This window comes from Acinetobacter sp. CY79, assembly GCF_059515845.1.
Map to the genome: position 1 here is coordinate 1 of NZ_JCAKMY010000009.1, position 109,767 is coordinate 109,767.

General features: G+C 39.1%; 84 protein-coding genes, 4 tRNA genes and 1 pseudogene. 43 read left to right on the forward strand and 46 right to left on the reverse strand.

Annotated elements, in window-relative coordinates:
• Window positions 1–112 precede the first annotated feature (112 nt).
• Both AC5YCE_RS04785 and yddG read right to left on the reverse strand, forming a co-directional pair.
• On the reverse strand, window positions 113–550 hold the full coding sequence (locus tag AC5YCE_RS04785; RefSeq protein ID WP_496171249.1) for a hypothetical protein: 438 nt from the start codon (window positions 548–550) through the stop codon (window positions 113–115).
• Between the two features lie 126 nt (window positions 551–676).
• Window positions 677–1,621 carry an aromatic amino acid DMT transporter YddG gene (yddG, locus tag AC5YCE_RS04790; protein WP_496171250.1) on the reverse strand — a complete coding sequence of 315 codons (945 nt, stop codon included), beginning with the start codon at window positions 1,619–1,621 and terminating at the stop codon, window positions 677–679.
• A 372-nt stretch (window positions 1,622–1,993) separates the two neighbouring features.
• On the opposite strand from yddG, the gene AC5YCE_RS04795 reads away from it, so the two are divergent.
• Window positions 1,994–2,434 (forward strand): hypothetical protein, encoded by a 441-nt coding sequence (locus AC5YCE_RS04795; RefSeq protein ID WP_496171307.1) that lies wholly within the window; start codon window positions 1,994–1,996, stop codon window positions 2,432–2,434.
• 66 nt (window positions 2,435–2,500) lie between these two features.
• Window positions 2,501–2,899 (forward strand): lysozyme inhibitor LprI family protein, encoded by a 399-nt coding sequence (locus AC5YCE_RS04800; RefSeq protein WP_496171251.1) that lies wholly within the window; start codon window positions 2,501–2,503, stop codon window positions 2,897–2,899.
• A gap of 159 nt (window positions 2,900–3,058) precedes the next feature.
• On the opposite strand, the gene AC5YCE_RS04805 is transcribed toward AC5YCE_RS04800, so the two are convergent.
• From AC5YCE_RS04805 to gatC, 5 genes are all read right to left on the reverse strand, one after another.
• Window positions 3,059–3,958, reverse strand: coding sequence for an NADP-dependent oxidoreductase (locus tag AC5YCE_RS04805; RefSeq protein WP_496171252.1), 900 nt, complete (start codon window positions 3,956–3,958; stop codon window positions 3,059–3,061).
• A gap of 277 nt (window positions 3,959–4,235) precedes the next feature.
• The gene (locus tag AC5YCE_RS04810) at window positions 4,236–5,687 is read right to left on the reverse strand and encodes an FRG domain-containing protein (protein ID WP_496171253.1); all 1,452 of its coding nucleotides are present in this window, start codon (window positions 5,685–5,687) and stop codon (window positions 4,236–4,238) included.
• A gap of 59 nt (window positions 5,688–5,746) precedes the next feature.
• Complete coding sequence (gene gatB / locus AC5YCE_RS04815) at window positions 5,747–7,234, reverse strand: Asp-tRNA(Asn)/Glu-tRNA(Gln) amidotransferase subunit GatB (RefSeq protein ID WP_496171254.1); 1,488 nt, start codon at window positions 7,232–7,234, stop codon at window positions 5,747–5,749.
• Entirely contained in the window at window positions 7,234–8,712 is a 1,479-nt protein-coding gene (gene gatA / locus AC5YCE_RS04820) for an Asp-tRNA(Asn)/Glu-tRNA(Gln) amidotransferase subunit GatA (protein ID WP_496171255.1), read from the reverse strand. The genes gatB and gatA overlap by 1 nt, the downstream gene beginning before the upstream one ends.
• 46 nt (window positions 8,713–8,758) lie before the next feature.
• A complete protein-coding gene (gene gatC / locus AC5YCE_RS04825) occupies window positions 8,759–9,073 on the reverse strand; it encodes an Asp-tRNA(Asn)/Glu-tRNA(Gln) amidotransferase subunit GatC (RefSeq protein WP_496124550.1) in 315 nt (104 codons plus the stop codon).
• A gap of 133 nt (window positions 9,074–9,206) precedes the next feature.
• Between gatC and AC5YCE_RS04830 the strand changes: the two genes are divergently transcribed.
• The 6 genes from AC5YCE_RS04830 to AC5YCE_RS04855 all read left to right on the forward strand — a co-directional run bounded on the left by AC5YCE_RS04830 (window position 9,207) and on the right by AC5YCE_RS04855 (window position 14,067).
• The gene (locus AC5YCE_RS04830) at window positions 9,207–10,253 is read left to right on the forward strand and encodes a rod shape-determining protein (RefSeq protein ID WP_496124551.1); all 1,047 of its coding nucleotides are present in this window, start codon (window positions 9,207–9,209) and stop codon (window positions 10,251–10,253) included.
• Between the two features lie 16 nt (window positions 10,254–10,269).
• Complete coding sequence (gene mreC, locus AC5YCE_RS04835; RefSeq protein ID WP_496124552.1) at window positions 10,270–11,127, forward strand: rod shape-determining protein MreC; 858 nt, start codon at window positions 10,270–10,272, stop codon at window positions 11,125–11,127.
• The gene (mreD, locus tag AC5YCE_RS04840) at window positions 11,114–11,608 is read left to right on the forward strand and encodes a rod shape-determining protein MreD (RefSeq protein WP_496171256.1); all 495 of its coding nucleotides are present in this window, start codon (window positions 11,114–11,116) and stop codon (window positions 11,606–11,608) included. Before mreC ends, mreD begins: the two co-directional genes overlap by 14 nt.
• The gene (locus AC5YCE_RS04845) at window positions 11,596–12,195 is read left to right on the forward strand and encodes a Maf family nucleotide pyrophosphatase (RefSeq protein WP_496171308.1); all 600 of its coding nucleotides are present in this window, start codon (window positions 11,596–11,598) and stop codon (window positions 12,193–12,195) included. Before mreD ends, AC5YCE_RS04845 begins: the two co-directional genes overlap by 13 nt.
• A gap of 109 nt (window positions 12,196–12,304) precedes the next feature.
• Window positions 12,305–13,759 carry a ribonuclease G gene (gene rng, locus AC5YCE_RS04850; RefSeq protein WP_496124555.1) on the forward strand — a complete coding sequence of 485 codons (1,455 nt, stop codon included), beginning with the start codon at window positions 12,305–12,307 and terminating at the stop codon, window positions 13,757–13,759.
• A 134-nt stretch (window positions 13,760–13,893) separates the two neighbouring features.
• Window positions 13,894–14,067 (forward strand): PA1571 family protein, encoded by a 174-nt coding sequence (locus AC5YCE_RS04855; RefSeq protein ID WP_496124556.1) that lies wholly within the window; start codon window positions 13,894–13,896, stop codon window positions 14,065–14,067.
• A 76-nt stretch (window positions 14,068–14,143) separates the two neighbouring features.
• Here the strand turns inward: AC5YCE_RS04855 and AC5YCE_RS04860 are convergent, their stop codons facing one another.
• On the reverse strand, window positions 14,144–15,538 hold the full coding sequence (locus tag AC5YCE_RS04860; RefSeq protein ID WP_496171257.1) for a WS/DGAT/MGAT family O-acyltransferase: 1,395 nt from the start codon (window positions 15,536–15,538) through the stop codon (window positions 14,144–14,146).
• 151 nt (window positions 15,539–15,689) lie between these two features.
• Window positions 15,690–16,424: a phosphoadenylyl-sulfate reductase gene (locus tag AC5YCE_RS04865; RefSeq protein WP_496171258.1), complete on the reverse strand. Its 735-nt coding sequence runs from the start codon at window positions 16,422–16,424 to the stop codon at window positions 15,690–15,692.
• A gap of 201 nt (window positions 16,425–16,625) precedes the next feature.
• Here AC5YCE_RS04865 and thrH point away from each other — a divergent pair, with 201 nt between their 5' ends.
• Window positions 16,626–17,243 (forward strand): bifunctional phosphoserine phosphatase/homoserine phosphotransferase ThrH, encoded by a 618-nt coding sequence (gene thrH, locus AC5YCE_RS04870; protein ID WP_496171259.1) that lies wholly within the window; start codon window positions 16,626–16,628, stop codon window positions 17,241–17,243.
• A gap of 60 nt (window positions 17,244–17,303) precedes the next feature.
• Here the strand turns inward: thrH and AC5YCE_RS04875 are convergent, their stop codons facing one another.
• The 5 genes from AC5YCE_RS04875 to AC5YCE_RS04895 form a co-directional block, all read right to left on the reverse strand.
• Window positions 17,304–18,413: an OmpP1/FadL family transporter gene (locus tag AC5YCE_RS04875; RefSeq protein ID WP_496171260.1), complete on the reverse strand. Its 1,110-nt coding sequence runs from the start codon at window positions 18,411–18,413 to the stop codon at window positions 17,304–17,306.
• A gap of 284 nt (window positions 18,414–18,697) precedes the next feature.
• Entirely contained in the window at window positions 18,698–20,020 is a 1,323-nt protein-coding gene (locus AC5YCE_RS04880; protein WP_496171261.1) for an OmpP1/FadL family transporter, read from the reverse strand.
• Between the two features lie 377 nt (window positions 20,021–20,397).
• Window positions 20,398–21,570: an OmpP1/FadL family transporter gene (locus AC5YCE_RS04885; protein WP_496171262.1), complete on the reverse strand. Its 1,173-nt coding sequence runs from the start codon at window positions 21,568–21,570 to the stop codon at window positions 20,398–20,400.
• Between the two features lie 237 nt (window positions 21,571–21,807).
• Window positions 21,808–21,880 (reverse strand) — tRNA-Arg (locus AC5YCE_RS04890).
• Between the two features lie 121 nt (window positions 21,881–22,001).
• Entirely contained in the window at window positions 22,002–23,354 is a 1,353-nt protein-coding gene (locus AC5YCE_RS04895; protein WP_496171263.1) for an amino acid permease, read from the reverse strand.
• Window positions 23,355–23,654: 300 nt separating this feature from the next.
• Between AC5YCE_RS04895 and prpF the strand changes: the two genes are divergently transcribed.
• The 3 genes from prpF (at window position 23,655) to AC5YCE_RS04910 (ending at window position 27,201) form a co-directional block, all read left to right on the forward strand.
• A complete protein-coding gene (gene prpF, locus AC5YCE_RS04900; RefSeq protein WP_496171264.1) occupies window positions 23,655–24,842 on the forward strand; it encodes a 2-methylaconitate cis-trans isomerase PrpF in 1,188 nt (395 codons plus the stop codon).
• A 325-nt stretch (window positions 24,843–25,167) separates the two neighbouring features.
• On the forward strand, window positions 25,168–26,115 hold the full coding sequence (locus AC5YCE_RS04905; RefSeq protein ID WP_496124565.1) for a sensor domain-containing diguanylate cyclase: 948 nt from the start codon (window positions 25,168–25,170) through the stop codon (window positions 26,113–26,115).
• Between the two features lie 174 nt (window positions 26,116–26,289).
• Entirely contained in the window at window positions 26,290–27,201 is a 912-nt protein-coding gene (locus AC5YCE_RS04910; protein WP_496171265.1) for a polyprenyl synthetase family protein, read from the forward strand.
• A 108-nt stretch (window positions 27,202–27,309) separates the two neighbouring features.
• Here AC5YCE_RS04910 and putP read toward each other — a convergent pair whose 3' ends face one another.
• The 5 genes from putP to AC5YCE_RS04935 all read right to left on the reverse strand — a co-directional run bounded on the left by putP (window position 27,310) and on the right by AC5YCE_RS04935 (window position 32,376).
• A complete protein-coding gene (putP, locus tag AC5YCE_RS04915; protein WP_496171266.1) occupies window positions 27,310–28,803 on the reverse strand; it encodes a sodium/proline symporter PutP in 1,494 nt (497 codons plus the stop codon).
• 190 nt (window positions 28,804–28,993) lie between these two features.
• Entirely contained in the window at window positions 28,994–29,845 is an 852-nt protein-coding gene (locus AC5YCE_RS04920) for an SPFH domain-containing protein (RefSeq protein WP_496124568.1), read from the reverse strand.
• A gap of 29 nt (window positions 29,846–29,874) precedes the next feature.
• On the reverse strand, window positions 29,875–30,348 hold the full coding sequence (locus AC5YCE_RS04925; RefSeq protein ID WP_496171267.1) for an NfeD family protein: 474 nt from the start codon (window positions 30,346–30,348) through the stop codon (window positions 29,875–29,877).
• Window positions 30,349–30,521: 173 nt separating this feature from the next.
• Window positions 30,522–31,415, reverse strand: a complete 894-nt coding sequence (locus tag AC5YCE_RS04930; protein WP_496171309.1) for a patatin-like phospholipase family protein — start codon at window positions 31,413–31,415, stop codon at window positions 30,522–30,524.
• A gap of 331 nt (window positions 31,416–31,746) precedes the next feature.
• Entirely contained in the window at window positions 31,747–32,376 is a 630-nt protein-coding gene (locus AC5YCE_RS04935) for a lysophospholipid acyltransferase family protein (protein ID WP_496171268.1), read from the reverse strand.
• 147 nt (window positions 32,377–32,523) lie between these two features.
• On the opposite strand from AC5YCE_RS04935, the gene AC5YCE_RS04940 reads away from it, so the two are divergent.
• Together AC5YCE_RS04940 and AC5YCE_RS04945 are read left to right on the forward strand one after the other, a co-directional pair.
• Window positions 32,524–33,846, forward strand: coding sequence for an MFS transporter (locus AC5YCE_RS04940; RefSeq protein WP_496171269.1), 1,323 nt, complete (start codon window positions 32,524–32,526; stop codon window positions 33,844–33,846).
• Between the two features lie 173 nt (window positions 33,847–34,019).
• Window positions 34,020–34,727 (forward strand): HAD family hydrolase, encoded by a 708-nt coding sequence (locus tag AC5YCE_RS04945; protein ID WP_496171270.1) that lies wholly within the window; start codon window positions 34,020–34,022, stop codon window positions 34,725–34,727.
• Window positions 34,728–34,842: 115 nt separating this feature from the next.
• Here the strand turns inward: AC5YCE_RS04945 and AC5YCE_RS04950 are convergent, their stop codons facing one another.
• Both AC5YCE_RS04950 and AC5YCE_RS04955 read right to left on the reverse strand, forming a co-directional pair.
• On the reverse strand, window positions 34,843–36,030 hold the full coding sequence (locus tag AC5YCE_RS04950; protein WP_496171271.1) for an ammonium transporter: 1,188 nt from the start codon (window positions 36,028–36,030) through the stop codon (window positions 34,843–34,845).
• Window positions 36,031–36,624: 594 nt separating this feature from the next.
• Window positions 36,625–37,152 carry a hypothetical protein gene (locus AC5YCE_RS04955; RefSeq protein WP_496171272.1) on the reverse strand — a complete coding sequence of 176 codons (528 nt, stop codon included), beginning with the start codon at window positions 37,150–37,152 and terminating at the stop codon, window positions 36,625–36,627.
• 317 nt (window positions 37,153–37,469) lie between these two features.
• On the opposite strand from AC5YCE_RS04955, the gene AC5YCE_RS04960 reads away from it, so the two are divergent.
• From AC5YCE_RS04960 to AC5YCE_RS05005, 10 genes and pseudogenes are all read left to right on the forward strand, one after another.
• Window positions 37,470–38,375 (forward strand): AEC family transporter, encoded by a 906-nt coding sequence (locus tag AC5YCE_RS04960; RefSeq protein ID WP_496171273.1) that lies wholly within the window; start codon window positions 37,470–37,472, stop codon window positions 38,373–38,375.
• 117 nt (window positions 38,376–38,492) lie between these two features.
• Complete coding sequence (locus AC5YCE_RS04965; protein ID WP_496124576.1) at window positions 38,493–39,005, forward strand: hypothetical protein; 513 nt, start codon at window positions 38,493–38,495, stop codon at window positions 39,003–39,005.
• A gap of 222 nt (window positions 39,006–39,227) precedes the next feature.
• A pseudogene (gene tatA, locus AC5YCE_RS04970) lies at window positions 39,228–39,371 on the forward strand (twin-arginine translocase TatA/TatE family subunit); the annotation flags it as partial.
• Between the two features lie 52 nt (window positions 39,372–39,423).
• Window positions 39,424–39,846 carry a Sec-independent protein translocase protein TatB gene (gene tatB / locus AC5YCE_RS04975; RefSeq protein ID WP_496124577.1) on the forward strand — a complete coding sequence of 141 codons (423 nt, stop codon included), beginning with the start codon at window positions 39,424–39,426 and terminating at the stop codon, window positions 39,844–39,846.
• Complete coding sequence (gene tatC / locus AC5YCE_RS04980) at window positions 39,839–40,606, forward strand: twin-arginine translocase subunit TatC (RefSeq protein WP_496171274.1); 768 nt, start codon at window positions 39,839–39,841, stop codon at window positions 40,604–40,606. Before tatB ends, tatC begins: the two co-directional genes overlap by 8 nt.
• Window positions 40,607–40,743: 137 nt before the next feature.
• Window positions 40,744–41,082 (forward strand): hypothetical protein, encoded by a 339-nt coding sequence (locus AC5YCE_RS04985; protein WP_496124579.1) that lies wholly within the window; start codon window positions 40,744–40,746, stop codon window positions 41,080–41,082.
• 98 nt (window positions 41,083–41,180) lie between these two features.
• Window positions 41,181–42,968, forward strand: coding sequence for a cholesterol oxidase substrate-binding domain-containing protein (locus AC5YCE_RS04990; RefSeq protein WP_496171275.1), 1,788 nt, complete (start codon window positions 41,181–41,183; stop codon window positions 42,966–42,968).
• A 216-nt stretch (window positions 42,969–43,184) separates the two neighbouring features.
• Window positions 43,185–44,453 (forward strand): HlyD family secretion protein, encoded by a 1,269-nt coding sequence (locus AC5YCE_RS04995; protein WP_496171276.1) that lies wholly within the window; start codon window positions 43,185–43,187, stop codon window positions 44,451–44,453.
• An 11-nt stretch (window positions 44,454–44,464) separates the two neighbouring features.
• Window positions 44,465–46,597 carry a peptidase domain-containing ABC transporter gene (locus tag AC5YCE_RS05000; RefSeq protein ID WP_496171277.1) on the forward strand — a complete coding sequence of 711 codons (2,133 nt, stop codon included), beginning with the start codon at window positions 44,465–44,467 and terminating at the stop codon, window positions 46,595–46,597.
• Window positions 46,594–48,135, forward strand: coding sequence for a TolC family protein (locus AC5YCE_RS05005; RefSeq protein WP_496171278.1), 1,542 nt, complete (start codon window positions 46,594–46,596; stop codon window positions 48,133–48,135). Before AC5YCE_RS05000 ends, AC5YCE_RS05005 begins: the two co-directional genes overlap by 4 nt.
• 136 nt (window positions 48,136–48,271) lie before the next feature.
• Here AC5YCE_RS05005 and AC5YCE_RS05010 read toward each other — a convergent pair whose 3' ends face one another.
• The 3 genes from AC5YCE_RS05010 to AC5YCE_RS05020 form a co-directional block, all read right to left on the reverse strand.
• Window positions 48,272–49,612: a CitMHS family transporter gene (locus AC5YCE_RS05010; protein WP_496171279.1), complete on the reverse strand. Its 1,341-nt coding sequence runs from the start codon at window positions 49,610–49,612 to the stop codon at window positions 48,272–48,274.
• Between the two features lie 388 nt (window positions 49,613–50,000).
• Window positions 50,001–51,326, reverse strand: coding sequence for a polyamine export protein PaeA (paeA, locus tag AC5YCE_RS05015; RefSeq protein ID WP_496171280.1), 1,326 nt, complete (start codon window positions 51,324–51,326; stop codon window positions 50,001–50,003).
• 136 nt (window positions 51,327–51,462) lie between these two features.
• The gene (locus tag AC5YCE_RS05020; RefSeq protein ID WP_496124586.1) at window positions 51,463–52,455 is read right to left on the reverse strand and encodes a LysR family transcriptional regulator; all 993 of its coding nucleotides are present in this window, start codon (window positions 52,453–52,455) and stop codon (window positions 51,463–51,465) included.
• A gap of 686 nt (window positions 52,456–53,141) precedes the next feature.
• Here AC5YCE_RS05020 and AC5YCE_RS05025 point away from each other — a divergent pair.
• On the forward strand, window positions 53,142–54,743 hold the full coding sequence (locus tag AC5YCE_RS05025) for an isocitrate lyase (protein ID WP_496124587.1): 1,602 nt from the start codon (window positions 53,142–53,144) through the stop codon (window positions 54,741–54,743).
• A 193-nt stretch (window positions 54,744–54,936) separates the two neighbouring features.
• Window positions 54,937–55,515: a 1-acyl-sn-glycerol-3-phosphate acyltransferase gene (locus AC5YCE_RS05030; protein WP_496124588.1), complete on the forward strand. Its 579-nt coding sequence runs from the start codon at window positions 54,937–54,939 to the stop codon at window positions 55,513–55,515.
• Between the two features lie 169 nt (window positions 55,516–55,684).
• Here the strand turns inward: AC5YCE_RS05030 and AC5YCE_RS05035 are convergent, their stop codons facing one another.
• The 5 genes from AC5YCE_RS05035 to trpS form a co-directional block, all read right to left on the reverse strand.
• On the reverse strand, window positions 55,685–56,011 hold the full coding sequence (locus AC5YCE_RS05035; protein WP_496171281.1) for a hypothetical protein: 327 nt from the start codon (window positions 56,009–56,011) through the stop codon (window positions 55,685–55,687).
• Window positions 56,012–56,179: 168 nt separating this feature from the next.
• The gene (locus AC5YCE_RS05040; RefSeq protein ID WP_496171282.1) at window positions 56,180–56,917 is read right to left on the reverse strand and encodes a sulfite exporter TauE/SafE family protein; all 738 of its coding nucleotides are present in this window, start codon (window positions 56,915–56,917) and stop codon (window positions 56,180–56,182) included.
• Between the two features lie 371 nt (window positions 56,918–57,288).
• Complete coding sequence (locus tag AC5YCE_RS05045; protein WP_496171283.1) at window positions 57,289–59,001, reverse strand: flotillin family protein; 1,713 nt, start codon at window positions 58,999–59,001, stop codon at window positions 57,289–57,291.
• Window positions 59,002–59,047: 46 nt separating this feature from the next.
• Window positions 59,048–59,692, reverse strand: coding sequence for a YqiJ family protein (locus tag AC5YCE_RS05050; RefSeq protein WP_496171284.1), 645 nt, complete (start codon window positions 59,690–59,692; stop codon window positions 59,048–59,050).
• A 466-nt stretch (window positions 59,693–60,158) separates the two neighbouring features.
• Complete coding sequence (gene trpS / locus AC5YCE_RS05055) at window positions 60,159–61,172, reverse strand: tryptophan--tRNA ligase (RefSeq protein ID WP_496171285.1); 1,014 nt, start codon at window positions 61,170–61,172, stop codon at window positions 60,159–60,161.
• A gap of 202 nt (window positions 61,173–61,374) precedes the next feature.
• On the opposite strand from trpS, the gene AC5YCE_RS05060 reads away from it, so the two are divergent.
• The 4 genes from AC5YCE_RS05060 (at window position 61,375) to AC5YCE_RS05075 (ending at window position 79,883) form a co-directional block, all read left to right on the forward strand.
• Window positions 61,375–62,301 carry a DUF808 domain-containing protein gene (locus AC5YCE_RS05060; RefSeq protein WP_496171286.1) on the forward strand — a complete coding sequence of 309 codons (927 nt, stop codon included), beginning with the start codon at window positions 61,375–61,377 and terminating at the stop codon, window positions 62,299–62,301.
• 61 nt (window positions 62,302–62,362) lie between these two features.
• Window positions 62,363–63,259 carry a KPN_02809 family neutral zinc metallopeptidase gene (ypfJ, locus tag AC5YCE_RS05065; protein WP_496171287.1) on the forward strand — a complete coding sequence of 299 codons (897 nt, stop codon included), beginning with the start codon at window positions 62,363–62,365 and terminating at the stop codon, window positions 63,257–63,259.
• Window positions 63,260–63,478: 219 nt separating this feature from the next.
• Window positions 63,479–64,978 carry a cation:proton antiporter gene (locus tag AC5YCE_RS05070; protein WP_496171288.1) on the forward strand — a complete coding sequence of 500 codons (1,500 nt, stop codon included), beginning with the start codon at window positions 63,479–63,481 and terminating at the stop codon, window positions 64,976–64,978.
• Between the two features lie 637 nt (window positions 64,979–65,615).
• Window positions 65,616–79,883 (forward strand): BapA/Bap/LapF family large adhesin, encoded by a 14,268-nt coding sequence (locus AC5YCE_RS05075; protein ID WP_496171289.1) that lies wholly within the window; start codon window positions 65,616–65,618, stop codon window positions 79,881–79,883.
• A 325-nt stretch (window positions 79,884–80,208) separates the two neighbouring features.
• On the opposite strand, the gene AC5YCE_RS05080 is transcribed toward AC5YCE_RS05075, so the two are convergent.
• A complete protein-coding gene (locus tag AC5YCE_RS05080) occupies window positions 80,209–81,180 on the reverse strand; it encodes an alpha/beta fold hydrolase (RefSeq protein WP_496171290.1) in 972 nt (323 codons plus the stop codon).
• A gap of 185 nt (window positions 81,181–81,365) precedes the next feature.
• Here AC5YCE_RS05080 and AC5YCE_RS05085 point away from each other — a divergent pair, with 185 nt between their 5' ends.
• Window positions 81,366–81,698 carry an MGMT family protein gene (locus tag AC5YCE_RS05085; protein WP_496171310.1) on the forward strand — a complete coding sequence of 111 codons (333 nt, stop codon included), beginning with the start codon at window positions 81,366–81,368 and terminating at the stop codon, window positions 81,696–81,698.
• A gap of 91 nt (window positions 81,699–81,789) precedes the next feature.
• On the opposite strand, the gene AC5YCE_RS05090 is transcribed toward AC5YCE_RS05085, so the two are convergent.
• Complete coding sequence (locus AC5YCE_RS05090) at window positions 81,790–82,230, reverse strand: universal stress protein (protein WP_496127024.1); 441 nt, start codon at window positions 82,228–82,230, stop codon at window positions 81,790–81,792.
• Window positions 82,231–82,480: 250 nt separating this feature from the next.
• Here AC5YCE_RS05090 and AC5YCE_RS05095 point away from each other — a divergent pair, with 250 nt between their 5' ends.
• Window positions 82,481–83,236, forward strand: coding sequence for a hypothetical protein (locus AC5YCE_RS05095; protein ID WP_496171291.1), 756 nt, complete (start codon window positions 82,481–82,483; stop codon window positions 83,234–83,236).
• Here the strand turns inward: AC5YCE_RS05095 and AC5YCE_RS05100 are convergent.
• The 7 genes from AC5YCE_RS05100 to yhbY form a co-directional block, all read right to left on the reverse strand.
• Window positions 83,211–83,849 (reverse strand): CatB-related O-acetyltransferase, encoded by a 639-nt coding sequence (locus AC5YCE_RS05100; RefSeq protein ID WP_496171292.1) that lies wholly within the window; start codon window positions 83,847–83,849, stop codon window positions 83,211–83,213. The genes AC5YCE_RS05095 and AC5YCE_RS05100 overlap by 26 nt on opposite strands.
• A 66-nt stretch (window positions 83,850–83,915) precedes the next feature.
• Window positions 83,916–84,392 carry a hypothetical protein gene (locus AC5YCE_RS05105; RefSeq protein WP_496171293.1) on the reverse strand — a complete coding sequence of 159 codons (477 nt, stop codon included), beginning with the start codon at window positions 84,390–84,392 and terminating at the stop codon, window positions 83,916–83,918.
• 150 nt (window positions 84,393–84,542) lie between these two features.
• Window positions 84,543–85,019, reverse strand: coding sequence for a transcription elongation factor GreA (gene greA, locus AC5YCE_RS05110; protein ID WP_496127020.1), 477 nt, complete (start codon window positions 85,017–85,019; stop codon window positions 84,543–84,545).
• 97 nt (window positions 85,020–85,116) lie between these two features.
• Complete coding sequence (carB, locus tag AC5YCE_RS05115; RefSeq protein ID WP_496171294.1) at window positions 85,117–88,347, reverse strand: carbamoyl-phosphate synthase large subunit; 3,231 nt, start codon at window positions 88,345–88,347, stop codon at window positions 85,117–85,119.
• Window positions 88,348–88,361: 14 nt separating this feature from the next.
• Window positions 88,362–89,504, reverse strand: coding sequence for a glutamine-hydrolyzing carbamoyl-phosphate synthase small subunit (gene carA / locus AC5YCE_RS05120; protein WP_496171295.1), 1,143 nt, complete (start codon window positions 89,502–89,504; stop codon window positions 88,362–88,364).
• A 663-nt stretch (window positions 89,505–90,167) separates the two neighbouring features.
• Window positions 90,168–90,704: a DOMON-like domain-containing protein gene (locus AC5YCE_RS05125; RefSeq protein WP_496171296.1), complete on the reverse strand. Its 537-nt coding sequence runs from the start codon at window positions 90,702–90,704 to the stop codon at window positions 90,168–90,170.
• A 20-nt stretch (window positions 90,705–90,724) separates the two neighbouring features.
• The gene (gene yhbY, locus AC5YCE_RS05130) at window positions 90,725–91,048 is read right to left on the reverse strand and encodes a ribosome assembly RNA-binding protein YhbY (protein WP_496171297.1); all 324 of its coding nucleotides are present in this window, start codon (window positions 91,046–91,048) and stop codon (window positions 90,725–90,727) included.
• A 197-nt stretch (window positions 91,049–91,245) separates the two neighbouring features.
• Here yhbY and rlmE point away from each other — a divergent pair, with 197 nt between their 5' ends.
• The 4 genes from rlmE to AC5YCE_RS05150 all read left to right on the forward strand — a co-directional run bounded on the left by rlmE (window position 91,246) and on the right by AC5YCE_RS05150 (window position 96,080).
• The gene (gene rlmE, locus AC5YCE_RS05135) at window positions 91,246–91,890 is read left to right on the forward strand and encodes a 23S rRNA (uridine(2552)-2'-O)-methyltransferase RlmE (RefSeq protein ID WP_496127015.1); all 645 of its coding nucleotides are present in this window, start codon (window positions 91,246–91,248) and stop codon (window positions 91,888–91,890) included.
• A 141-nt stretch (window positions 91,891–92,031) separates the two neighbouring features.
• A complete protein-coding gene (gene ftsH, locus AC5YCE_RS05140; RefSeq protein ID WP_496127014.1) occupies window positions 92,032–93,930 on the forward strand; it encodes an ATP-dependent zinc metalloprotease FtsH in 1,899 nt (632 codons plus the stop codon).
• A 146-nt stretch (window positions 93,931–94,076) separates the two neighbouring features.
• On the forward strand, window positions 94,077–94,928 hold the full coding sequence (folP, locus tag AC5YCE_RS05145; RefSeq protein WP_496171298.1) for a dihydropteroate synthase: 852 nt from the start codon (window positions 94,077–94,079) through the stop codon (window positions 94,926–94,928).
• 840 nt (window positions 94,929–95,768) lie between these two features.
• Window positions 95,769–96,080, forward strand: coding sequence for a DUF5713 family protein (locus AC5YCE_RS05150; protein WP_496171299.1), 312 nt, complete (start codon window positions 95,769–95,771; stop codon window positions 96,078–96,080).
• 8 nt (window positions 96,081–96,088) lie between these two features.
• On the opposite strand, the gene AC5YCE_RS05155 is transcribed toward AC5YCE_RS05150, so the two are convergent.
• The 5 genes from AC5YCE_RS05155 to AC5YCE_RS05175 all read right to left on the reverse strand — a co-directional run bounded on the left by AC5YCE_RS05155 (window position 96,089) and on the right by AC5YCE_RS05175 (window position 97,965).
• Window positions 96,089–96,544 carry a hypothetical protein gene (locus AC5YCE_RS05155; protein WP_496171300.1) on the reverse strand — a complete coding sequence of 152 codons (456 nt, stop codon included), beginning with the start codon at window positions 96,542–96,544 and terminating at the stop codon, window positions 96,089–96,091.
• Window positions 96,545–96,650: 106 nt separating this feature from the next.
• Window positions 96,651–96,736 (reverse strand) — tRNA-Leu (locus tag AC5YCE_RS05160).
• 145 nt (window positions 96,737–96,881) lie between these two features.
• Window positions 96,882–97,613, reverse strand: a complete 732-nt coding sequence (locus tag AC5YCE_RS05165; protein ID WP_496171301.1) for a hypothetical protein — start codon at window positions 97,611–97,613, stop codon at window positions 96,882–96,884.
• A 180-nt stretch (window positions 97,614–97,793) separates the two neighbouring features.
• Window positions 97,794–97,879 (reverse strand) — tRNA-Leu (locus AC5YCE_RS05170).
• Between the two features lie 12 nt (window positions 97,880–97,891).
• Window positions 97,892–97,965, reverse strand: a tRNA-Cys gene (locus AC5YCE_RS05175).
• 153 nt (window positions 97,966–98,118) lie between these two features.
• On the opposite strand from AC5YCE_RS05175, the gene folD reads away from it, so the two are divergent.
• From folD to AC5YCE_RS05190, 3 genes are all read left to right on the forward strand, one after another.
• Entirely contained in the window at window positions 98,119–98,967 is an 849-nt protein-coding gene (gene folD / locus AC5YCE_RS05180) for a bifunctional methylenetetrahydrofolate dehydrogenase/methenyltetrahydrofolate cyclohydrolase FolD (RefSeq protein WP_496171302.1), read from the forward strand.
• 233 nt (window positions 98,968–99,200) lie between these two features.
• Window positions 99,201–99,869: a class I SAM-dependent methyltransferase gene (locus tag AC5YCE_RS05185; protein WP_496171303.1), complete on the forward strand. Its 669-nt coding sequence runs from the start codon at window positions 99,201–99,203 to the stop codon at window positions 99,867–99,869.
• 87 nt (window positions 99,870–99,956) lie between these two features.
• Entirely contained in the window at window positions 99,957–102,050 is a 2,094-nt protein-coding gene (locus tag AC5YCE_RS05190; RefSeq protein WP_496171304.1) for a DUF4034 domain-containing protein, read from the forward strand.
• A gap of 62 nt (window positions 102,051–102,112) precedes the next feature.
• Here AC5YCE_RS05190 and AC5YCE_RS05195 read toward each other — a convergent pair whose 3' ends face one another.
• Window positions 102,113–102,541, reverse strand: coding sequence for a hypothetical protein (locus tag AC5YCE_RS05195; RefSeq protein ID WP_496125061.1), 429 nt, complete (start codon window positions 102,539–102,541; stop codon window positions 102,113–102,115).
• Window positions 102,542–102,708: 167 nt separating this feature from the next.
• Complete coding sequence (locus tag AC5YCE_RS05200; RefSeq protein WP_496125060.1) at window positions 102,709–104,541, reverse strand: phosphoenolpyruvate carboxykinase (GTP); 1,833 nt, start codon at window positions 104,539–104,541, stop codon at window positions 102,709–102,711.
• A gap of 406 nt (window positions 104,542–104,947) precedes the next feature.
• Between AC5YCE_RS05200 and AC5YCE_RS05205 the strand changes: the two genes are divergently transcribed.
• The 4 genes from AC5YCE_RS05205 (at window position 104,948) to groL (ending at window position 108,853) form a co-directional block, all read left to right on the forward strand.
• Window positions 104,948–105,883 (forward strand): diacylglycerol/lipid kinase family protein, encoded by a 936-nt coding sequence (locus tag AC5YCE_RS05205; RefSeq protein ID WP_496125059.1) that lies wholly within the window; start codon window positions 104,948–104,950, stop codon window positions 105,881–105,883.
• Window positions 105,883–106,671, forward strand: coding sequence for a metallophosphoesterase family protein (locus AC5YCE_RS05210; RefSeq protein WP_496171305.1), 789 nt, complete (start codon window positions 105,883–105,885; stop codon window positions 106,669–106,671). The genes AC5YCE_RS05205 and AC5YCE_RS05210 overlap by 1 nt, the downstream gene beginning before the upstream one ends.
• A gap of 181 nt (window positions 106,672–106,852) precedes the next feature.
• Window positions 106,853–107,146 (forward strand): co-chaperone GroES, encoded by a 294-nt coding sequence (gene groES, locus AC5YCE_RS05215; RefSeq protein ID WP_496171306.1) that lies wholly within the window; start codon window positions 106,853–106,855, stop codon window positions 107,144–107,146.
• A gap of 72 nt (window positions 107,147–107,218) precedes the next feature.
• Window positions 107,219–108,853, forward strand: coding sequence for a chaperonin GroEL (gene groL, locus AC5YCE_RS05220; protein ID WP_496125056.1), 1,635 nt, complete (start codon window positions 107,219–107,221; stop codon window positions 108,851–108,853).
• 409 nt (window positions 108,854–109,262) lie between these two features.
• On the opposite strand, the gene AC5YCE_RS05225 is transcribed toward groL, so the two are convergent.
• Window positions 109,263–109,640, reverse strand: coding sequence for a hypothetical protein (locus AC5YCE_RS05225; RefSeq protein WP_496125055.1), 378 nt, complete (start codon window positions 109,638–109,640; stop codon window positions 109,263–109,265).
• Between the last annotated feature and the right edge of the window lie 127 nt (window positions 109,641–109,767).

Below are 109,767 nucleotides of genomic sequence, written 5' to 3' on the forward strand. Positions count from 1 at the left end.
TCTTTCTGTCGTTTGTTCAGTGTCTATAAAAGTGTCTAAGGCCATAAACATAATGTCCATTTAATAAATAATGGACACTATCGGGATATTGAGCAAATAAGAAAAGTGGGGTTCAGCGGACGCTTACTTCAAATGCAAATAAAATACATCTAAAAACCAAAACAAAACTATAAAGAAAACAGCAGATAAAATAATGCAATTTTCCATCACGATCGAATCCTAACCTATACTGCAATAACTGATCAAAAGTGATGAGCTGAGGTTGCTCAAACATATCTTCAGCAATTGTTTCAGCCATTCCCATTTTTCTAGACTTTACAGATTTGATAGTTCCTAATTCTTTGCCTTTACCTGACCGTTGTATGGGGGCATCAATTGAAAGAGAATTGTCTTGTTCAACAGTATCAGCACGCCGTTGAGGAGGGATATCTTGATTATTGAAAGTTGGTAGCTCAGCTGTATTGGGGATTTCATCAGCATCAGACAGAAATACTTTAATGATCACCACGATGATGATCATACTCAAGATAGAAAAAATAATGACCCACATTGTTTTAATTCGATTTTATTTTTTTGTATTGTGACGATCATTCAATCATCATGCAAGAGAGTATGCTGAATGCGCTCAGTATTTATGATTCAAATACATTATCAGTCTTTTTCCTTTTACCGCAATTTAAAACTGTTTAGATCGAAACAGTCTGGACTGAACGATTTTGCCTCGAATTTCAGTCCAACTGGTGGCAATCCAGCAGACAAATGAACCTAAGGTCACCATGATTGCTCCCAGCCAAAAAGATTGTGAAAGCCTAGAGTCTAAAATCCACATTGAAATCAGAGATGAAAATATCGGACTAAAATATGACAGGGTGACTAAGAGCGTAATGTTGCCTTGATTAATTCCGATATTCCAAGCGGCATAGCCTAGACCTGTGACCACTGAAACCAATGCCATATAGATCATCGTATTGGCATCTAAACTTGGCATATTTATCAATTGCTCAGGGTGGATAATCAGCATTTTTGCCCACAGTACAACCGTGACCGCGATAAAGAACAATGCAATCGGATTATGCCCACCACTGTATTTTTTGGTAATCACACAATACAACGCCCATAGACTTGCACCGATCAATGCCAATAGATAACTGATTGGATTGGTTTCGACATTCGCGATGATGGTCAGCCAATCCAACTGACCATTGCCAGTTTGAATATACACCACGCCACTCAAGCTAATGATGAGTCCAACGATGACCAAAGGCGTAAATTTAAGTTCTTTGAAAATAATCAGCAGAGCAATGGTCATACTCGGCCAAAGATAATTGACCAAACTCACTTCAATGGCTTGTTGCGCTGTTTGAGCCAAAGCAATCGCATAAGAAAAACAGATCTCGTAAATCACGAATAGCAAGGTCGCACTGATCAGATAGACACGTGGAATTTGTCTTAAATTCGGGATTCGAAAAATGACTAAAAGTAATAGAGCGCTCAAGCTATACATAAACAGCACAGCCAAATCAGGTCCAATGCTAAAGCTAATTTTTTTGAGTAAACCGACGATGGATGACCATTGTAAAATCGCCGTGAAGCCAATCAGTGTGGCAATATTTTTGGTCATGAGCTACTTATATCTATGGCAAGCGATTGCCACAATGACTGTAGCAGGTTGAATGTCCGATTATATGCCTAAACCTGATCTGCGTATGCAGATCGAATGCGTTTTAGCCGATATTCTGCTTGGTATTTTATGTGGGTTAAGTTTAAATTTTCTGTGAAATATGAATGCTTATTTACAGAGTTCTAACAGCGAGAATACCGCTTTGTGGTAAAACGGAGAGATTCAAATTTCACTCTTATTGTGAGGATCATGATAATGACAATTACATTGCATTCCAAAAGCGCTCAAACACAAAATCAAGCAGAGCATCATCATCAAAAATCGAAGTCTTACTTAAGTTATCCACGTGCTTTATTTATCGGTTTGACTTTGATGGGTTCAACACAAATGGCTGTGGCTGGTCCAACAGTGGATCAGCTGAGTGATTGCTTAATGAAATCCACCACCGCTACAGATAAAACCGCCGTTTTGCAATGGACATTCGCAGCGTTGTCTTCACATCCTGATTTGAAGGCATTTAGTAATGTATCTGCTACACAAAAAGAGCAGTTAGATAAAAACCTCGCAGGCGTGTTACAACGCATTATCGTTGAACAGTGTTCTGCACAAACCAAAGCGGTGATCCAAGCAGAAGGGATTCAAGCTGTAGGGGATAGTTTTCAAGAACTTGGCCGTAGTTCAGGTGAAGAGATTTTAAAAAATCCTGAAGTGAAAGCACAGTTAAAAGGCGTGTTGCGTTATCTTGATTTAAATAAATTGGTGGTGACTTTTTTAACCCCAGATATTTGGAATAAATTGGGCTTAACACGTTAATGGGGATGTTTACTCATTTTAGTCATGCTGATTTGAGTGTGGTTTCAGGGTTATAAGGATTGGTGAATGATGTTGAATAAAGTGTTGATGATAGGGTTGATGACGCTAGGTGGTATCTCTTTAAGTCATGCAGATCGTCCGAAATTATCGAAGCAGTACACTGCTTGTATGGATAAATCAGGTGGTGTAACGACCAAAATGCATGCCTGTATCTCCACTGAAATTAAGTTACAAGATGCTCGTTTAAATCAAGCGTATAAAACACTCTCGACTTCTTTAAATTCGACTCGTAAAAAACAGTTAAAGGGCGTACAGCGGACTTGGATCAAGTATCGTGATCAGAACTGTGATTTTTATGCTGACCCTGATGGGGGGTCACTGGCTCGAGTGAATGGTGGCATTTGTTTAATGGAAACGACGGCTTTAAGAGCAACAGAGTTAGAGCGTTTATCTGCAGAGCATTAATTCACTTTTGATCTGTGCTAAAGACTTCATTTATTCAATGTACACATAGACAAAGAGAATGCTGGTAAATGTCAGCATTCTCTTCTTTGGGGTTTCAAAATCAAGGCTGTTTAATTCACGATTTTAACTTAATAAATGATTAAGGTAGCAATGAGTCGCTTAGTCAAAAATCAAAACACTTTTGCCTTGGGTATGACCTTCCAATATATCTGTATAAGCCTGTTGTGCTTGTTCAAATGGATATTTACGACTGACAGACCATTTGATCTTTCCTTCAGCGACACCATCAAGCACATGTTTTAAATTTGCAGGATTTCGTTTCACCCAAACAGGTTTGATCTTGTCAGATGATAGTTTACGTCCTGCGATTGTTCCCATAAATCCGCCAGCTTTCACGGTTGCAAGTGAAGCTTGTGTCGCATCTTCATGCCCACTCATATCAATAGAGACATCGAAAGGATTTGGATGAATTTTTTTTAAGCGTTCTGTTAAGCCTTCGCCATATATGACTGGCGTTGCGCCTAAATCACTGATGTAGTCTTGGTTTTTTGCCGATGCCGTTGCAACCACATCGATTCCATGATTCACCGCGAGTTGAATCAGTACAGAGCCAACACCGCCTGAACCGCCATGAATCAGTAGGGATTGAGCAGGACCCATTTCATTAAGGATGGTCATGGCAGTTTGTGAGACACCTGCGAGTGTGCCTGCGACTGCCCAATCGATATTGCTTGGTTTTTTGATCAGGTTTTCTATAGGTACATCAATCACGGTGGCATGGGTAAATGCACCACCTGAACCTAAAACTTCATCTCCTACTTTCCACGTGCTGTTGTCTGTGACTTCGATAATCACGCCTGCATACTCTGTACCAAAGGTCTGAGGTAGGGCAGCGTGTTTGAATTCGCCTGTCATACGACGTGCATCAATCGGGTTGATGCCTGAGGCTTTGACTTGAATGCGTGCCATGCCTGAAGCAAGAGGTGCTAATGTTTGTTCTTTGAATTCGAGGACTTCTGATGGCCCGTAGCTTTGTGCAAGGAGAATGGTGCTGTTCATTTTTATTTGCCGAGTGATCAATATATGGATTGATTATAGGGAGCTAAAGTGAGGGGATTGAAGGGCTAAAAATAGGACAGTGTTTTCTTTTATTTTTTTTGTTTTACCTCTCCCTAACCCTCTCCTGAGAGGAGAGGGAATATCCAATACTAAATGAATGCTGTCATAAGATTAGTAATGATGGCTCCTTCTCCCATTGGGAGAAGGCGGGGGATGAGGGGATTTTAAATACGTCCCAAGTCTTCGAGTTTGGCGATGGAGGATACTTTTTTGATGGTCATATTTTAAAACTTTCTAATCGATTTTTGATATATTTTGCTGAGTTTTCTATACTCGGATATACCGTTCTTTGGTTGATATTCAGTAAATCTAGTTCTTCTAATATCGACTTTTTATCATCTTTTTTTATTCTGATTCTATCTACATTGAAGTCATCATTACCATTTTCAGGGATTGCTTCCGCATCTAAACCAAAGATAAGAAAAGATCCTGATTGAGCAATAATCCTTTCCTGATTTAAACGACCCTTTACACAGAATGTGTTTTTAAGATCTTTAATTTCAATTCTAGGTTTGAAGTAGGGCTTTTCATTTAATATACAGTGCAAGTATTGTTCATAAACTTTTTCACTAAGGTCAGAATCATTTAAAAGAACTTTTTTTGAGTCATTTTTTTGGCATTTAATAATATATTGGGACAAGTGATCTTTTTGACTAGCTGTTAATTTCGCTAAATTTGTTAAACAAGAAATTTTATCCGAATCATAAAAACATACATCAGTCTTTTTAACAGAAATCAAAAGAACTTCGCCATCCTCATCATGCTTTAAATTTTCACAAGCAAAATATAAGGCTGTCAAGGGATTACTTGAGATATCAAGTAATCGAGTTGGCATCCCATAATGTTGCATTCTTGTAAGGATGTCAAAACCACTGATGTCATTACTGAAGGAATTGGGTTCCATTGTGAGTAACTCACGAAATAATAAATGTTCACCTTCTAAATAGACTTTTCCTTTGCCATTAGGATCTTCGCGTAAAAGAGATGGTAATAATTGATATGAATGTTTTCCATGACCTCTGTAAAATACTTCTCGATTTTCATTAGATCTATTAATAAGTCCATTAATTTTAAGAACTTTACTAATGAAATCAGATACGTCTTTAACATATGTAGGAGTATTAAACCCTCTGATGTCTACAGAGATGTGCGTATTGAATGTTGCCTTTAATTTCCCAGTGTTTTTAGGTGGATTTAGAAGGTCGATATTTTGGTTTGGAAAATAATTTAAAAGTTCATTAAGGTTTCTAAAAATGTTAAGAGGTTCTAGATTTTTAAATAGATTTGAATTTTTAATCGCCCAATGAGTTCTAGTCTTTTCCCACCCTTCAAAATTTAATGCTTTTTCTAATGCGCTAATATTAATTGAATTAGTGTCTACTTTTTCTGAGAGCAATTTTAATTTTGCAGTAATTATTCTTTTATTTAATTCGACACTTTGTAATTCTGCAATGGCAATAAAATCCTTAAAGTCTTCAAAACAAACAATGCAGGGATAATTACGAAGAATTAGAAATGATTTTTCCTCTAAATCCTTTAGTTTAGAGCGAATAGCCTCATGTGAGTATTCGCTAAAGCGACTAATATCATAGGTTATAGAGATTATATCTTGTGTTAGATATTCAATTTCATATTCAGCAAAAGATTGTAATAAATTGAAATAAGCCATAAAAAACCCCGCATTAAGCGAGGTCTTTATAACATGAAATCAATTGATTAAATAATAAATCAACCAATCAATTTCTTCATTAATTCATTCACTTGAGCAGGGTTAGCTTTGCCTTTCGCTGCTTTCATCACTTGACCCACAAGACCGTTAAAAGCTTTCTCTTTACCAGATTTATACTCTTCAACCATCTTCTCATTGGCAGCAAGTACGTCTTTAATAATTGCTTCAATTGCGCCTGTATCAGTTTCCTGTTTCAAGCCTTTGTCGCTAATAATCTCGTCGGCAGTTTTGCCTTCATCCCACATAAAGCCGAACACTTGTTTCGCAATCTTGCCATTAATGGTGTTGTCCACAATACGTGCAATCATACCGCCAAGTTTTTCCGCCGTTACAGGAGAATCAGCCAAATCTAAGCCTGCTTTGTTTAGCGCCCCTGAGAATTCACCCATTACCCAGTTTGCAGCAATTTTACCTTGTGCAGCACCGCCCGCAGCAGCCACAACAGCTTCATAGAAGTCTGCCATTTCACGAGTCAGCGTTAAAACGTGAGCATCGTACTCAGTCACACCAAAGTCAGCCACAAAACGCTCACGACGGGCTTTAGGCAACTCAGGCATGGTTGCTTTAATTGCTTCAATCTGTTCATCTGCAATAATCACAGGCAATAAGTCTGGGTCAGGGAAGTAGCGGTAATCGTTCGCTTCTTCTTTAGAACGCATCGAACGCGTTTCCATCTTCACAGGGTCGAACAAACGGGTTTCTTGGTCGATGGTGCCGTCCCACTCCAAAATTTCCATTTGACGTTCAATTTCAACATTGATCGCTTGTTCAATGAAACGGAATGAATTGAGGTTTTTAAGCTCACAACGTGTACCGAAGGGTTGACCCGGGCGACGTAAAGACACGTTACAGTCACAACGGAATGAACCTTCTGCCATGTTACCGTCAGAGATCCCTAACCAACGCACAAGTGTGTGAATCGCTTTAATGTAGGCAACCGCTTCTTCAACAGAACGCATATCAGGTTCAGATACGATCTCAAGCAGTGGCGTACCTGCACGGTTCAAATCGATACCTGACATGCCTTCAAATTGGTCATGGATCGATTTACCTGCATCTTCCTCAAGGTGCGCACGCGTCACGCCAATGCGTTTTACAGTGCCATCTTCAAGTTGAATATCGATATGACCCAAGCCCACAATTGGGTTGTCCATTTGGCTGATTTGATAGCCTTTTGGCGAGTCAGGGTAGAAATAGTTTTTACGTGCAAACACAGAGGCTTGGTCGATATAAGCATCGATACCCAAACCAAAGCGAATCGCAAGATCAACCACTTCTTTATTTAATACAGGTAGCACGCCCGGCATGGCCAAATCAACAAGGCTGGCTTGCGTGTTTGGATCATTACCAAAAACAGTCGATGAACCTGAGAAAATTTTGGTATTGGTTGCAAGCTGAGTGTGAATCTCGATACCAATAACCACTTCCCAACCATCAATCAGGTTTGATTTAGGTTTAGCGGTGTTCTTTGAATTGTTTTGAGACATTATGCGTTCTCCTCAGCAATTGCAGCGCGTTTCGTATGCCAATCGGTGGCTTGTTGATACTGATGTACCACAGACAACAATTGAGATTCTGACCAATAGTTACCAATCAACTGTAAGCCAACCGGTAAATTGTCTTGGTCAAAACCAACAGGCGCATTAATCGCAGGAAGACCTGCCAAGTTCACCGCGATGGTGTAAATGTCACCCAAATACATTTCAACAGGTGATAGGTTTGCACCAATCTTATAGGCAGTTGTCGGTGCAGAAGGCGCTGCGATGACATCAACAGATTCGAATGCTTTTAAGAAGTCTTGTTGGATGAGACGACGTACTTTTTGTGCTTTCACATAGTACGCATCGTAATACCCAGCCGACAATGCGTATGTACCAATCAAGATACGTTGCTGAACCTCTTTACCAAAACCTTCTGAACGAGAACGTTTGTATAAGTCCATCAAGTCCACAGGATTTTCACAGCGGTAGCCGTAACGAACACCGTCAAAACGTTGTAAGTTAGAAGACGCTTCAGCAGGTGCAATCAAGTAATACGTAGGTACATAAGCATCCGTCATGTTGAGATCGATCTCAACCAAAGTTGCGCCCATGTCTTCCAATTTTTTAAGTGATTCTTCAACACGTGCTTTAACGTCCGCATCTAAGCCTGCAACATTAAAGTATTGTTTAGGAATACCAATGCGTAAGCCTTTTACCGATGTGCCGTTTAAGTTTGCAACGTAGTCATCGACTTCTTTATTGACTGATGTTGAATCTTTAGCGTCATGACCTGCGATTACGTTCATGAGGTAAGCACAGTCTTCAGCAGAGCGTGCCATTGGACCGCCTTGATCCAATGATGATGCGTAGGCAATCATACCGAAACGAGACACACGACCGTATGTCGGTTTAAGACCAGTCAAACCACAGAAAGACGCAGGTTGACGGATTGAACCGCCGGTATCTGTACCTGTTGCAATTGGTGCTAAATCAGCAGCCACAGCCGCAGCAGAACCACCTGAAGAACCACCCGGAACATGATCTAAAGCCCAAGGGTTTTTGGTCGCACCAAAGTAAGAAGACTCAGAGGTTGAACCCATGGCGAATTCGTCCATGTTCACTTTACCTAAAGTGATCAAGCCTGCTTCAATCCCTTTAGCCACTACAGTCGCATTATAAGGAGAGATAAAATTATCTAAAATTTTTGAACCAGCCGTGGTTTTCACGCCTTTGGTACAGAAAATATCTTTGTGCGCCAAAGGAATACCGGTCATCAGACCCGCCATCCCAGATTTTAAAAGACCATCTGCAGCATCAGCTTGAGCCAAAGCCAGTTCAGGGGTCACAGTCACATAAGATTGAACTTGAGTGTCAATTTTTGCGATACGGTTTAAATAGTGTTGAGTCAACTCGCGTGATGAAAACTGAGCGGATTTTAAACCTTCAGCCATTTCACGAATTGATAAGCGATGTAAATCAGTCATGAGTTCAATTCTTTACGTTCAAATTTAAATAAGGTTTAAGGCGAAATTATTCGATCACACGAGGCACAAGATACAAGCCATCCTGTGTTGCAGGGGCTACCGCTTGATAATCCTCACGGTGATTTTCTTCTGAAACCACGTCTTCACGTAAGGGTTGTGGATTGTCAAATGGGCTCTTTAAAGGCTCAACACCATCGGTATTAATCCCTTTTAAGGTTTCCATCATTCCTAAGATTTTATTTAAACTTTGAGCATATTCAGCAGATTGCGTTTCGTTTAAAGATAAGCGTGCCAAATGAGCAATGCTTGAAACGGTTTGTGCATTTAAATCTGCAGAATGCTGAGCATCTGAAGCTGACATGATGTCTCACCTAATCAGTATTAAAAAATATTCAAATATCGTGTGTTATAATAAGCGATTGACTTGTTCAAATCATCACATTTAGTTAAAGTTGCCATCTTACGACCATATAACGTTTAATTGAGAACGAACCGTGATTCTAAAACGACTAATTGGCTTGTTTTCGCCAGATCTTGCCATTGATTTGGGTACAGCTAATACACTAATTTATGCGCCAGGACGGGGCATTATATTAAACGAACCGACGGTTGTGGCGATTCGCCATAGTGGTTCACAAAAAATTGTTGCCGCAGTTGGCCTAGATGCAAAGCAAATGTTGGGTCGTACACCTGCAAATATTTCTGCGATTCGCCCAATGAAAGACGGCGTGATTGCAGACTTTGAAGTGACTGAAACCATGTTAAACCAATTTATTGGTAAAGTGCATGAAAAACGTTTATTCCCACCAGCACCACGTGTGGTGGTGTGTGTGCCTTGCAAATCGACACTGGTAGAGCGCCGTGCGATCCGTGAAGCGGTATTCAATGCAGGTGCACGTGATGTACGTTTGATTGAAGAGCCGATGGCGGCTGCAATCGGTGCAGGCATGCCAGTGGAACAAGCATGCGGTTCGATGGTCGTCGATGTTGGTGGGGGGACCACTGAAATTGCGATTATCTCACTACAAGGTTGTGTCTACGCTGATTCCCTTCGTATCGGTGGTGATGTCTTTGATGAACAAATCATTCACTATGTACGTAAAGCACATGGTTGCATGATCGGTGAAACAACCGCTGAATTGATTAAAAAAGAAGTGGGTATGGCACTTCCAGACGAAGGCGCAAAACCACTTGAGATCGAAGTGCGCGGTCGTAACCTTGCAGAAGGTGTTCCGCGTGCGATTACAGTCACGTCTGATGAAATCACTCAAGCGATTTCTGATCCATTACAAAGTATTGTTTCAGCGGTTAAATCTGCGCTAGAGCAAACCCCTCCAGAGTTGTCTTCTGACATTGCGGAACGCGGTATTGTATTGACAGGTGGCGGTGCATTATTACGTAACTTAGACAAACTCTTGTCTCAAGAAACTGGCTTGCCTGTTTTGGTTGCAGAAGATCCGTTGTCTTGTGTAACACGTGGTGGTGGTAAGGTATTAGAATTCTTCGATAATCCAAATCACGATATGTTATTCGTAGGTTAAGAAAGGATCTTAGGCGGTGCAACCGAATCTTTTTTCAAGACAACCGCCATCTTTTCGTTCCTTCATCATTGCGGTTGTGACTTGTTTCGTGGTGCTAATGTTCAATTGGCGTATGCCACACCTGGTCCAACCTGCAAGAGATGTCTTGTATGCTGCATACAATCCAATTTATGCCATTGCAAGTTATCCTGTTTTATCGAAAGAATGGCTGAATCAACAAACCAAGTCTGAAGCTCAATTGCGCCGTGAAAATACTGCGATGCAAGCTGAACTTTTACAGGCGCAAGTCCGCTTACAAAAATTATCTGAACTCTCAGCTGAAAATACCAGACTACGTGGCTTACTCGATACACCTTTAATTATTGATGGTCGTATGGAGATCTCTGAAGTCATCGGTACGGATGCAGATCCTCTACGACATATTATTGTGATTAATCGCGGTGCTACTAATCAACTGAGAGTGGGACAGACGGTTCTCGATGATAAAGGCATCATGGGGCAAATTGTCAATGTCTATCCTCATAGTAGCCGAGTGATGTTGTTGTCGGATAAGGAACATTCTCTTTCAGTGCGTTTAGAAAGTTCAGGGATGCGTGCGATTGTCACGGGTACTGGGGATTTAGAGCGTTTGAAAATGGAATATGTGCCGACCAGTGCCAACATTAAAGTTGGGGATAAAGTTTACAGTTCGGGTTTAGGACAACATTTCCCTGCAGGATATTTAGTGGGTACGGTTTCTAAAATTAAACGTGAAAACACGGGCGAATTTGCGCAGATTGATGTTAAACCAGCAGCGCAACTTTCAGGTGGTCATCATGTCGTGGTTATGTTCTCAGATTCTTTAGCCATGGAGCAACCGAATGCTCAACGCTAAGAACCTTAGTTCGGACCTGCATAAAGACCCACTCATCGCGATTATTGTTTCAGTCATCATCTGCTCCGTATTGGTGGTTTATCCGTTGACCTACAACTTGGCAGGTTGGCGTCCACTCATCATGTTAATGGTGACCCTGTTTTGGATCTTGTGCCAACCCACTTGGTGTGGTGTTTGGTTTGCATTTGGGATTGGGTTGTTCACCGATTTATTGTTGGGCGCACCTTTGGGCTTAAATGCTCTGAGCTATGTGTTGATTACTTTTGTGATTCGGTACTTTATACGTGAAAGACGGGTCATGACTTTTGGTAATACTTGGCTCATTGTGAGCATGGCGGTTGTGGCACATTTGGTTTTTATTTTGTTAGCTCAAGTGATTTCAAGTGTAGAAAGTTCAATTACACGTCATTGGCTACCATTGATCAGTAGCATTGGCTTATGGCCAATTCTCTATTATTGCTTAAAAAGATGGCGCGTTTAATATTGGCGTCGAGTTCGCCTCGACGCAAAGAGTTGCTTGAACAGGTGGGACTGAACTTTGAAATATTCAGTCCAGATGTTGACGAGTCTGTACAGCCCAACGAAAGTGCAGAACATTATGTACAACGTTTAGCAGAGCAAAAAGCACAAGCTGTTTTAGTTCAATTTCCCGACGCGATAGTCATTGCGGCAGACACCAGTTTAGTGTTAGATCATAAGATTATTGGAAAGCCTGAATCGAAACAACATGCATTTGAGATATGGTCCGCTTTATCTGGGCGTCAACATGAAGTGCTCAGTGGTATCTGTGTCGCGTCGGCCCATTGTGAGCAAAATCAAAATGCTATTCAAAGCATGGTGGTACGCACTCAAGTTCATTTCCAAAAGCTGACTGAACTCGAAATGGAACAATACTGGGCAACGGGTGAGCCGATTGGCAAAGCAGGGGCTTATGCCATTCAAGGTTATGCTGCTCAGTTTATTCCACGTATAGAAGGAAGTTATAGCAATGTTGTTGGCTTGCCTCTATATGAAACATTACAATTATTGAAGAATATTGATCAAATAAAGCCTATTTTAGAACACTGATTTAAGAATATGACGAGCTCGCTTAAGTACAGAGCCAACCAGATGAAGCAAGATTAAGGCACTAAATTAATCTCGCAAACGAATTTTTATAATGTTTTGAGTATTTTTTATGTCTGATGAATTGTTGATTAACGTCACCCCGACAGAAACAAGGGTGGCTTTAATCGAAAATGGTACGGTGAATGAGCTATTTGTTGAGCGTTCTGCAAAACGTGGTTTAGTCGGCAATATTTATAAGGCAAAGGTTGTTCGTGTACTGCCCGGTATGCAAGCTGCTTTTGTGGATATCGGCTTGTCTCGTACGGCTTTCTTACATATCAATGATATGGTGTGGCCACGTAATCAGCCGACACCGAATGTCTTTGAGTTACTGCATCCGGGTCAAATTCTGACCGTTCAAGTCATGAAAGATATGCTTGGTACCAAAGGAGCACGACTGAGCACTGATCTTTCTATACCTTCGCGATATTTAGTGATGATGCCCTATGGTCATCATACAGGCGTATCACAGCGTATAGAATCAGAAGAAGAGCGTGATCGCTTACGATCCATTATTGAGCGCATACAGGCAGAGCATAAGCTTCCAGGTTCAGTGATTGTTCGAACGGCTGCTGAAGGGATCGCTGAAGAAGCCATTGCACAAGATATGGCTTATTTAGCCAAGCTTTGGGAATTTATTCAGCGTAAGCAAAAAAGTATCGTTGTGCCTTCTCTTGTTTTTGAAGAATTACCATTACCGCAACGTATTATTCGTGATCTTGCCAATGAAAATACAGTCAAAATTCAAGTAGATTCACGTGAAGTCTTCCAAAAGTTAGAAGAGTTTGTGCAAGAGTTTGTGCCAACCATTCATGGTCGCTTAAAGCACTATCCAGGCGAGTGTCCAATTTTCGATTTGTATAATGTGGAACACGATATCCAAAAGGCTTTACAAACGCGTGTTGCATTAAAGTCCGGCGGTTATTTGATGATTGACCAGACCGAAGCCATGACCACAATTGATGTCAATACAGGCTCCTACGTTGGTGGGCGTTCTTTAGAAGATACTGTCTTTAAAACCAATATGGAAGCCACTCAAGTCATCGTACGTCAATTGAGACTGCGTAATTTGGGTGGAATTATCATTATTGATTTTATTGACATGCAAGAGCTACAGCATCGTGATGAAGTTTTAAAACAGTTTGAAGAGGTATTAGAAAAAGACCACGCTAAAACCAAAATCACTCAGGTTTCTGAGTTAGGTTTAGTAGAAATGACGCGTAAACGCACGCGTGAATCTTTGGAGCATTTACTGTGTGAAGCATGCCCGACCTGTCAAGGTCGCGGATATGTCAAAACAGCAGAGACGATATGTTACGAGATATTTCGGGAGATATTACGCTACTCTAGAGATTTCAAATCTCAGAGTGGCTTTACTGTCGTTGCTCATCCGCACGTGGTTGATCGGCTTTTAACGGTAGAGGCAACAGCTGTCTCGGATTTAGAGCATTTCGTGAGTCGAGTCATAAAGTTTCAAGTCGAAAATTTATACACGCAAGAGCAATACGATATCATTCTGAATTAAATTTGTAACAGAATTTCACTAAACAGTTGTTACATCTGAAATTTTACTTTCAAGGCTCACTTCACAATACTAGTGGCTATAGAAACAAGTAGCCAAAGGTTAGTAATAACCTGAGCAAATGTGAGGTAAAAAAGATGAGTATGGCTGAACAAATTTTAAATCGTGGTATCAAGCATGTTTTAGAGCCACAGCATAAAAATGCATGTGTGATGTTAACTGAGCAAGGTCAAGAAGTTCAGATCACTAAAGCGATGGTTGTGGTTGCATGCCAACAATTATTAAAACAATGTCGAAACATTAAGAATTAAGGGGCTGATTAAAAGCCCCTTAGTTTATTGCTCAATTTTATATTCAAAATTTATACTCAAAAACCGTTCATTCCAATCACGATGCATTCGCAGTCATTTTCTTTTCGATTTCTATAGCTTCTTTTTTAGCAACGATCTGTTCAAATATCTGAATTTCATCTTCTAAATGGGTCAAAAGATTCTGCATTTTAGGTAATGTATTTCGACAACCTGTTAGACCGACTTCAAGTTTATCTAGATAACTGGTCATCGTAATATTGAGTGCTTGCCCATCTAAGATGATAGAAGCAGGGTAGAGCGCATCTAGTTTCGCGCCATTCCAATACAACGGTTCTGTTGGGCCAGGAACATTCGAAATCACAATATTAAAGGCCTGACGCTTAGGCATCACGCCTGAAAGAATGTTAAAGCCTGCCGCACCGTACACGAAGGCACTGTAATTCAAAATCTGATTCGATGTCATTCTACGAAAGCGAGTCTTGGCATTTTTTACACTGCGAATGATGATGTCTAGGCGATCTAGTGGTTGCTCTTTATGCGTACCTAGATTAGCTAATATCATGGTGATACGGTTGCTCAGATCTGAGTTGTCATCACGAATAGACGCTGGAACCATCGCAATCAAAGGTTTTTTGGGTAGTGCATTTTGAGACAATAAGTATTCGCGTAAGGCACCTGAACAAATCGCCAAAACTACGTCATTAATCGTCACACCTAAAGACTTGGCGATTTTGCGTAATCGTTCCAATTCAAAGGACTGTGCTGCAAAACGACGAGAAGCACTGACTCGTTGGTTCAATAAGCTCCCCGGGGCTTGAAAGCTTGACACATAGTCAGGATTTCTCATTTCCTTAAATACAGTCTGATAAAGCTCTTGAGTTACACGTGGTGCAATCGAGAGTTGCTCTTTGACGGTATTTAATATGCCTTTTAATGCGGATACAGGCGCAGCTTTCAAGCGTTTTGCACGCTTTCCTTCGACACACCATAAGGGAACAATCGTTTTTTCATACGGATCTTTAGACAGTGATTTCTCGATCAAGCGCATACCTGCCACGCCATCGACCATGGCATGATGAATCTTAAAGAACATGGCAAAGCGATTGCCTTCGATGCCTTCAATAATATGACAAGTCCAAAGCGGTTTAGCACGATCAATCAATGCACTGTGCTCTTGAGAAATATAAACCAAGAGTTCACGAATACGTCCAGGATGAGGTAGGGCAATATGTCGAAAATGATGATCAATATCAAATTCTTCATCCTCATCCCAAAACAAACCATTTAAACGATTGTTAAAAGGCGGAATCGGAATCGATTTGGATTGACGAATATCGGTGACCAAATCTTGGATAAAGGTGCTTGAAGCGTCTTTCGGAATTTGAAATAAAAATAAACCTCCAACATGCATCGGCTGTTGGCGCTTTTCTAAGCTTAAAAAAATAAAATCGAGGGGATGTAAAGGTCGCATAGTTTTAGATTGCCTCACTGCAATATATCTAAATCGCTTTTTAGAATTATATGTCCGTTAAATCTGAGTATAGTGCTTTTTATGTATGAATTGCGAAGAAAATGATGAATTTCAGGTGCAAAAAAGCCACTAGTAACAGTGGCTTTTTTGACTATTTTTTTAAATTTCCTGAATGTAAGCCACATTCTTTATGTGTCGCTTCTTCCCACCACCAACGACCTTCACGTTCATGTTGATTCGGTAAGACTGGTCGGGTACATGGTTCACAACCGATGGAAGTAAAACCACGTTCATGTAATGGATTATAAGGAATTTCCATTAAGCGGATATAGTTCCAAACATCGCTACTGCTCCAATTTGCTAGGGGATTGTATTTAATTAAACTTTTCCCTTCGCCTGAGAATCCGATATCATGCTCAATTACTGGAATTTCAGTGCGTGTGCCTGGACTTTGATCCTTACGTTGACCTGTAATCCAACCATCTAATGTCGCTAATTTTTTACGAAGTGGTTGAACTTTACGAATACCACAGCATTCCTTATGATCATCTTGATAGAAGCTGAATAAGCCTTTGGCATTGACTAGATTTTGTACGGCTTCAGATTCAGGAAAACAAAACTCGATTTGAATATTGTAATGCTGACGCACAGTGTCTAAGAATTGATATGTTTCTGGATGCAGACGACCTGTATCTAAACTGAATACACGATAAGGCTGACCAGAATTGTGAGCCATATCAATTAGAACAACATCTTCAGCACCAGAGAAGGAAATAGCAATTTCACCTGCTTGGCTCAGTGCTAATTCTAAAATTTCATTCGGAGATTTATCGGCGTATTCAGATGCAAGTGCATCTACAAGGTCAATCGTTGGAATCGTAGTCATGGGCGTCCTGGCTATAGGCTTGGAAACAGCTAAACCTATATTAATTTATTTCCTAGAAATTTTAAGATAAATCTTAAATACAACTTATCACTAAAAAGTAAAAGCTTATGAAAAAAATAGATTTAAAAAAGATCAATGCAATTTAATTATCTTCGGTTATGATAAGTCAAAATTTTGTCAACCTATCAAGAGGGATGGTTCATGGAAGTTGTATGTCTAGATCTGGAAGGCGTTTTAGTTCCTGAAATTTGGATTAACTTTGCAAAGAAAACAGGAATTAAGGAGCTAGAAGCAACGACTCGTGATATTCCTGATTATGACGTGCTGATGACTCAGCGTCTGAATATTCTGAAAGAACATGGTTTAGGTTTAAACGATATTCAAGCTGTAATCGCTGAAATGGGTCCTTTCCCTGGCGCGAAAGAATTTGTTGAGTGGGTAAGTACTCATTTTCAATTGATTGTTTTATCGGATACTTTTTACGAATTTGCTCATCCATTGATGAAGCAACTCGGCTGGCCGACTATTTTCTGTCATAAATTAGAAACGGACGAAAATGGTGTGATTACAGATTATAAATTACGTCAACCTGATCAAAAGCGTAAAGCTGTGCAAGCACTTCATGGTTTAAATTTCCGTGTGATCGCTGCTGGTGATTCTTATAATGACACGACTATGCTCGGCGAAGCTGATGCAGGTTTCTTATTTGATGCACCTGATAATGTGATTGCTGAATTCCCACAGTTCCCACCTATTCATGGTTATGCGGCTTTGAAAGAAGCGATTCGTAATGCTTCTGTTCGTGATATTCCGGCTTAATTCAACAGCAATAAAAAGGCGCTTAAAGCGCCTTTTTATATTTTAGAGTTTTTGCAATACTTAGAATTTATAACCCATTTTTAGACCGTAGCCCATCGCATAGTTGTTTTCAAAACTACCTACAGGTTCACCACCTGTTTGTGCAACGGCATCGCCTAACCAGAAGTATTTAACACCCGCTTGAATAAATGTATCTTGCGTCGGGCTGTATTGACCACCTAAACCCACACTCCAGTATCCTTCAGTTGGACCTAAGGTCGTAACAGGATTACCTGCGCCAGAATCATAACCTACAGAAGTTGATCCGGACCATTTCTCGTTGAACTTATGACCTAAGCCTAAAGTTGCAGAGTACTGGTCATCAGAATATTCGATTAAATCAAGTCCTTTAGATTTTAAGGCTTGAGGTGATACTACAAATTGATCCCAATGTACCCAACGAAGATTAGCAAAAGCTAATGTGTTTTGAGAAATACCACTTTGTAAATCTACATTAACGGACTGTGGTGTTACTGCTTGTACTTTAGATAAAGGCGCATTCTGTAAACCTAAGCCAAAAGATTCATCAGCTACTGCATTGTGTTTAATTTCAGAGCGGTATGTCACAGCTGCTTTTAAAGCAATATCAGGAACCTGATATGCAAATCCAGCTAACCAACCCCAAGCTTCAGCGGTATCAACTTGAATATCATACCCTGCATTTTTATACGCTAAACCACGTAATTGAATATCAGCAGCAACTGTTTGCCACACTGGACCTGCATAAAGGTTCCAGTTTTCAGTCAGTTGATAACCCATCAAGCCTGTAATGTTTTCTGTTTTAACTTCTACTGATGTGCCTTCATTTTGTTGTGCAAAGACGGGATTATTAACCTGATATGTGGCATCTGCACCAAATGGTTGATCGTATAGCAAACCTAAAGAGATGTGATCCGCCACTTGAATTTTAATTGCTGCACTTGGAAAGTGATAGTCATCAGCCATATCCGATATTTTAAGTGCATTGCTTTTTACAGTTGGATCTAAAACTGAAATACCAGCTTCTGCATAGTTTCCTGATTGTAAAAATGCGGAGATAGATTGACCAGAACGGTCTAATCCTGCTGCATTTAAAAACGTTATTGGAAGAGCGCTCAGTATAATAGCTGAGCTAATAGCAGATAATTTCATGAATTATTCATCTCTGAAAGCCAAGATGGCAATAAAAAGTGTGTGAAAAATAACACAATGAAAAAAAGAGTAAATACTCAGTTTTGAGTAGTAGGTGGAAGCATGATTATAACTTGAACAATTTTGAGTGTTTATTCTATATATGTATATGATTTAAAAAAAATTATTGAATCATTGAGATGAGTTTTTTTTTAGTACTGTTCGGTTTGAAAATATACAATTAATTTATATTTGTATATTAATAAAAAAGACCGACAGAGCGGTCTTTTTTATGTTTTTTAATTTTAGAATTTATAACCGATTTTTAAGCCATATGCCCAAGCATCATTGTCTTCAAAAGTAGCTACATAATCGTTACTACCTGCTTGTGCACCAGTTTGTGCATCAGCATCACCAAGCATAAAGTATTTAACACCCCCAGCGATAAAAGTAGCAGGAGTAGGGCTGTATTGAAGACCTAAACCAACATTCCAGTAACCTTCAGTTGGACCTAATGTTGAAACAGGGTTTCCGGCACCTGAATCCCAGCCTACAGAAACGTTACCCGCCCAAAGATCATTAAATTTACGACCTACACCTACTGTTGCAGAAATTTGATCGTCAGAGTATTCAACTAAATTAAATCCGTTAGGTCGAGCAATTGTCGGTAATTGGCCAGCAACATTCGATACTTGTCCGAACTTATAAGGTTTAATTGAGAAACTAGACCAGTCAACCCAACGTAGATTTGCAAAGGCAACAGTGTTTGCCATGATCCCTGTTTGGAAATCTAGATTTACAGATTGTGGAGTTGTAATTGTTGTTTTCTCGGTTGGAGCATTATTTGCAGCAATAAGTCCATTAATGGTAGGAAGTAAAGGCGCTAATTGAGGGCCTAAAGGGCTACCCGATAATTGAGGTAAAGCTTGTTCAAGTTTATCCAATAAACTTATAGATTCATTGATATTCACTTTATGATCGATTTCAGATCTGTAAGTTAAAGATGCTTTTAAAGCAATATCAGGAATTTGGAAGGCTGCACCAGCTAGCCATCCTGCGCCATCAGTCTCTTTAATACTTGCGTCATAACCATTATAAAGACTGTAAGCATTACCTCTTAAAGCAACATTCCCTTTAATCGTTTGATAAACACCACCACCGTAGATGTTAATATTTTCATTAGGTTGGAAGCCAACGATTAATGAAAGATTTTGAGTGTCTACATCAACTTTAGTTGCACCTGTCGTACCACCTACTAAAGCAGTTGGAAGGCCGGAAATAATGGTATCGCTAGGTGATGCAACAAAAATATTGTTACCATTGTATTCTGCTTCAGCCCCAAACGGCTGATCGTATAGTAAACCTACTGAAATTTGATCTGTGGCTTGAATTTTCAGTCCAGCAGTTGGGAAATAGTAATCACCAGCCATATCATCGATATTTCGCTGTGCGCCAACAGTTTCTTTACCTGAAACATTTGGATCTAAAATTGAAATACCAGCTTCAAAGTAATTATCGGGTTGCAAGAATGCTGAGATTGATTGACCAGAACGGTCTAGGGCAGCCGCGAAAGCACCAGCAGTTGGCAATGATAATAATATAGCGGTTGTTAATGTTTTTAATTTCATTTGAATCTTTCCCTAACATTCTAACGAATCGAATTTTTAGTTTTTAAAATTGGTTAGATTTAAGTGTTGTTACACAACTGAAATCTAAAGTTACTTGTGAGAACAAAATAGCACATAAAAAATAAGAGTAAATACTCTATATAAATAGAGCATTTACTCTTATTGAATTAAATAAATCCTAATGAATAGCCATTTTTTTCTCTAAAAATTATATGTATTTGATATTCATAGTAAGTTTTATTAAAAATAACTTAACTATGTATCGCTTAAATCATAGTTAAAGGTGATCAATAAATAATCATTTATTGTTTTTTTGAACTATTTAGTTCAAAAAAAGAGTACAAATGCACTCTTTTTAAATCGTTAATGTATTAGGATTAAAATTTATAACCGATTTTTAGACCATACGCGATGGCATCATTATCTTCAAAGTCACCAACTTTAGTACCCACCGATTGTCCTTCTGCATCACCGAGCATAAAGTATTTCACACCACCAGCAATAAAAGTCGCTGGAGTAGGGCTAAATTGTGCTCCTAAGCCAACATTCCAATAACCTTCAGTTGGCCCAAGCGCTGTGACTGGATTACCTGCACCAGAATCCCAACCTACAGAGAAATTACCTGCCCATAGATCATTGAACTTGCGACCTACCCCGACATTGGCAGACCATTGATCTTTTTTATAGTCAATAATGTTTTGACCTTTGGTTGGGTCAGCTGGGCTTCCCGCTAATGTTGCTGTCACTCTTCTGAATTTATCGATATCAATACCATATCCGCCCCATTCTACCCATCGAACATTGGCAAATGCGACAGTATTCGCCATGATTCCTGTTTGAAAATCGAGGTTAACGGATTGAGGTGTAGAAAGCGCAGTATCTTTAGATGTACCCAAAAATAATGGATTATAAGCAGCAGCTGGTCCAGGTAAACTTACAGATTCACTTGTTTCAAGTTCATGATCAATTTCAGAACGATAAGTGAGTGCTACTTTTAAAGCAATATCCGGAATTTGATAGGCAGCGCCTGCTAACCAACCAATACTATCGTCTCTTTTGAAATTTGCGGTATAACCAAGACTGGATAAAGTAATGTTTCCTCGAACATCTTGATAGGCAGCACCACCGTAAATGTTGATATTTTCATTTGGTTGGAAACCAACAAGTGCTGTTAAATTATTGGTTTTTACTTCAACATCTGTACCTGCTAATGGTCGTGGTCCTAGAGCAGATATAATCGTCCCATCTGAATAATAGGCATCCGCGCCAAAAGGCTGATCATAAATCAAACCTAAAGAGATATTATCTGTCGCTTGAATTTTGAGGGCAGCACTCGGAAAGTAGTAATCTTCGCCCATATCGCTAATTTTACCTTGAGCATTTTTTCCAGAGACAGTCGGATCAAGAATAGAAATTCCTGCTTCAAAATAATTGTTAGGTTGAAGGAAAGCACTAATTGACTGTCCAGAACGATCCATTGCAGCGGCATAGACACCAGAAACAGGTAATAGAGCGAGTAATACAGAAGAACTGATGGCTTTTAATTTCATTTTATCTATCCTTAGATAATTTAAAAATATTATGATTCTTGAGCTATTTTTTTACTTAGCTTTGAAGTGGAAAATAAGCATATTTTATTTGTTGGTTATTTTTCACTCTTAAATTCAACATAGCATAAAGGTACAGAGATGCAACAAATAAATATGACTAAAATGACGAACGAAATGAGAAAAAAAGTCAATGATTGAATATTTATGTGAAGTGGTTTGATTTTGATTTAAGGGGTTTGCGCTTTGCGGGACTCGAACCCACGCCGGTCGCTTAGGAGGCAACTGCTCTATCCAGTTAAGCTAAAAGCGCATTAAGTATGAAAAATTATATGAAATATACTTTAATTTGATCATTCGGGATAGATCAATATACTTATACTGAATCAGTAAAAATGAAGGGCATTTAACTCGAATGCCCTCCATTTTTAGTTTTATTTATTGCTATTCAGACTCTTATAAAGAATCATCATAATTGCGATCCAGACCGGAATCATAATCACAGACTCTTTAAAGCCTTGAGTCCACATAATGAACAATACAACAGCAATAAAGGCAAGAACAATGAAATTTCCTAAAGGTGTCCACAGTGCTGGGAATTTAGTGATTTCACCTGTCTGCTTCATTGCTTGCTTAAATTTCAAATGCGTTAGCGTAATCATTGCCCAGTTCAATACTAGTGCACCAACCACGATGTAAATCAAATGTCCTAAGGCATCTTCAGGAACAAAGTAATTGAGTAGTACACAACCGAAAATCAGCACTGCTGAGAACAATACCGCTGGAATGGGTACGCCTGTTTTATTGGTCTTTTCGAAAATCTTAGGCGCATTGCCTTGTTTTGCTAAACCAAAAAGCATACGGCTATTTGCATACATACCACTGTTATAAACAGAAAGTGCAGCAGTCAAAATAATAAAGTTGAGTAGGTGGGCTGCCCAGTTAATTCCAAGTTGACTAAAGATCATCACAAATGGACTTTTATCCAACCCCCCTAGATCAAGCTGGTTCCATGGCACTAAAGATAAAAGAATAGTCAATGAACCTACATAGAAAATCAGGATTCGGAACACCACTTGATTAATGGCTTTGGGAATCGTTTTCTCTGGATTTTCAGCTTCTGCAGCTGCCATCCCGATGAGTTCAATACCACCGAAAGCAAACATCAAGAATGCTAGCATGAAGAACAAGCCTTCAAAACCATTCGGGAAGAATCCACCGTGAGCCCATAGGTTGCTAAATGAAGCGGTTGAGTTTTCACCCGCAGTGAAAAGCAAGAATAAACCAAATGCAATCATTGCAACGACAGCAGTCACTTTAATGATTGATAACCAGAATTCTGATTCGCCGTAAAACTTTACATTACATAAGTTCACTAGAGTAATAATAATAAAGAAGGTCAGTACAGATGCCCAAGCGGGAATATGGGGCCACCAGTAATTAATATATTTTGCGACTGCAGTGAGCTCTGTCATTGCAACGAGGATATAAAGGATCCAATAATTCCAACCTGCTAAGAAGCCTGGGAATTTGCCCCAGTAGCGATTTGCAAAGTGGCTAAAAGAACCTGCAACAGGTTCATGAACAATCATTTCCCCGAGTTGACGCATGATGAGAAATGCGATGAGACCACCAATTGCATATCCTAAGATAATTGAGGGGCCTGCAGACTGTATGACTTGCGCAGATCCTAAAAATAAACCAGTACCAATTGCGCCACCCATGGCAATCAATTGAATATGACGATTTTTGAGGCCGCGCTGAAGTTGAGAAGAATTGTTATCCAATTTATTCAGCTCGCCGAGTGATTTTAAATCATTGTAATAGATTGATTTCTTTTAGCCTAGTAAATCTGACGTACTGCAGAAATCATTCATTTTCAATACGATAAAAAGGATTAAAAATAAAGTTAAAACAAATATTTAATTTTACACATTTCTCATCTGAAAAAATCATGCCTCAGCCATTTTAAGTTATTAACCCGATTTTTATACTTAAGTCCTGTAGTTTGATGCATAGTTTTTCAGCACTATATCAAGTCTAAAGTGGACATAGATACCCTGATAAAAACCGAAGGATAATAAACAATGAGCTTTCCAGCACAAATTAAAATTCCAGCAACTTATATGCGTGGTGGTACGAGTAAAGGTGTATTTTTTAAAGTCAGTGATTTGCCTCAGCGAGCTCAAATACCAGGATCAGCGAGAGATCAGCTTTTACTTCGCGTAATTGGCAGCCCGGATCCTTATGGAAAACAAATTGATGGTATGGGTGCAGCGACATCAAGCACCAGTAAAACAGTGCTTTTGGAAAAAAGTACTCAAGCAGACCATGATGTTGATTATCTATTTGGCCAAGTGTCAATTGACAAAGCATTCGTGGATTGGAGTGGAAACTGTGGAAATTTGACTGCCGCAGTGGGTTCGTTTGCAATCTCAAATGGATTGGTCGATGCAAGTCGTATTCCTGAAAATGGCTTATGTACCGTTCGTATTTGGCAAAAGAATATTCAAAAAACCATTATTGCACATGTGCCAATCACCAATAGGCAGGTTCAAGAAACAGGTGACTTTGAGTTAGATGGGGTGACTTTTCCAGCGGCAGAAGTTCAAATTGAATTTCTTGATCCAGCAGATGATGGTGAAGATGGCGGTGCAATGTTCCCAACTGGAAATGTTGTAGATCAATTAGACGTACCTGATATTGGAACTTTCCAAGCGACATTTATTAATGCAGGGATTCCAACGATCTTCCTCAATGCTTCAGATATTGGCTATACAGGTGCTGAGCTGCAAGATGATATTAATGCTGATTCTGCTGCATTGGCAAAGTTTGAAACGATCCGCGCTCATGGTGCACTTAAGATGGGAATCATTCAAGATCTAGCTGAGGCGGAGAATCGTCAACATACCCCTAAAATTGCATTTGTTTCACCTGCAAAAAGTTATGTGTCTTCTAGTGGTAAATCCGTGAACGATTCGGATGTAGATTTATTAGTTCGTGCACTCTCTATGGGGAAACTTCATCATGCCATGATGGGAACCGCTGCTGTTGCTATTGGTACTGCTGCAGCAATCCCTGGGACATTAGTGAATATTGCGGCAGGTGGTGGTGAACGCGAAGCAGTCCGATTTGGGCATCCGTCAGGTACTTTAAGGGTAGGTGCTCAAGCAACATTTGAAAATGACCAATGGCAAGTCAAAAAAGCCATTATGAGTCGCAGCGCGCGAGTTTTGATGGAAGGCTGGGTAAGAATTCCTGCTGATAGTTTCTAACAAAATTTTGATGTCTGAGACTAAGTTTATTCCTGCAATAGATTTGGTCTTCTTATTGTGAAGTCGATATTAATGATTTGGACTAATGTGCTTTATTCTTTGATTCAAAAATCAAGCTTGAATGGTAAATTTATCTATCGAATAGTAAGTCATTTTTTAGTGAAATTTGATTACAAAAAGCTTATTTTTTCATCACTATTTCACATGATATATTTCAACTAAACGACATATACATAATGATTGTGCATATTTTCTTTTAAATAGAATTGATTAAAAGGGGAGATACCAAGTTCATTAATGAATAATGATTAAGAATGAGGTGATTATGACTTCTATAAAACATCATGAAACAAGTAATTCTGTGTTCCTCGATACGCTTAAGGCGATGGGAAAACTAGAGCTGGTTTCTTTCATCTCAAAATTACCTGTTCCGATCGCAATATTTGACCATGAGTCAACGGTACTCGGTGTAAATCAATTATTCGCTGATATTTATGAAAGTGATGCATTGTATATGCTGGGTAAAAAGCTGAATGAATTTTCTACTGTTGTTTTTGCGCTTTATACAGATGCAGCTGATAAATTTAATAAAGAGCCTTATTTAGACCATATTGAAAATGAATTTTATTCTAAAGGACATTTTTATATTCTGAATTTTAGAGTATTAAGAAAGGATGATAGGGTAATTGAGTCCATTATTATTGTGTGTGCTGACGTAACGCGTTTAAAGCGACGTGAGCGTGTATTAATTCAAAATAATAAGAAATTGCACGATTCTTTATACATTGATCAAACCACGGGTCTTAAAAATAAAATTGCACTAGAGGAATATTTGTCGGAACACTTTATTGGGGGTAATCGAGAACGCTTTTCCTTTGTTAAAATTGATATTGAAGACTTCAAAAAATTTAATCGTTTGAACAGTTATAGCATTGGTGATGAAATTTTAAATCAGTTGGGTAAGTTGTTTTCTGAAGAGATTGATCAAGACAATGCACAATTGTATCGATTGAATTCAGCCAGTTTTATTATTGTTCTTGAGCAATCGACGCCTTGGAAAGTACTGACTGTTGCAGAGCGTTTAAGACAAAAAATTGACAAAGAACAAATACGCTTTGATGAAAATAGTGATGAAATTCTTGGCATAACAATCGGGATCTATCACCCACGTGTGAATGATAATTATGCAGAGATTGATATTATGCATCAGTTAGAGATCGCAGTGAATCAAGCCAAAGAACAGGGTAAAAATGCAATCTTTGTATTAAAGTAGCCTTTATAGTCATTCAAGATAAGATTAATGTTCTCAACCCATTCAAAAGAACGTTCTTCATATAATTCAGTACTTGAGAAGAGTAAGTGAGTCTAAGGCAGAATCCATGTAGAATAGGCTTCATTAATTGACATGAAGTCTTTCAAGACTGCTCTAAGTGAGTTCGAGGCAACAGTGACATCTATACCTAATGTGAATACTGATATTTTAAAGCAAGCTCAACAACAGATTCAGAAAGACTTAGTCACAGCCTTAGACGCATTTTCAATGCCAGAACCGTTGAAAAGTGCAGTTCATCATGCAGTGATGTTAGGCGGGAAAAGAGTTCGTCCAGCCTTATGCTACGCCACTGCTCAATTAAAACCGAACAATCCAAATTTTGCTGCTGTTCGTCGTGCTGCTGTTGCAGTCGAACTGATTCATTGCTATTCGCTGGCACATGATGATTTACCCTGTATGGACAATGACTTACTACGTCGTGGTCAGCCGACTTGTCATGTCAGTTATGGTGAAGATACTGCATTATTGGCAGGCGATATTTTGCAATCGATGGCTTTTGAAGTCCTAGGCAGTCGCTTGTTTGATACACAGCAGAGTGTTGATGCTCAGATTGTATTAAAGCAAATGCAAATTTTGGCAACCTCAAGTTCAAAAATGGTGTGCGGGCAAGTTTTAGATATTCAGTCTGAAGGTAAATCTGTTGACCAAGAGACGCTTGAAAATATTCACCGTAATAAAACTGGGGCATTGATCCAAGCTGCGATCATGATGTCGGCTGTGACGGTATTTGAGGTTGTTGATCCTGCGATTCCACAACTACGTAAATTTGGTCAAGCGGTTGGTTTAGCATTTCAGGTTCAGGACGATATTTTAGATGTGATCTCTGATACTGAAACCTTAGGCAAAACAGCAGGTAAGGATGAGCAAGTTGAAAAATCGACTTATCCTGCTCTGATGGGGTTAGATCAAGCCAAACAATATGCACAACAACTTCATGATCAAGCCTTTGCTGCATTGGCTTACTTTGCTAGAGACGCTCAACAACTTGAGCAGATTTCTCAGTTCTTGTTGTCGCGTAAATACTAATCTGATTTTTCCAATTGGATTGTCATAAAAAAGAGGATCATTCGATCCTCTTTTTTAATGTTTATTTTAATCGAATACTCTCCGTATTCATTTGAAATTCATTTAAAGTTACTTGGTTGCTTCCTTATAAAGACGATCAGCTTCATCAAAACGAGCCGTGATTCGGGTTGAAGGAGCTTTACCCATCAAGCTCACCACAATGATCGTGATGAATGAACAGATAAAGCCTGGAATGATTTCGTAAACACCCGTATCGCCCCAAACATTTTTCCAAACGATGACCATCACTGCACCCACAATCATGCCATATAAAGCACCGTTAAATGTCATGCGTTTCCAGAATAATGAAAGAATGATCAGTGGACCAAAGGCAGCACCAAAACCAGCCCAGGCATATGCAACTAAGCCAAGCACTTTTGATTCAGGGTTTGATGCAAGTGCAATGGCAAGTAGTGCAATCAAAAGCACCATCAAGCGACCAATCCAAACCAATTCTTTTTGAGACGCATTTTTACGAATAAATGATTTATAGAAATCTTCCGTTAAGGTACTTGAGCAGACTAAAAGCTGGCAACTAAGCGTACTCATCACCGCTGCTAAAATTGCGGCAAGAACAATACCTGCAATCCATGGATTGAATAGAATCTTGGTTAATTCCATAAAGACTGTTTCAGGATTGGCATTCACAACAGCTGCCAAGTGCGGATTTTGCTCAAAGAATGCAATCCCGAAGAAGCCCGCAGCTACAGCACCACCTAAACACAGAATCATCCACGTCATACCAATACGGCGTGCATTTGGAATGGATTTAACTGAATCAGCAGCCATGAAGCGTACAAGAATATGTGGTTGACCAAAGTAACCTAAACCCCATGCCAATAGCGAAAGGATCGCGACAGTACTGAGATCACCCATCACATTCATGGCTTGAGGACGTGCAGCTTCTAAAGCAAGCGTCACTTGCGTCATATCAGAGAAACTGAAAATGGTCACGATTGGTGTGAGCAGTAATGCAAAAATCATCAGTCCCGCTTGGATGGTATCTGTCCAAGATACTGCTAAGAAACCACCAATAAAGACATAGCTGATGGTTGCAATAGCGCTAATCCAAAGGGCAGTGCTATAGGACATATCGAACATGCTTTCAAACAATCGAGCGCCTGCCACCATGCCTGAAGCGCAGTAGATTGCGAAGAAAATTAAAATCACAAGTGCAGAAACGATACGAAGGACTTTCTTTTGATCATCAAAGCGATTGGAAAAGTAGTCTGGTAGTGTGAGCGCATTATTTTGAACTTCGGTATGAACCCGTAGGCGTCCAGCGACCAACAGCCAGTTTAGCCAAGCACCAATAATCAAACCGATCGCAATCCACATTTCGGAAAGACCGGATAAATAAATTGCACCCGGTAAGCCCATTAGTAACCAACCACTCATATCTGAAGCACCAGCAGAAAGTGCTGTCACGAAACTGCCTAAACGACGCCCACCTAAGATATAGTCTGAAAAATTCGTGGTTGCACGATACGCAATCAGACCGATCACAACCATGGCGACGATATAAAATAGAAATGTTATTAGAGTAGGATTTAGGGCGCTCATACGATATCCATATTAGGGAGGAGTATAGATTGAAAGTACAAATCTAAAACGAAGGCGAAATTTAAACATAAAATGAAGAAAAATGCTGATAATTTCAGAGACTTGATCAGTACACATGCTCATCTAAGAAATAAAAAAAGGTAGCAAATACGCTACCTTCTTATTGTGCTCATTTTTAATAATTGAAGAATTAGTTATTTCGACCCATCACACCACGAATGGTATTCATGATGTCCGCAGGCAAGACCACAGTTTTGGCATTATTTGATTTGGCCATATCTTGCATGGCTTTGACATATTGCTCACCTAAAAGATAAGCAACGGGGATTTCTTTATCGCCCACGGCATTGGTTACCATGTTAATGGCTTTTTCAGAGGCTTCAGCTAGCACAACCTGAGCTTCAGCATCACGACGAGATGCTTCTAAGCGACCTTCAGCTTCTAAAATAGCCGCTTGTTTTTCACCATCAGCACGCGTTACTGTTGCACGACGCTGACGTTCAGCTGCTGCTTGCGCTTCCATCGCAGATTGCATGGTCGCAGAAGGTTGAATATCTTGAATTTCAACTGTTTTCAGGGTAATCCCCCAGTCTGAAATATCATCAGAAATGGCTGCTTTCAATTTTGCCTTAATGTGATCACGAGATGACAGCGCATCATCCAAATCCATCTCACCAACAATTGAACGCAATGAGGTTTGTACTAAGTTTTGGATTGCCCAAGTATAGTTTTCAATTCCATATACTGCTTTTGCGGGAGCCGCAATATTGATGTAGGCAACAGCATTCATGAGTAATACGGCATTATCTCTAGTAATCACTTCTTGAGAAGGAATGTCTAAAACGATATCTTTTGTTGTCACCTTATAGGCAACATCATCGATATAAGGAATGATAAAGTTTAGTCCTGGACTTAGAACACGTTGAAATTTTCCCCAACGTTGTACAATCCAGTTATACCCTTGAGGGACAATACGTACGCCCTTAAATATAGTGAAAACTATAAATGCAACAAAAACAAAACCGATAACTGAACCAGACATAACCATCCCTCTTATGAAGCTATTTTAATTTATAAGGTTGAAATTTTTGATGAATATGGTCGAACCAGCAATTGATTCCCTGAAATATCAGTGACAATAACTCGATCACCTACTTGTACCGGAACAACAGCATGGCAAGCCCATTCATCTGCACCTATCACTGGGGTAGAAAAGCGCACTTTAATTTGATTTTGTTCTAAACTGGCTTGAATAACCATACCTATTTGGCCAATGGCGGCCTCACGTCTTTGATCTACTTTGGTTCTATCAACTAGCAGTGGTTTAATATATTTAAACCAGAGCACTGTACATGCTGTCGATAAAAGTCCCCATAAAATCAATTGAATTTCAAAACTCATGGATGGGAAAAACCACAATAAAATAGTGACTACGAGTGCTGCGATCCCAAACCATAATGCGGCAAATGCTGGAATAAATAATTCAGAAATAATAAGAACAATACCCAATACAAACCAATGCCACGGTTCAAAAATAAAATTCATAAATCAACCCTTATGTTTATCGTTGATATAGATGATTCATATCTTGAACAATGTAACAGAGTTAACCACTACTGAACATAAAAAAAGCAAATTCGGTCATATACCTACCCAATTTGCTTTTCTGTTTTTTGAATGAAATTTTAAAGGCGAAAGAACATTTAGAAATTGAAATGTTAGATACGTGGACGCGGTGCAGGTTTAAAGGCAGCAGGTGATTTCTTGAAATGAGCAATAGCAGCATCAATCGATTTAATTTTTAGTTGTGCTGATTTTTCACCTTCAAGAATGGCTTGATTGCTTGCTTTTAAATCGAGCGCACCCAAATTGCCAACTTGGGGTTGAATCACGATATTGGCTTTATTTAATTCACTATTAATACTTTGCTGTCCCATGATGTTGATGGTCTGATCAAGAAGACCAAACATACTCAGTGGTTTACCACCCACGGGACGTGCTGAGATATCAACGGCAATTACGATATCAGCACCCATATCTTTTGCTGTTTGCACAGGAATCGGGCTCACTAATCCGCCATCGACATATTTCGTTCCACCGATCGTTGCAGGAACAAAAACATTGGGAATGCTACATGAAGCTCGAACAGCCTGACCCGCATTACCTTTAATGAAGTCTGCACGCTTGCCATTGTCCAGTCGCGTTGCAACTGCAGCGAATCGAATAGGAAATTGTTCAATCGGTTTATTGGCAATTTGCTTATTGACGTAATCTTGAAGTTTTTGACCCAGTACCACACCTTGACGATTCAAAGTTAAGTCACGGATATCCGATTCTTTTAAACTGAAAGCAATTTGTTGGAGTTGAAATGGCGTTTTACCACTGGCATAGATACTGCCTACGAAACTTCCTGCACTGGTTCCAGTCACAATCTTCGGTTTAATACCATGTGATTCTAGAACCTTAATCACACCAATGTGGGCAAAACCTTTGGCACCACCGCCCCCTAATGCCAGTGCGATCACAGGTTCGCGAGCTTGAAGTGGTGTAGTCGGTGTAGATGTTTTGGTGTTTTTGTCACAACCACTCAGTGCCAATGTAATCAGGCTCATGAATGCGGTATATCTTAAAATTGATTTTTTCATGGATTGGCTGTTGCTAAATAAAGTTTAAAGAACACACGTTCATCACCAAGTCTTTCATCGCAGTATCATTTCAAGAGCATTCTAGTTTCTTTGTTTCATATTCATACAATGGAGAGAAGCAAGAGTTTGGCCGTGCAAGGTGATCTAAAAGTGGGTGAAATTTTGCTGAATATATGAACAGATTGTGGGTCAGTTTTCTAGCGTCATTCTGTCATCTTTACAAAAATATTCAGTCAAATATTATTCACTGACTTCAATTAATTTTTATTATTTTAGACTCGGAATGATTATAGAAGTATCAACGATCCTTATCTAAAAGAGCTTTCAATGGTTTGGCCAAGCGTTGCCTATTTTTCGGTGAAAATTGACCTTGATAGGTGTTTAAAATTTGCTCTAAATTTGCTTCGTAATCACCTGTAGGTTCTAAAACACCGATACAGCGAATAACTTTGTGATCATAGTCAAATGCAAACATGACAATCGGGATCTGTGCACCAAGGGCAATATTATAAAAACCACTGCGAATGTGTTCGGCACTTTTACGGGTGCCTTCAGGTGCTAGGGCTACCCAAATTTTATCTTCTTGATGGATTTTATTGATAATCTGTTGAGTCAAACCATGAGGCGAATCGCGTTGAACAGGAATGACACCCATCCATTTAAACAAACCTTTGAGTGGTGTCTTGAATAGCGTGTCCTTACCGAAGACAGTCACCTTAATGCCTACACCAAGCATGGCTAAAAAGGCATATAAGCCATCATAATTTGAAGTATGTGGGGAAATAATGGCAACCGCTTTGGCTAAATTAGGAAATTCACCTTCAAATCGCCAACCTTGAGCGAGATAAAGTTGTTTAAATATTTGGCGGCTCAGTTTAGAGCCACGATGCGGTGCTTGTTCAGGCAAGTGCGGAAATTTGTTATTCATTATTCAGATATTCTTCACCATTAAAGCCATTTTCTCAATATTAATACTTTGGTACATTGGCTAAATAAAACGAATCCATTTTTGTATCACGATCGCTCGCTGTATGGAAGCGTTCTTGCTTAGGTCAAAACTATAATGATGCTTAAAATGCCTCAGCTTTATCTTCTTTTATTTTCATTATATTGGGCACAAGGTTTGCCCGTGGGGTTTATGACGCATGCATTGCCTGTGATCTTGAGGGCACAAGGTGTTTCACTGACGCATATCGGGGGCTTTGGTTTACTCATGGCACCGTGGGCAATTAAAGTCTTATGGGCGCCATGGGTGGATAAATTTGGCTCAATAAGCTTTGGACACTATCGTTCGTGGATTATTCCCACTCAGGTTCTCACGATTAGCATTTTAATTACGCTTTCCTTTATTCCTATTGAATCGTTAAATCATCCAACTTATTTATTGGCTTTTTTTATTACCTTATTAGTCATGAATACTGTGGGTGCAACTCAAGATATTGCCACCGATGGATTGGCAGTGAGTGTCTTAAAAGGTGAACAACAACCTATTGGAAATATGTTCCAAGTGATTGGTTCAAGACTTGGCTTTATTGTTGGCGGTGGAGCGATCCTTTGGGCGCTGGATTGGCTGAATTGGCAGAGTACTTTTTTAATTTTAGCTGCGATTGTTTTGTTTAATACATTGCCTATTTTGTTCTACCGTGAGCCGAAACATCAACGAAATCATATTGGATTATCTGGTGATGCGAACACAGCCTATAGAGAAGCAGGAAATATTGATTCTGATCCTCTTCAACAGAATATCAATGACACGGGTCAGCAAACTTTTTCCTCAAAAATAAAAAATTATCTCCGTTATTTTCTCAGTACCAAAGTCATGTTGGCATGGTTCGCGGTATTGTGCTGTATCAAGATCACCGATGGCTTATCTGGCCCGATTATTAAACCGTTATTGGTTGATCTCGGTTTAAGTCTGACTCAAATTGGTATCTACATTACGATGCTTGGGGCATTTGCAGCACTATTGGGAGCGGGCGTCGCAAGTTTATGTCTACGTGTCATGCGTCGTGAAAAAGCATTGATCTTATTTTCAGTTTTGAAGCTCGTGAGTTTGGCTGGCTTTGCTTGGTTGGCAACGTTGCATACGCAGCAGATTCAGATTCAGGCGTGGATGATTTATCTGATCAATGCTTTAGAAGATATGTTTTCATCCATGCTATTGGTGATTATTTTGACTTTGGTCATGCAATATAGTCGGAAAGAACATGCGGGAACGGATTTTACATTCCAAGTGTCGCTCATGGCGATGGTCGCAGGAGCGCTATATACCTTAAGTGGACTCGCAGGGGATTGGTTGGGCTATCAAAACTACTTAATCAGTATTACTTTGATTGGAATCTTGATGTTGATGCCGATTCTTTACTGGTCGAAATTGGTGAAAGCAGAGTTGCAATAAGCTGAACATATTTAGGTGGAAATTAGAATTAGAAATAATAAATTGGAATTTGCTAACCAATGCATGACTGCTAACTTGGAACACTGAGCAAGTTAACAAGGGGTGATAGGGGATGGCATGTATTTAAATAAAAATTATTGCAATGGGACTATTTCAATGGAGCGTCGTGAATAATGAGTATAAAGGCTGTTCTTTTTGATCTAGACAATACACTGACTCATCGCGATTTAAGTGTGCAAGCCTACAGCCAATTGTTAATCAATGAATTTCGTTCAGATCTGGTGCGCGCTGATCAAGCTGAACTGGATCAAAGTATTGAAATTATTCGTCGCATTGACAACGGTGGTTATCCCAAAAAAGAAGATTTGACTCATCCCAGTATTGCAGGGTCGGTTGCACATGCATTGATTGAAGCATTACCATGGCACAATCCACCTAAACTGGAGTATTTGACCGAATTTTGGTTTGAACAATTTGGACGGTCAGCTGTTGCAATGCCCGGTGCAGAAGTTTTATTACAACAGCTAAAAAAGCAAAATTATAAACTCGCCGTGATCTCAAATGGTGGGCATGCAACACGGTTAAACATACTACAAGGTTTGGGCTTCCTAGATTATTTTGACGAAATATTGAGTTCAGAATCAGTCGGTATCTCGAAACCCAATGCTGAGATTTTTCTGCGTAGTTGCCAAAAGCTTCGGGTCAATCCAAAGCAAAGCTTGTATGTCGGTGATCATCCAATCAATGACTATGTCGGTGCGACTTCAGCAGGTCTAAATGCGCTATTGCTTGAGGGTTTTCATCCAATTTCAGATAAGAATTTAGTGAAATCTAAGAATATGATTCGGCATCTTGATGAAGTTGTGCATTATTTGGCTTAAACCAATACTTATTTATACTATGCAAATTTTATATCAAATCTGATAAAAGCCCTGTGTGAATCAGGGCTTTAACGCGGTGTGAATTGGTTTTTATCATTATAATGTTTACGATCTTTTAAAAGATCGCTTCATCAGAATTTGCTGAGATTTTATGTACAGAAATATCTGCACCTAAATATTCTTGTTCTTGGCTTAAACGAATCCCCATGGTTGCTTTAAGTGCGCCGTATACGAGAAATCCACCCATTAAAGCTACGACAATGGCGAGGCCCGTTCCAATCAATTGAGAAATGAAAGATACGCCGCCTAATCCACCCAACCATTGCTGACCGAATAAACCGACAGCAATCCCACCAAAAGCACCACAAATACCATGAAGAGGCCATACCCCCAAAACATCATCCACTTTGAGTTTGTTTTGTGTATAGGTAAAGAATTTAACAAAGATCAAACCTGCGATTGAACCAATCACAAAAGCACCGAGTGGATGCACGATATCTGAACCTGCGCAAATCGCAACCAGACCTGCCAATGGACCATTGTGTAAGAAGCCTGGATCTTCTTTACCAAAGAAATTAGCAGCAATTGTTCCACCCACCATTGCCATTAATGAATTCATGGCAACCAAACCTGAAATGGCATCGAGACGTTGTGCGCTCATGACGTTAAAACCGAACCACCCCACGATCAAAATCCAAGAACCTAAAGCTAAAAATGGAATTGAAGAAGGGGGGTGTGCACTGACTCGGCCATCTTTTTTGTAACGTCCATAACGAGGACCGAGTAAAAGGACAGCAGCTAAAGCAATCCAGCCGCCCATGGCATGGACCACGACCGATCCTGCGAAGTCATGAAAACTCGCACCAAATGAGTTTTCTAACCACTTTTGAAGTCCAAAATTACCATTCCAAACCATGCCTTCAAAAAAAGGATAGATGAGTGCCACTAAGAATAATGTTGCGATGGCTTGGGATCGCATCTTTGCTCTTTCTGCAATGCCTCCAGAAATAATCGCTGGAATTGCAGCCGCAAAGGTCAATAAAAAGAAACAACGCATGAGGTTGTAACCATGCTCATTGGCAAGAACAGTACTACTGTGAAAGAAATGCTCGCCGTAGGAAATGTAATAACCAATAAAAAAGTAAGCAACCGCTGAAATTGAAAAATCAGTCAAAATTTTACTCAAGGCATTCACTTGGTTCTTATGACGTACAGTACCTAGTTCTAAAAAGGCGAAACCTGCGTGCATAGCCAAAACAAGAATTGCACCTAGAAGGAGAAAGAGTAGATCAGTGTTTTGCATAGTGATTTCTTATGGTACTTAGCTTTTAATTTTGAGCAGTATAGCGACTGATTTTATGGCACAAAGCTTTTTTCATGAGGGAAATATTGATCAAGATACTCATAAAACAATGAAGACTCGATATAACGCAGAGGGTTGCACTTTTATGGTGTATACGCACTAATAAGGTGCAATACAAGAACGAGCATTAAAATACAAGAGATTGATTTTTAGATATAAATTTAAGCTCTGATCACAGCTGAAATTTAATGATTATGGAAATTGAAGACATTATATTTTGTAATGATCATAAAGTTTATCGCCATCGCGAGTCATCATCAGAGAAGTTGTAGTTCAATAAGTCAACATAGATGGATAACTCAAAGGGAACATTGGTTCAGGCACACATAGAGCTTTTTATTCAGCTGTTATCATCTAAGGAAATAAAATCAAGTTTGATCATCAGAGCGATTCAAAATATTCAGTCTGAGTTGAACTATGACTAAATTTATAGGTTCTTTTATCAACTCATTTTCAATCATTCAATATAGAAATATGTTCGCAATCATCTCAGTACTTTAAAGGTCTGTACTTTAAAGGATAATAGAATGGTATTTAGCACGTCTTGCCTTTAAACTCTTGGCGGACTTTCATAAATTTCGAACCCTCCCAACGAAATACATTGTGGCATTTGGATGGATTCGTCACCACCATTTCAGGCCAACCATGGCGACCGATTGATTTGAGAAATTGTGGTTCACCTGGACTATTAAAGATTCGTGTCCATTTCCCATTTTTTTGAGTCGTTAATAAATAGAAACCAACGCCAGTAGATGCATAGCATTCTGTTCCACCATCACGCACAATTGCATCTAATCTGCCATCGCCATTGATGTCTTTGATGACAGGAATATGACCTATGCTACATTTTCCACGCCAAAAACCATTGGTATTTTTAAAACCTGCAGCAGTGAAAATATCACTTTTTTGATCTGTTTTTGTTTGAGCAAAAGTTGTATTTGGGAACAGTAATGCACTAATCACACAGCTACATAACAATGTTTGGCTCAAGGTTTTTTGTAGAAGTTTCAATGTGGCTTTAAGGCTTGAAAAATTAAGAATTTTAGAAAATTGACTATCCATAGCAATCCAAATTAATTTTTATTTTATTGATGTATTTCACATTTTATAAGAAAAGCGATCTAGATCAAGTAAAAAGAATAGTGTTTTTGTTATACCAAGTCTTGAGCGAGATTGACTCAGTGGAAATTTAAACTATGAAAATGAAAGCGTTGAGGGATTTATTTTGAATAAAGGATAAATTCAGATTTCTTTTGCAAAGCAGGGGGAATGGGGCGTAAAGTGTGCAGAACTCCAAATATCCATTGATTCGCAATTGATCAGCATTTCACTTTGCATGCTGAGTTGAAAACGGGTCAATGTTCAACGAGCTTCATCGTATGTACAGTATTTTACTTTCTCTATTTCCACTGATTGCTTTCATTATTGTGGGTTTTGTTCTTAAACGAACAGCTTATTTAAATGACGGTTTTTGGTCAGGAACAGAGAAGTTAAATTACTATATTCTATTTCCAGCGATGTTGTTCGGAAATTTAGCCACTGCACAAATTGATTTGTCGATGGTCAACACCATTTTGATTATTTTGGCGGTCATGTTCGGTTTGAGCTGTGCAGTGTTGTACTTGTTAAAAAAAATAATAAACATTCATCCATCAAGGTTTGGTGTATTTACTCAAAGTAATGTGCGCTTTAATACTTATATCGGTTTGGCCATCGTTGCATCGTTATTTCCAGTAGAAGGCATGACGATTTTTGCGATTTTATTGGCAATTAGTATTCCGATCGTCAATATTATTTCGGTACTGTCACTCACTGAACAAGATGGTATGGATTTTCAAACCATCATTCAGTCTTTGCTTAAAAATCCTTTGATTATGGGCTGTATCGTCGGCATCTTGTTTAATCTTTCAGGATTGAGTTTATGGGATGGACTCAATCATTTTATTAAACAATTGGCTGCGTGTAGTTTGCCATTAGGATTAATGTGTGTGGGTGCTGCCTTACAATTTATGGCACTTAAAAAAGATTTATTTCCACTGATCATCAACACAGTTTCAAGACTAATGATCATGCCTCTATTGGCTTTTTTCGTGTGTAGATGGTTGGGCTTTTCAAATTTAGAAATACAGATTTTTGTGCTTTATTTCGCGCTTCCTACGGCTTCAGCGTCTTATATCCTTACTAAAGTTTTGGGTGGTGATAGTCAATTGATGGCAGGGGTGATCAGTTTACAAATCATCTGTGCCGCGATTACTTTACCGATCGTACTGACCTTGGTCATGTAAACATGAATGAATGGTTAAAATATAAAGTCTGCACATAACATTGCTTCAAATTTTAAACCTGAATTAAATTCAGAATTATGCGAAAATAGTGTTTTGTATATTTGTCCAAGGACTCCCATGACTGATCACGCTCCTGAATCTTTAAGCGATATCGAAATTTTAGACATTTTACAGTCCATGAAAGACGATGAGCTCGATGTTGAAGCACAAGAGATGATTCGAAATGGTGGTAAAGCTGGCCGTCAAGAAGCGCATAAACAAGCTTTAGTGGCATTGAATGCATCATTTGAAGCAAAATTTGTTGAAGCAGTGACTTTAGCTTTGGGCTTAAATGAAGGTCAGGCGAAGAAAATTCGTTATAAGAAAGATCGTGTACGTATTTTAAAAGTACGTGGCATTGATTATCTTGCGATTGACGGTGCTGAAACTGCACAAGTATTGTCACAAATTTCACAAGCGATTCAACGTGAAGATGCAATTGTGACCAAAGATTTGCATAACATTTTTCCATTTTGGAAAGAAGGCTGGCCGATGGTTCAGTTCGATAATGCATACAATATTTTGGTTGAAGATATTTCAATTCACTATCAAGCAACCCTTGATAAATTATTAGCGCTTTATGGTCGTTAAGTGCTAATGGTATTGATCAATTCAGAATGAATAGATCTAAAAATTTTAGAAACCGATTTATGCTGAATGCTAAATCGGTTTTTTTAGCTTCAGCTCTAATACAAGGAATGAGTTCTAATAGAAAGAATAGAGCTTATACCTAAATTGTTGAACAATTTTAAAGTTGAAGGAAGAATAATTCTGATATTATTTAGAAATACTTAAAAATAAGAGATAACAACAATGATGGGTTTATCGATTGGTCATATTGTACTTTTTGCGATTATCATCTTGGTGATTTTTGGAACTGCAAAACTTAAAAATTTTGGTAAAGATGTCGGTGGTGCAGTCAAAGACTTTAAAGATGCAGTCCGAGATGATAAAAAAGATAAGAATTCTCAATAGTTTAACTTCTTTTTATTGATATGTTGCTTGAGCCATGTTTGACGTTGGATTCGGAGAATTATTCTTCCTTGGGGTGATCATTATTATCGTACTCGGACCAGAGCGCTTACCGGATGCGATTCGTTTTGCAATAAAGATAATTAAAAAAATTAGTCAAATTAAATCTGATATAAAACAAAAACTTGATCTTGAGTTAGAGCTACATCAACTACGTGATGAATTAAAAGATGAGCTTAAAAATGTTAAGCAGCTTGAATCTCAAATGCAGGGATATTTATCGAATCTAGAAAACAACGTTGAAAGCCAAATTCAACAAGAGCTTGATCAAAATACAAAAAAATATTACCCAATTCAGTCTTTTACAGTACCTACACCCTTTAAAACACAGTTTGTAATGAGCCATCTCATGCAATGGTCATGTTTAGATTTACACACCATTGGAGTCCGATATGTCTGAATTTCAGACACCTGAAACCTCAGCCTCATCCACGCAACAAAAATCAGGGCAGTTCGGCGTTTACTTTGCTGAATTAAGGCGTAATTTGATTCATGCCCTCATTGCTTTTGCATTGATCTTTATTGCTTTAGTGCCTTTTGCAAATACGATTTACAACCTTATCGCAACACCGTTACAAGCTAAACTTCCTGCAAATGCACATATGATCGCGACAGATATCACCAGTACATTTGTTGCACCGATAAAATTGGTTTTCTTTGTCACCCTGATGCTGTTGTTCCCTTTTATTTTTTATAAAATCTATGTCTTCCTGAAAAATGCCCTCTACGTAAAAGAAAAGAAAATATTTTTCTTTTTCTTCCCCACCAGCATCTTGTTATTTTATTTAGGGATTGCTTTAGGGTATTTCATTATTCTGCCTGCTGTACTTGGATTTTTTATGGGAATATCTCCTGAAAGCGTCACTCCAATGACAGATATTCAACAATATCTACTGTTTTGCATTAAGTTCTTTTTTATTTTGGGACTCATTTTTCAAGTGCCTTTGTTGATTATGGTGATGGTTTATTTTGGCATAGTGAAAATTTCAACAATCAAGAAAAATAGACCTTATATTTTCATATTTTGTTTTTTTATAGCGATGTTTGTCACTCCTCCTGACATTCTATCCATGGCGATTGGTGGTCTGATGATCTACTTTCTCTTTGAGTTGGGTTTATTATGTGCTCATTTTTTGAAACGAACTACATATGAAAAATAATGTGATTTATTTCACAAAATAATAATTTATTGTCAGACATATATTATTTTATTTAAACAATAGTTCTGTATATTTAGAAATGCTTAACAATAGTTAAGTGACACAATAAACAATTCTTAATCATTGAGGGTTAAATCATGAGTTTAGTTGAACTTAAGCAAGAAGAAATCGAAGAAGTTTCTGGTGCAGGAACACTTTTAGGTGATTCACTAATTAATGGTGTAAATTTATTTAACCAAACGTTAAATTCAAAACTTATTTCATCAGTAGGTGTTGTATTTAGTGCTGTGGGTTTAGGGCTAGTTCACCAAGTTGCCGATTCTACAGGTTTAGCTGCATCTAAAGCATTAGTCGGTTTAGGTCATGCATTAGGTGGTGATGTTGCAGAAACACCGAACCACTACGAAAAAGAAAAAGGTGAAGGTCAATATCAGCTTTTACCGACATTAAATGGCGTTAAAGCGTGGCTTTCATAAGTCTTAAATAAGATGTCAGAAAAGCAGATTAGTGATTTTTTGCTAATCTGCTTTTTAGTAACTAAGAATAAAAACTGAAATTCATGGTAGCTAGAAGAATGCAAAATTCATCAGAAAAAATTGATAATGATAAACGCGACTTTTTAAAAACAATGGGTGGTTTAGCAGCAGTTGGTGCAGTATCTGCTTGGTTGCCAACGCAAAAAGCTGAGGCATGGTTTTTTCCGTTACAAGACAGACTCGTAAATTTCCCTTCAGATATTTCTGTATTTAAACAGTTATATGAAAATTGGTCAGGTGAGTCCCGTTATGAAAATGCATGGACTGCATCACCTCGAAATCAACAACAGGTATTAAGTGCTATTAACTGGGCATATCAAAATGGTTATAAAGTTAGAGCAAAAGGCATGTCGCATAACTGGTCGCCTTTACTTTTAGATGACCAAGATAAAATAACAAAAATACTGCTTATCGATATGCCAACGCATATCAATAAAGTCACTATTGATTCAAATGGTGTCGTTACAGCAGATGCTGGTATTCAGATGGAAGCATTGCTGACGCAAATGGAATATCGTAATCGTGGATTCTTAGCGATCCCTGCACCAGGAGATTTGACGCTCGGTGGTGTGTTAGCGATTGATGGTCATGGTACAGGTGTACCTGCAATTGGTGAGAAGAAATTAGTCGGTCAAACCTATGGCTCGATCAGTAACTTAGTGGTATCAATTACTGCTGCGGTATTCGATGCCAGTCAAGGTAAATATGTTGCAAAGACTTTCCAACGTAATGACCCAGATATTCGAGCTTTCTTGGTCCATATTGGACGTGCATTCATTTTATCTGCTCAGTTACAAACCTCTGCAAATCAAAATTTGCGTTGTGAAAGTATTACCAATATTCACTATCAGGAATTGTTTGCACAAGATAAAAATGCTGGCCGAACATTCTCTTATTTCTTAGATCAATCAGGACGTGTAGAGACGATTTGGTTTCCATTTACAGATTATCCTTGGTTAAAAGTGTGGACGGTCACTCCTCAACGTCCATTAACTGCACGTTTAACCTATAAGCCTTTTAACTATTGGTTTTCGGACAATTTAATTAAACCCCTTACCGATTTGATTCATAAAATTGTGGTCAATAAAAGTGCTTATCTGACGCCAACCTTTGGTAAAACACAGTATGAAATTTCAAAATTGGGTCTAAATGGAACGCCTTTATCAGGAGTTACCACGATTTTGACAGGTGGATTGGCATCTACACAAACCTATGACTTATGGGGAACATCTAAAAACGTATTGATGTATGTGAAGCCTACAACATTACGTGTGACTGCCAATGGTTATGCTGTGATTACCAGTCGTGCCAATGTTCAAAAAGTGATTGCTGATTTTTGTGATTATTACTTAGTTAAAATGAAGCAATATCAAAGTTTAGGTCGATTCCCAATGAATGGACCTGTCGAAATTCGTGTGACAGGTTTAGATCATCCAGAAGATTCGATTATTCAAGGTGCTGAAACTGCTGCTTTATCAGCAATCAAGCCATGTCCAGATCATCCAGAATGGGACTGTGCGGTATGGTTTGATATTTTGACCTTGCCGGGAACACCATTTTCACCACAGTTTTATACCGAAGTTGAAGAGTGGATGTCACAGCGTTATCAAGGCGATTCTTTGATGCGACCAGAGTGGTCGAAAGGTTGGGGCTATACCAATCAAAAGGCTTGGGACAGTAGTCACTATATCGATTATGAAATTCCACATGTCCATGCACAAGGGCAGGCTGATCGCTTAACCATCCGATCTTCTAGTCAAATTTTAAAACAATATGATCCGCATGCAGTGTTTACAGCACCGCTTTCAATGCGTGTTTTGAAATAATGCCGTATTGATTCCAAGTACTTCATGATGAAGATTGTGAAGTACTTTATTTATTTTTAATAAATTAATTAGACAAAATAAATAATATTGTCTTTAATAGGGCGAATTTAAAGGTCTACACCAGTTGTTAAACTGAGATCTAAAGATTGATTGAATACAATTATTTTTAAAAATTACGAATAACGGCACTTAAAAATTAAATATAAATAAATACTTATGATAAAGAAACTGTTTAGAGACAAAGCCATTGATGCTCAAAAGTCAAAATGGATTGGCGAGGTTATTTTAATTCGTCCATTTTCATTTACGGTGCTGACCATTTGTGTCGTCATTTTCATCCTGATGCTGTTAAGTTTTATCTTTTTTGGGAGTTATACCAAACGTACCAGTGTAAAAGGTTTACTGATCCCCAATACAGGTTTGATTCGTGTATACAGTTCTGAGGGTGGAACGGTTAGCGAAAAATTCGTCAAAGATGGGCAGAGTGTCCAAAAAGGCGCACCTTTATTGGCTTTGAAAATGACGCGCTATAATAGTTCTGGAAATTATAATGAATCTGTTGAACAGCAAATCCAACTAAAAAAACAAAGTCTTGATACTGAAAAAGATAAATTGAAAGACTTGCATGTCAATAGCGCACAGCAGTTGGATGCAGAAGTGCAATCGCTTCATTTGGATTTAAATAAGTTAGATGGATTAATTGCGGAACAACGTCAGCGTTTGGTTCTCGCACAAGAAAATGTGAATCGTTATCGTGATTTAAAGGACAAAGAATATATATCTGTCGAAGAGTTTCAGTTGAAACAAGACAATTATATGAGTCAAAAAGTCACTTTACAGAGTTATGAACGAGAAAAAATCAGTAAACAATCTGAACTTGCGAATAAGCAACTGGTTCAGAAAAGTTTAGGTTCTAAACTGGACAATGAGCTAAGTATGCTTGATCGTCAGATTGCAGCTAATCAACAAGAATCTCTCGAAAATAAGGCCCGTGACAGTTTAATTCTACAAGCCAATTCGGCAGGGCATATTGCTTCAATCAATGCGGAAGTTGGGCAGTTTATTTCACCGAATATTCCTGTGATGAATATCGTGCCTTCGCCATCTCATTTAGAAGCGCACTTATTTGTACCCAGTGCTGCGATTGGTTTTATTCGGATTGGACAACCTGTGAAGCTGCGTTTTCAAGCCTATCCTTATCAAAAGTTTGGACAAGGTCAGGGCAAGATTACGTCAATTTCAGCAACGACCATGAATCCACAACAATTAACGAATTTTGGTGAGTTTAGTCAAGGCATGTCCTTGAATCAAAATGAACCTGTGTATTTAGTCAAAGTGACATTGAATCAGCAAACAGTCAAAGCCTATGGTGAAAGTAAACCGCTTAAAGTAGGCATGGCTTTTGATGCAGATATCATGCAAGAAAAACGTAAATTGTATGAATGGGTCCTTGAGCCTTTATACAGTATTACAGGGAAAATCTAAGAAGAATAACTATGCAATTATTAGACAAAATTTCCCTCGGTTTTGGTCGTAAGATCCCGACGATTCTGCAAACAGAAGCAACAGAGTGTGGTTTGGCATGTATCGCCATGATTGCGCATTTTTATGGTTATGAATCTGATTTATTAACTTTAAGACGTCGTTTTCCTGTTTCGCAAAAAGGCACCAATCTCAATCAGTTAATTAAGATCAGTAATCAATTGAACATGGTCACACGACCACTCAAGCTTGATCTTGAAGATCTAAATCAACTCAAAACACCATGTATTTTGCATTGGGATTTTAACCATTTTGTGGTTTTACAAGAAGTCAGTGCTAATAAAGTGACGATTCTTGATCCTGCATTTGGTAAGCGAATACTGACATTAAATGAGGTCTCTGAGCATTTTACTGGCGTTGCATTAGAGCTTTGGCCAGACACTGAATTTGAGAAAAAAGAAGAAAAAAATCAGATTCAGCTCAAAGGGTTAATCGGGCATGTTCGTGGGTTGTGGAAGTCTTTAGGTCAAATTCTGATTTTGGCATTGGCTTTGGAAGTTTTCTCTTTAATCAGTCCATTCTTTATGCAATGGGTGATTGACCATGTGATTGTTTCTGCTGATCGTGACTTGTTAACGATCTTGGCGATTGGTTTCGGCATGCTGATGTTGCTCCAGCAATTTATTAGTTTGTTACGTTCATGGATCATGATGTACATGAGCACACATTTGAGTGTGCAGTGGCAGGCCAATGTTTTTAATCACATGATCAATGTGCCTGTTTCCTATTTTGAACGGCGCTCATTGGGCGATATCGTTTCTCGCTTTGGCTCCATTGGTAATATCCAAACTACGCTGACCAGTACATTTTTAGCTGCCATTCTTGATGGATTGATGACGGTTTTCACCCTAATTCTGATGTTTGTATATAGTCCGAAGTTAGCATGGATTGCTATTTTCACAATGGGGCTGTATGCATTGATTCGATGGATTTGGTATGCGCCATTAAAACGGGCCACTGAAGCAAATATTATCCATGCAGCGAAGCAAAGTAGTCATTTTATGGAAACGGTTCGTGGTGCAAAAACCATTAAACTGTTTCAACGTCAGGATGTTCGTCGTTCAACTTGGCTTAACCTCGTGGTCAATCAAGTCAATGCAGGACTAACAACGCAAAAGCTTGGATTAGGCTTTTCATTGGCGAATGGTATTTTGTTCGGTATCCAAAATATTGTGATTATTTGGTTAGGGGCGACATTGGTACTCGAAGGTAATTTTACCGTTGGTGTATTAATGGCATTCATGGCATATAAAAGTCAATTTGATGGTCGTGTCGCAGGTCTGATTGATAAATTTATTGAAGTAAAAATGTTGCAAATTGATGTAGAACGTCTTTCTGACATAGTATTGACCGAGCAAGAAAAACTGTATGGCGATGTTGAAATCACCAATATCGATCAAGTTGAAAATGCCATCGAAGTTGATAATCTGCATTTTAAATATTCTGAAAATGATCCTTATGTGCTTAAAGGAATCAGTTTTAAAATTCCACAAAACCAGTCTGTCGCCATCGTTGGTGCAACAGGGTGTGGTAAAACCACGCTTTTACATGTGCTGTTGGGCGTATTTAAACAAACGGAAGGTGAGATTCGCGTGATGGGACGTGATCTTGAGCAGCTAGGTTTGAATGCTGTTCGTGATCATGTGGCAACTGTGCTTCAAGATGACATTCTATTTGCAGGTTCTATTGCTGAAAATATTTGTTTCTTTGATTCCAACCCAGATATGCAATGGGTTCAAGAATGTGCCGCTTATGCCGCGATTCATGATGATATAACCCGTATGCCGATGGGTTACCAAACCTTGGTGGGTGATATTGGCAATATGCTTTCAGGTGGACAAAAGCAACGTATTTTATTGGCACGTGCGATTTATAAAAAACCAAAAATCCTATTTATGGATGAGGCTACCAGTAGTTTAGATGTGCTGAAAGAACAAGAAGTGAATGCCAAATTAAAATTGTTAAAGATCACTAAAATTATTATCGCACATCGTCCTGAAACCATTGCTTCAGCAGAACGTATTATTGCTTTGCAAGATGGCTTGATTATTAAAGATGTATTAATGAAGGATATTCAACCGTCATGAAATACACCGGAACGCTTTTAATTGTGTCAATGCTTTTCATAGCAGGACAAACAAGTTCAGTTTATGCAGATTATTCGCTTTCAAAAATCTTTAAGAGCAAGGTAAAGAAACGTGAGCCACTTTGGTTTGACGTATTAAGCAATGAGCGAAAAGAGCGTGAAAAGAAGCAAGAAATTCAGCAGATTGAAAGCACACTGAATCAGACCGTCATCCAAGATATTACACAGCAAAGAACTCAAGTTGGGGATATTCAATGTTTGACTCAGCCTCAACTCAATCCGAATGAGCAATTATCATTGATTCATGCGGTTGAACGTGCTGTTTGCCGTTTTCCAGAGACCAAAAGTGCATGGGTGCAAACGCGTATTCAAGCAGCACAATTGAAAATTTCAAAGTCCAGTTACTATCCGCAATTAAGCACTTCTGTAAACTATGATTGGGGGCGTGATGATTATCAGGTTGATGGTCGTCCCGATATGAGTTATGACACGGATACGCGTCGTTATGGGCTAGCGGTTCAGGCAAATTGGTTGCTCTATGATTTTGGTGCAAGACATTATCAAGTTGAAGAAGCGCAAAAACTTTTGGCGATGTCTTTGGCACAGCAAGATGTCGTATTGCAAAGTGTGATTATTAAAACCATTTCAGCGTATTACCAAATTACTCAAGTTGAATTAAAACTGGATAATTTAAAGCAACTCGTGACATTGGCAGAACAAAATCATCAAATTGCCAATGCACGTTATAAAGCAGGAGCAGGGATTAAATCTGATGTACTGCAAATGTCTGCCAACCTTGCAAAAGCCAAATCAGATCAGACCAAACTGATGGGCGAGTTAAAAATTGCAAAAGGTCAATTGGCATCGTTAATGGGTGAGCCTGCGTACCAGAATTTTCAAATCAATAACCAATTGAAGATTCCAAAAGCATTAAATTTAAAATCTATTGAAGACTTGGTGAAACAAGCAGAGAAGTTGCATCCACGATTTAAAGCGGCACAATTGGGTATTGAAGCTGCTCAAGATAAAGTTAAAGCAACTCAACGCGCTAAATATCCATCGCTTACATTCAATAGTAGTTATAATCAATCTAAGCAATTGGGCGAGAGTCCTTTTGGAAATGAAACTCAGCGCTTACAAGCAGGCGTCCAAGTGAATTTCCCTTTGTTTGATGGCTTTAACCGTAAGCATCAAGTTGTGGTAGCGCAAGAAAACTTAAAGTTAAAACAGTTAGAAGAAGAACAACTTAAATTAGAAATTAATGCTGAAATTTGGAAAAGCTATAATGAATTACATGCCATCCATGACAATATTCAAGCATTACAGCTGTTAAATGAGAGTGCGACCCAAGCTTATGCTGTGGCTCAAGGTCGTTATCGAGCAGGTGTGGGAAACATGCTTGAAGTAGTGAATGCTCAAAACTTATTAACCGAAGCCAAGATGAATTATTCGACTGTATTGACTGAGTTTTTGGTGGTGCGATATCAACTGTTATCCAATATGGGTAATTTGAATATTTGGTCTGAAGCTCAATCGTAAGGTTCTGCACGTTTAGACTCCGCACATTTTGATTAAGCTTTGATTCGTTAAAGTAAAAAGCCCTTAATTGTTTTAAGGGCTTTTTTTTAACATTTGATTCAGGCGTTGTGATTCAAATTGAAATTAAAACTAAAGATCAACTTGCCACAGAATAGAATGGGAACATACCAAATACTAAGGCAGCAACCAGCATTACAAGACAGGTAATAATCGCCCATTTAATGGTGAATTTCTGATGTTGACCAAATTCAATGCCAGCCAAACCACAAAGCAAATATGTAGAAGGCACTAATGGTGAGAGTAAATGGACCGGTTGACCGACAATTGAAGCACGTGCCATTTCTACAGGCTCAATACCATAATGTCCTGCTGCTTCAGATAAAATCGGAAGAACACCGTAGTAGAAGGCATCATTCGACATAAAGAAGGTCAGTGGCATACTCAATACAGCTGTGATCGGTGCTAAAAACGGTCCCATACTTTCAGGAATGATGGCAACCAACTCTTTTGACATGGCATCGACCATACCTGTACCTGATAGCAAACCTGTAAAAATACCTGCTGCAAAGATAATACCGACTACATTTAACGCACTTCCTGCATGATGAGCGACTAGACTCTTTTGCATATCAATATCACGATAGTTCACCACTAAGGCAATACACAGCGCGATCATAAATAGGATTGGCATTGGTAATACACCCATCACTAAACAGATCATTAATCCAAGTGTTAATAGACCGTTAAACCATCTTAGGTGGGCACGGTTTGCTTCTGGGTTGTTTGAAATTTGAATATTGTCACCATGACTCACATCAATCTCGACAATCCCTAAGCGTTTACGTTCCATACGACCATACATCGTACCGAGGAAATATAACCAGCCAATTGAAAACAGCATTGGCAGGATCATCGGAACAAAAACATCGCTCGGATCAACTTGTAATGCGCTAGCAGCACGTGCTGTAGGACCACCCCAAGGGGTTAAATTCATGATGCCACTTGCCAGCATCATTAAACACGCCATGATCAATGGGCTCATGCCTAAGCGTTTATACAGTGGGAGCATCGCTGCCACACAGATCATATAAGTGGTTGAACCATCACCATCTAGGGATACGATTAAGGTTAAGGTGATCGTTCCGAGGACAACCTTCAAAGGGTCGCCTTTGACGAGTCTTAAGATAAATTTTACAGAAGGGTCAAATAACCCTGTATCAATCATGATGGCAAAATAAAGAATAGCAAATAACAGCATGACGCCAGTCGGCGCGAGTTTTTTAACGCCATCCAACATCATTTCGCCAAGTTCATTCAGTTGAATATGGCTTAAACTATCAAAGAAAAATCCTAAACCATAAGCGAGTAAAGCAAAGAGAACTGGAATCAGAGTTAAAGCAACAAGAGGGCTTAGACGTCGTGACATAATTAAATACATAAAGCATAAAATCATGCCCAGACCTAAAATGGTCAGCATTTTTCAATCCTTGAGTTATTGGTTTTTTAATTGTTCTATTATCTACATAGAGTCGGAATGGTAATCCCATTTTTTAAAAACCTAAATATCAATATCAAAATAGAAGAATGATCATTATTTCTTTAAAAAATAGAAATTAAAAATCAGTAAATTATGTGATTTTATTCATTGTTTTTCTGATGAATGGCTATGTATTTATCAAATTATTGAATGATTTTAGCTGTTAATAAGGAGATGTATAAAATTAAAAATGAGGAATACATTGGAACGGTTTAAATGGTTAAATTGACCTTTAAGTAAAAAAAATGGCAAATAAAAAGCCCCAAAGGTTTGGGACTTTTATTGATGATGAATAGGAAATGATTAACGAACTGTGTACGTGAAGATATTATTCTTCAATAGTCGGTTTGATGACTTCATCTTGTTCAATTAAGCGCGTGACCAATAGCTGATCAATCTTGAAGTGATCGACATCCACCACCTCAAATTTATAGCCGTCAAACACCACTGCATCGGCAGGGCGTGGAATTTTACGCAGTTTGTACATCATAAACCCTGCGAGTGTTTCATAGTTTTCATCGTCAGGCATGCTGTCAATATTTAAAGCATGTTTCATGTCTTCAATCGGTGTGCTGCCATCAATCAACCAAGAGTTGTTATCACGTTTAATGATTTGAAGGTCTTCATCGGTTGGGGTCACCCAATCACCCATCACGGTGATCATAATATCTGACAGTGTGATGACACCGACAACAAGCGCATATTCATTAAAAACAACAGCGAATTTCTCTTTACTTGAACGGAAACGGTCTAAAACTTCAGACAGTGTGAGCGTATCGGGAATGGTCAGTACGGTACGTAATGTCGATTCATTTAACTGGTTAAATTTTTGATTATTCAGGATACGAATCAAAATATCTTTGGCATCCACATAGCCAATCACTTGATCAATATTTTCACTACACACTAAAAACTTAGAATAAGGATATTCAGCCAACTTTTGACGAATACTTTCTTCTGATTCATTTAAGGTGAAATACACCACATTCTCACGTGTGGTCATACTCGAAGGGACGTTCCGTTCCTCTAGCTCAAATACATTTTCAATGAAGTGATGTTCTTGTTTTTGTAGTACACCTGCTTGAGCACCTGCATCCATGACCGCTGAAATATCATCAAAAGTAATATTGTCATCACGGGTAGTATTCACTTTGAATAATCTAAACAGAAGATTGGCGATCGCATTAATAAACCATGCCAGTGGTTTACAAACCGAAATAAAAATTTGTATAGGATTAATAACGGAAATGGCAATTTTTTCTGGTGCGATCATGGCCAAGCGCTTTGGCATTAGATCGGCAAATAGAATAAATAATGAGGTGACTAAGGTGAATGAAAGTACGAAACTGATATTTTCAGCCCATGGACCTTGATAAAACTGATACACAAATTCAATAATATAAGGTCTAAAAGCACCTTCACCTAAGATACCACCAAGGATCGCAACAGCATTTAAACCAATTTGAGATGCAGCAAAAAAGTCTGCGGAGTTTTCTTGTAAATCTAAAACCTTTTGAGCACGGTCTTCGCCAGATTCCGCCAAAATTTTAAGTTTAACCTTACGTGAACCTGCAAGTGCAATTTCACTGAGTGACAAAAAGCCGGCTCCAGCAATCAAGATGATGATGATCAAGAAATTCTGAAAGAGACTCACAAGGCACCTTTGGTTTGAAATTATTATGAAAGTTTTAACATAAAATAGAATGAGATAGTGAAATTTTCCACCACCTCACTATTATAATACTGGTCACAAAAAAGTAAAAAATAAATCAGCTACAGTATTTGGGGATTTAATGATTGACAATATTCGAATTGTTATTCGACATAAATTCACGGTTTTCTTCTTCAATCATTTGGCGTGCAACATATAAAATCAATTGGCGTAACCAACGATGTGCAGGATGATGATGAAGCAGAGGACACCATGCCATCTTTAATTCAAATTCTGGAATATAAAATGGCGGATCTTTAAGCATTAAGTTTTGGCTTTTTGCTTGTAAGCGCGCGATCCGACTTGGTAAGGTGGCAATCAGGTCAACATTTGAAGCCAATAACCCAGGCATTTGATAATGACGGGTGAATACGGAGATCTTACGTTTTTGCCCAATTCGTTCTAAAGCCTGATCAATCCATCCAAGTCCAGCTTGTTTCTCAGGATTCACACCAAAGCCTACGCCCATCCCTGTTTTAGAGACCCAAATATGTTGCGCATCTAAATAGCTTTTTAGGTTAAGGTTATTTACAGCAGGGTGTTTATGATTCAGTAAGCAAGAAAAACTGTCGCGCCAAACCAGTACTTGGTGAAAGCTTTGTGGAATTTCATTGAAACGGTTAATCGCTAAATCAACTTTACCTTGTTCCATATCGCGATACGACACATCACTTGGCGTTAGGAAATCTAGGACAACATTGGGTGCTTCAGAGCGAAGTGCTTTGACTAAACGAGGAACTAATGTCGCTTCGGCGTAATCCGAAGTCATAATCCGAAATACACGATTAGAGGTATAAGGTCGGAATTCTGTGCGTGGCTCCAAAATCATAGAAAGATCTGAAAGCGCATCTCTAATTCTAGGTTGTAATTCCAATGCCCGTTCTGTAGGCGTCATGCCTTCAGACGAGCGAATCAATAGGGGATCATTAAATAAATTACGTAGACGTCTTAGAATATTACTCATTGCTGGTTGGGTAACACCCAATTGCTCAGCAGCGCGTGTTACATTTTTTTCTCGTAGCAGTACGTCGAGGTAAATTAAGAGATTGAGATCAACCCGCTCAAGATTCATAAAAAAAATACCGAAAATAAATTTTTGAAATCGTAGTGAATTATGCCATAAGCAAAACAGCTTGTGTTAAAAGACGATAAAACAACTTAAATATAAATAGCCCTTATGATGAATAAAAGTTATCAATATAAAATTTTAATCATTGAGTTTTGATCATCATTGGTTTTATAGAATTGAAAATCTATTTCACATTGAAATTTTATTAAAAATTAGAATGATCACCATATCGTAATCAAGATTTCTAAAATCATTGCAATAGATCCAACATAAAGTTTCGATAACAAGGAAAATGGTCAAAATAATGATCAACTAAAAATGCTTAAGATTGCACCAAAATGCCATTAAAATTTTTCAAAAATGCATTTTGCAAGAAATCCACAAGCTGTTGAGACTTAAGTCTAATGATTTTTAAATATACAATTTGTCTATAAGTTGATCATTTGTGCTATTATATTAATTATTAATAAACAAAGCTTTAATTACCATCATTTATTTTTTTATTAGACTTTGATCTACATATTTTTTAAATAAATACCGAAAATTATCTCAAAGTATTGGATTAATTTTTTCACCCCCTCTAAGCTAAGTCCATAACAACGAAGTGCTTTAAATCTGATCAATCTAGATCGAGACGATTTAAAACATTTATTGATGAAATCCTAAAATTATATACAGGGTAGAATATCATGACTCAATACCAAACAGCGATTGATGCAATCCGCGAATTAAAAGCAAAATTCGGCAACACTTGGGCAGACATCAGTGCTGAAGATGCTGCACGTATGCAAATCCAAAACCGTTTCAAAACTGGTTTAGACATTGCAAAATACACAGCTGCAATTATGCGTCGTGATATGGCTGCTTATGATGCTGACTCAAGCAAATACACTCAATCTTTGGGTTGCTGGCACGGTTTCATCGCACAACAAAAAATGATTGCGAACAAAAAATATTTCGGTACAACTGAACGCCGTTATATCTACCTTTCTGGTTGGATGGTTGCTGCACTTCGCTCTGAATTCGGTCCTTTACCTGACCAATCAATGCACGAAAAAACTTCAGTACCTGCATTGATCGAAGAAATCTACACTTTCCTTCGCCAAGCTGACGCGAAAGAATTAAACGACTTGTTCCGTGCGCTTAAAAAAGCTCAAGAAGCTGGTGATACTGCTAAAGCTGCTGAAATCACTTCACAAATCGATAATTTCCAAACTCACGTTGTGCCAATTATTGCGGACATCGATGCTGGTTTCGGTAACGAAGAAGCAACTTACCTTTTAGCTAAGAAAATGATCGAAGCGGGTGCTTGTGCACTACAAATCGAAAACCAAGTATCTGATGCGAAACAATGTGGTCACCAAGCGGGTAAAGTAACGGTTCCACACGAAGACTTCATCGCTAAAATCCATGCATTACGTTATGCATTCTTAGAAATGGGTCTTGATGACGGTATTATCGTTGCGCGTACTGACTCTGAAGGCGCTGACTTGACTCAAAAAATCCCAGTGGTTAAAGAGCCAGGCGACATCGCTTCTCAATACATTAGCTACTTAGACACAACTGAAATTGACATTTCAGAAGCTCAAGAAGATGAGATTCTAATCAAGCGTGATGGTAAATTACACCGTCCTAAGCGTTTAGCTTCTGGCCTTTACCAGTTCCGTGCTGACACTCAAATTGATCGTGTTGTACTTGACTGTGTTACAAGCTTACAAAATGGTGCTGACCTTCTTTGGATCGAAACTGCAACGCCTAACGTTGCTGAAATCGCTCACATGGTTAACCGTGTACGTGAAACAGTTCCAAATGCGAAACTTGTTTACAACAACTCGCCTTCGTTCAACTGGACTTTAAACTTCCGTCAACAAGCTTACGATCGTTGGGTTGCTGAAGGTAAAGATGTTTCTGCTTATGACCGTGCTAAATTAATGAGCGCTGAATACGATGCTACTGAATTAGCTGCTGAAGCTGACGAAAAAGTTCGTACATTCCAAGCAGATGCTGCTCGTGAAGCAGGTGTGTTCCATCACTTGATCACACTTCCGACTTACCATACAGCTGCTCTTTCTACGCATGAGCTTGCTCAAGGTTACTTCGGTTCTGAAGGCATGTTGGCTTATGTTGCTGGCGTACAACGTAAAGAAATCCGTGGTGGTATCGCATGTGTTAAACACCAAGCAATGGCTGGTTCAGACATCGGTGATGATCATAAAGAAATCTTCGCTGGCGACAATGCATTGAAAGCTGGTGATGATGCTAAAAATACAATGAACCAATTTGGTGGTTAATCCCTTCCATTGATTCAAAAGAAAAACCCTGCGGAAGCAGGGTTTTTTTATGGCTGTTTTTTTATGGCTATATAATAAATTCTAAATCGTTTTAAAAAATATTTATTCATTAATCAATTGAAAACATTTGTATATTTTATATCGTTCATTATTGATACAATCGCCCAAATTTTTTAATGAAGATGATGCTGTAGTGTTTGAGAAACTAGCTGAACAAAGCTTAAATATGATGGGCTGGGAAATTGACAATCATTGGCCACTTGATTTGGATCAATGTGTGATGATTGCAGCGCCGCATACCAGTAATTGGGATGCCTTGTATGCACGTCTTGCACTGAAAGCCTTAGGGGTAAATGTACGTCTGACCATTAAAGACAGTTATATGAAGTTGCCTTTTGGTCCATTTGTCCGTGCAATGGGTGGAATAGGGATTGACCGTCGTCCCAAAGCAGTAGGTGAAGAGCGCCCGAGTATGGTTGAAGTGATGAGTGATCTGTTTAAGACACATCCGAAATTGGTGATGTTGGTGACGCCTGAAGCGACACGTGCCAAGCGAGAGCAGTGGAAAACAGGTTTTTACCATGTTGCGACGACTGCAGGTGTCCCTATTGCATTGGCGTATATGGACTACAGCAAGAAAAAATGTGGTGTCGGTAAAATTGTATATCCATCAGGTGATATGGAAAAAGACATGGCTGAAATTATGGAATTTTATTCAAATATTAATGCTAAATTTCCAGAAAATTTTAGTGTTGATACGCGTTTCTTCTGATACATAAAATCATATGTAAATTGGGCGATTAGATGTATATAAGCTTAATATCAATGATATTGAAGCTGTTATATAGATAATAAAGACAGGTCATGACCTGTCTTTTTTATAGCTCAATCATTTGAAAAGTGATTTATATTGATTTTTAATTGTTGATTAGAACGTATATTTATTTGGGTGAAATACTTATGCCACCTAAAAAATCACAAGCGGATTTATAGTTTACATACTGCATTTGAATAATTTCATAAAGAGGCATATCAAATAAATTATCACCTGATTTATAGCGATCAATATATTCGATAGATTTATCTTTACTCACCGCAAGCGTGCGTTCATGAAAGCTTGTAATAGAGTTGTGGCTTAACTGATCGGCATCAATATTATTGCATTGAAATTGTTGAATAAGTGCTTCAGCACGTTTAATTTCACTCGATGAGCCAAATGCACATCCTGTCAAGACAACCATAATGCTTAACAAAATCGGGGTTTTCATTGGATTAAATAATGAGAAGGATAGCATCGCATTATAGATTATTTAAAGTGTGATTAAAGTCTCATAAAAACAAATAAAGTCAATTTCAATTCAATTGCTTAAATATTGAGCACTTAAGTGTCAAATTAAAATCAATTTACGTGATTTGATTCCAAAGCGCTGAAATATTTAGTTATTTAATGAACTCAAGCAAAGAATACAACCTGAAGCAAAGAGTAAGCTTAATACAATTTGTTTAAATTGTTTCTCTGATATTTTATAAAAAAGTTGTGCACCTAAAATGGCAGGAATGCTGATGATTAAAATTAAGATGCCAAAATATTTGAGTAGTTCAATTGAGATAGTCCCTTGCCATAAATACACAGCAATAGTGAAAAGCTGAATCGCAAAATTGAAATGTCTTAAAATATAACGTTGATGTTGCTTCGGCAGATTTTTGAGCATCACCCATGCAGATGGTACAGCACCACAGAAGCCACCTAATCCCCCAAGTACACCACCAACAAAGCCAATGCAGGCATCTGATTTTGAATCCAGTTGTTGTAAGTATTTAAACTGTGGTGCGACATACATGATGGGGCACCATACGATCAGAAAAAGTCCTAAGATCAATTTGAAAAGGTCTGCATTGACAATATCGAGTAGAAAAGTACCTAAAGGTACTCCGATTAGTCCAGCAACGATATAAACGTAAACTAAAGATCGTTTTAATATAAGTGGTTGTTCTTTACTAAGTGAAATAATATGACACCATAGTGAAGCAAATACGACGAGCGGAGCTGATATTTGAGGAGGGAGTACCCAAACCCAAAATGACATAGCGATTAATGCAAAGGCAAAACCGGTAAGACCTTGAGCGAAAGCGGCTAAACATGCACCAATGATAAAAATAAAACCTATTTCCATCAAGAAATAGTCTTTTTAACGTTTTTACAATGATCATTACTGATGCGTATGCAAAGGGCTAAAACCATTTTAATAAGCTCATTTTAAAGCGTGCATTGCCAAAGTCGGATAAATTAATAAGTAGCAATCTCAAACATTTCATTTTGAGGATTTAACTTTTAACGAGCAAATTTCCAATCTCTAATCGTGTCATTTTAAATAAAATCCATCTTAATTTTTAAATTTTAGGTGAAGAGTTAAGCTTATAAAAATATTAATTCCTGCTTTGATTATCTTAGATATGAAAAAGCCCCAATTGAATTGAGGCTTTTGTAATTTTAAATATTCAATGAAACGCAATAAGACATTCATTCACCGAAATATTTTAAAGATCAATCATTTTTAGATTTCGGCTTCAGGCTTTGTGTCAGACCATTAATGTCGCCCCCTTGAATGCCTAACTCATTCATTAAGCTATCAATCAATGGTGCTTGTGAACGGTAACGTAGAGCACTATTTACGACTTGATCGGACAAGGCAACTTGACCTTGCTCACCCCCATCAACCGATGCCGTTGAACCACTCAAACCACCCATACCATTCACTTGTAGAATTTTGATATCGTCAATATTTTCCATTGGCTTAACACTTTCACGAATAATTTCAGGTAAGTATTTCAACAATGCTAAACGAATTTGCATTTCGACTTGTTCAGAAGACAAGATATTGTTTGCTTCGTTGACTGCGCGTGTACCTTCTGCATCCACTTGGTATTGTTTCTCTTGAGCTTGAGCCAGTAGGATTTTTGCATCCGCTTCACCTTTCGCTTTTAAGCGAACTTTTTCAGCTTCGGCTTCAGCTGCAGTACGAACCGCTTCAGCATCATCTACAGCAGCTTGTTTCGATGCTTCTGCAGCAACAGTAATTGAAATTGCATCCGTTTCAGCAGCCTGTTTTGCTGCAACCAGTTCAACAGCTTTGATACGTTCTGCACGTTGAGTTTCACGAACAGTGATCACTTCTTCTTCTGCTTTAACTGCTTGTGCACGTGCTTGGTCAGCTAGGGCTTTTGCTTCAGATTCTGCACGAGATTTTTCTGCGATCGCAATTGCACGATCTTGCTCAGCCAATTCAATGGTTTTCTTTTGTTCAACTTGAGCTTGTTCAATGATTTGTGATTTCTGAATATTTTGATTTTCTACATCACGTGCTGCAGTAATCCGTTTTAAATCAATTTCACGTTCAGCTGCAATTTGTGCTTCTTCTGCTTCACGTTTTTTAACTGCTTCTTGCGTTGCGATTTCAGCAAGTTGTTCCGCTCGGCGAATTGAGATCTCTCGCTCTTGTTGCATTTTTGCATATTCTTCTTCACGAAGAATTTGTAGTCGTGCTTGTTCTGCTTGTAAGTTTTTGGTCTTAATCGCAAGATCAGCATCTTGTTCGATGTCGTTACGTTTTTTACGACGGTCTTCAATCGTTTCAGTCAGCTTGGTTAAACCTTCCGCATCAAAAGCATTTTGTGGGTTAAAGAATTTAAAACTGGTTTGATCTAGACCGGTTAAAGAGACCGTTTCAAGTTCTAAACCATTTTTTGAAAGATCTTCAGAAACGACTTGCTGTACTTTTTGCACGAAGTCAACCCGCTTTTCATGTAACTCTTCCATGGCCATTTCAGCTGCAACAGCGCGAAGTGAGTCCACAAATTTACCTTCAACCAAATCTTTAAGCTCTTGCGGAGACATGGTTTTTTGACCCAGCGTTTGAGCTGCTGTCGCGATAGCTTCAGCCGTTGGTTTGACACGAACGTAGAACTCAGCCATGACATCTACACGCATACGATCACGTGTAATCAACGCTTGGTCAGCTGCACGTTTTACTTCAAGACGCAGTGTGTTCATGTTCACAGGAATCACTTCATGCAAGACAGGCAATACAATTGCACCACCCCCCAAAATAACTTTTTCACCGCCAAAACCTGTACGGACGAAAGACACTTCTTTACTTGAGCGTTTATATAGACGCGCTAAAATCGTACCAATAATGATTAGCGCAAGTAAGATGATCCCCGCGATGATCAGTATTTGAAAAAAATTTGAGTCAAACATTTTTATAAGTCTCTATTGTTTATATGAATATTAATAAATTGAATATTTAATGAGGGATTGCTTGAAATCCGATCTTGGTTTTTTGAGTCAAAAGAACGGTTTGACCTTGTGTGAAAATAAGGTCAGTTTCAGGCTCAACCATAATATAGTGTGTCATTCCATGCTGATCTTTTACTTTAGCTTGAGCAGGATAATTTAGTCGGGCTTCACCCAAAATAATTTCTGCACTTAAGCCAATCAGTTCTTCGCTATGAATTGCAGTCGTTTCATCTTGTGGTAACACTTTAGCAATGATTGCAGAGACCGTACGGACGATTGGCATGCACAAAATTAAACTGGCAGGAGCAATAATCCAAAGCGGGAAATAACTAGCGGTCCATTGAAAAAATAGACCTTGAGTAACCAGTCCAAACAATCCAAAAGTAGTTAGAAAGATGATTAACCACACCAATACAGGAATACGCCCAATATAAAGCCAATCAAGTAATTGAATAAAAATATTTGGATTGGAGTCTAAATTTAAATCAGGATGTTGTGCTTCAAACAATTGATCAGGAATAAATTGATCCAAAAAACCTTGAGTAGTTGCACCAGCAATGAGTAATAGCGCTTCGACCAAACCCAAGAAAAGCATTAAGCATAAACTAACGCTAAAAAATATATTGGAAGGGTGGATGAAGATTTCCCACATTTGTTGGTCTCAGCTTTATATTTATCATTAAAAATTAGATGTTGAATTTATTGATATAGATGACTGAATTCCAATCTATTTTGAATAGTTTAAAACGTCACTCAGTACTGAGCTAAAGTGTATAGTTTAGACATTAATTTGGCAAATAATAATTATTCTTAATCTATTCAGTCAGAATGTGAATTTCTAGACAAAAAAAATACGTAATGATTGGGGTATTCATTACGTATAACAACGAATCTGCTTTCACAGCTTCGGTTAAGGAGAAAAGTTAAGAACATTGGGGAATGTTGCAAAACTTTAGTAAATATTACTCAATAACAAACTTGATATGTTATGTATTCACGTAAAGTTATGTTAGTAAAAGTTAATTAAGTCGTTATCCAGAATTAAAGATAACAATAAAAAAACCTCTCATTTAGAGAGGTTTCAGTTAAAGCTTCGATATCAATGTATGACGATCAGTTTAAAAGTGGAACACACCCAAACCTGATTTAACTTCATCCAGTGTCTGTTGAGTAATGTCTTTGCATTTGTCAGTGCCAGTTTTCAAAATATCCATGATGTAATCTGGATCTTTGGCAAGCTCCATGCGACGTTCACGAATTGGCGTGATTAACTCTTTTAGAACCCCTTCAAGACGCTTCTTCACTGTACCATCGCCTAGTCCACCACGTTTATAGTGTTCTTTCATTTCAGCGACTTCTTCAACATTTGGATCAAATGCATCAAGATAAGTGAAAACAACGTTGCCTTCAACTTGGCCTGGATCTTCAACGCGTAAATGATTTGGATCGGTATACATTGCATTAACGGCTTTCTTGATGTCTTTATCAGAAGCATCTAAAACAATCGTATTGCCTAAAGATTTAGACATTTTGGCTTTACCATCAAAACCTGGTAAACGACCAACATTTGAAAGCAATGCTTTACATTCTGGAAGTAAGTCATGACCAATTTGACGATTCAAACGACGAACGATTTCGTTGGTTTGTTCGATCATTGGAATTTGATCTTCACCCACAGGAACGATAGAGGCTTTAAATGCTGTGATGTCTGCCGCTTGTGCAACAGGGTAGCAAAGGAAGCCAGCTGGAATATCACGTTCAAAACCACGCATTTGAATTTCGGACTTGATCGTTGGGTTGCGCTCTAGACGAGAAACCGTCACGAAGTTCAAGTAAAGCATGGTCAATTCATTGAGTGCAGGTAAACTTGATTGCACACAAATCGTTGTTTTAAGTGGATCAATACCAACAGCTAAATAGTCTGTTGCAACTTCAATAATGTTACGACGTACTTTTTCAAAATTATCCGCATTGTCAGTAAAGGCTTGAGCATCTGCCAATAATAAATGTTGGTGATGAGAATCTTGTAATCCTACACGTGAGCGTAAAGAACCAACGAAATGACCTAAGTGAAGTTGTCCTGTAGGACGATCGCCAGTTAAAATCACTGGGCGATGATCTTGATTGCTCATTATAAATCCTGAAAACAGTAGTCAGCGCTACTTTGATATTAAGAATGCTAGGTATTGTACGGTAATTTATTTTTTATTGTCAGCAAGAATAATAGCCAGAGCGAAAAAAGCTTACTCAAAAATAACTGCTATTTATTTATTAAATATATACAATTATTTTTCCATAAAGCATTAAAATAGATAAAAACTTAGGATAATAAAAATGGCCAGTAGCTTACTTTTACTATTAGATGATATTGCAACGATCCTTGATGATGTTGCTGTGATGAGCAAAATGGCTGCCAAAAAGACGGCAGGGGTGTTGGGTGATGACTTAGCCCTAAACGCACAACAGGTCAGCGGTGTAAAAGCAGATCGTGAATTACCCGTGGTTTGGGCTGTTGCCAAAGGTTCATTTGTTAATAAATTGATTCTTGTTCCACTTGCTTTGCTGATCAGTGTGGTTGCCCCTTGGTTAATCAATCCACTATTGATGATCGGTGGTTTATTTTTATGCTATGAAGGTGTGGAAAAGGTTATTCACACACTTCAGCATAAAAAAGCAAAAACGGCTGAAGTCGCTGAACAAGAACTCAAGGCACTTGAAGGTGATTTGGTAACACTCGAAAAGCAAAAAATTAAGGGGGCGGTGACAACGGATTTTATTTTATCTGCTGAAATTATTGTCATTTCATTAGGTACTGTGGCTACTGCAACATTTGGCGTTAAAGTGGCTGTGCTGACAGTCATCGCAATCGCAATGACGATTGGTGTGTATGGTCTTGTCGCAATGATTGTTAAAATTGACGATCTAGGTTTATATTTAAATCAACAAGCATCATCATTTAAACAAACCATTGGGCGTGGATTACTGGCATTTGCACCAAAGTTGATGAAAACATTGACTATCGTGGGTACTTTGGCGATGTTCTTGGTCGGTGGTGGCATCATTACACACACGATCCCAGTCTTTCACCACTTTACTGAAGACTCAGTAGAATATATTGATCATATTCCAGCTGTAGGGCATTTTATTGGTGCACTCACGCCGACTTTGATTAACTTTGTGATTGGATTTGTCGCTGGTCTGCTGGTGGTTCTCGTGGTGAGTATGATTTCTAAAGTGTTTAAGAAATCAAAATCCGTTTAATTTGAATACTGCGTAAAGATAAGCTTTAAAATAAAGCATAATTTAGAATAAGGATAAGGCCATGCGTTGGAAAGGTCGTCGAGTCAGTAGTAATTTAGAAGATCGTCGTGGTGGTGGGGCTAAAGCTGGCGGGATCAGTATTCTTGGTTTAATTGTGGCTTTTGTGGCTTGGAAGTTCTTTGGGGTAGATCCTCAAATGGCGTACCAAGCGACCAAGCAAGTTACTTCTGGACAGCAACAACAAGCAACTGGTTTGGAAAATCCAACACCCGAGCAACAAGAGACGGCGGCATTTGTTGGAACTGTTTTGGCCGACACAGAAGACACGTGGTCTCAGGTATTTAAACAGCAGGGCATGCAATATTCATCACCGAAACTGGTCATGTTTAGTGGTACGGTAAACTCAGGTTGCGGAGCAGCACAGTCTGCAATGGGGCCTTTTTATTGTCCAGCTGATCAAAAGATTTATATTGATACTGCTTTCTTTAAAGATATGCATCAACAAATGGGGATTTCGGGTGAGCAAAATCAATCTGAATTATCGACAAAAAATGCTGCGGGTGATTTTGCTCAAGCGTATGTGATTGCTCATGAAGTCGGTCATCATATCCAAAATCTTTTAGGGATTTCTGGGCAAGTCCAACAAGCACGTCAAACCGCGAGTGAAGCTCAAGGGAATCAACTTTCAGTTCGATTAGAACTACAGGCAGATTGTTTGGCGGGCGTCTGGGCAAAAGATACACATCAGCGCACTCAATTTTTGGAAAATGGTGATATCGAAGAAGCGATGGACGCAGCGCATAAGATCGGGGATGATTATTTGCAAAAACGTGCGCGTGGACAAGTTGTTCCAGATAGTTTTACTCATGGAACAAGTGCACAACGTATGCAGTGGTTTGATAAGGGGATGCAGTCAGGCGATATCAATCAATGCGATACATTTAAAACATCGGTATAATTTGTAATCATCCAGATCCAATAAGAGATGCATGAGCTGTTTATCTCGAATGTTAAAAGTATACTTTGAACGTCTCCTCATGAAACCTAGTTTGATTAGATGATCGTCAGGCTAGGTTTTTTGTTGTAGTTGCTTATGTAGTTAACAAACTTTTTTTTAAAAATCAGTTTAAAATAATCCATGTTATTGAAATCATAAATAAGAAGTATTAGGCAAATTATGGGTAATTTTTTTATTCTTCAAGTTTTTACGGTTGTATTTGCACTTTCAATCGCAACAACAATATTTAATAAGCGAATTCTAGGCTTTCCACAAGCGATCGGTGTTCCCATTGTTTCTGCAATTTTTGTTTTCATATTGCAATGGGGGGCAAATCTACTAGGCAATAATCAATTCATTACCATTAATCTACACAATATTGAAGACGCAGTTAGAAATATTGATTTTTATGATTTCTTAATCAATGGCGTAATTTGTTTCATTCTGACATCCTCTGCATTGAAATTTAAGGTATCAGATTTACGCTCACATTGGAAACCGATTAGTATTTTAGCGACCTTGGCACTGGTACTTTGCGCATTATTGTTTGGTGGTCTGATATTTGGTTTCCAGTACTTGATGGGTAGCCCTGTCCCAATTTTAATTTTATTGTTATTGGGCTCGGCTTTAGGTGCAACCGATCCAATTGGGATTAAAGGCGTACTTAGTTCAGTTCGAGCACCACATCACTTGATGGTAAAGCTTGAAGGCGAATCATTATTTAACGATGCGATGTGTATCGCTGTATTTATGACGCTATTAAACGTACTTAAAGGTGAGCAATTTAGTTTTTTTGCCACATTACAAACTTTATTTTATGAAATTATTGTTGCTGTCATTATTGGTTTAGCTTTTGGTTGGCTGATTCTGAGAATTTTACGTGGTAAGCATGAAATGGAGTCACTGATATTAACCACGGCTTTATTGGCATGTGGTTCCTATTTGGTGGCTTTATTTGCGCATGCTTCTGCACCGATTGCCTGTGTTATTGGTGGTTTGATCGTTGGTAATAAATGGAATGAAATTTTAAAGGAAAAAGAAATCAGTGAAGTCAATCATTTTTGGCATACGGTTGAAGGAATCATTAACTCATTCCTGTTTACCCTCATTGGACTCGAATTATTTATCTTGGATTTAAGTGCGAGTCTTATTTTTGGTGGGGTGGTTGCATTTATTCTTTTACATATTTCTCGTTTCGCAGCGAATTATCTGGCGTTTGCCTTTTTTCCATCATTCCGCAAAAAAAGCTATAACGGAAGTTTAGCCATTATTTCATGGGGTGGTGTACGAGGAGGAATTTCTTTAGCGCTCGTGTTAGCTGTTGCTAATCTTCCACAATTATCTGAGTACAGCAGTATTTTGATTGGGTATACCTTCATCGCTGTTTTACTTTCGGGTGTGGTTTGTGGACTAGGTTTGCCGCCCGTGATGAATGCTTTTTATTACAATCCAAATGAAGAGCAAACTGGTTTTAAGGGTTGGTATCAAAGATTGTGTCATAAAATGAATAGAAGTGGTGTGATGTACATCGTTGGTGAAGATGTAAAAGGGAATGAAATTATTACCATTTATAACCCAGAAGCAGTTTCAGATACGAGGAGTGATGATGGCGTGACAGCCGTTCATCATCCGAATAGAGTGCAGGAAGTTAAACGCTTGGAAAATCCTGACAATTTCTAAATGGCTCTGAGTCAGTATTGAAAGAGGTGAGAAGTCGGAAATGCAAATATCTATTTCCGACTTTTTATTTAATCAACAAAATAGCATTTTATTACTGCTTTAATTTTCAATAATCGTGAAGTCTGTAATCACCTAAGTTGTAAGGTTGCATCTATACATCAATTTATATCTATTATTTGCTTAAAAAATGACTAAAAACAAGAATAAGTGACAGTTCTCTTTATTTAGCGACAGTTCTCTTTATTTAAAATAACTACATAATGACAAATCTAGTAACATGCTTATTCTTTGAGAAATTGAAACGCCTACCATTAATTATCTTAAAACACAAGATGCTATCTGTTTATGCTTAGAAAATAGCCTAAAAAATAAACGTAAATGCTTGATTTACTGATTTTAATACAAAAAATATATCTATAAATTTTATCTTTAGTGGTTTTTAAATAGCTGAAATAAATAAACATATGTCGGAAATGCAGTGCACGTTACAAAAAAGTTCCTCGACCATCGGGTTGTTTGCACAAAAAAAACAGAAAGTGTGATATAAATCTCAAATATAGATAATAGCGTCTATCTTTTTATGTTTTTAAATTTAGAAAGATTGATAAAAATAAAATGTATAAGAGAGAAATGTACTATGCCGAACATCTCAGTCATATCTAAAGAGAGTCATCAGGTATTAGAGAATGTAAACTCTAGTAAAGTAGGACTTAACGAAAACTCTGTAGTTGTTGTTCAAGTTTCTAAAGATGACGTGGCTTCAATCACTCGTGAAAATAATAATGCATTAATAACTTTAAGAAACGGTGAAGTAATTGTTATTGAAAATTATTTCAATGCAGAATTTGCAGATAACAGTTTAGTTTTTCAAGATGAAAGTGGTCAGCTTTATTGGGTTAAATTTACCAATGCAGATGCCTCGATTGCTGAAACAATCTTATATTATCCGATTGAAGAAATTGAGCCATTGCTTTATTCAGATAACTTCGTAGGTGGAATTTTACCTTGGTTAGTCGGTGCTGGTGTAGCAGGTATTGCGGCAGCAGCTGGCGGTGGCGGTGATGGAGGAGGTTCTGAGCCTGTTATTCCTCCTGTTACAAAACCATCTGCATTGTTAGATGCGCCGAAAGTTTTCGATGACGTCGCTCCTCAAACTGGGTTGGTTGAGAATGGTCAATCTACGAACGATTCGCTCCCTACTCTTAGTGGGGCAGGTGCACAACCTGGGGCGATCGTTAAAGTATATGATGGCGATCAACTTATTGGTGAAACTTTTGCCAAAGAAGATGGTACATGGGAGTTGGAGCTTACAACGCCATTGAGCGATGGCCCGCATAATTTAACAGCAACTCAAACTGTTGATGATCTTGAAAGTGATAAGTCGCCTATAAGTGATTTTACTGTAGACACTAAAGCACCTGAAGTTTCTATTGATTCAATTGCTCCTACAAAAGACACGACTCCAGAAATCACAGGTACAACAGAACCAGGTGCAACTGTAGATGTTGTGATCAAAGATAAAGACGGCAAGCCTGTGGCACAAGGTCCAGCGATTGTTAATCCAGAAGATGGTACTTGGTCATTCACTCCGTCAACAGTATTACCGGAAGGTGAATACACAGTTGAAGCAACTGCAACTGATAAGGCAGGAAATCAGGCTACTACTGATGAGCCAGCTGTGCTTGTAGTTGATCCTGTTGATCCTGTTGATCCTGTTGATCCTGTTGATCCTGTTGATCCTGTTGATCCTGTTGATCCTGTTGATCCTGTAGTTGCGATTAATCCAATCGAGCTAACGAATGATTCAACTCCTGAAATTACAGGTAAAACTACTCCAGGCACAACAGTTTTTGTTACTGTGACTGATATAAATGGTAAAGTGGTTTCAGGTCCTGCGACTGTAAATGCAGATGGTACGTGGACATTCATGCCATCTGAGCCATTAGCTGAAGGTGAGCAAAAAGTTGTCGCTAAAGCAACAAGTAATACTGGTAAAACTGCGGAAGATACTGAAGATTTTACAGTAGATACGGTTCCTCCAGTTGTTGCAATTGATGATCTTCCACCAACAAAAGACACGACTCCAGAAATCACAGGTACAACTGAGCCAGGTGCGACTGTTGATGTTGTGATCAAAGACAAAGATGGCAATCCTGTAGCACAAGGTCCAGCGACGGTTAATCCAGACGGTTCTTGGACTTATACTCCGACGACTGAATTGCCAGAAGGCGAATACACAGTTGAAGCAACTGCGAAAGACCCTGCAGGTAATGAAGCAGCTGTTGATGCTCCAGTTGATCTAGTGATTGATACGACTGCACCAACAAATGTAACGATTGATCCAATTGATCTTACAAACGATGCAACACCAGAAATCACAGGTACGACTGAACCAGGTTCAACAGTACAAGTCACCATTACTGATGCTAACGGTAAAGTAGTTACTGGTCCTGCGACAGTAAATCCAGATGGCACTTGGACTTACACACCATCTGAAGATCTAGCAGAAGGTCAGCAAGATGTTGTTGCAGTTGCAACTGATAAAGCAGGCAACACTGCACAAGCAACAGAAGACTTTGTTGTAGACTTTAGTGGTCCTGATGTTTCAATCGATCCAATTGATGAAACCAACGACACGACTCCTGAAATCTCAGGTACAACTGAGCCAGGTTCGACTGTTGATGTTGTGATCAAAGACAAAGACGGCAACCCTGTAGCGACAGGTCCGGCAACTGTTAATCCAGATGGTTCTTGGTCATACACACCAACTGAAGCATTGCCAGAAGGTGAGTACACCGTTGAAGCAGTAGCCAAAGATGACAAAGGTAATCCTTCTGCACCTGCAGCTGAAAACTTCGAAGTGGATACGACTGGTCCAGTGGTTTCAATTGATCCGCTTGACGATACCAACGACACGACTCCTGAAATTTCAGGTACAACTGAGCCAGGTTCGACTGTCGATGTTGTGATCAAAGACAAAGATGGCAATCCAGTAGCGACAGGTCCAGCGACGGTTAATCCAGATGGGTCTTGGACTTATACTCCGACGACTGAATTACCAGAAGGCGAGTACACCGTTGAAGCAACTGCGAAAGATCCTGCAGGTAACGAAACTGATGCTGCTCCAGAAGAATTGGTGATTGATACCACTCCACCAATCATCGAAATTGATCCACCAGTGGAAACTAACGATACGACTCCTGAGTTAACAGGTAAAACTGAGCCAGGTTCGACTGTTGATGTTGTTGTTAAAGACAAAGATGGCAACCCTGTAGCACAAGGTCCAGCGACGGTTAATCCAGACGGTTCTTGGACTTATACTCCGACGACTGAATTACCAGAAGGCGAATACACAGTTGAAGCAACTGCGAAAGACCCTGCAGGTAATGAAACTGATGCTCCAGCAGAAGAGTTAGTGATTGATACAACACCTCCTGAAATCTCGATCGATCCTCCTATTACAACTAATGACTTAACACCAGAAATTACAGGTAAAACTGAACCAGGTTCAACAGTTGATGTTGTGATCAAAGATAAAGATGGAAACCCAGTTGTTGAAGGTACTGCGACTGTGAATCCAGATGGTTCTTGGACTTACACACCAACAGAAGAGCTACCAGAAGGTGAATATACAGTTGATGCAACTGCGAAAGACCCTGCTGGTAATGAGAAAAAAGAAGAAGGGATTGGTGGATTAGAAATCGATACAACACCTCCTGAAATTACTATTGATCCACCTGATAACGGCAGTGATGATGATGATGAATGGGTTGTTACCCAGCAATCAGCAGTCGCTGCAAAATTTGCAGCTTTCTCTTTGCAGTCCGTAGCTGCATCGGAAAAGCTCTTAAAAGCGGAGACGAGCGTGGCTTTCCATATAAAAAATCCAGAATACATATTTACTGGAAATACAAAAAATGATGTTGTAAGAGCCGAACTGGAAATCTTGGATAAAGATGGAAATGTGGTTTCTAAAGGACCTGCAACGACTTATGACTTAACAACTAATAAATGGTCGTATAACACAGGTGTTAAACTTGCAGACGGTGAATATACTTTAATTGCCCGTGGTTATGATAAAGCAGGTAATTTTAATACAGATTCTATTCAGGTTATCGTTGATACTGTTGCTCCTCTTGTAGAAGTAGTGGATTATGGTTTAACCAATGATCCGACTCCGACATTTAACGGAACCACAGAACCTGATGTTCAAATGGTTCGTGTAACTGTTAAAGATGAGGCAGGTCAAGTTGTTCAATCTGCAGTGATTACTCCAAATGCAGATGGTACTTGGTCTTATACTCCGACTGATCTAGTAGATGGTAAGTATACTGTAGAAGCGGTTGCGCGTGATTTGGCAGGTAACGTTACTCCTGTTCCAGATGTTGCTGGTGTAATTGTTGATACAACACCTCCACCAGTTGCGATTGATGATCGTGCGCCAACAAATGACACGACGCCTGAATTAACAGGTACAACTGAGCCCGGTGCGACAGTTGATGTTGTTGTTAAAGACAAAGATGGTAACCCTGTAGCACAAGGTCCAGCGACGGTTAATCCAGATGGTACTTGGACTTATACTCCGACAACTGAATTACCAGAAGGCGAGTACACAGTTGAAGCAACTGCGAAAGATCCTGCAGGTAATGAAGCAACTGTTGATGCTCCAGTTGATCTAGTAATTGATACTTCTGCTACAAGTGTAACGATTGATCCAATCGACCTTACCAATGATTCAACACCAGACATCACAGGTACCACTGAACCAGGTACAACAGTTGTTGTGACTGTAACTGATGTAAATGGTAAAGAAGTTAAAGGTCCTGCGACAGTAAATCCAGACGGTACTTGGACCTTCACACCATCTGAGCCTTTGGCTGAAGGTGAGCAGAAAGTTGTTGCGGTTTCAACTGACAAGGCGGGTAACACTGCTGATGCGAATGAAGACTTTGTTGTAGATACAGTTCCACCAGTGGTATCAATCAACCCAGTTGAAGAGACCAATGACACGACGCCTGAATTAACAGGTACAACTGAGCCCGGTGCGACAGTTGATGTTGTTGTTAAAGACAAAGATGGTAACCCTATAGCACAAGGTCCAGCGACGGTTAATCCAGATGGTACTTGGACTTATACTCCGACAACTGAATTACCAGAAGGCGAGTACACAGTTGAAGCAACTGCGAAAGATCCTGCAGGTAATGAAGCAACTGTTGATGCTCCAGTTGATCTCGTAATTGATACTTCTGCTACAAGTGTAACGATTGATCCAATCGACCTTACCAATGATTCAACACCAGACATCATAGGTACAACTGAACCAGGTACAACAGTTGTTGTTACTGTAACTGATGTAAATGGTAAAGAAGTTAAAGGTCCTGCGACAGTAAATCCAGACGGTACTTGGACCTTCACACCATTTGAGCCTTTGGCTGAAGGTGAGCAGAAAGTTGTTGCGGTTTCAACTGATAAGGCGGGTAACACTGCTGATGCGAATGAAGACTTTGTTGTAGATACAGTTCCACCAGTGGTATCAATCAACCCAGTTGAAGAGACCAATGACACGACGCCTGAATTAACAGGTACAACTGAGCCAGGTGCGACAGTTGATGTTGTGATCAAAGACAAAGATGGTAACCCTGTAGCACAAGGTCCAGCGACGGTTAATCCAGATGGTACTTGGACTTATACTCCAACAACTGAATTACCAGAAGGCGAATACACAGTTGAAGCAACTGCGAAAGACCCTGCAGGTAATGAAGCAACTGTTGATGCTCCAGTTGATCTAGTGATTGATACGACTGCACCAACGAATGTAACGATTGATCCAATTGATCTTACCAATGATTCAACGCCAGAAATCACAGGTACGACTGAACCAGGTTCAACAGTACAAGTCACCATTACTGATGAAAATGGTAAAGAAGTTAAAGGTCCTGCGACAGTAAATCCAGACGGTACTTGGACCTTCACACCATCTGAGCCTTTGGCTGAAGGTGAGCAGAAAGTTGTTGCGGTTTCAACTGATAAGGCGGGTAACACTGCTGATGCGAATGAAGACTTTGTTGTAGATACAGTTCCACCAGTGGTATCAATCAACCCAATTGAAGAGACCAATGACACGACGCCTGAATTAACAGGTACAACTGAGCCAGGTGCGACAGTTGATGTTGTTGTTAAAGACAAAGATGGTAACCCTGTAGCACAAGGTCCAGCGACGGTTAATCCAGACGGTTCTTGGACTTATACTCCAACAACTGAATTACCAGAAGGCGAGTACACAGTTGAAGCAACTGCGAAAGACCCTGCAGGTAATGAAGCAACTGTTGATGCTCCAGTTGACCTAGTGATCGATACTACTGTTCCTGTTGTGACTATTGATCCAATTGACGTAACCAATGATGCTACTCCAGACATCACAGGTACCACTGAACAAGGTACAACTGTTGACGTAATCGTTAAGGATGTAAATGGCAATCCAGTAGCACAAGGTCCAGCGACGGTTAATCCAGATGGTACTTGGACTTACACGCCAACGACTGATTTACCTGAAGGCGAATACACAGTTGAAGCAACTGCGAAAGATCCTGCTGGAAATACTGGTTCTGCAAATGATGACTTCACAGTAGATGTTGATGGTCCGGTTGTGACAATTGATCCGATAGACTCTACAAACGACACGACTCCAGAAATTTCAGGTACAACTGAGCCAGGTTCGACAGTTGATGTTGTGATCAAAGACAAAGACGGCAACCCTGTAGCACAAGGTCCAGCGACGGTTAATCCAGATGGTACTTGGACCTATACTCCGACGACTGAATTACCAGAAGGTGATTATACAGTTGAGGCTGTAGGTAAAGATTCTCTTGGTAATACAGGCGAACCAGCTACTGAAGAGTTTGATGTAGATACAACGTCGCCAATTGGTGTTTCAATTGATCCTGTAAATGATACAAATGACAATACACCAACCATTACGGGTAAAACAGAGCCAGGTACAACTGTTGTTGTGACTCTAACTGACGAAAATGGTAAAGAAGTTTCAGGCCCAGCGACTGTAAATGCAGATGGGTCGTGGACGTTTACTTCTGATGTTCTTACTGATGGTAAGCAAAATGTGGTTGCAGTTGCGACTGACAAAGCGGGTAACAAAGCACAAGCAATTGAAGACTTTATCGTTGATACGATTGGTCCAGACATTGATGTTTATCCAGTTTCTTTAACTGATGAAATCAATGACAAAACACCAGAATTTACAGGTAAAACTGAAGCTGGTGCAAAAGTTGACTTAGTTATTACTCATGTCCCAACAGGTTCAGTATTAACAGCAACTGTATATGCCGATGCTGAAGGTAACTTCAAATATGTACCATTCTTTGAAGCTCCAGAAGGCGACTACACAGTAACTGGTGTAGCGACTGATAAATTGGGTAACAAAGGTGCTCCAGATTCAGAAGAGTTCCGCGTTGATGTTACTCCTCCAACAAATGTATCTATCAATCCAATTGAAGATACAAACGACACAACACCAGAAATCACAGGTACAACAGAAGTTGGTTCTTCTGTACAAGTCACCATTACTGATGAAAATGGTAAAGTAGTTACTGGTCCTGCGACAGTAAATCCAGATGGTACTTGGACTTACACACCATCTGAAGATCTAGCAGAAGGTCAGCAAGATGTTGTTGCTGTTGCGACAGACAAGGCGGGTAACACTGCTCAGGCGGTTGAAGACTTCGAAGTTGACTTGGGTGGTCCGGATATCACAATCGATCCGATTGATTCTACAAATGACACAACGCCAGAAATCACAGGTACAACAGAACCAGATTCGACTGTTGATGTTATTGTAAAAGATGCTAATGGCAATCCTGTAGCACAAGGTCCTGCGACAGTTAATCCAGATGGTTCTTGGTCGTTCATTCCAACTGAAGCATTGCCAGAAGGTGAGTACACTGTTGAAGCAGTAGCGAAAGACAAACTTGGTAATCCATCAGATCCTGCAACTGAAGGCTTCGAAGTGGATACGACTTGTCCAGTAGTATCAATTGATCCAGTAGAAGTAACCAACGATACAACTCCGACAGTGACTGGTAAAACTGAACCGGATGCGACAGTTGATGTAGTGATCAAAGACAAAGATGGCAATCCAGTAGCGACAGGTCCTGCGACGGTTAATCCAGATGGATCTTGGACTTATACTCCAACAACTGAATTACCAGAAGGCGAATACACAGTTGAAGCAACTGCGAAAGATCCTGCTGGAAATGATACTGATGCAGAACCTGAACAGTTGGTAATCGATACAACTCCTCCTGTTATTACGATAGATGAAATTGATCCAACCAATGACACTACGCCTGAAATTAAAGGTACAACTGAGCCAGGTGCGACAGTAGATGTAGTCATCAAAGACAAAGATGGCAATCCTGTAGCACAAGGTCCAGCGACGGTTAATCCAGACGGTTCTTGGACTTATACTCCGACGACTGAATTGCCAGAAGGCGAATACACAGTTGAAGCAACTGCGAAAGACCCTGCAGGTAATGAAGCAGCTGTTGATGCTCCAGTTGATCTAGTGATTGATACGACTGCACCAACAAATGTAACGATTGATCCAATTGATCTTACAAACGATGCAACGCCAGAAATCACGGGTACGACTGAACCAGGTTCAACAGTACAAATCACCATTATTGATGAAAATGGTAAAGTAGTTACTGGTCCTGCGACAGTAAATCCAGATGGCACTTGGACTTACACACCATCTGAAGATCTAGCAGAAGGTCAGCAAGATGTTGTTGCAGTTGCGACAGACAAGGCTGGAAATACAGCTGATGCTAAAGAAGACTTCGTTGTAGACTTTAGTGGTCCTGATGTTTCAATCGATCCGATTGATGAAACCAACGACACGACTCCTGAAATTTCAGGTACAACTGAGCCAGGTTCGACTGTCGATGTTGTGATCAAAGACAAAGATGGCAATCCAGTAGCGACAGGTCCGGCAACTGTTAATCCAGATGGTTCTTGGTCATACACGCCAACTGAAGCATTGCCAGAAGGTGAGTACACCGTTGAAGCAGTAGCGAAAGACAATCAGGGTAACCCATCAGAACCTGCAACTGAAGGCTTCGAAGTGGATACGACTGGCCCAGTGGTATCAATTGATCCGCTTGACGATACCAACGACACGACTCCTGAAATTTCAGGTAAAACTGAGCCAGGTTCGACTGTCGATGTTGTGATCAAAGACAAAGATGGCAATCCAGTAGCGACAGGTCCAGCGACGGTTAATCCAGATGGGTCTTGGACTTATACTCCGACGACTGAATTACCAGAAGGCGAGTACACCGTTGAAGCAACTGCGAAAGATCCTGCAGGTAACGAAACTGATGCTGCTCCAGAAGAATTGGTGATTGATACCACTCCACCAGTGATCACAATTGATCCGCCAGTGGAAACTAACGATACGACTCCTGAGTTAACAGGTACAACTGAGCCAGGTTCGACTGTTGATGTTGTTGTTAAAGACAAAGATGGTAACCCTGTAGCACAAGGTCCAGCGACGGTTAATCCAGACGGTTCTTGGACTTATACTCCGACGACTGAATTACCAGAAGGCGAATACACAGTTGAAGCAACTGCGAAAGATCCTGCAGGTAATGAAGCAACTGTTGATGCTCCAGTTGATCTAGTGATTGATACGACTGCACCAACAAATGTAACGATTGATCCAATTGATCTTACAAACGATGCAACGCCAGAAATCACGGGTACGACTGAACCAGGTTCAACAGTACAAATCACCATTACTGATGAAAATGGTAAAGTAGTTACTGGTCCTGCGACAGTAAATCCAGATGGTACTTGGACTTACACACCATCTGAAGATCTAGCAGAAGGTCAGCAAGATGTTGTTGCAGTTGCGACAGACAAGGCTGGAAATACAGCTGATGCTAAAGAAGACTTCGTTGTAGACTTTAGTGGTCCAGCAATCTCGATCGATCCGATTGATGAAACCAACGACACGACTCCTGAAATCTCAGGTACAACTGAGCCAGGTTCGACTGTTGATGTTGTGATCAAAGACAAAGATGGCAATCCAGTAGCGACAGGTCCGGCAACTGTTAATCCAGATGGTTCTTGGTCATACACACCAACTGAAGCATTGCCAGAAGGTGAGTACACCGTTGAAGCAGTAGCGAAAGACAATCAGGGTAACCCATCAGAACCTGCAACTGAAGGCTTCGAAGTGGATACAACTGGCCCAGTGGTTTCAATTGATCCGCTTGACGATACCAACGACACGACTCCTGAAATTTCAGGTAAAACTGAGCCAGGTTCGACTGTCGATGTTGTGATCAAAGACAAAGATGGCAATCCAGTAGCGACAGGTCCTGCAACGGTTAATCCAGATGGATCTTGGACTTATACACCAACGACTGAATTACCAGAAGGCGAGTACACCGTTGAAGCAACTGCGAAAGATCCTGCAGGAAATGAAACTGATGCTGCACCAGAAGAGCTAGTGATTGATACCACTCCACCAGTGATCACAATTGATCCACCAGTGGAAACTAACGATACGACTCCTGAGTTAACAGGTAAAACTGAGCCAGGTGCAACTGTCGATGTTGTTGTTAAAGACAAAGATGGCAATCCAGTAGCGACAGGTCCAGCGACGGTTAATCCAGACGGTTCTTGGACTTATACTCCGACGACTGAATTACCAGAAGGCGAATACACAGTTGAAGCAACTGCGAAAGACCCTGCAGGTAATGAAACTGATGCTCCAGCAGAAGAGTTAGTGATTGATACCACTCCACCAGTGATCACAATTGATCCACCAGTGGAAACCAACGATACAACTCCTGAGTTGACTGGTCAGGTAGAACCAGGCTTGACTGTTGATGTTGTGATCAAAGACAAAGATGGCAATCCAGTAGCGACAGGTCCAGCGACGGTTAATCCAGATGGTTCTTGGACTTACACACCAACAGAAGAGTTGCCAGAAGGTGAATACACGATTGAAGCAACTGCAAAAGATCCTGCAGGTAACGAAACTGATGCTCCAGCAGAAGAGTTAGTGATCGATACAACGCCACCAGTGATCACAATTGATCCACCAGTGGAAACTAACGATACGACTCCTGAGTTAACAGGTAAGACTGAGCCAGGTTCAACAGTTGATGTTGTGATCAAAGATAAAGATGGAAACCCAGTTGTTGAAGGTACTGCGACTGTTAATCCAGATGGTTCTTGGACTTACACACCAACAGAAGAGCTACCAGAAGGCGAATATACAGTTGATGCAACTGCGAAAGACCCTGCTGGTAATGAACAGCCTACAGGTCCAGTTGATTTAGTTGTTGATACTACAGCACCAGAAATCACGATTGACCCAATTGGTGATGCACAAAATAATGCAACGAATAATCAACAGCACCCGATTACAGGTACTGGTGAACCAGGTACGACAGTAACATTAACGATTGTTGGTACTAAGTTCGGTTATAAAGAGGAAGGTATTCAAGTCACTGTGGGGCAAGATGGCAAGTGGAATTATGTACCACCTGTGAAATTGGCTGAAGATATCTACCTTGTTACAGGTGTGCCTTCTGATGCAGCTGGTAATGTGGGTACAGCGAAATCTGAAAACTTCGAGGTTGACATTACACCACCTGTGATCACAATCGATCCACCAGATAATGGTGATGATGATGATTGGTGGAATACTTTCAGCGCGCCAGCGACTGTAGCAGAACCTGCGATTGCACCTGCAATGTTGGCTGCTCCAATGATGGCTCGTATGGCATTCTCTGCACCGATTGTGGAAGAAAACACGCCTGTTGTTGAACAAACTGTTACAGAGAAGCCTGTTGATGAAACAGTAGCATTTGCTGCACCAATGATGGCCCGCATGGCATTCTCTGCACCAGTTGTGGAAGAAAGTACATCTGTTATTGAAGAAATTGCTACAGAAATATCTGTAGATGCAACTGAAACATTTGCAGCACCTATGATGGCTTCTATGGCATTCTCTGCACCAGTTGTGGAAGAGCCAGTTGTGGAAGAGCCAGTTGTGGTATCTTTCCAAGCGACTTCATTATCTGGCAGTGCACTTAACAACGCATTGAATTTAGTGGGTAATGCAGTTTCGTCTGAACCACAGTACTTCGTCAAAAATAAACAGCCTACCTTCACGGGTGTGTTGATGGATGGAGCGATAGCTGTAGATGTCGTTATTCTTCGTGATACGGATGGTAACTTCATTGAAAGTGGTCCAGCTATTATCATTGATGGTAACCGTTGGTCTTATGCAGTTCAGAATCCACTGGAAGATGGTGTATATCAAATCGAAGCCGTTGGTCGTGACTTGAGCAGCAACCCTAGTCAACCAGTTTCGATAGTATTTGAAATTGATACAGTCCTTCCAGTTGTAGAGATCTTCGATTCTGAACCTACAAATGATGTGACTCCGACAATTACTGGTGTAACTTCTGAACCACGCGGTACTGTAGATGTCGTTATTATTCAAAATGGCGCATTGGTAGACAGAGGTAGTGCAACTGTAGATCCTGTTACAGGTCATTGGAGCTTCACAACTAATGTTGATTTAGCTGACGGTAAATATGATGTACAAGCTTTAGCGAAAGATAAAGCGGGTAACTCATCGCGTGACTCAAATACTGTAACTATTGATATTGTTGCACCAGATGCACCTACAGGTGCGTTCAACGAAGATGGTTCAGTACTTGAAGGTACTGCTCAAGCTGGTTCTACAGTGACTTATAAAGGTCCGAATGGTGAAATCCTGACGACTCAAGCTGATGAATCAACTGGTTCATTCAAGTTTGAATTCAATCCAGCAATTGACCAAGGTCAACAAGTGACATTAACAGCGACTGACGTTGGTGGTACTTCAGGTCCAACTTTAGTTACTGCTCCTTATGTAACGCACAACAACCCAGCTGATGATGTAGCTCAAGCATTTATTGACTACGATCACCCTGTCACTGAGCGTTTCATTGACAATGCAATTTGCTATAGCTGGAAGTTTGGTGTTTTAGGCTTTGTTCTTGGTCGTGATAGTGGTAGCACTACTTTCGAAATCGGCAAGGGTAAACATGCTGATATCGAATTACAGATCAAAACAGGTTCATTGAAAGCGATCTTTGATCAAGTTAACTTGGTACTGTCTAAGTACAATCCGAGCACAGGAACTTGGGAAAAAGTTGCTTCAAATACTGATTCAGGTTTGTTTGATTTCCTTGGCTTCTTCGGTGAAAAAGCAAAAGTCAAAGTAAATGACCTTGAAGCTGGAAAATATCGTATCGATATGGAAAGCTGGAGTGCGATCACCAAGTTTGGTTATGTTGAAACTGACATCGTTATTCGTGAAGTAGACTCTAACTTTAAAGTTGAAGTTTCTGACATCACTGATGCAAGTGGCAATGTATTAGCAAACGATGTACTTGACGGTACTTCTAAGCTAACTGATGTTAATGGTGTAGCTGTAACCGAGGCTGGCGTTACTATTAATGGTAACCATGGCACATTGACTATCAAAGCTGATGGTTCTTATGTGTACAAGCCAAGCGCTGATTTGACGAACATTGGTAAGACAGAAGTGTTTGAATACACAATCACCGATGCTAATGATAAGACAACGACTGCTGACTTAATTGTTCAAATTGGTACGAATTCTGGTATTGATTTAACATGGGATCCTACAGATCCAGCTAAACCAGCAACGACTAACTTATCTGTTTCAGATGATGTGAATTCTGCACAAACTGTTGTTGAGAAAGCTCAAGACTGTGTTCAATCACTAGTATGTGGTTCTGCTTGTTCTGCGGCTTATTACAGTGGTAAGAAAGTTGATGGCGTAAGCAAACTTGCGATTCAAACATTGGCTGAAGGTACGACTGCGAAGATTGCAATTAAGTCTGCGTTAGCTTGCAGTCAGACGATTACTGGTGACAAGTTCAGTTACCAAGTTCAGTACAAAGATAGCTCTGGTAAGTGGGTAAATGCTTCTGGCGCTGGTGCATCTGGTTCAGTCATTGGTAACGGTTACAAATATGCAGGAACTGCATTGTTTAATACGTCGTACCAAGCAGATAGCGCGTTGTCTAAACAATGGCAAGTCGTGTTTACAACTTCAGAAGCTAACTATAGCCATTGGGGTTCGAACTCAACGATGATCTACACGTATGTTCAAGCGACAGTTTCAAGCGATAAACTTGTAACTGAAGGCGTGAATAAAGCAGTTGGTAACGTGATTACTGATGACACTGGTTTCGGTGCTGATAAATTGGCAAGTAAAGATGACCAATTGTTTGTTAAGAATCCAAACACAGGTAATTTCGAACTTGCTAAGGGTGATGTAATCAGTGTTGCTGCTGGAAAATTAGTCTTGAATCAAGATGGTAGCTATGTATTTACGCCTGCTGCGAATATAACAACGGCAGATGTTGAGTTTGAATACAAGTTAGTTGCTCCAAATGGTGTTGAGAAATCAGCAACATTGACAATCGATTTAGGTAAAGCGTTTGTTTCTTCAGCTGCGAATGACACAGTCGCGCTAGGTGAAGGTGCAGATAAGATTATCTTCAATCTATTGAATGCATCTGAGAAGACTGGTGGTAATGGTCACGATACTTGGACTGATTTCAAAGTTGAAAGCAATGACAAGATCGATATCTCTAAATTGTTACAAGATGACGTAACTGATCAAAATATCGACAAATACGTTTCAGTGAACAAAGTAGGTAACGATACTGTTGTCAGCATCGACCGTGATGGTTCAGGTACTAACTTCTCGAAAGCAGATCTTATTACCTTGAAAAATACAGATACAACACTTCAAGATCTATTGAACAACAACCACTTGTTGTACTAATAGTCTGCTAGTGTGAATTAAAAAAGAGGATCTTCGGATCCTCTTTTTTTCGTCCGAAGAAATTAATAAATTATGGATGAGCATGAAAGAATAGTTTCAATCATAATTTTTGAATAGGGAATAGGGAATAGGGAATAGGGAATAGGGAATAGGGAATAGGGAATAGGGAATAGGGAATAGGGAATAGGGAATAGGGAATAGGGAATAGGGAATAGGGAATAGGGAATAGGGAATAGGGAATAGGGAATAGGGAATAGGGAATAGGGAATAGCTTTTATAGAGATTTAAATTCACGAGACCAAAGTTGATCTCGTGAACAACGATATTATTTGACAGTACTTAAAAATTTTAAATACGCTTTCACAAGTGGCTGCTCTTGTTCAAGCAGGGGCATGTGTCCAACACCTTTTAAGATAATCGGTTCTTGAGCATTCTTGAGTAAACTTTTTAATTCAGTCGCAGCTTCGACATTGATAATTTGATCTTTTTCTCCCCAAACGATGAGCGTGGGTTGATCTATCGATCTTGCTGCAATCGCAAAAGTATCGGGTGTGAATGATTTAGACATTAAAATAAGCTGTTCAATTAATTTTGATGTATTTACAGCATTTGAGATCATCAACTTTTCTTGTTCGACCTTAAGTTCATTCGGAATAAAAGGTGGAAGTTGCGCTGCAATTTTAAAGAGACGATCAAAATCACCAGGTTTAGCGACAACAAAATTACGAAGCAAATTGGGATCTTTAAGATAAGGAGTATTCGCTGATTTGAATACACCTGCTGAATTGACTAAGAAAAGTGATTTTGTGTCAATCGGATATTGAGCCGCATAAAGCAGTGAAATAGCACCTCCCATGGAGTGACCAGCAATATGTAAATCTTTTTCAACTTGAATCGCTTCGGCAAAACGACGCAACTTTTCTGTTAAATTGGGAATTGAATAATCAAAATCATTCGGTGCTTTACTATCACCTTGACCAGGTAAATCAGGAATGATGACTTGATAATGCGGTGTTAAATATCGCGCAACACGATTCCAATTGTCACGACTCCCTGCAAGCCCGTGAACTAACATAATCACGGGTTTACCTTTTGCTCCACCTTCGCTATATGCCCATTCGATATCACCAACTTTCACGCGCTTGGTTTGCATACCAGCCCAAGTTCGTTCTTGTTGTAAAACACTTTGGATGTTAATAGAAGGTGCGGCAGAGGTCGTAGTAGGAACAGTCAATATGGATAATGAGCCTAATGCGATCGATGAAGACAGCAAAATATGTTGAAAAGTCCTTTTCATTTTTCTACTCGTTTTAGGTGATTTTAGGTGAGGTTGCAAAATGCTATTTTTGAAATTTTTATTCTAATTTTCAGAGTAAAATAGCAATTCTAAAAATGCATTTGCCTAATGCCTATTGAATATTAAATTTAGGTCAATTTATGTACATTAAATCTAATGAACTGATGTCTAAAACGGATACTCCAATGGCTGAGTCTCTTCAAAGCTCAAGCGATGAGCTTGCGATCATGATTTTGAACGTCGTTTCGAATATTCCATTGGGTAAGGTTGCCAGTTATGGACAGGTTGCAGTACTCGCTGGATTGCCAAGGCATGCACGATTGGTTGGGAAAGTGCTGAGCCGAATGGATGATACGAGTGATGTGCCATGGCATCGGGTGATTAATGCTCAAGGAAGAATTAGCCTAAGCCGATTAGATGATCATGGCTTTAATGAACAACAGACTCGATTGTTAAGTGAAGGTGTTGTGATAAAAAATGGCAAAATAAATTTTAAAGATTTTGGTTGGGTCATCTAATTATTGTACTTTCACAGTGAATTTAAATGCTTCTAAGTAAAAACACCCCATTCACTATCGGATGAGGTGTTTTAATTTAACTCTGATAAACTTATTGTTTTACAACAAAAACAGGTACTTTGGATTCAGTAATTAGACTTTGTGCTACGCTACCCATCAATAGTTTTTTGAGTCCACTACGACCATGAGAGCTGAGTACAATCAGATCAACATTAAGTTCGTCGACAGCTTTGATAATCGTACGTGAAATACTTTCACCTTCTAACAGTTTAGTTTCAGCTGTAACGCCTTGTGCTTCAAATTGTGCTTTTGCCGCTTCAATGTTTGATTGAATGAATTCACGTGCACGTTCAATCATGGCATTGGTTTGTCCCGCAGATAAATATTCTGCTGCGATATAAGGATCGAGTGTCATTACTTCTACGATGGTCACTTTGCTGTTAAATGCTTTAGCTAGTTCAGCCGCATGTTTTATAACGCTTAGCGCGAGTTCTGAACCGTCTACTGGTACAAGTATGTTTTGGTAAGCCATGTCAATCTCCTTATCACCGTTATGAAATTCATTTCAAGCGAAATGAAAAATGTTCTTTCAACTTGATCATATACTGTATTAATCCAGAATAAAACCTAGTAATTACATAGGTTTTTTTATTAAAATCATTGAGTTATTAATTTTTAAGTATTTAATTACAATAAGTATGGATGATTTAACTAGGAGTAGTCTATTCATATGGTGTTCTGTAATAAGATAGGATTAACAAAATTTTTAAAAAAAAGAAAAGATGAAAATCTTAATAAAAATATATATTTTTCTAATCTTTAATTTAGCTATTAGTAACGTTTACGCAGACGCTAAAATACGTGCTCAACCCTTAATTGAAAGTCATATAGGGGGTCAGACTGTTATTTTAATTTGTGAGCAATTAGGAATTAGGTGCATTAGTGATAAAACTAAATTATATCGTGTCAAAGGCTCAACTGAGCCATATTATTATCTAATTGATCCTGCCCCGAGTCTTTTTAAATTACATAAATTGAGCGATAAATTCACGTTATTAGATCAATGGAAATTTAAAGATTATAAGCATTCTCATGATAGTACAGGAGATGAGGAAGGACTTCATAGAACAAGTATTAAAATCTATCCAGCTTTGTATCCATTAAACAAAACTGAATTTTCAATTGCAATCATTGATGATTGGTTTGTTGGTTATTCAGGTGGAGGTAGGAGTGAGCAATATGCAGATTTCATTAAATTATCTAGTAATGGAGAATATAAATTGGCGATAGCTGATCAACTTTTTTATTCTTCAGAAATGATTCGCGCATGTTTCTCAGAAAAAGATTATCAGATAGTCATCCATTGCCATGATGAATCAGGAACGTTATTAAGTATTAAATTTCAAGATATTGGTCAAAAGTATTACCAATGGATTTTTAATTATACAGATTATAATTGGCCGTCAAATGTACCAGAAACGCAGAAAAAAACGAAAAAATATTCAACGACTATTATTCCATTCCGTGATTTAAAATAGATAAATATTTAACCATTGAATCAACATCATCTGTCTGCAACTGCTCACGCATTTTTAAAAACTGCTTTTCATCTAAGTCATATAATTTTAACGAAAGCAGTTTTTCTATTTCTTCTTCAGAAAAACGATATTTAATAATTTTTGCCGGTACACCACCGACCACAGCATAAGGTGGGACATCTTTGGTCACCACAGCACCTGTCGCAACTACAGCACCTTCACCAAGTGTGACACCTTGCATAATCATAGCGCGAGAGCCAATCCAACAACCATCACCAATAATCGTATCGCCCACAGGTACAAAGCTACGTGTGTCAAAAGGAAACGCTGAAATCCAATCGGTACGATGAAGTTGATTGCCACCCATCATAATCACACATTCAGCCCCAAAACATACAAAGTTCCCAATATACAGCTGATCAATTGGCTTTTCAGGTGTGGATTGCTTGTCATGTAAGTAACGAACCACACAACGCTCAAATCCCTGATCCCAATATGCAGAGTAGTAACTGTAATTGCCCTTGATATGAATATTCGGGTTTTTGACAGTTTTGGAAATGAATTCGAATTCACACCAATGTTTAACAGGGGAGTTGATGAGGTTTTGAGTCATAAGAGTGTTAATTAAAAGATCATTTGAATTATATATTAGTTGTTAACTTTCATAAATTTTTTAAAATTATTTAGTTTTGTAAATAATAAAACGAAAAATGTTTTGATTAACAGTTTTAAAAGCATAAATATTGAGCTGATTAATTTTAATTTTTTTAGAGATAAAATTATGATTATTTTCATCATAACGACTTTTATTGATAGTTTTTACTAAATTGCTTATTGTTTTTTGATGATCTTGTTTTATATCATCATTCAGAATGTTAATTAGATGACTTAGAGTAAGTAGATCTTTCGGATTTGGATTTCCAAAAATATCAAAATAAATTTCTTCTAAATCATTTTTCTTGCCATAACGTAGACTAATAAGAAATTTTGTATAAGTTGAAGAGTTCTTAGTTAATAAGTATTCAGCTTCGAAGTTGTTGAATTGAATATTATGTTTTAAAAGAGGATCAAGGGTTTCGAGTTTTTTCCAGATACTTTCAGAGCTTAGATTATTCGCTAAAAGAATCTTTTTTTTTATCAGCAGAGATTTCTGCATACGCTGGATGTGTATCCATTATTGGCTGGCAAACATCTTCTGTGCAAGAATCATTATTGATGTTGTTGCAAGCTGATAAAGAGAATAGGATTAAAATTATTATTATTTTCATTGTTATAAAAAAGGGCTGAATAATCAGCCCTTAGTGTATTAGATGTATGCAACTTTCACAATTTCGTATTCCACTTCACCTTGAGGTGTTGTGATTTTGGCTTCATCGCCTTCGCTTTTACCCAAGAGACCACGAGCAATAGGAGAGTTCACAGAGATTTTATTGATCTTAAAGTCAGCTTCATCGTCGCCAACGATCATGTATGTCTTTTGCTCTTCAGTGTCTAAGTTTTCAATCGTCACTGTCACACCGAAAACCACGCGACCATTTTGCTCAAGATCTTTTACGTCGATCAACTGAGCTGCACCCAATTTACCTTCGATATCTTGAATACGGCCTTCACAGAAACCCTGTTGCTCACGCGCAGCATGGTATTCTGCATTTTCTTTCAAATCCCCGTGTTCACGCGCTTCAGCAATTGCTGCAGTAATACGTGGACGATCAATCGTTTTCAATTGATGTAATTCTTTTTCCAAAGCTTCTTTGCCTTGGGGAGTCATAGGATAACGTTGCATTGTTGTCCCTCAATTAATGTATTTAGTCAAAATACTGAGTCTATAAATGAAAAAAAGCCCGCCACCGATAAGGTGACGGGTCTTATCGGATCGGGTATTAACCTACGCTTAAATCTTGCAAGCGATAAACATCCATTGGTAATTTAATAGCTAAAGCCTGGCATACTGCATCAGCACCATTCAATGTCGTTGTGTAATACACTTTGCCTTGAAGGGCAGAACGACGAATCGAGAATGAATCTTGCTGAGCTCGTTTACCTTCAGTTGTATTAATAATGAGGTGAATTTCGCCATTTTTCAAGCGGTCCACAATATTTGGACGACCTTCAGTGACTTTATTTACACGTTCACATTCAATACCAGCCGCATTGATGACATCAAAAGTACCACCAGTTGCGATAACTTTAAAGCCATATTCAACAAGTTGTTTCGCAATACCAACAACACGAGGTTTATCAGAGTCACGAACAGAGATAAATGCGTGTTTGATTTCGCCTTCAGTCGGTAGACCAGGTAAACGATCGTTCGCACCTAAAACTGCTTTGTAGAATGCTTCACCGAAAGTTTTACCTACGCCCATCACTTCACCTGTAGATTTCATCTCAGGCCCAAGAACTGGGTCTACACCCGGGAACTTGTTGAATGGGAATACCGCTTCTTTCACAGAGAAGTGAGTTGGGATAATCTCTTTTGTGAATCCTTGAGATTCTAAAGATTGACCCGCCATACAACGTGCAGCTACTTTCGCTAAAGACTCACCGATACACTTAGATACGAACGGTACAGTACGTGATGCACGTGGGTTCACTTCTAAGATGTAAACGTCAGTGCCTTTAACCGCAAACTGTACGTTCATCAAACCGATTACGCCAAGCTCTTTTGCCATAGCGATGGTTTGACGACGCATTTCGTCCTGTACTTCATTAGACAATGAGTAAGGAGGAATCGAACATGCTGAGTCACCTGAGTGAATACCCGCTTGTTCAATATGTTGCATGATGCCGCCGATCACAACGTCTTTACCGTCAGATACGCAGTCCACGTCAACTTCGATCGCGTCATCTAAGAAACGGTCAAGAAGAACAGGTGCTTCGTTAGATGCTTGAACTGCATCACGTAAGTAGCGTTTTAATTCCTCATCGTTGTACACGATTTCCATCGCACGACCACCAAGTACATATGATGGACGAACAACCAATGGATAACCTACTTTCGCAGCTTCAGCCATACCTTCTTCAGCAGATTTTACGATGCTGTTGTTTGGTTGGCGAAGTTGTAAACGTTGAATCATTTGTTGGAAACGTTCACGGTCTTCTGCACGGTCAATTGCGTCAGGAGATGTACCGATAATTGGGGCACCCGCTTCTTCTAAAGCACGCGCCAATTTCAAAGGTGTTTGACCACCGTACTGAACGATGATGCCTTTAGGCTTTTCGATACGTACAATTTCTAAAACATCTTCAAGCGTAATTGGTTCGAAGTACAAACGATCTGATGTGTCGTAATCTGTTGAAACCGTTTCAGGGTTACAGTTAACCATGATGGTCTCATAGCCATCTTCACGCATTGCAAGAGCCGCGTGTACACAGCAATAATCGAACTCGATACCTTGACCAATACGGTTAGGACCGCCACCGATCACCATGATCTTGTCACGTGTTGATGGGTTCGCTTCACACTCTTCGTCGTAAGTTGAGTACATGTATGCTGTATCAGATTCGAATTCAGCTGCACAGGTATCAACACGTTTGTAAACTGGTGTTACGCCCAAGTTCCAACGGTGTTTACGGAATTGCTTTTGTGAAATGCCCATCAAGTCTGCAATACGAAGATCTGATAAACCTTTACGCTTAAATGCACGGATGTTGTCGGCATTTAAATCACCAAAACCTAAAGTTTTGATTTCATTTTCAGTTTTAACGATGTCTTCGATTTGGATCAGGAACCATTTATCGATATTGGTTGCAGCAAAAACTTCATCTAAAGTAAAGCCATGACGGAACGCGTCAGCAATAAACCAAATACGATCTGGTCCTGGAACTTTAAGCTCAACCAAGATTTTTTCACGCGCGCCTTCAGTACCCACTTCGATTTTTGGATCAAAGCCAGATGCACCCACTTCTAAACCACGAAGTGCTTTTTGCATAGACTCTTGGAAGTTACGACCAATCGCCATCACTTCGCCCACAGATTTCATCTGAGTGGTCAAAGTTGCGTCAGCTTGTGGGAATTTCTCGAAGTTAAAGCGAGGAATTTTCGTGACTACGTAGTCAATCGCAGGCTCAAATGACGCAGGTGTTGTACCGCCCGTGATGTCATTCTTCAATTCATCAAGCGTATAACCTACAGCCAATTTCGCTGCGATTTTTGCAATTGGGAAACCAGTCGCTTTAGATGCTAGGGCAGAAGAACGAGAAACACGTGGGTTCATCTCGATTACAACCATACGACCAGTTTTCGGGCAAATACCGAACTGAACGTTAGAACCGCCTGTTTCTACACCAATTTCACGAAGTACAGCTAAAGACGCATTACGTAGTAATTGGAATTCTTTGTCTGTCAGCGTTTGAGCAGGAGCAACCGTGATTGAGTCACCTGTATGCACGCCCATTGGGTCAAAGTTTTCAATGGTACATACAATGATACAGTTGTCGTTTTTGTCACGAACAACTTCCATTTCGTATTCTTTCCAACCAATTAAAGATTCATCGATCAATAATTGTTTAGTCGGAGAAAGATCGAAACCACGTTCACAAATCTCGATGAATTCTTCGCGGTTGTAAGCGATACCGCCACCTGAACCACCCATCGTGAATGATGGACGAATGATTACAGGAAAGCCGAAACGTGCTTGAATCGCTAATGCTTCTTCCATTGACTCAGCAATGTCAGCTTTCGGGCATTCAAGACCAATTTTACGCATGGCTTGGTCAAAAAGTTTACGATCTTCAGCTTTCTCAATCGCTTCTTTAGATGCGCCAATCAATTCAACATTGTATTTTTCTAAAATGCCGTTTGCGTCTAACGCAAGGGCACAGTTCAATGCAGTTTGACCACCCATTGTCGGAAGAACAGCATCTGGACGTTCTTTCTCAATGATTGCAGCAACAGTTTGCCACGTAATCGGTTCGATATACGTTGCATCTGCCATGGTCGGGTCAGTCATAATGGTTGCAGGGTTAGAGTTAACCAAAATAACGCGGTAACCCTCTTCACGCAACGCTTTACACGCTTGAGCACCTGAGTAATCGAACTCACATGCTTGACCGATGACAATCGGACCTGCACCAATAATTAAGATGCTTTTAATATCTGTACGTTTAGCCATGATCGCTTCCTTAATTACTTCTTAGATGCTTCGATAAGTTCGATGAAATGATCGAACAACGGTGCGCAGTCATGTGGGCCAGGGCTTGCTTCTGGGTGACCTTGGAAACTGAACGCAGGTTTGTCAGTACGATGAATCCCTTGAAGGGTTTGATCGAACAAAGACTTGTGCGTTGCTTTCAAGTTTGCAGGTAAAGTATCTGCATCTACAGCGAAGCCGTGGTTTTGAGAAGTAATCATCACTATGCCAGTTTCAATATTCTGCACAGGATGGTTGGCACCATGATGGCCGTGAGGCATTTTCACAGTTTTAGCGCCACTTGCTAAAGCGAGGATTTGATGACCCAAGCAAATACCGAAAACAGGGATGTTGCGAGCATCTTCAACAATTGTTTTTACAGCTTCAATTGCGTAGTCACATGCAGCTGGATCGCCAGGGCCGTTCGACAAGAACACGCCATCTGGATTCAACGCAAGCACGTCAGCAGCAGGAGTTTGTGCAGGAACAACAGTCAATTTACAACCGCGATCTGCAAGCATACGTAAGATGTTGGTTTTGACACCGTAATCGTATGCAACCACATGGAATTTAAGTTCAGGTTGAGAGAAACCTTGACCAAGCGTCCAAGAACCGGTCGTCCATTCAAAACCTTCAGGGTCACAGCACTCTTTTGCAAGATCTAGACCGTTTAACCCACCAAATGCACGTGCTTTTTCTAAAGCTTCTTCAGCTGTGATATTTTCGCCAGCAAGGATACAACCGTTCTGCGCGCCTTTATCACGTAAAATACGTGTTAACTTACGTGTGTCAATATCAGCAATTGCTACAACATTATGTTGTTCTAAGTATTCACCTAATGATTGTGTAGCGCGGAAGTTGCTGTGCAATAAAGGAAGGTCACGGATAATTAATCCATTCGCCCATACTTTATGAATGCGACCTGATTCAGCATCTTCGTCATTACAACCTGTATTACCGATATGTGGGTAAGTTAAAGTCACAAGTTGTTGTGCATAACTCGGGTCAGTCAAAATTTCTTGATAGCCAGTCATGGCAGTGTTGAAAACGACTTCACCAGTCGTACTACCCGATGCACCAATAGAAGTACCTTTAAAGATAGTTCCGTCGGCAAGGGCTAAAATTGCTGGGGTGCTCAAACCAAAGCTCCTGAAATTTAGGCTGTAAAAAAGCGAGAAGACGAAAAAAAAGGAAGGCTATTTTTTTAACCAACCCTCCTATGTCTGCTCGCTTGAACTTAACACGGCATTATACGGACTAAGACGACTAAAGTCCATTTAAATTGCACTGATTTAGGTAGATATATGACTTGTAATTTAAAACAAAGTCTGCTTTTTATTCATGATAGAAAAAGTATTAAACACAAGAATTGCTCAATAATTCAAAAGTTAAGTTTTATCAATGAGATCGCAAGACTGACTATTAATAACTGACTAGTTGCTAAATATTTTTCTACTGATGATATCTAAATCATTCAGAATGGAAGAGGCATTCAAACGCACATTAATATCTCAATATACCTATAAGTAGAATACTCATGGAGAGATTTTAATCAGGGTTTTCTTGCTTTTAAATCGGGGTGTAGAACAGATTTTGATGAATTCAATGAATTAATCTTTGGGGTGATTTCTGGCCTTAAACTAGAACAGGTATTTGATGATTGTTTTAAAATAGTGTCATAACCTTGCGAGTGTTCGGATATGCGGATAATCAAACTCTTATAAGGAAGGAAACTAAAAAGGGAGCAATAAAAAAGTGAGGGTTAAGCCTCACTTTTAAATTTATCTAACACAATATGCATATTAGAACGTATGTAGCCAATCACGTTTATTGTGAAAGTCAGCAGTCGGGCTACTATGCTGCATCGCATAATAATGTATACCTTTAGCTGTTTTGAATACTGCGGTTAAGCCAATAAAGAGATGATCCCACTTTAATTTATGGGCTAACATGAACTCTGTTAAATCTAAACTCACATTTAAACCATAGTGAGTTTTTTTAGATTGATTGAGCTCAATATCATAAGCTGCTTGAGGAGGCATAACTTCAGGATAAAGATATTCCTCAAATTGATACACTTGCCATGCTTCGGAAGGGGAGAGATTAATTTCGCGATAATAATCTTCGCCTTTAACACCGATAAATATTTCAAAACAGGTGTTTTCCCAAAGGAAATCTTGTCGCGGATTGCCAGCAACCATGGGTGGGAATTCAATCATTTGATTGGGGTCACGAACCCAATAACCGACATTAAGGGTAAAAGCATTTGCTTGTTCAATAGCGCCAACCAGATAGATATCTTGAAAACGATCAAAAGAACTTAATTCATAACTCGCCATGCAATAACCGCTCTAAATGATTAGTTAGATAAATGTGCGTGACGAACAAGGTTTGACAATTTTGCATTTTGTTTTGGCGCTTTTTTATAAAGCAAAACAATTTTACCAATTGTTTGAACTGTTTCAGCAGCAGTTACTTGTGCGATTTCAGTAATCAAAGCAGCACGAGCTTCGCGGTCTTCAGCAACCACTTTAACTTTGATTAGTTCGTGATCATTTAAAGCGCGATTCGTTTCTTCGATCACATTCTCTGTTAGGCCTTGACCGCCAATCATAACCACAGGATTAAGTGCATGTCCGATTTGACGCAAACGCTTGCGTTCCTGAATAGATAAAGCCGCCATAAAAAATAACCTAAATTTGAAAACGGCTAAGTATAGCAAATACCAACTTCAAACGCTTTAAATTCTGTAGAAATTATCGATAAAGCTGATTTGAAAAAACATGTTAATCAAGATTAATTAGATACAGATCGCTACTGCAAGGCTTTAAAATTTCACGTACAATTAAAAGTTATATATTAATATGTATTTAAAGAGTTATGGCGACGCGCATTACCAATCAAAAGTTATCAAAAAGTAGTCGAGACTGGATGAGAGAACATCTAGATGATCCTTTTGTAAAAAGAGCGCAAAAGGAAGGCTATCGTGCTCGAGCGGCTTATAAGCTTTTGGAAATGCAAGAAAAGTACAAGCTGATTAAGCCTGGTATGGTGGTGGTTGACTTGGGGGCTGCACCAGGAAGTTGGTCTCAGATCGCGGGTAAATTGGTAGGTGATAAAGGTATTGTGATTGCATCTGATATTTTACATATGGATGCTTTACCAGATGTAACCTTTCTACAAGGTGACTTTCGAGAAGAAGAAGTATTTGAAAAATTGTTAAATCTTTTAGATGGACGCCAAGTAGACGTTGTAATTTCAGATATGGCCCCCAATACATCTGGTAACAAGGCTGTAGATCAACCGCGCCAAATTTATTTGTGTGAATTGGCTTTGGATTTTGCCAACAAAGTATTGGGACCTAAGGGTCAATTTGTGGTAAAAGTTTTCCAAGGCACTGGTTTTGATGAATTTCGTAAGCAAGTTGTTGATAGTTTTGCTGTATTAAAAACATCTAAACCTGCTGCTTCACGTGCGCGTTCGAAAGAAGTTTTTTTAATTGGACAGGGCCGTAAAAAGAAATAGCGTTAAAAGTCTACTTGCCAAGTAGGAAAAAAGTGTGCATTTTGTACATTTTAAATTTTAATGCGAATCCTTTTACTCGCTTTTTGTTAAAGGTCAGCCAATTTTGGTATGATCAAATTAGATTGATATGGGAATAAAGCTTTGAGCGATCTCTTCAAAAATGCCGTTTTGTGGCTGGTTATTCTAGGCGTGCTGATTCTTATATTCAGTAACGTAAGTGACCGCGATAAGCCTTCAGCATTAAATTATTCAGAATTTGTTGCGGCGGTGAATGCTGGACAAATTAAACAAGTCATCATTGATGGTGAAAGAATAACTGGCGAAAAAACAAATGGTTCTCCTTTTGAGAGTATTCGTCCAGCAATTCAAGATCCTGAATTGATGCCAAATCTCATCAAAAATAATGTTGTTGTTGAAGGTACTGCACCGCAACGTCAAGGTTTGATGATGCAGCTTCTTATTGCGAGCTTCCCAGTTCTATTGATTATCCTATTGTTCATGTTCTTTATGCGGAATATGGGTGGTGGTGCAGGCGGTAAAAATGGTCCGATGAGCTTCGGTAAATCCAAAGCAAAAATGCTTTCAGAAGACCAAATCAAGATTACATTTGCTGATGTCGCTGGTGCGGATGAGGCAAAACAAGAAGTTGTAGAAGTTGTCGATTTCCTGAAAGATCCAACAAAATTCAAACGTTTGGGTGCAAGCATCCCACGTGGTGTTTTGATGGTTGGTCCTCCGGGTACAGGTAAGACTTTGCTTGCTAAAGCAATTGCTGGCGAAGCGAAAGTACCGTTCTTTAGTATTTCAGGTTCTGACTTTGTTGAAATGTTCGTGGGTGTGGGCGCATCTCGTGTACGTGACATGTTCGAACAAGCCAAACGCCATGCACCATGTATCATCTTTATTGATGAGATTGATGCGGTAGGTCGTCACCGTGGTTCAGGTACAGGTGGTGGTAATGATGAACGTGAGCAAACATTAAACCAAATGCTGGTTGAGATGGATGGTTTTGAAGGCAATGAAGGTATTATCGTTATTGCTGCGACGAACCGTGCTGACGTACTGGATAAAGCGTTACTACGCCCAGGTCGTTTTGACCGTCAAGTGATGGTGGGTCTGCCAGACATTAAAGGTCGTGAGCAAATTCTAAATGTACATTTGAAAAAATTGCCTTCTGTAACGGGTGTGGATGTTCAAGTATTGGCACGCGGTACCCCTGGTTTCTCTGGTGCACAATTAGCGAATCTTGTAAATGAAGCAGCTTTATTTGCTGCACGTCGTAACAAGAACACGGTCGATATGCATGACTTTGAAGATGCTAAAGATAAGCTCTTTATGGGTCCTGAACGTAAGTCGATGGTGCTTCGTGAAGAAGAGCGTCGTGCGACGGCTTATCATGAGGCTGGGCATGCAATCGTAGCGGAAATGCTGCCTGAGACTGATCCAGTCCATAAAGTGACAATCATGCCACGTGGTTGGGCTTTGGGTGTGACTTGGCAGTTGCCTGAGCAAGATGCGATTAGCCATTACAAGCATAAAATGTTGAATGAACTTTCAATTTTGTTTGGTGGTCGTATTGCTGAAGAGATTTTCATCAATCAAATGTCTACGGGTGCTTCGAACGACTTTGAACGTGCAACTAAAATGGCACGTGCAATGGTAACGAAGTACGGTATGTCTGACAAAATGGGTGTGATGGTTTACGAAGATGATTCACAGCAATCATTTATGGGGAATATAGGAAGTCGTACGATTTCTGAAGCAACTCAGCTTGAGATTGATCGTGAAATCCGTCGTATTCTCGATGAGCAATATAAGGTAGCACGTGATATTTTAGAAAATAATCAAGATATCGCACATGCTATGGTCAAAGCATTGATGGAATGGGAAACGATTGACCGTGACCAGATTCGTGACATTATGGAAGGACGTGAGCCACAGCCACCTAAGGTGTATGTTGCAGAAAATCCTGTGCTTGATGTGACACCTGAAGATGGTCCAGCTACTCCACCACCATTGCCTTCACTCCCTAAAGTTTAACTTAAGACGTTTTTTTTTTTGATCTAAAAACCACCTGCGGGTGGTTTTTTATTGGCTTATAAATGCTGAGGTATGTGGTTCAAAATCTACATTTATGAGAACAAGTTATTGGTAGAATATTGACATATGTACGAAAGGGATCATGCATGCAACTAATGCCTTTACCAAAGAAAATTTGGCAGTTTGGAAACAAGAGTCTGGATTTATCCCAAGCTCATGTGATGGGTATTTTAAATGTAACCCCAGATTCTTTTAGTGATGGGGGTAAGCACAATCATCTAGATGATGCTGTTGCTCATGCTCTAACGATGATTGCTGATGGTGCAACTGTTATCGATATTGGTGGTGAATCGACACGTCCAGGTGCGAGTCCAGTTAAAGTGCAAGAAGAAATTCAACGTGTTGTGCCCGTGGTTAGAGCGCTATCGGAACATAATATTATTTTATCGATAGATACTTCTGAGCCACGCGTTATTCGTGAGGCAGTCAAAGCGGGTGCTCATATTTGGAATGATGTGAGAGCATTGACGCGTCCAGGAGCATTGAAAACGGCAGTAGAGCTCGATATTCCCGTTATTATTATGCACATGCGTGGTGAGCCTACAACCATGAATGATTTGGCTCATTATGACGATGTTGTGGTAGAGGTGATGAATGAATTACAGCAAAGAGTTGATGATGCACTTGAAGCTGGTGTTAGAGCTCAAAATATTATGATCGATCCAGGTTTTGGTTTTGCTAAAAATGCACAGCAAAATTTAAAATTATTGAGTGAGCTATATAAGCTTAATTATTTGGGTTATCCGATGCTTTCTGCATTATCACGAAAAAGATTTATTGGAGAGGTCTTGGGTGGTGTTGAGCCTGAAGCTCGTGCTGTGGGTTCGGTGATGGGGCATATGCTCAGTATTCAGCAGGGTGCGTGTATGGTGCGGGTGCATGATGTGAAAGCAACTCGTGATGCAATAAAAATGTGGCAAGCGCTTACATCGGTATAATAAAAAATAAAATATCACCATGGTTCGCTATGAGCTATGGTGATGCTGTATCAATATAGATCTTATAGAGGCTACTTTGATATTTTCTATGAAATGATTTATAAATCAAACATAACAAATAACGATATTTAAACTTTTCAATCTTAATAATTAAATCAAGTTTCTGTATGAAAAAAATAAATCATAACATTTAGCTTTTAAACTTTCCGATGGCAACTTTGGCTGTAAATTAGATGTGCTCGCTCGCCATTAAGTCAGAGTAAAAATGCTTAAAATGACCAAATGCAAATAGAAGTTTTATCGATCCTCATGATCGCAGTCCATACTTCTGTACTTCTTGTATAAGCGTCTAGGTCACCAGACAAAATGAATACATCACGTCCGGCATTAGCTTTTAGCCAGAGCATCCATTTATAAGTTTGGGCAGTTCGGCGTCAATCTAGAGTGCTCATCCTGAAGATCGCCTTGTACTGGATCAAAATACTGAAAAATATCAAAAAACTGAAATTAATCCTATTAATGCATCGTATGGACGACAATTAAAGGCTGGTCAATATGATGGCTTAATGAGTTGGAATAACATTATTTAACTGGCTGAAAATGACAAAAAATGCTTCTTTTGCGATGAAGCAAGCGTTTGTAGATTCAATAAAGATTGCAAAAAAATTAACTAGTGAAAATCGAAAAAATCTTATCTTTCTGTATTTATTAAATTAAATGAATAGCTTAGTTGTACTCTAAAATTTGAGCCGATAATTGGAAACCATAAAGATTAGGTGAATTGTCGTGTTTATGTTATATAGACACGGTTTTTGTTATTGCTAAAACTTGAGCTTTAATATGTTTAACGATTTACTTCTTCCTATGTTTGATGATGAATATTATCCCGATATTCTTGTGGCTGAAATTAAACAGCTGATTGAACAGTTTGCTAAGAAATTGACAAAAGTAAATTCTGAATCAGAGATTTACATTTTGGCGGGTAAAACGGTTTCAGAGATCAATGAGATGAAGCCTCAGTTTGAAGATCTTGACTCATCGCTAGATGACACTGCGGCGGATTATATCGCAGAAGCAATGATGATGGTGGTGCAAGATGAAGGTTATCTTGAAATCGAAATTGAAGAATTGGTATCAAATAGAGAGTGGTAATTCACTCTCTATTTTTTTTGTGGGAATAATTTTTTAAGCTCTTCAAAAAGTTCAGGGTTCTCTTCTAATTGTTCTAAGAAATCATCTAAATGACAAGTTTGATCATTAAAAATTTCATAAAGATCTTTGACTTTTAAATGGTGTTCACCATTTACCTCATGGTAAACAGCAAAAGTATTGATCCAAAATTTACTATTACTTGCTAAGAGTTTATCAATTTTTTTCTGATGTTCTGGATTGCTAAATTCCAGCACATAATTATCCCCACCAGAAGTGCACCGCTTTAATATATAGCGATTTGAAATACGTTGAATTGTGCCGGGAAATAAGTCACCAATTTCTTCAGTGGCTTCGATTGCTTGATTGATAGCAGCCTGAGACTGAGGATTGATTGCGTAGGTATTTAAAGAAAAGGTTGAGAAAAATAGTGAGGTGCTACAAATGAGAGCTTTAATTTTTATCATTATTATTAATCGTCATAAATGAGCTAATAGCATACTCAAAATTTAGGTATAAAAAAACCAGCTAAAAGCTGGAAGTTTTATTGCACCACTTTAAGAAGTATTAAAATGGTGCCCGAGGCCAGACTCGAACTGGCACGCTTTGTGGGCGGGGGATTTTAAATCCCCTGTGTCTACCGATTTCACCACTCGGGCATGTGCGCAATAATAGAGGACGAAATATCACTTGGCAAGTCTAAAAGTGATTATTTGTTTTATTTTCAAGCAATTCAATCGTGTGTGTTTAAAAATTAGATCAGATTGATGGTGTTAATGCTGAGACTACGGTTTGAGATGATATTTATAGAATTTCATCTAGGTATTTGTCTATGTCGATATGTTTGTGAGTCATACAGAGTTTGTTTTCATAATTCATCAGTTGTGTATGTAAATCTGCAATCTGAATTTTTTTATGTTGTAGCTGTTTAAAGCGCTCTGATTTTTTGTTGGTAAAAAATAATTGAATATATAATTTTACCGACTGCTTATAACTCCAATAGCAGGCACGACGAATTTCTTGAAGATAGTAATATTGTTCATTGGTGGTTTTTTCTCGGTACATATTTTCTTTGTAAAATTTGATAAAACCGAAACTCATTGCAAAGAAGAATAATATCCCTTGTAAGAACCAGCTTTCAATAAATGCAAAATTCAAAGCCTGTATTAGGATGAGTGCTGTGAGTTTGATGGGAGTGTTTTTAAGCTGAGCATATAGGGAAACACTACTGTGTTTCATTTGCTTCAGCACGATAGGGGAAACCAACATGAAAAATAACATGATGATTAACGATGCGATAGCACTGGCTTGGAACCCTTCGTACTTGGGTTGAACGGATTTAATAAATTCAGAAAAAACATAAGACACAGGCACAAAAATCATGAGTGCTAAACCGAAGGGAATCAGTTCTTTTAGTTCATCTAAGATGCCTTTGGTTTTGATTTGACCATAAAGCAGAAAGTTTCTTTTAAATGCAGAGGGGTAGAGTTCTTGCAGTTGTTTCAGATAGTGCGCGGTTTGTTTATTGCTGATCATTCAGATAGAGGCATTCAATACGTAGATCTAATATATATGAATTGTGAAGTTTATTGTTTGTTGAATTGAGTTAATTCAAAAGCATCAATTCAATTTTTTTAATTTAAGTGTAAATTTTAGGCATAAAAAAACCAGCTAAAAGCTGGAAATTTTATTGCACCATTTTAAGAAGTATTAAAATGGTGCCCGAGGCCAGACTCGAACTGGCACGCTTTGTGGGCGGGGGATTTTAAATCCCCTGTGTCTACCGATTTCACCACTCGGGCATTTTAACAAGATGGAGGCGGAGGTCGGAATCGAACCGGCGTACACGGAGTTGCAGTCCGCTGCATGACCACTCTGCCACCCCGCCATGTCTTGTTGATGCGTATATTAGCAAGCCCTGAAAAAAAAACAATAGCATCGCTATGCTGTATGTGCAGAAATTCAGCATATAGCGAAAAATAAATAAAATTATCATGTATTATGTGCAAAATTGATTCATATCAACACTTGGAGATGTGCCGTGGCATTAGTTTTAGATGGTCGTGCATTGGCGAAGCAAATTGAAGCTGACTTGTTAACTCGCGTAGAAGCGCTAAAAGAGAAATCAGGTCGTACCCCGATTCTTGCGACTATTTTAGTCGGTGAGGATGGCGCATCTGCAACTTATGTACGTATGAAAGGAAATGCTTGCCGCCGTGTCGGTATGGACTCTTTAAAGGTTGAACTTTCAGCTGAGACAACAACAGAACAGTTGCTTGCAGAAATTGAAAAATTGAATGCAAATCCAGATGTTCACGGAATTTTACTTCAACATCCAGTACCTGCTCAGATTGATGAGCGTGCATGCTTTGATGCAATCTCACTTGCAAAAGACGTAGATGGTGTCACTTGCTTGGGTTATGGCCGTATGGCAATGGGTGAGGCTGCATATGGTTCTGCAACACCTGCAGGTATCATGACGATTTTAAAAGAAAACAACATCCAAATCGCAGGTAAACATGCTGTTGTTGTTGGGCGTTCAGCAATTTTGGGTAAACCCATGGCAGCAATGCTGCTTGAAGCCAACGCAACAGTGACCATTTGTCATTCACGTACGCAAGACTTGGCTAGCTTTGTGAAGCAAGCGGATATTATTGTCGGTGCTGTAGGTAAAGCAGAACTCATTCAAAAAGAGTGGATCAAGCCAGGTGCAGTGGTTGTAGATGCAGGTTTCCATCCACGTGATGGCGGTGGTGTAGGTGATATTCAATTGGTGGGTATTGAAGAGGTTGCTTCTGCATATACACCTGTTCCGGGTGGTGTGGGCCCAATGACGATTACGACCTTGATTCGCCAAACGGTTGAGGCTGCTGAAAAAGCTTTGGGTTAAGAAATAGGCCTTTTCCTAACCCTCTCTTGCGCTTCGATTTAAAAGCGGTGCTTTAAATCTCGCTCAGGAGAGGGGGGAACTTCATTATGAAATTAATGGATACTCCTTCTCCCTTTGGGATGAGGAGCATGCTCCGCAAGGGGATGAGGGGAGATCTAACTAGATTTAGACCTCTCCCTAACCCTCTCCTAAAAGGAGAGGGGATTTTTTAAATTAGAACGAATAAAAACTTAATGAGCTGTACTTTTCAATTCCCTAAAGCCCCTGAGCATCTGCTTCAAGCATTGCATGATGTGATTCCACATTGTGAACTCGAAGCACAGCAATTACCTGAAACGCCGATATCACTGTGGTTGATTCCGCCTATATTTCCAACGGATAAGTTGGATGATGAAGTTATTCGCCGTATTTGGAATGATACGCCCTATTGGATCTTCTGCTGGGCATCAGGCTTAGCTATGGCAAAGTGGTTGCTAGCTGAACCACACCATGTTAAAGATAAAGTGGTTTTGGATTTTGGTGCAGGATCGGGTGTCGTTGCAATCGCAGCAAAAATGGCAGGAGCAAAGCGTGTGGTCTGTTGTGATATTGATCAAGTGAGTTTAGATGCTTGTCGTGCCAATGCTGAGTTGAATGACATCGAATTAGAGTATTTGGATGATCTCTATAAGGCTGAACAAGTCGATATTTTGCTTGCAGCAGATGTGCTCTATGACCAATGTAACCGTTTTTTCTTAGATGAATTTTTAAAATTTGCACCAGAAGTGTGGGTGGCTGATAGTCGTGTAAAGAACTTTAGTCATCCAAAATATGAAAAGTTGGATGAGCGCAGTGCAACCACTTGGCCAGATTTGGATGAGTCACCTGAATTTCGTAATGTGAGCTTTTATAAGACGCTATAAATAGCGTTTTTTTTATTTTATTGATAATATACTTGAGCTTAGAATACTATTTTACAGAACTATAAACCAAATAAAGAATCTATAACAATGAATAAACCATATATAGAAGAGTATGCAGATTATCAAAAAATTAAAAAAAATTTGATTAAAGATTTTGAGGATCAACAGTTTGATTCGCTTAATCAGCTCTATATGAATATGTATCAGATAAGTAAAACTGCAAAAGTCTTGCATGATTTACCTATTGAAGAGCAATTTTTTTTCTGGTGCCGACCTTATCATTTTTACGAGCTTAAACATTGGCGTTATCCTCAAGTCTGTTCGCATTTGGTGAAATGGCATCAATCCGCTCCAAGTCTATTCAGTGCATATCTACTCGGTCAATTTTGGGAAAATGTTGCCACCAAAGCTCGTGGTGGTGCGTACAGTGTTTTTGTCTCACAGCAGTCATGGGACAATGCTGAGATTGCTAAAGATATGGCCTTTTATTGGTATTTGAAAGCGATAGAAATAGATCATCGTTGCCTTTGGTTACTCGATGATGTCATGTCGCTTACTGGCTATCTTAAACTGCCATATTGGTTTGGAAGTGGTGAGATCAATTTTAGTGAATTGGATTACTATTCTGGGGCAAGCATTGAGTATTTGCAGCAATATGGTGGTTTTTTACCTCAATCATTGAAAATGCCACAAATTCTACCTGTACCTACCGAACAGGAGATGGATTATCCGATTGATTATTGGTTCAATCGTATTTTAGCGTTCGACGCTGAATTTATTCCTGCCTTTGAAACGTATGTGCATTATCTCTATCCAAGGTGGTCTGGCCAAGATCATGAAAATATTGATCAATTTCTGCAAATTCCAATCTGTCAGGCATTGCCAACACAGAAATTTAATCGTTTGTTGGTAAAAAAATATTCAGACTGGCTGATTTCTGATTATCCAGAGCTTGATGATGTTGAGCAAATAAATCGATATGAAAAAAAGTTTGAGGAATTGTTACAGCTTGATCTGCCCAATCATATCAAAGCAGATTTTTTGTGCGAATTTATCGATTTTACGGATTACTATGTCACTGATATTGACTATGAATTACACAGTGACAGTCATCTTTACGCGCAAAAGTTGTATCGATTGATTGAGCAATTAATTGAACAATACAGTAGCGATTTCTTTTGGCTTGCAAATTGGCATGACAAAGTGGTTGCAGCGCTGTGCTGGACAATGTTGAAATTTCCAGGACTGATTTCGGATACTGCTGATCTTCGACTGAAACTTCTTCAGCTGTGTTTTGCTCATCAAGACAGTGCATTTATCTACGTACTTGTTACATCCGCATCTCATGCAGGTATTTGGGGAGTTAAAGCCGGAGAGTTCACATTTGATCCCCATACGTGCATGGCTTTGGAAGATAAGGAAAGCAAATATGGCGTAACAGATGCGTTGCGCTATATTGCAATGGCGGGTGCAAAAGATACTGTGCTGCATTTCATGCATGGATTGGCTGAAGCAGGCCATGTGAGCAGCATGTATGCATTAAGTCAGCTTTATGATGGGGAAGGCTTAGGTCAAGAAGCATGTTTAATCGATGTAAGAGATTCAGTTCAAGCGCAGAATTGGTTTAAGCAAGCACTTGATACAAATCATCCAAAAGCACTTTATGAGGCAGGAGATCAGATCTACCAGAAGTTAGATTTTGAAAATGATCCCAATAAAGATGAAGTTAATCAAGCTTTGCAACACTTTAAAAAAGCGCTTGATTTAAAAGTTTTTGATGCGCACCAAGCCTACTTTCATCTCATACAAAAGACAGGGACTCATCAACAGCGTGAGGACTTGCTTATCAAAATTATGCCTGATCAGATGCATGACACTCGTCATGATGCTGAATCGTTGGCATGGATTGCTCAACTTTATGGTATTTGTAGTTATAACGGGCATGGATTAAAAGAAAATCGTTATTTGGCATTATATTGGATAAATCAAGCGCTTAGGTTAGATTCAGAAGATGAATATTATATTCTATTGCAAAATGATTGGAGTAAACCTACAGGGTGGTTGTTTGCGAAATCTAAATTTAAATCAAGACTCGAAGCTGAGCAAAATCAAATTCCAGAGTGGATGTTGCCCATTATGAATAAATTTGAACGACTAGCAGATGCTACTGATCGACATTAGAGTTGTGAAGTAAATGTTAAGACGCTATAAATAGCGTCTTTTTTATGCATATTTAAAATTAATTAAGAACAAGTATAACGTACGACATGAAGACTGCTTGGGCGTGATTCTAAAGCTTGACGCGTCGCCATGTCTTCAGTGCTGTTATAGCCTTGGGTATTCGATAAACCAAAAGATGTTCTTGACTGCCCAAGTTGAACACCTTGTTGATCTTTCTGAGCAAAATTAGGATTAGCAATCTCATTTACGCTTAAGACATTTAATTTATATTGTTGCGTGGTGTTTAAGGTTTTTTGACATGCGCGTTGCAGCTTATTTTCGTCAAGGTCACGGTTAGCACGTCCTGCTAGCGTGTATGCTATGGTTGCTGTTGTTGCAGTCTGATCTTCGATTTGAAAGCCTGTAACACCGTTATATTGACGGGGCGTTTGGCAAGCGGTTAGAGTGACTAATGTGAGTCCTAAACCAATCACTGTAGTTAGTTTTTTCATTGAATGACGATCCATGCATGGGGGATTTATTTAAGTATGCCACAGCTGTGTGCGAATAAATGAACATGAAAAATAAAGTTTAAGAAATAAACAGTGATTGTATAAATATTTTTTTATAGACGATAAAAAAGGCCGCTTATGCGACCTTTCTTATTTTAACTTAAAAATTAAGCAGATTTTTTAACAGCTTCTAAAAGTTCGTTTTGACGAGCTTTTAATGCAGCTGGAAGGCGATCGCCTAATTTGTCGAATAACTCAGTATGGCTTTCAAGCTCTTTGATCCATTGATCTTTATCTTGAGAAGTCACAAGGTCAAATTGTTCTTTAGTGAAATCAGAACCCGTCCAGTTTAGTTGTTCATATGTCGGAACTAAACCAATTGGTGTTTCAACTGCAGATGCACGACCTTCACAACGATCAATGATCCACTCTAAAACACGCATGTTTTGACCGAAACCAGGCCATACAAAATTACCTTCAGCATCACGACGGAACCAGTTTACGTTGTAAATACCAGGAAGTTTGTTGCCAGCAGCTTCGGCTTTAGCCGCAACTTTTTCACCCATTTCTAACCAATGAGAGAAGTAGTCAGCCATGTTGTAGCCAGCAAATGGAAGCATCGCAAATGGATCACGACGTACAACACCTTGTTGACCCACAGCAGCAGCGGTGGTTTCAGAACCCATAGTTGCAGCTTTGTAAACACCGTCAACCCAATCAAATGCTTCTGAAATTAAAGGCACTGTGTCTGCACGACGACCACCGAAGATAAACGCAGAAATTGGAACACCTGCTGGATTTTCCCAGTCAGCATCAATAGAAGGACATTGACCTGCAGCAACTGTAAAGCGAGCATTTGGATGCGCAGCTTTTTCTTCGCCAGTGTGTGGTTGACCTTTCCAGTTAGTCAGGTTAGCAGGCGCTTCTTTAGTCAGACCTTCCCACCAGATTTCACCGTTGTCAGTCACTGCAACGTTTGTATAGATAACATCTTTAGTTAATGTAGCCATACAGTTCGGGTTGGTCTTGGTATTTGTACCAGGCGCTACACCGAAGAAACCAGCTTCAGGATTGATGGCATATAAGCGACCATCTTCACCTGGTTTAATCCAAGCAATATCGTCACCTACAGTTTCAATTTTCCAACCTTCATAACCTGCTGGCGGAATCAACATGGCGAAGTTTGTTTTACCGCATGCAGATGGGAATGCAGCTGCGATGTAGTGTTTTTCGCCTTGTGGATTCGTTACACCAAGGATGAGCATGTGTTCAGCTAACCAACCTTGTTGACGACCCATAGAAGATGCAATACGTAAAGCCAAGCATTTTTTACCTAACAATGCATTACCGCCGTAACCTGAACCGAAAGACCAGATTTCACGCGTTTCTGGATAATGCACGATCCATTTTTCAGGGTTGCACGGCCATGCAACGTCTTTTTCACCGGTCGCAAGTGGAGCGCCTACAGTGTGTACGCAAGGTACATATTCACCATCAGTACCCAGAACGTCATAAACAGCTTTACCCATGCGCGCCATTTTAGACATGCTAACAGCAACATAAGGAGAGTCAGTCAGTTCAATACCGATATGTGCAATATGAGAACCTAAAGGACCCATAGAGAAAGGAACAACGTACAAAGTACGACCTTTCATACAACCATCAAATAAACCGTTAAGACGAGCACGCATTTCAGCTGGAGCTTCCCAGTTGTTTGTCGCGCCGGCATCTTCTTGTTTTTCTGAACAAATATAAGTACGACCTTCAACACGAGCAACGTCAGAAGGATCAGAATTCGCCAAATAAGAACCAGGATGTTTTTCTTGGTTAAGTTCTTGCATTGTGCCGTTAGCGATCATCAAGTCGATATAACGTTGATATTCTTCAGGGCTACCGTCACACCATTCAATTTTTGCTGGCTTAGTTAATTGTGCAATCTCTTCCACCCATGCAATAAGCTTAGGGTGACGAACGAATTCTGGTGCGTTCACTTGGGTCATGGCGAGGCCTATATCAAATGTGTACAATGTTGCGTACAAATAATAATCCAAATACTGTGATACAGGATCTGGATTTCAGTATAAAAAAAGTGGCTGTATTAAAGCATATTTTGTTAAAAAAAATAAGACCAAAGGCTAAAAAGCTTTTTAATACGTCAATAATATTAAGTTATTGATTTATAAATAAATATTGTTTTTTTAAAGCAGGAATTTGCTAAATCAATAAAAGCAATGTTTAGTATTTATATTATAAATAATATTATTTATTAATGGCTTAATATTAAAAAAATATTTTTAATATTCATTGGAATATTGAATGGTTGTTATCCGAAATTTACATAAATGTGCTTTTAAATAGATAGGAATTAGTCGAAATTAGATTAAATAATTCAAGTTATTCAGGTATATGCAACAGTCTCTTAGACCACTTTCCATGATCTACAATGAAAAATCAGGATTTCATTCAGCTAAAAATGATGAAGTTTATGAGCAGCTTATGACCTATTGGTCAGACCATGGGTTTGAAATACAAGTTTTTGATATTGCTTCAGAAAAAGATATTTCAATATTGATGAATAAAGTTAAACAGCGACACCAATCTAAGAATAATCAAGGGGTGATTGTTGCAGCGGGTGGAGACGGAACGTTAAACGCTGTTGCCTCACAACTGATACATCAAGAGATTCCTATGGGTATTATTCCTCTTGGAACCTTTAATTATGTGGCACGTGTATTGGATATTCCAGTAGATGTTATGGCAGCTGCAGAAGTCATCGCTCAAGGGCAAATAAGAAAAATTCATGTTGCAAAAATCAATCAACATATTTATCTCAATAATGCGAGTTTAGGGCTTTACCCTTTATTTATTGAAAAGCGCGAATTGTATAATCGAAAGTTTGGGCGTTTTCCTTTACATGCCTATACCTCAGGGTTGGATGTGCTGATTCGTGACCGTAAAGAACTGAAGCTGGAAATAGAGGTGGATCAAAAACGCTATCCAGTCAAAACGCCTCTTTTGTTCTTTGGTAATAATCAACTTCAATTGGCTGATATGAATCTTAAAATTTCGAAGTGTGCTGAATTAGGTAAGGTTGCAGGAGTGATTTTAGCCAAGACGGATAAGTTCACTTTGTTTAAAACCTTATTTCAATTGATTCGTGGTCAGCTTGATAAAGCCGCTGATGTTTATAGCTTTAGTGGAGAAGAAGTTCGGGTGTATTCAAAGAAATCAGAGCTCACAGTTGCGATTGATGGTGAAATTGTCAAAATTAAAACACCTTTAAAATGTAGCGTGGATAAACATGCCTTAAATGTCATGGTCGTCAACAATCAGGTTACATAATGATTCTGCATTTATCTGATTTGCACTTCGGAACTGAAAAGATCGAATGTGTAAATGCGATTCGAAAGTTTTGTGAATTGAATTCTCCAGAAGCGGTTATCGTCAGTGGTGATTTAACTCAGCGCGCTCGTTTTAATCAGTTTTATGCATGTAAACAATTTTTAGAAAGTCTGAATCTTCCTTATTTAGTCATTCCGGGCAATCACGATATACCGCTATATCATTTATGGAATCGTTTTTTTAATCCATTTAGTCGTTATCAATGGTTTTTCGGTAAGATGGAAACGGTTCTAGAAACCGAGCACTTTTTTGTTGTTGGGGTGAATAGTATTCGCCGACGATATCATACCAAAGGGCATATCTCACTTGAACAAATTCAATATGTTGATCAAATTTTAAAAAATGCGCCTGCACATAAATCGAAATTGGTTGTGGCGCATCAACCTTTTTATTCTCCACCCGATGATCCGCATGGGATTAAAGATTGTCCAATATTGGGCAAAACAGCCCTGCAAATGTGGGGGCGATCAGGGTTAAATGGACTTCTGCATGGACATTTGCATCAGTCTGCAGTTTATGATTTGAATTTGATTTATCAATTGCAATCGGATCATCCTGTCTTAGAAATACATGCAGGTACGGCAACTTCACATCGTTTGCATCAAGGTTTGCCGAATAGCTTTAATGTGGTTGAAAATAATATGGATATCACACCCTATTATTTTTCTGAGCAGTTACAAGAATTTGTCATTGATCAAACCAAGCAGGGTTTAATCGTAAAAGCTTAAGATTTGTATAAAAAAAACACAAAAAAATCACTTTTTTTTCATTTTCCCCTTGAAGCGTTTTTTTCCATCCCCACAACAGAGTCATTGAAAATATTTTTTCGATGATGACTCATGGAACAATATTTATAGAACCATAAAGTCGTCATCTCATCATATAGACTGAGTCTGTTGGAGTTTTACAATGAGCAATATCCGTCCATTACATGATCGTGTTGTTATTCGCCGTGTTGAAGAAGAAACTAAAACAGCTGGCGGTATTTTACTTCCAGGTTCTGCTGCTGAAAAACCAGCTCAAGGTGAAATCATTGCAGTAGGTAATGGTCAAGTGACTGACAATGGCACAGTACGTCCATTAGATGTAAAAGTTGGCGATAAAGTCTTGTTTGGTACATATGCAGGAACAACTGTAAAAGTACAAGGTGAAGAGCTTCTTATTATGAAAGAGTCTGACATTTTGGCGGTTTTAGGAGCTTAATTCTAAACAAGCCACAGCACTTTTTCTTTGCAATGTCATTTTTAAAATTTAAAAAATATATGGAGTTTTAACATGTCAGCTAAAGACGTAAAATTTGGTGATTCAGCGCGTTCAAAAATGATCGCGGGTGTAAATGTACTTGCAGATGCAGTAAAAGTAACGTTAGGTCCTAAAGGTCGTAACGTGGTTATTGACCGTTCTTTCGGTGCACCGCACATCACTAAAGATGGTGTTACTGTTGCTAAAGAAATTGTACTTAAAGATAAGTTCGAAAACATGGGCGCACAATTGGTTCGTGAAGTATCTTCAAAAACCAATGATATCGCGGGTGATGGTACAACAACTGCAACTGTATTGGCTCAAGCAATTTTAAACGAAGGGATCAAATCTGTAACTGCAGGTATGAATCCAATGGATTTAAAACGTGGTATTGATTTAGCTGTACGTGCAGTTGTTGAAAATATTAAAGCAACCGCTAAACCAGCATCTGACACCAAAGCAATTGAACAAGTGGGTTCGATCTCTGCTAACTCTGACACAACTGTGGGTAAACTTATTGCTCAAGCGATGGAACGTGTGGGTAAAGAAGGCGTGATCACTGTTGAAGAAGGTTCAGGCTTTGAAGATTCACTTGACGTTGTTGAAGGTATGCAGTTTGACCGTGGTTATATCAGCCCGTACTTTGCAAACAAGCCTGAAACTTTAACAGCTGAACTTGAAAATCCGTTCATTCTTCTTGTTGATAAAAAAATCAGCAATATCCGTGAATTGATTACTGTATTAGAAGCTGTTGCTAAAACGGGTAAACCACTTCTTATTATCGCTGAAGATGTTGAAGGCGAAGCGTTGGCTACACTTGTAGTGAACAATATGCGCGGTATTATCAAAGTATGTGCGGTTAAAGCACCTGGTTTCGGTGATCGTCGTAAAGCAATGCTTCAAGATATCGCAATCTTGACAGGTGCAGTTGTGATTTCTGAAGAAGTGGGTATGTCTTTAGAAAAAGCAGACATTCAAGATCTAGGTACAGCACATAAAGTCACTGTTTCTAAAGAAAACACTGTGATTGTTGATGGTGCGGGTAATGCTACTCAAATCGCTGATCGTGTTCAACAAATCCGTGCGCAAATTGAAGAATCTACTTCAGAGTACGATAAAGAGAAACTTCAAGAACGTGTTGCTAAATTAGCAGGCGGTGTTGCTGTGATCAAAATTGGCGCAGCTACTGAAGTTGAAATGAAAGAGAAGAAAGACCGTGTTGATGATGCTCTGCATGCGACACGTGCTGCAGTTGAAGAAGGTGTTGTAGCAGGTGGTGGTGTTGCTCTAGTCCGTGCTGCTTCTGCATTGGATGGTCTTGTGGGTGCGAATGATGATCAAAATGTAGGTATCAACATCCTACGTCGTGCGATCGAATCTCCACTTCGTCAAATCGTAGCCAATGCTGGGGATGAGCCATCTGTAGTGATCAATGCTGTGAAGAATGGTGAAGGTAACTATGGTTATAACGCTGCAACTGGCGAATATGGCGATATGTTAGAAATGGGTATCCTTGATCCAGCGAAAGTAACGCGTTCTGCACTTGAACACGCTGCTTCGGTTGCTGCTTTAATGCTGACAACTGAATGCATGATTACCGATATTCCAGAAGACAAACCTGCAATGCCTGATATGGGTGGCATGGGTGGTATGGGCGGTATGATGTAATCATTCCTCAGATCATAAAAAATCCCCGCTAAGTGCGGGGGTTTTTACAATCAAAAGTTGATATTTAAGAAAAATAAAAATTAGACTAAAGTTTAATGTTTTTAATAAAAAATATGTAATTTCATTGATTTAATTTTATTTTTGGGTCAAATTTAACATTAAAGTGTAGTTTTTTATTGAGATTTTGTATAAGAATAGTTTATGATCATATCAACCATAAATTTAATATCTTAAAAAATGTCAAATCAATTACAACTTGAAGATCAATTACTCAATAATAACGATCTAGTTCAAATCTCTAAAAATGAATTGAGATCACTTTATCGTAGAATTATTGAGTGCGAAAAAATCATCGAAGAATATAAAAACAAAGAAGATATAACACGGCCAAATAATCAGAAACAAAATATTATCGAGTAAATTCATCAATTAATGAATACAAAATCTTTTGTTGATCATTACTTAGTGCCTGAATTTTTGTGATGAGTTCAAGATCTTTGGGCGAAACAGCGCTGATATGGGAGTGAATGTTAAGTTCACTTTCCTCACCAAAACGTAACCATTGACTAGAAACATTAAGCCAAATAGCCAAGATTAACAATTTATCTTGGTTAGGAATAGCCTTGCCTAATAACCAATTATTAGCGGACTGGACACTGATCGGTTGACCATCATAACGATCATTAAAAGCATTGCTCAAGTAAGTTGGGCTAATAGGATGATGATTATCCAAAAGTGTTTGTTGAAGTCTTTTGGAAAAACTTAACTTTTCTAACTGATTGCTCATTTTGGTACATAAATTCAAAGATATGAATAGTTTAAACAAAATTATCATAATTGATATCTTATTTTTGTTTTCATATCGTGATTTGTAAATTCAATATATAGAATATATTTTTAAATTTTTAATAATA

Bases quoted from the DNA above. Each gene is read 5' to 3' on its own strand.
- AC5YCE_RS04785 (WP_496171249.1), bottom strand. From the start codon at position 550: ATGTGGGTCATTATTTTTTCTATCTTGAGTATGATCATCATCGTGGTG.
- yddG (WP_496171250.1), bottom strand. From the start codon at position 1,621: ATGACCAAAAATATTGCCACACTGATTGGCTTCACGGCGATTTTACAA.
- AC5YCE_RS04795 (WP_496171307.1), top strand. From the start codon at position 1,994: ATGGGTTCAACACAAATGGCTGTGGCTGGTCCAACAGTGGATCAGCTG.
- AC5YCE_RS04800 (WP_496171251.1), top strand. From the start codon at position 2,501: ATGATGTTGAATAAAGTGTTGATGATAGGGTTGATGACGCTAGGTGGT.
- AC5YCE_RS04805 (WP_496171252.1), bottom strand. From the start codon at position 3,958: ATGAACAGCACCATTCTCCTTGCACAAAGCTACGGGCCATCAGAAGTC.
- AC5YCE_RS04810 (WP_496171253.1), bottom strand. From the start codon at position 5,687: ATGGCTTATTTCAATTTATTACAATCTTTTGCTGAATATGAAATTGAA.
- gatB (WP_496171254.1), bottom strand. From the start codon at position 7,234: ATGTCTCAAAACAATTCAAAGAACACCGCTAAACCTAAATCAAACCTG.
- gatA (WP_496171255.1), bottom strand. From the start codon at position 8,712: ATGACTGATTTACATCGCTTATCAATTCGTGAAATGGCTGAAGGTTTA.
- gatC (WP_496124550.1), bottom strand. From the start codon at position 9,073: ATGTCAGCTTCAGATGCTCAGCATTCTGCAGATTTAAATGCACAAACC.
- mreD (WP_496171256.1), top strand. From the start codon at position 11,114: ATGCTCAACGCTAAGAACCTTAGTTCGGACCTGCATAAAGACCCACTC.
- AC5YCE_RS04845 (WP_496171308.1), top strand. From the start codon at position 11,596: ATGGCGCGTTTAATATTGGCGTCGAGTTCGCCTCGACGCAAAGAGTTG.
- rng (WP_496124555.1), top strand. From the start codon at position 12,305: ATGTCTGATGAATTGTTGATTAACGTCACCCCGACAGAAACAAGGGTG.
- AC5YCE_RS04855 (WP_496124556.1), top strand. From the start codon at position 13,894: ATGAGTATGGCTGAACAAATTTTAAATCGTGGTATCAAGCATGTTTTA.
- AC5YCE_RS04860 (WP_496171257.1), bottom strand. From the start codon at position 15,538: ATGCGACCTTTACATCCCCTCGATTTTATTTTTTTAAGCTTAGAAAAG.
- AC5YCE_RS04865 (WP_496171258.1), bottom strand. From the start codon at position 16,424: ATGACTACGATTCCAACGATTGACCTTGTAGATGCACTTGCATCTGAA.
- thrH (WP_496171259.1), top strand. From the start codon at position 16,626: ATGGAAGTTGTATGTCTAGATCTGGAAGGCGTTTTAGTTCCTGAAATT.
- AC5YCE_RS04875 (WP_496171260.1), bottom strand. From the start codon at position 18,413: ATGAAATTATCTGCTATTAGCTCAGCTATTATACTGAGCGCTCTTCCA.
- AC5YCE_RS04880 (WP_496171261.1), bottom strand. From the start codon at position 20,020: ATGAAATTAAAAACATTAACAACCGCTATATTATTATCATTGCCAACT.
- AC5YCE_RS04885 (WP_496171262.1), bottom strand. From the start codon at position 21,570: ATGAAATTAAAAGCCATCAGTTCTTCTGTATTACTCGCTCTATTACCT.
- prpF (WP_496171264.1), top strand. From the start codon at position 23,655: ATGAGCTTTCCAGCACAAATTAAAATTCCAGCAACTTATATGCGTGGT.
- AC5YCE_RS04905 (WP_496124565.1), top strand. From the start codon at position 25,168: ATGACTTCTATAAAACATCATGAAACAAGTAATTCTGTGTTCCTCGAT.
- putP (WP_496171266.1), bottom strand. From the start codon at position 28,803: ATGAGCGCCCTAAATCCTACTCTAATAACATTTCTATTTTATATCGTC.
- AC5YCE_RS04920 (WP_496124568.1), bottom strand. From the start codon at position 29,845: ATGTCTGGTTCAGTTATCGGTTTTGTTTTTGTTGCATTTATAGTTTTC.
- AC5YCE_RS04925 (WP_496171267.1), bottom strand. From the start codon at position 30,348: ATGAATTTTATTTTTGAACCGTGGCATTGGTTTGTATTGGGTATTGTT.
- AC5YCE_RS04930 (WP_496171309.1), bottom strand. From the start codon at position 31,415: ATGAGCCTGATTACATTGGCACTGAGTGGTTGTGACAAAAACACCAAA.
- AC5YCE_RS04935 (WP_496171268.1), bottom strand. From the start codon at position 32,376: ATGAATAACAAATTTCCGCACTTGCCTGAACAAGCACCGCATCGTGGC.
- AC5YCE_RS04940 (WP_496171269.1), top strand. From the start codon at position 32,524: ATGCCTCAGCTTTATCTTCTTTTATTTTCATTATATTGGGCACAAGGT.
- AC5YCE_RS04945 (WP_496171270.1), top strand. From the start codon at position 34,020: ATGAGTATAAAGGCTGTTCTTTTTGATCTAGACAATACACTGACTCAT.
- AC5YCE_RS04950 (WP_496171271.1), bottom strand. From the start codon at position 36,030: ATGCAAAACACTGATCTACTCTTTCTCCTTCTAGGTGCAATTCTTGTT.
- AC5YCE_RS04955 (WP_496171272.1), bottom strand. From the start codon at position 37,152: ATGGATAGTCAATTTTCTAAAATTCTTAATTTTTCAAGCCTTAAAGCC.
- AC5YCE_RS04960 (WP_496171273.1), top strand. From the start codon at position 37,470: ATGTACAGTATTTTACTTTCTCTATTTCCACTGATTGCTTTCATTATT.
- AC5YCE_RS04965 (WP_496124576.1), top strand. From the start codon at position 38,493: ATGACTGATCACGCTCCTGAATCTTTAAGCGATATCGAAATTTTAGAC.
- tatB (WP_496124577.1), top strand. From the start codon at position 39,424: ATGTTTGACGTTGGATTCGGAGAATTATTCTTCCTTGGGGTGATCATT.
- tatC (WP_496171274.1), top strand. From the start codon at position 39,839: ATGTCTGAATTTCAGACACCTGAAACCTCAGCCTCATCCACGCAACAA.
- AC5YCE_RS04985 (WP_496124579.1), top strand. From the start codon at position 40,744: ATGAGTTTAGTTGAACTTAAGCAAGAAGAAATCGAAGAAGTTTCTGGT.
- AC5YCE_RS04990 (WP_496171275.1), top strand. From the start codon at position 41,181: ATGCAAAATTCATCAGAAAAAATTGATAATGATAAACGCGACTTTTTA.
- AC5YCE_RS04995 (WP_496171276.1), top strand. From the start codon at position 43,185: ATGATAAAGAAACTGTTTAGAGACAAAGCCATTGATGCTCAAAAGTCA.
- AC5YCE_RS05000 (WP_496171277.1), top strand. From the start codon at position 44,465: ATGCAATTATTAGACAAAATTTCCCTCGGTTTTGGTCGTAAGATCCCG.
- AC5YCE_RS05005 (WP_496171278.1), top strand. From the start codon at position 46,594: ATGAAATACACCGGAACGCTTTTAATTGTGTCAATGCTTTTCATAGCA.
- AC5YCE_RS05010 (WP_496171279.1), bottom strand. From the start codon at position 49,612: ATGCTGACCATTTTAGGTCTGGGCATGATTTTATGCTTTATGTATTTA.
- AC5YCE_RS05020 (WP_496124586.1), bottom strand. From the start codon at position 52,455: ATGAATCTTGAGCGGGTTGATCTCAATCTCTTAATTTACCTCGACGTA.
- AC5YCE_RS05025 (WP_496124587.1), top strand. From the start codon at position 53,142: ATGACTCAATACCAAACAGCGATTGATGCAATCCGCGAATTAAAAGCA.
- AC5YCE_RS05035 (WP_496171281.1), bottom strand. From the start codon at position 56,011: ATGAAAACCCCGATTTTGTTAAGCATTATGGTTGTCTTGACAGGATGT.
- AC5YCE_RS05040 (WP_496171282.1), bottom strand. From the start codon at position 56,917: ATGGAAATAGGTTTTATTTTTATCATTGGTGCATGTTTAGCCGCTTTC.
- AC5YCE_RS05045 (WP_496171283.1), bottom strand. From the start codon at position 59,001: ATGTTTGACTCAAATTTTTTTCAAATACTGATCATCGCGGGGATCATC.
- AC5YCE_RS05050 (WP_496171284.1), bottom strand. From the start codon at position 59,692: ATGTGGGAAATCTTCATCCACCCTTCCAATATATTTTTTAGCGTTAGT.
- trpS (WP_496171285.1), bottom strand. From the start codon at position 61,172: ATGAGCAATCAAGATCATCGCCCAGTGATTTTAACTGGCGATCGTCCT.
- AC5YCE_RS05060 (WP_496171286.1), top strand. From the start codon at position 61,375: ATGGCCAGTAGCTTACTTTTACTATTAGATGATATTGCAACGATCCTT.
- ypfJ (WP_496171287.1), top strand. From the start codon at position 62,363: ATGCGTTGGAAAGGTCGTCGAGTCAGTAGTAATTTAGAAGATCGTCGT.
- AC5YCE_RS05070 (WP_496171288.1), top strand. From the start codon at position 63,479: ATGGGTAATTTTTTTATTCTTCAAGTTTTTACGGTTGTATTTGCACTT.
- AC5YCE_RS05075 (WP_496171289.1), top strand. From the start codon at position 65,616: ATGCCGAACATCTCAGTCATATCTAAAGAGAGTCATCAGGTATTAGAG.
- AC5YCE_RS05080 (WP_496171290.1), bottom strand. From the start codon at position 81,180: ATGAAAAGGACTTTTCAACATATTTTGCTGTCTTCATCGATCGCATTA.
- AC5YCE_RS05085 (WP_496171310.1), top strand. From the start codon at position 81,366: ATGGCTGAGTCTCTTCAAAGCTCAAGCGATGAGCTTGCGATCATGATT.
- AC5YCE_RS05090 (WP_496127024.1), bottom strand. From the start codon at position 82,230: ATGGCTTACCAAAACATACTTGTACCAGTAGACGGTTCAGAACTCGCG.
- AC5YCE_RS05095 (WP_496171291.1), top strand. From the start codon at position 82,481: ATGAAAATCTTAATAAAAATATATATTTTTCTAATCTTTAATTTAGCT.
- AC5YCE_RS05100 (WP_496171292.1), bottom strand. From the start codon at position 83,849: ATGACTCAAAACCTCATCAACTCCCCTGTTAAACATTGGTGTGAATTC.
- AC5YCE_RS05105 (WP_496171293.1), bottom strand. From the start codon at position 84,392: ATGCAGAAATCTCTGCTGATAAAAAAAAAGATTCTTTTAGCGAATAAT.
- greA (WP_496127020.1), bottom strand. From the start codon at position 85,019: ATGCAACGTTATCCTATGACTCCCCAAGGCAAAGAAGCTTTGGAAAAA.
- carB (WP_496171294.1), bottom strand. From the start codon at position 88,347: ATGGCTAAACGTACAGATATTAAAAGCATCTTAATTATTGGTGCAGGT.
- AC5YCE_RS05125 (WP_496171296.1), bottom strand. From the start codon at position 90,704: ATGGCGAGTTATGAATTAAGTTCTTTTGATCGTTTTCAAGATATCTAT.
- yhbY (WP_496171297.1), bottom strand. From the start codon at position 91,048: ATGGCGGCTTTATCTATTCAGGAACGCAAGCGTTTGCGTCAAATCGGA.
- rlmE (WP_496127015.1), top strand. From the start codon at position 91,246: ATGGCGACGCGCATTACCAATCAAAAGTTATCAAAAAGTAGTCGAGAC.
- folP (WP_496171298.1), top strand. From the start codon at position 94,077: ATGCAACTAATGCCTTTACCAAAGAAAATTTGGCAGTTTGGAAACAAG.
- AC5YCE_RS05150 (WP_496171299.1), top strand. From the start codon at position 95,769: ATGTTTAACGATTTACTTCTTCCTATGTTTGATGATGAATATTATCCC.
- AC5YCE_RS05155 (WP_496171300.1), bottom strand. From the start codon at position 96,544: ATGATAAAAATTAAAGCTCTCATTTGTAGCACCTCACTATTTTTCTCA.
- AC5YCE_RS05165 (WP_496171301.1), bottom strand. From the start codon at position 97,613: ATGATCAGCAATAAACAAACCGCGCACTATCTGAAACAACTGCAAGAA.
- AC5YCE_RS05185 (WP_496171303.1), top strand. From the start codon at position 99,201: ATGAGCTGTACTTTTCAATTCCCTAAAGCCCCTGAGCATCTGCTTCAA.
- AC5YCE_RS05190 (WP_496171304.1), top strand. From the start codon at position 99,957: ATGAATAAACCATATATAGAAGAGTATGCAGATTATCAAAAAATTAAA.
- AC5YCE_RS05195 (WP_496125061.1), bottom strand. From the start codon at position 102,541: ATGAAAAAACTAACTACAGTGATTGGTTTAGGACTCACATTAGTCACT.
- AC5YCE_RS05200 (WP_496125060.1), bottom strand. From the start codon at position 104,541: ATGACCCAAGTGAACGCACCAGAATTCGTTCGTCACCCTAAGCTTATT.
- AC5YCE_RS05205 (WP_496125059.1), top strand. From the start codon at position 104,948: ATGCAACAGTCTCTTAGACCACTTTCCATGATCTACAATGAAAAATCA.
- AC5YCE_RS05210 (WP_496171305.1), top strand. From the start codon at position 105,883: ATGATTCTGCATTTATCTGATTTGCACTTCGGAACTGAAAAGATCGAA.
- groES (WP_496171306.1), top strand. From the start codon at position 106,853: ATGAGCAATATCCGTCCATTACATGATCGTGTTGTTATTCGCCGTGTT.
- groL (WP_496125056.1), top strand. From the start codon at position 107,219: ATGTCAGCTAAAGACGTAAAATTTGGTGATTCAGCGCGTTCAAAAATG.
- AC5YCE_RS05225 (WP_496125055.1), bottom strand. From the start codon at position 109,640: ATGAGCAATCAGTTAGAAAAGTTAAGTTTTTCCAAAAGACTTCAACAA.